Annotated in this window: 100 protein-coding genes (1 of these 100 running past the window's edge); 68 read left to right on the plus strand and 32 right to left on the minus strand. The window is 37.1% G+C overall.

The annotated features are described in order from the left end of the window. Nucleotides 1-1,156: 1,156 nt before the first annotated feature. Nucleotides 1,157-2,614: an aminoacyl-histidine dipeptidase gene (locus MT391_RS03590; RefSeq protein ID WP_499496946.1), complete on the minus strand. Its 1,458-nt coding sequence runs from the start codon at nucleotides 2,612-2,614 to the stop codon at nucleotides 1,157-1,159. 595 nt (nucleotides 2,615-3,209) lie between these two features. Here MT391_RS03590 and carA point away from each other — a divergent pair. The 12 genes from carA to MT391_RS03650 all read left to right on the plus strand — a co-directional run bounded on the left by carA (nucleotide 3,210) and on the right by MT391_RS03650 (nucleotide 16,724). After that, the gene (carA, locus tag MT391_RS03595; RefSeq protein WP_499496947.1) at nucleotides 3,210-4,346 is read left to right on the plus strand and encodes a glutamine-hydrolyzing carbamoyl-phosphate synthase small subunit; all 1,137 of its coding nucleotides are present in this window, start codon (nucleotides 3,210-3,212) and stop codon (nucleotides 4,344-4,346) included. 54 nt (nucleotides 4,347-4,400) lie between these two features. Further along, the gene (gene carB / locus MT391_RS03600; RefSeq protein WP_499496948.1) at nucleotides 4,401-7,631 is read left to right on the plus strand and encodes a carbamoyl-phosphate synthase large subunit; all 3,231 of its coding nucleotides are present in this window, start codon (nucleotides 4,401-4,403) and stop codon (nucleotides 7,629-7,631) included. Nucleotides 7,632-8,031: 400 nt separating this feature from the next. Next, entirely contained in the window at nucleotides 8,032-8,364 is a 333-nt protein-coding gene (locus MT391_RS03605) for a hypothetical protein (protein ID WP_499496949.1), read from the plus strand. A 3-nt stretch (nucleotides 8,365-8,367) separates the two neighbouring features. Then, entirely contained in the window at nucleotides 8,368-9,405 is a 1,038-nt protein-coding gene (locus tag MT391_RS03610) for a hypothetical protein (RefSeq protein ID WP_499496950.1), read from the plus strand. Nucleotides 9,406-9,416: 11 nt separating this feature from the next. After that, nucleotides 9,417-9,587 carry a hypothetical protein gene (locus MT391_RS03615; protein ID WP_499496951.1) on the plus strand — a complete coding sequence of 57 codons (171 nt, stop codon included), beginning with the start codon at nucleotides 9,417-9,419 and terminating at the stop codon, nucleotides 9,585-9,587. 349 nt (nucleotides 9,588-9,936) lie between these two features. Further along, nucleotides 9,937-10,362, plus strand: a complete 426-nt coding sequence (locus MT391_RS03620; RefSeq protein WP_499496952.1) for a hypothetical protein — start codon at nucleotides 9,937-9,939, stop codon at nucleotides 10,360-10,362. 151 nt (nucleotides 10,363-10,513) lie between these two features. Further along, entirely contained in the window at nucleotides 10,514-10,783 is a 270-nt protein-coding gene (locus tag MT391_RS03625) for a hypothetical protein (RefSeq protein ID WP_499496953.1), read from the plus strand. Nucleotides 10,784-11,480: 697 nt separating this feature from the next. Continuing rightward, nucleotides 11,481-12,047 carry a PepSY domain-containing protein gene (locus MT391_RS03630; protein WP_499496954.1) on the plus strand — a complete coding sequence of 189 codons (567 nt, stop codon included), beginning with the start codon at nucleotides 11,481-11,483 and terminating at the stop codon, nucleotides 12,045-12,047. A 610-nt stretch (nucleotides 12,048-12,657) separates the two neighbouring features. Next, the gene (locus tag MT391_RS03635; RefSeq protein WP_166370396.1) at nucleotides 12,658-13,728 is read left to right on the plus strand and encodes an extracellular solute-binding protein; all 1,071 of its coding nucleotides are present in this window, start codon (nucleotides 12,658-12,660) and stop codon (nucleotides 13,726-13,728) included. A gap of 96 nt (nucleotides 13,729-13,824) precedes the next feature. After that, entirely contained in the window at nucleotides 13,825-14,970 is a 1,146-nt protein-coding gene (locus MT391_RS03640) for an ABC transporter ATP-binding protein (protein ID WP_499496955.1), read from the plus strand. A gap of 4 nt (nucleotides 14,971-14,974) precedes the next feature. Next, nucleotides 14,975-15,850 carry an ABC transporter permease gene (locus MT391_RS03645; protein WP_166370392.1) on the plus strand — a complete coding sequence of 292 codons (876 nt, stop codon included), beginning with the start codon at nucleotides 14,975-14,977 and terminating at the stop codon, nucleotides 15,848-15,850. Between the two features lie 10 nt (nucleotides 15,851-15,860). Then, nucleotides 15,861-16,724, plus strand: coding sequence for an ABC transporter permease (locus MT391_RS03650; protein WP_499496956.1), 864 nt, complete (start codon nucleotides 15,861-15,863; stop codon nucleotides 16,722-16,724). Between the two features lie 329 nt (nucleotides 16,725-17,053). Here MT391_RS03650 and MT391_RS03655 read toward each other — a convergent pair whose 3' ends face one another. Beyond that, nucleotides 17,054-17,632, minus strand: coding sequence for a hypothetical protein (locus MT391_RS03655; protein WP_499496957.1), 579 nt, complete (start codon nucleotides 17,630-17,632; stop codon nucleotides 17,054-17,056). A gap of 213 nt (nucleotides 17,633-17,845) precedes the next feature. Beyond that, nucleotides 17,846-19,393: an alanine/glycine:cation symporter family protein gene (locus MT391_RS03660; protein ID WP_499496958.1), complete on the minus strand. Its 1,548-nt coding sequence runs from the start codon at nucleotides 19,391-19,393 to the stop codon at nucleotides 17,846-17,848. A gap of 884 nt (nucleotides 19,394-20,277) precedes the next feature. Here MT391_RS03660 and MT391_RS03665 point away from each other — a divergent pair. The 7 genes from MT391_RS03665 to MT391_RS03695 all read left to right on the plus strand — a co-directional run bounded on the left by MT391_RS03665 (nucleotide 20,278) and on the right by MT391_RS03695 (nucleotide 29,357). Then, a complete protein-coding gene (locus tag MT391_RS03665; RefSeq protein ID WP_499496959.1) occupies nucleotides 20,278-21,660 on the plus strand; it encodes a uracil-xanthine permease family protein in 1,383 nt (460 codons plus the stop codon). Between the two features lie 588 nt (nucleotides 21,661-22,248). Then, nucleotides 22,249-23,355: a spermidine/putrescine ABC transporter ATP-binding protein PotA gene (potA, locus tag MT391_RS03670; RefSeq protein WP_499496960.1), complete on the plus strand. Its 1,107-nt coding sequence runs from the start codon at nucleotides 22,249-22,251 to the stop codon at nucleotides 23,353-23,355. Then, nucleotides 23,339-24,211 carry a spermidine/putrescine ABC transporter permease PotB gene (gene potB / locus MT391_RS03675; protein ID WP_499496961.1) on the plus strand — a complete coding sequence of 291 codons (873 nt, stop codon included), beginning with the start codon at nucleotides 23,339-23,341 and terminating at the stop codon, nucleotides 24,209-24,211. The genes potA and potB overlap by 17 nt, the downstream gene beginning before the upstream one ends. Next, nucleotides 24,195-24,965: a spermidine/putrescine ABC transporter permease PotC gene (gene potC, locus MT391_RS03680; RefSeq protein ID WP_499496962.1), complete on the plus strand. Its 771-nt coding sequence runs from the start codon at nucleotides 24,195-24,197 to the stop codon at nucleotides 24,963-24,965. Before potB ends, potC begins: the two co-directional genes overlap by 17 nt. 2 nt (nucleotides 24,966-24,967) lie before the next feature. Next, nucleotides 24,968-25,999 (plus strand): ABC transporter substrate-binding protein, encoded by a 1,032-nt coding sequence (locus MT391_RS03685; protein WP_499496963.1) that lies wholly within the window; start codon nucleotides 24,968-24,970, stop codon nucleotides 25,997-25,999. A 371-nt stretch (nucleotides 26,000-26,370) separates the two neighbouring features. Further along, nucleotides 26,371-27,768 carry an MBL fold metallo-hydrolase RNA specificity domain-containing protein gene (locus MT391_RS03690; protein WP_499496964.1) on the plus strand — a complete coding sequence of 466 codons (1,398 nt, stop codon included), beginning with the start codon at nucleotides 26,371-26,373 and terminating at the stop codon, nucleotides 27,766-27,768. A gap of 380 nt (nucleotides 27,769-28,148) precedes the next feature. Beyond that, nucleotides 28,149-29,357 carry an acetate kinase gene (locus MT391_RS03695; RefSeq protein WP_499496965.1) on the plus strand — a complete coding sequence of 403 codons (1,209 nt, stop codon included), beginning with the start codon at nucleotides 28,149-28,151 and terminating at the stop codon, nucleotides 29,355-29,357. 245 nt (nucleotides 29,358-29,602) lie between these two features. Here MT391_RS03695 and MT391_RS03700 read toward each other — a convergent pair whose 3' ends face one another. Further along, nucleotides 29,603-30,871 carry a hypothetical protein gene (locus MT391_RS03700; RefSeq protein ID WP_499496966.1) on the minus strand — a complete coding sequence of 423 codons (1,269 nt, stop codon included), beginning with the start codon at nucleotides 30,869-30,871 and terminating at the stop codon, nucleotides 29,603-29,605. 441 nt (nucleotides 30,872-31,312) lie between these two features. Here MT391_RS03700 and MT391_RS03705 point away from each other — a divergent pair, with 441 nt between their 5' ends. The 3 genes from MT391_RS03705 (at nucleotide 31,313) to MT391_RS03715 (ending at nucleotide 33,093) form a co-directional block, all read left to right on the plus strand. Continuing rightward, nucleotides 31,313-32,032: a ZIP family metal transporter gene (locus MT391_RS03705; RefSeq protein ID WP_499496967.1), complete on the plus strand. Its 720-nt coding sequence runs from the start codon at nucleotides 31,313-31,315 to the stop codon at nucleotides 32,030-32,032. A gap of 166 nt (nucleotides 32,033-32,198) precedes the next feature. Beyond that, complete coding sequence (locus MT391_RS03710; RefSeq protein ID WP_166370368.1) at nucleotides 32,199-32,471, plus strand: acylphosphatase; 273 nt, start codon at nucleotides 32,199-32,201, stop codon at nucleotides 32,469-32,471. Nucleotides 32,472-32,502: 31 nt separating this feature from the next. After that, nucleotides 32,503-33,093, plus strand: coding sequence for a P-loop nucleotide/nucleoside kinase family protein (locus MT391_RS03715; protein WP_166370366.1), 591 nt, complete (start codon nucleotides 32,503-32,505; stop codon nucleotides 33,091-33,093). A gap of 43 nt (nucleotides 33,094-33,136) precedes the next feature. Here MT391_RS03715 and MT391_RS03720 read toward each other — a convergent pair whose 3' ends face one another. Next, nucleotides 33,137-34,051, minus strand: coding sequence for a DMT family transporter (locus MT391_RS03720; protein ID WP_499496968.1), 915 nt, complete (start codon nucleotides 34,049-34,051; stop codon nucleotides 33,137-33,139). Between the two features lie 231 nt (nucleotides 34,052-34,282). Between MT391_RS03720 and MT391_RS03725 the strand changes: the two genes are divergently transcribed. After that, the gene (locus MT391_RS03725; protein ID WP_499496969.1) at nucleotides 34,283-34,774 is read left to right on the plus strand and encodes a MarR family winged helix-turn-helix transcriptional regulator; all 492 of its coding nucleotides are present in this window, start codon (nucleotides 34,283-34,285) and stop codon (nucleotides 34,772-34,774) included. Between the two features lie 226 nt (nucleotides 34,775-35,000). Here MT391_RS03725 and MT391_RS03730 read toward each other — a convergent pair whose 3' ends face one another. The 4 genes from MT391_RS03730 to MT391_RS03745 all read right to left on the minus strand — a co-directional run bounded on the left by MT391_RS03730 (nucleotide 35,001) and on the right by MT391_RS03745 (nucleotide 39,473). Further along, nucleotides 35,001-36,398 (minus strand): APC family permease, encoded by a 1,398-nt coding sequence (locus tag MT391_RS03730; RefSeq protein ID WP_499440428.1) that lies wholly within the window; start codon nucleotides 36,396-36,398, stop codon nucleotides 35,001-35,003. A gap of 38 nt (nucleotides 36,399-36,436) precedes the next feature. Beyond that, nucleotides 36,437-37,729, minus strand: a complete 1,293-nt coding sequence (locus MT391_RS03735; RefSeq protein WP_499496970.1) for an NAD(P)/FAD-dependent oxidoreductase — start codon at nucleotides 37,727-37,729, stop codon at nucleotides 36,437-36,439. Nucleotides 37,730-37,764: 35 nt separating this feature from the next. Beyond that, nucleotides 37,765-38,187 (minus strand): RidA family protein, encoded by a 423-nt coding sequence (locus MT391_RS03740; RefSeq protein ID WP_299659409.1) that lies wholly within the window; start codon nucleotides 38,185-38,187, stop codon nucleotides 37,765-37,767. Between the two features lie 146 nt (nucleotides 38,188-38,333). Beyond that, on the minus strand, nucleotides 38,334-39,473 hold the full coding sequence (locus MT391_RS03745; RefSeq protein ID WP_499496971.1) for an ornithine cyclodeaminase family protein: 1,140 nt from the start codon (nucleotides 39,471-39,473) through the stop codon (nucleotides 38,334-38,336). Between the two features lie 310 nt (nucleotides 39,474-39,783). On the opposite strand from MT391_RS03745, the gene MT391_RS03750 reads away from it, so the two are divergent. Next, nucleotides 39,784-40,617, plus strand: coding sequence for a helix-turn-helix domain-containing protein (locus tag MT391_RS03750; protein WP_299659415.1), 834 nt, complete (start codon nucleotides 39,784-39,786; stop codon nucleotides 40,615-40,617). A gap of 303 nt (nucleotides 40,618-40,920) precedes the next feature. Here the strand turns inward: MT391_RS03750 and MT391_RS03755 are convergent, their stop codons facing one another. The 6 genes from MT391_RS03755 to MT391_RS03780 form a co-directional block, all read right to left on the minus strand. Continuing rightward, entirely contained in the window at nucleotides 40,921-42,591 is a 1,671-nt protein-coding gene (locus MT391_RS03755) for an ABC transporter substrate-binding protein (protein ID WP_499497046.1), read from the minus strand. 236 nt (nucleotides 42,592-42,827) lie between these two features. Continuing rightward, nucleotides 42,828-43,100: a DUF2160 domain-containing protein gene (locus tag MT391_RS03760; RefSeq protein WP_166370358.1), complete on the minus strand. Its 273-nt coding sequence runs from the start codon at nucleotides 43,098-43,100 to the stop codon at nucleotides 42,828-42,830. A gap of 9 nt (nucleotides 43,101-43,109) precedes the next feature. Then, the gene (locus MT391_RS03765; RefSeq protein WP_166370356.1) at nucleotides 43,110-43,910 is read right to left on the minus strand and encodes a carbohydrate ABC transporter permease; all 801 of its coding nucleotides are present in this window, start codon (nucleotides 43,908-43,910) and stop codon (nucleotides 43,110-43,112) included. A 19-nt stretch (nucleotides 43,911-43,929) separates the two neighbouring features. Continuing rightward, complete coding sequence (locus MT391_RS03770; RefSeq protein ID WP_166370354.1) at nucleotides 43,930-44,793, minus strand: carbohydrate ABC transporter permease; 864 nt, start codon at nucleotides 44,791-44,793, stop codon at nucleotides 43,930-43,932. Further along, the gene (locus tag MT391_RS03775) at nucleotides 44,786-45,889 is read right to left on the minus strand and encodes an ABC transporter ATP-binding protein (protein WP_499496972.1); all 1,104 of its coding nucleotides are present in this window, start codon (nucleotides 45,887-45,889) and stop codon (nucleotides 44,786-44,788) included. The genes MT391_RS03770 and MT391_RS03775 overlap by 8 nt, the downstream gene beginning before the upstream one ends. After that, complete coding sequence (locus tag MT391_RS03780) at nucleotides 45,882-46,982, minus strand: ABC transporter ATP-binding protein (protein ID WP_166370350.1); 1,101 nt, start codon at nucleotides 46,980-46,982, stop codon at nucleotides 45,882-45,884. Before MT391_RS03780 ends, MT391_RS03775 begins: the two co-directional genes overlap by 8 nt. Before the next feature lie 580 nt (nucleotides 46,983-47,562). Between MT391_RS03780 and MT391_RS03785 the strand changes: the two genes are divergently transcribed. Both MT391_RS03785 and MT391_RS03790 read left to right on the plus strand, forming a co-directional pair. After that, entirely contained in the window at nucleotides 47,563-49,464 is a 1,902-nt protein-coding gene (locus MT391_RS03785; RefSeq protein WP_499496973.1) for a sigma-54-dependent Fis family transcriptional regulator, read from the plus strand. A 375-nt stretch (nucleotides 49,465-49,839) separates the two neighbouring features. Then, entirely contained in the window at nucleotides 49,840-50,370 is a 531-nt protein-coding gene (locus MT391_RS03790; RefSeq protein ID WP_499496974.1) for a hypothetical protein, read from the plus strand. A gap of 111 nt (nucleotides 50,371-50,481) precedes the next feature. Here MT391_RS03790 and ald read toward each other — a convergent pair whose 3' ends face one another. After that, nucleotides 50,482-51,600: an alanine dehydrogenase gene (gene ald, locus MT391_RS03795; protein WP_499496975.1), complete on the minus strand. Its 1,119-nt coding sequence runs from the start codon at nucleotides 51,598-51,600 to the stop codon at nucleotides 50,482-50,484. A 173-nt stretch (nucleotides 51,601-51,773) separates the two neighbouring features. Here ald and lrp point away from each other — a divergent pair, with 173 nt between their 5' ends. Then, nucleotides 51,774-52,238, plus strand: a complete 465-nt coding sequence (gene lrp, locus MT391_RS03800) for a leucine-responsive transcriptional regulator Lrp (RefSeq protein WP_166370342.1) — start codon at nucleotides 51,774-51,776, stop codon at nucleotides 52,236-52,238. A gap of 58 nt (nucleotides 52,239-52,296) precedes the next feature. On the opposite strand, the gene MT391_RS03805 is transcribed toward lrp, so the two are convergent. Next, nucleotides 52,297-52,932 carry a hypothetical protein gene (locus MT391_RS03805; RefSeq protein WP_499496976.1) on the minus strand — a complete coding sequence of 212 codons (636 nt, stop codon included), beginning with the start codon at nucleotides 52,930-52,932 and terminating at the stop codon, nucleotides 52,297-52,299. A 405-nt stretch (nucleotides 52,933-53,337) separates the two neighbouring features. Between MT391_RS03805 and MT391_RS03810 the strand changes: the two genes are divergently transcribed. Then, nucleotides 53,338-54,978, plus strand: a complete 1,641-nt coding sequence (locus MT391_RS03810; RefSeq protein ID WP_499496977.1) for a putative bifunctional diguanylate cyclase/phosphodiesterase — start codon at nucleotides 53,338-53,340, stop codon at nucleotides 54,976-54,978. Between the two features lie 46 nt (nucleotides 54,979-55,024). Here MT391_RS03810 and MT391_RS03815 read toward each other — a convergent pair whose 3' ends face one another. Next, nucleotides 55,025-55,399: a VOC family protein gene (locus MT391_RS03815; protein WP_166370336.1), complete on the minus strand. Its 375-nt coding sequence runs from the start codon at nucleotides 55,397-55,399 to the stop codon at nucleotides 55,025-55,027. Between the two features lie 1,011 nt (nucleotides 55,400-56,410). On the opposite strand from MT391_RS03815, the gene MT391_RS03820 reads away from it, so the two are divergent. The 5 genes from MT391_RS03820 to MT391_RS03840 all read left to right on the plus strand — a co-directional run bounded on the left by MT391_RS03820 (nucleotide 56,411) and on the right by MT391_RS03840 (nucleotide 59,563). Beyond that, a complete protein-coding gene (locus MT391_RS03820) occupies nucleotides 56,411-57,292 on the plus strand; it encodes a sensor domain-containing diguanylate cyclase (RefSeq protein ID WP_499440443.1) in 882 nt (293 codons plus the stop codon). Nucleotides 57,293-57,586: 294 nt separating this feature from the next. Then, a complete protein-coding gene (locus MT391_RS03825) occupies nucleotides 57,587-57,952 on the plus strand; it encodes a phosphate-starvation-inducible protein PsiE (protein WP_499497047.1) in 366 nt (121 codons plus the stop codon). A 63-nt stretch (nucleotides 57,953-58,015) separates the two neighbouring features. Further along, entirely contained in the window at nucleotides 58,016-58,483 is a 468-nt protein-coding gene (locus MT391_RS03830) for a GNAT family N-acetyltransferase (RefSeq protein WP_499496978.1), read from the plus strand. Nucleotides 58,484-58,496: 13 nt separating this feature from the next. Further along, entirely contained in the window at nucleotides 58,497-58,742 is a 246-nt protein-coding gene (locus MT391_RS03835; protein WP_299659465.1) for a Rho-binding antiterminator, read from the plus strand. A 50-nt stretch (nucleotides 58,743-58,792) separates the two neighbouring features. Further along, complete coding sequence (locus MT391_RS03840) at nucleotides 58,793-59,563, plus strand: spermidine synthase (protein WP_299659468.1); 771 nt, start codon at nucleotides 58,793-58,795, stop codon at nucleotides 59,561-59,563. An 11-nt stretch (nucleotides 59,564-59,574) separates the two neighbouring features. Here MT391_RS03840 and MT391_RS03845 read toward each other — a convergent pair whose 3' ends face one another. After that, complete coding sequence (locus MT391_RS03845) at nucleotides 59,575-60,459, minus strand: flagellar protein MotY (protein WP_499496979.1); 885 nt, start codon at nucleotides 60,457-60,459, stop codon at nucleotides 59,575-59,577. Between the two features lie 124 nt (nucleotides 60,460-60,583). Here MT391_RS03845 and rnt point away from each other — a divergent pair, with 124 nt between their 5' ends. Together rnt and MT391_RS03855 are read left to right on the plus strand one after the other, a co-directional pair. Continuing rightward, complete coding sequence (rnt, locus tag MT391_RS03850) at nucleotides 60,584-61,192, plus strand: ribonuclease T (protein ID WP_166370324.1); 609 nt, start codon at nucleotides 60,584-60,586, stop codon at nucleotides 61,190-61,192. Nucleotides 61,193-61,518: 326 nt separating this feature from the next. Further along, the gene (locus tag MT391_RS03855) at nucleotides 61,519-61,938 is read left to right on the plus strand and encodes a fibronectin type III domain-containing protein (RefSeq protein WP_166370322.1); all 420 of its coding nucleotides are present in this window, start codon (nucleotides 61,519-61,521) and stop codon (nucleotides 61,936-61,938) included. Nucleotides 61,939-62,061: 123 nt separating this feature from the next. Here the strand turns inward: MT391_RS03855 and grxD are convergent, their stop codons facing one another. Beyond that, nucleotides 62,062-62,394, minus strand: coding sequence for a Grx4 family monothiol glutaredoxin (grxD, locus tag MT391_RS03860; protein ID WP_028869912.1), 333 nt, complete (start codon nucleotides 62,392-62,394; stop codon nucleotides 62,062-62,064). Between the two features lie 206 nt (nucleotides 62,395-62,600). Here grxD and sodB point away from each other — a divergent pair, with 206 nt between their 5' ends. Beyond that, entirely contained in the window at nucleotides 62,601-63,185 is a 585-nt protein-coding gene (gene sodB / locus MT391_RS03865) for a superoxide dismutase [Fe] (RefSeq protein ID WP_028869913.1), read from the plus strand. 199 nt (nucleotides 63,186-63,384) lie between these two features. Here the strand turns inward: sodB and cysZ are convergent, their stop codons facing one another. Continuing rightward, a complete protein-coding gene (gene cysZ / locus MT391_RS03870) occupies nucleotides 63,385-64,152 on the minus strand; it encodes a sulfate transporter CysZ (RefSeq protein WP_499496980.1) in 768 nt (255 codons plus the stop codon). 246 nt (nucleotides 64,153-64,398) lie between these two features. On the opposite strand from cysZ, the gene zipA reads away from it, so the two are divergent. The 3 genes from zipA (at nucleotide 64,399) to MT391_RS03885 (ending at nucleotide 67,854) form a co-directional block, all read left to right on the plus strand. Further along, nucleotides 64,399-65,346, plus strand: coding sequence for a cell division protein ZipA (gene zipA / locus MT391_RS03875; protein WP_499496981.1), 948 nt, complete (start codon nucleotides 64,399-64,401; stop codon nucleotides 65,344-65,346). Nucleotides 65,347-65,434: 88 nt separating this feature from the next. Then, nucleotides 65,435-67,462, plus strand: a complete 2,028-nt coding sequence (ligA, locus tag MT391_RS03880; protein ID WP_499496982.1) for an NAD-dependent DNA ligase LigA — start codon at nucleotides 65,435-65,437, stop codon at nucleotides 67,460-67,462. Between the two features lie 131 nt (nucleotides 67,463-67,593). Continuing rightward, complete coding sequence (locus MT391_RS03885) at nucleotides 67,594-67,854, plus strand: DUF5062 family protein (RefSeq protein WP_166370276.1); 261 nt, start codon at nucleotides 67,594-67,596, stop codon at nucleotides 67,852-67,854. 142 nt (nucleotides 67,855-67,996) lie between these two features. Here the strand turns inward: MT391_RS03885 and dsbB are convergent, their stop codons facing one another. Beyond that, on the minus strand, nucleotides 67,997-68,539 hold the full coding sequence (dsbB, locus tag MT391_RS03890) for a disulfide bond formation protein DsbB (protein WP_499496983.1): 543 nt from the start codon (nucleotides 68,537-68,539) through the stop codon (nucleotides 67,997-67,999). 222 nt (nucleotides 68,540-68,761) lie between these two features. Between dsbB and fadR the strand changes: the two genes are divergently transcribed. From fadR to serS, 6 genes are all read left to right on the plus strand, one after another. Then, nucleotides 68,762-69,472, plus strand: a complete 711-nt coding sequence (fadR, locus tag MT391_RS03895) for a fatty acid metabolism transcriptional regulator FadR (RefSeq protein ID WP_166370272.1) — start codon at nucleotides 68,762-68,764, stop codon at nucleotides 69,470-69,472. Between the two features lie 60 nt (nucleotides 69,473-69,532). Next, nucleotides 69,533-72,097, plus strand: a complete 2,565-nt coding sequence (locus MT391_RS03900; RefSeq protein WP_499496984.1) for a DNA translocase FtsK — start codon at nucleotides 69,533-69,535, stop codon at nucleotides 72,095-72,097. A 1-nt stretch (nucleotide 72,098) separates the two neighbouring features. Further along, nucleotides 72,099-72,713, plus strand: a complete 615-nt coding sequence (gene lolA / locus MT391_RS03905) for an outer membrane lipoprotein periplasmic chaperone LolA (protein ID WP_299659514.1) — start codon at nucleotides 72,099-72,101, stop codon at nucleotides 72,711-72,713. Then, a complete protein-coding gene (locus tag MT391_RS03910) occupies nucleotides 72,713-74,041 on the plus strand; it encodes a replication-associated recombination protein A (RefSeq protein ID WP_166370266.1) in 1,329 nt (442 codons plus the stop codon). The genes lolA and MT391_RS03910 overlap by 1 nt, the downstream gene beginning before the upstream one ends. Nucleotides 74,042-74,205: 164 nt before the next feature. Beyond that, nucleotides 74,206-74,592, plus strand: coding sequence for a fluoride efflux transporter CrcB (crcB, locus tag MT391_RS03915; protein WP_499496985.1), 387 nt, complete (start codon nucleotides 74,206-74,208; stop codon nucleotides 74,590-74,592). Between the two features lie 8 nt (nucleotides 74,593-74,600). Next, nucleotides 74,601-75,887, plus strand: coding sequence for a serine--tRNA ligase (gene serS / locus MT391_RS03920; RefSeq protein ID WP_028869924.1), 1,287 nt, complete (start codon nucleotides 74,601-74,603; stop codon nucleotides 75,885-75,887). 414 nt (nucleotides 75,888-76,301) lie between these two features. Here serS and MT391_RS03925 read toward each other — a convergent pair whose 3' ends face one another. The 4 genes from MT391_RS03925 to rdgC all read right to left on the minus strand — a co-directional run bounded on the left by MT391_RS03925 (nucleotide 76,302) and on the right by rdgC (nucleotide 80,124). Continuing rightward, entirely contained in the window at nucleotides 76,302-76,505 is a 204-nt protein-coding gene (locus MT391_RS03925) for a YaeP family protein (protein WP_499496986.1), read from the minus strand. 365 nt (nucleotides 76,506-76,870) lie between these two features. Then, entirely contained in the window at nucleotides 76,871-77,287 is a 417-nt protein-coding gene (locus MT391_RS03930; protein ID WP_499496987.1) for a SulA-like leucine-rich domain-containing protein, read from the minus strand. Between the two features lie 326 nt (nucleotides 77,288-77,613). After that, nucleotides 77,614-78,792 carry a formate-dependent phosphoribosylglycinamide formyltransferase gene (gene purT / locus MT391_RS03935; RefSeq protein ID WP_499497048.1) on the minus strand — a complete coding sequence of 393 codons (1,179 nt, stop codon included), beginning with the start codon at nucleotides 78,790-78,792 and terminating at the stop codon, nucleotides 77,614-77,616. A gap of 423 nt (nucleotides 78,793-79,215) precedes the next feature. Beyond that, nucleotides 79,216-80,124, minus strand: coding sequence for a recombination-associated protein RdgC (gene rdgC, locus MT391_RS03940; protein WP_166370258.1), 909 nt, complete (start codon nucleotides 80,122-80,124; stop codon nucleotides 79,216-79,218). A 747-nt stretch (nucleotides 80,125-80,871) separates the two neighbouring features. Here rdgC and MT391_RS03945 point away from each other — a divergent pair. From MT391_RS03945 to MT391_RS03995, 11 genes are all read left to right on the plus strand, one after another. Further along, the gene (locus MT391_RS03945; protein WP_499496988.1) at nucleotides 80,872-82,821 is read left to right on the plus strand and encodes a TonB-dependent receptor plug domain-containing protein; all 1,950 of its coding nucleotides are present in this window, start codon (nucleotides 80,872-80,874) and stop codon (nucleotides 82,819-82,821) included. Nucleotides 82,822-82,830: 9 nt separating this feature from the next. Then, nucleotides 82,831-83,373, plus strand: a complete 543-nt coding sequence (locus tag MT391_RS03950) for a YfiR family protein (RefSeq protein WP_499496989.1) — start codon at nucleotides 82,831-82,833, stop codon at nucleotides 83,371-83,373. After that, nucleotides 83,373-85,478, plus strand: a complete 2,106-nt coding sequence (locus MT391_RS03955; RefSeq protein WP_499496990.1) for a bifunctional diguanylate cyclase/phosphodiesterase — start codon at nucleotides 83,373-83,375, stop codon at nucleotides 85,476-85,478. Before MT391_RS03950 ends, MT391_RS03955 begins: the two co-directional genes overlap by 1 nt. 317 nt (nucleotides 85,479-85,795) lie before the next feature. Continuing rightward, a complete protein-coding gene (gene phoB / locus MT391_RS03960) occupies nucleotides 85,796-86,479 on the plus strand; it encodes a phosphate regulon transcriptional regulator PhoB (protein ID WP_166370250.1) in 684 nt (227 codons plus the stop codon). Nucleotides 86,480-86,612: 133 nt separating this feature from the next. Beyond that, the gene (gene phoR / locus MT391_RS03965; protein WP_166370248.1) at nucleotides 86,613-87,902 is read left to right on the plus strand and encodes a phosphate regulon sensor histidine kinase PhoR; all 1,290 of its coding nucleotides are present in this window, start codon (nucleotides 86,613-86,615) and stop codon (nucleotides 87,900-87,902) included. A 428-nt stretch (nucleotides 87,903-88,330) separates the two neighbouring features. Then, on the plus strand, nucleotides 88,331-90,070 hold the full coding sequence (locus MT391_RS03970) for a NosD domain-containing protein (protein WP_499496991.1): 1,740 nt from the start codon (nucleotides 88,331-88,333) through the stop codon (nucleotides 90,068-90,070). A gap of 191 nt (nucleotides 90,071-90,261) precedes the next feature. Beyond that, nucleotides 90,262-91,017: a Nif3-like dinuclear metal center hexameric protein gene (locus tag MT391_RS03975; RefSeq protein ID WP_499496992.1), complete on the plus strand. Its 756-nt coding sequence runs from the start codon at nucleotides 90,262-90,264 to the stop codon at nucleotides 91,015-91,017. A 205-nt stretch (nucleotides 91,018-91,222) separates the two neighbouring features. Next, on the plus strand, nucleotides 91,223-92,326 hold the full coding sequence (gene leuB / locus MT391_RS03980; protein ID WP_166370242.1) for a 3-isopropylmalate dehydrogenase: 1,104 nt from the start codon (nucleotides 91,223-91,225) through the stop codon (nucleotides 92,324-92,326). A 69-nt stretch (nucleotides 92,327-92,395) separates the two neighbouring features. Then, the gene (locus tag MT391_RS03985) at nucleotides 92,396-92,932 is read left to right on the plus strand and encodes a YaeQ family protein (RefSeq protein ID WP_166370240.1); all 537 of its coding nucleotides are present in this window, start codon (nucleotides 92,396-92,398) and stop codon (nucleotides 92,930-92,932) included. Between the two features lie 301 nt (nucleotides 92,933-93,233). Then, entirely contained in the window at nucleotides 93,234-94,688 is a 1,455-nt protein-coding gene (gene thiI / locus MT391_RS03990) for a tRNA uracil 4-sulfurtransferase ThiI (RefSeq protein WP_166370237.1), read from the plus strand. A gap of 222 nt (nucleotides 94,689-94,910) precedes the next feature. Further along, nucleotides 94,911-95,093 carry a DUF1737 domain-containing protein gene (locus MT391_RS03995; RefSeq protein WP_028867664.1) on the plus strand — a complete coding sequence of 61 codons (183 nt, stop codon included), beginning with the start codon at nucleotides 94,911-94,913 and terminating at the stop codon, nucleotides 95,091-95,093. Nucleotides 95,094-95,392: 299 nt separating this feature from the next. Here MT391_RS03995 and MT391_RS04000 read toward each other — a convergent pair whose 3' ends face one another. Beyond that, entirely contained in the window at nucleotides 95,393-96,163 is a 771-nt protein-coding gene (locus tag MT391_RS04000) for an ElyC/SanA/YdcF family protein (RefSeq protein WP_166370235.1), read from the minus strand. Between the two features lie 19 nt (nucleotides 96,164-96,182). Next, the gene (locus tag MT391_RS04005; RefSeq protein ID WP_499496993.1) at nucleotides 96,183-96,623 is read right to left on the minus strand and encodes a GNAT family N-acetyltransferase; all 441 of its coding nucleotides are present in this window, start codon (nucleotides 96,621-96,623) and stop codon (nucleotides 96,183-96,185) included. A 65-nt stretch (nucleotides 96,624-96,688) separates the two neighbouring features. On the opposite strand from MT391_RS04005, the gene MT391_RS04010 reads away from it, so the two are divergent. The 6 genes from MT391_RS04010 to MT391_RS04035 all read left to right on the plus strand — a co-directional run bounded on the left by MT391_RS04010 (nucleotide 96,689) and on the right by MT391_RS04035 (nucleotide 104,081). Beyond that, nucleotides 96,689-98,176, plus strand: a complete 1,488-nt coding sequence (locus MT391_RS04010) for a RimK family ATP-grasp domain-containing protein (protein WP_499496994.1) — start codon at nucleotides 96,689-96,691, stop codon at nucleotides 98,174-98,176. A gap of 239 nt (nucleotides 98,177-98,415) precedes the next feature. Then, nucleotides 98,416-99,204: a methyltransferase gene (locus MT391_RS04015; RefSeq protein ID WP_499496995.1), complete on the plus strand. Its 789-nt coding sequence runs from the start codon at nucleotides 98,416-98,418 to the stop codon at nucleotides 99,202-99,204. Next, nucleotides 99,185-99,409, plus strand: coding sequence for a DUF2835 domain-containing protein (locus MT391_RS04020; RefSeq protein WP_166370227.1), 225 nt, complete (start codon nucleotides 99,185-99,187; stop codon nucleotides 99,407-99,409). The genes MT391_RS04015 and MT391_RS04020 overlap by 20 nt, the downstream gene beginning before the upstream one ends. A 791-nt stretch (nucleotides 99,410-100,200) precedes the next feature. Beyond that, complete coding sequence (gene wecB / locus MT391_RS04025) at nucleotides 100,201-101,322, plus strand: non-hydrolyzing UDP-N-acetylglucosamine 2-epimerase (RefSeq protein WP_499496996.1); 1,122 nt, start codon at nucleotides 100,201-100,203, stop codon at nucleotides 101,320-101,322. Nucleotides 101,323-101,329: 7 nt separating this feature from the next. After that, on the plus strand, nucleotides 101,330-102,580 hold the full coding sequence (gene wecC / locus MT391_RS04030; RefSeq protein WP_499496997.1) for a UDP-N-acetyl-D-mannosamine dehydrogenase: 1,251 nt from the start codon (nucleotides 101,330-101,332) through the stop codon (nucleotides 102,578-102,580). Between the two features lie 97 nt (nucleotides 102,581-102,677). Beyond that, on the plus strand, nucleotides 102,678-104,081 hold the full coding sequence (locus MT391_RS04035; protein WP_499496998.1) for an undecaprenyl-phosphate glucose phosphotransferase: 1,404 nt from the start codon (nucleotides 102,678-102,680) through the stop codon (nucleotides 104,079-104,081). Nucleotides 104,082-104,233: 152 nt separating this feature from the next. Here the strand turns inward: MT391_RS04035 and rsmF are convergent, their stop codons facing one another. From rsmF to MT391_RS04055, 4 genes are all read right to left on the minus strand, one after another. Then, the gene (gene rsmF / locus MT391_RS04040; RefSeq protein ID WP_499496999.1) at nucleotides 104,234-105,676 is read right to left on the minus strand and encodes a 16S rRNA (cytosine(1407)-C(5))-methyltransferase RsmF; all 1,443 of its coding nucleotides are present in this window, start codon (nucleotides 105,674-105,676) and stop codon (nucleotides 104,234-104,236) included. 221 nt (nucleotides 105,677-105,897) lie between these two features. Next, nucleotides 105,898-108,588 (minus strand): PqiB family protein, encoded by a 2,691-nt coding sequence (locus MT391_RS04045; protein ID WP_499497000.1) that lies wholly within the window; start codon nucleotides 108,586-108,588, stop codon nucleotides 105,898-105,900. Beyond that, on the minus strand, nucleotides 108,578-109,210 hold the full coding sequence (locus MT391_RS04050; protein ID WP_499497001.1) for a paraquat-inducible protein A: 633 nt from the start codon (nucleotides 109,208-109,210) through the stop codon (nucleotides 108,578-108,580). The genes MT391_RS04045 and MT391_RS04050 overlap by 11 nt, the downstream gene beginning before the upstream one ends. Further along, on the minus strand, nucleotides 109,203-109,796 hold the full coding sequence (locus tag MT391_RS04055; RefSeq protein ID WP_166370213.1) for a paraquat-inducible protein A: 594 nt from the start codon (nucleotides 109,794-109,796) through the stop codon (nucleotides 109,203-109,205). The genes MT391_RS04050 and MT391_RS04055 overlap by 8 nt, the downstream gene beginning before the upstream one ends. Before the next feature lie 131 nt (nucleotides 109,797-109,927). On the opposite strand from MT391_RS04055, the gene MT391_RS04060 reads away from it, so the two are divergent. From MT391_RS04060 to MT391_RS04085, 6 genes are all read left to right on the plus strand, one after another. Continuing rightward, a complete protein-coding gene (locus MT391_RS04060) occupies nucleotides 109,928-110,191 on the plus strand; it encodes a YebG family protein (protein WP_166370211.1) in 264 nt (87 codons plus the stop codon). 140 nt (nucleotides 110,192-110,331) lie between these two features. After that, complete coding sequence (gene thrS / locus MT391_RS04065; RefSeq protein WP_499497002.1) at nucleotides 110,332-112,239, plus strand: threonine--tRNA ligase; 1,908 nt, start codon at nucleotides 110,332-110,334, stop codon at nucleotides 112,237-112,239. 5 nt (nucleotides 112,240-112,244) lie between these two features. Then, nucleotides 112,245-112,802 (plus strand): translation initiation factor IF-3, encoded by a 558-nt coding sequence (infC, locus tag MT391_RS04070; protein WP_205962978.1) that lies wholly within the window; start codon nucleotides 112,245-112,247, stop codon nucleotides 112,800-112,802. A gap of 96 nt (nucleotides 112,803-112,898) precedes the next feature. Beyond that, on the plus strand, nucleotides 112,899-113,096 hold the full coding sequence (gene rpmI, locus MT391_RS04075) for a 50S ribosomal protein L35 (RefSeq protein ID WP_025564055.1): 198 nt from the start codon (nucleotides 112,899-112,901) through the stop codon (nucleotides 113,094-113,096). Nucleotides 113,097-113,112: 16 nt separating this feature from the next. Next, nucleotides 113,113-113,469 (plus strand): 50S ribosomal protein L20, encoded by a 357-nt coding sequence (gene rplT, locus MT391_RS04080; RefSeq protein ID WP_499497003.1) that lies wholly within the window; start codon nucleotides 113,113-113,115, stop codon nucleotides 113,467-113,469. A gap of 356 nt (nucleotides 113,470-113,825) precedes the next feature. Next, on the plus strand, nucleotides 113,826-115,343 hold the 5' portion of the coding sequence (locus tag MT391_RS04085) for an ABC transporter permease subunit (RefSeq protein ID WP_499497004.1). It continues 708 nt past the right edge of the window; the window shows 1,518 of its 2,226 coding nt (coding positions 1-1,518); its start codon is at nucleotides 113,826-113,828; its stop codon lies off the right edge, out of view.

Raw genomic sequence — 115,343 nt, forward strand, 5'->3', positions numbered from 1 at the left:
AAGGGTGAAGAAGGTAAGATCAAAACCTTTATAAGTATTGCATTGATATTTAAGTCCGTTAGTTGTTTGGCTTTTATTTTTTAGCTTTTCTTCGTGCTCTCTGTGCAGTGCAGCGGCTTCGTGGTTACTTTGGTCTAAGATCAAAGCGAAAATCAAAAGATAAAGGCAATTAACCACGAAGGCACGAAGGGTAAAGAAGGTAAGGATCAAAACCTTAATAACTCATATCTAACGCTCGTCTTTGCTCGTTGATGCCTCTTGATATTTATCTGCCGTGTATTTCGCCCTGACGGCGATCTTCTTTCTCTTATCAGAAGAGAAAGAAGCAAAGAGACTGACACCGAGCATTTTCTTATCTAAACCCACCGCTGATTTTTTACGTGCCGGCTCTTACGGTACATCCCTGTACCGAACGAGCCTAAGACAAACGTCCTGTTTGTCTTTACTAAAATAAGCGGTTGATTTAGGAAAATTTAACGGTGGGTTTTTGTTATCGTGTTTGGGTGAGGGTGTTTTGTTGATAATGGCTTCTTCTATAAAACCTAAAATCTACAAGCAAGAGCAAAAGCGGTTGACCACGAAGGCACGAAGGGGGAAGAAGGTAAGATAAAAACCTTTATGAGTAATCAAAAAACTCAATCTTTATACATTTATTGTCTTAGGGTTTTATCTTATCTTTGCTGTTTTAGCCTTTCTTCGTGCTCTCTGTGCAGCGGAGCGGCTTCGTGGTTGCTTTGGTTTAGATTCAAAAGACTCAAGCAACCACGAAGGCACGAAGGGTGAAGAAGGTAAGATCGAAACCTTTTAAAGAATAAAAAAACTTACATCTTTTATATCCATTACTTTGAGGTTGTATCTTATCTTTGCTGTCTTAGCCTTTTTTCATGCTCTCTGTGCAGCGGAGCGGCTTCGTGGTTGCTTTGGTTTTAAGATCAAAGCGAAAATAAAAAGCGGTTAACCACGAAGGCACGAAGGGTGAAGAAGGTAAAATCAAAAGCTTTGTAAATAATGAAAAAATTAAAGTTTTATATTTAATATCTTAGTTTTTTCAGCTTTATCCTACCTTTATTATTTAGCTTTTCTTCGTGCTCTCTGTGCAGCGCAGCGGCTTCGTGGTTGCTTTAATCTTTTGAATACCAGGAAGCCGTTTACTTATTTAATCAATGGCTTTGAGGGTTGCTTTTAATAGTGACCAGTAATTATCTACTGAGGCTATGTGTACTTTCTCATCGGGGCTGTGTGGGAATTTAATCGTCGGACCAAATGAAATCATATCCCAGTGCGGGTATTTGTCACTGAACAAACCACATTCCAATCCTGCGTGTATGACCATTGTTTTAGGCTTTTTACCAAATAAGCGTTGATACTCGTTCTCCATGGTTTTATATATTGTCGATTGCTTATTGGGTGTCCAACCTGGGTAATTTCCTTCCTTTGCTACGCGAGCATTGAACTGTTGAAAATGCTCTGCCATTAAATCGGCTTGATGTTGCTTGTCAGCTTCTACTTGTGAACGAACTAATACTTGAATGGCAAAATGATTCACCGCACCGGTTTTTTGTGTGATCACGCCTAAGTTACTTGACGTTTCTACTACATTAGGAAAGTTATCATCCATCGCAAATACGCCGTTTCTACAGGTCAGTAATGCTTTTAGTAAATTTTCATGACTACTGTGTGTTAATACTGAACTCGGTAATGCGCAAGATTTAATACTAAGTGTAAAATTACTTTCACTTTCTTTGAATTTATCATTAAGTTTAATTTTTAAGGTACTGATTACTGTATCAATACTATTTTGATATTGCTGATCACAAACTATTACTGCGGTCGCTTCACGAGGAATCGCATTGCGTAAGCTACCGCCGGAAAATGAAGAGATTAAAAAGGGTGCTGCGTCTAAGTCATCAAGTATCGATGCTAATTCTTTAATCGCATTGGCACGGCCTAAATTGATATCTACGCCGGAATGGCCGCCTTTAAATCCTGAAATAGTGATTTCATAAGCACTGTCTGCACTATCTGGTTCCATTTTTTCAAAGGGGAGCAATACGTTAACATTTACACCGCCTGCACAGCCCACGTATAATTCACCTTCTTGCTCTGAATCGGTGTTGATTAAAATTTTTCCGTTCAATACGCCTGCTTCTAAACCAAATGCACCGGTCATGCCTGTTTCTTCATCGGTGGTGATCAATACTTCAATAGGACCATGTTCTAAGCTGTCATCATCTAAAACAGCTAAACAAGAGGCCATACCTACGCCATTGTCTGCACCTAAAGTTGTATTGTCTGCACGTAACCATTCTCCATCTACAATTGGAATGATTGGATCGGTTAAAAAATCATGCACTTTATCGTTATTTTTTTGCGGCACCATATCTAGGTGACATTGTAGGATTACAGGGGTCTTGTCTTCAAACCCTTTAGAAGCTGATTTTTTAAGTATTAAATTGCCTATTTTGTCCATTTTACAGTCAATATTTTTTGATTGTGCCCAATTAGTAATCCAATCAGTTAATTGCTTTTCATGCTTAGAAGGATGAGGGATTTCGCATATTTTTTCAAAGAATGACCAGACTGGTGCAGCGTGATGTGATTGTAATTGTTGCATAAATAGACCTTTTACCACTTTAAAGAAGAATAACCTCAGTTTTACTTAGTTTGATTTTCAATCAATTTACGTTACAATAACATTGATCTAAATCAATTTATCTATTTTAAGTTAAGGAAGTTACCGTGTCAGAAGAAAATTTTAAAGACCCATATAGCCTACGTCATTTTCTTGGTTTATTGGTTGTGTTTTTGATCCCAACCTTGCCAGCTACTTTAACTTTAATTAAAGTACTGTCTTAAAAATCAAACGGTTATTGATTGATTAAACTATATTCAGTAACCGTTATTTCCCCTCAACGCTACTCTTCTTTATCTCCACTGTCATTAATTTCTAGCTGTTCGAGCACTAAAATAAACGAAACTTGATCTCCGTAACTTTTCTAGCATTTGCTAACATATTTATAGCGATAAATGAATTGAGATTTATGTAATTTTTTTTACAAAAAATTAAAAATTAAATGGCCAACGTCACAGAAGATCTATAAAATACGCGGAATTTGCCAAATTTTACTATTTTCTGGTGAAAAAATGCTCTGCATGGCCTCACTCAGATTATATAAATTTTTATTTATTTGCTATTCATGGAGGTTAACTTGAGTCATTCTGCCATACTGGTATTGGAAGATGGGACTGTTTTTAAAGGCGTATCAATTGGCGCTCATGGGAGTTCTGTTGGTGAGGTTGTTTTCAACACGTCAATGACAGGCTACCAAGAAATTCTGACTGATCCATCCTATGCACGACAAATCGTTACACTCACTTACCCCCACATCGGCAACACCGGCACCAACGACGAAGACGAAGAATCCCCATCAATTCATGCATGTGGTCTTGTTATTCGTGATTTACCTCTTCTAGCAAGCAACTTCCGTAGTCAAGCATCTTTAAGCGAATACTTAACCACACGTAATGTAGTGGGTATTGCTGATATCGATACACGTAAACTAACGCGTATTTTACGTGAAAAGGGCGCGCAAGCAGGTTGTATTATTGCTGGTGAAAATATCGATGAAGCTGCTGCACTGGCACAAGCGAAAGCTTTCCCTGGCTTAAAAGGGATGGACTTAGCTAAAGAAGTGACAACTGCAGAATCATTTGAATGGTCACAAGGTAGCTGGACGTTAACAGGTGGATTACCCGAGCCGAAAACAGATTGTAAATACCATGTTGTTGCCTATGATTATGGCGTTAAACGTAATATTTTACGTATGTTAGCTGACCGCGATTGTAAGTTAACCGTGGTACCTGCACAAACACCTGCATCTGAAGTGTTAGCAATGAATCCAGACGGTATCTTCTTATCTAATGGCCCTGGTGATCCAGAACCATGTACTTACGCGATTGAAGCAATCCAAGAAATTCTAAAAACTGATATTCCAGTATTTGGTATCTGTTTAGGGCATCAGTTACTTGCATTAGCAAGTGGTGCAAAAACAGTGAAAATGAAATTTGGTCATCACGGTGCTAATCACCCTGTGAAAGATTTAGAGCGTGATGTTGTTATGATCACTGCACAAAACCATGGTTTTGCGGCTGATGCAGCAACCTTGCCGGCAAATTTACGTGCGACGCATGTGTCATTGTTTGATGGTTCATTACAAGGTATTCATCGTACTGATAAAGCGGCATTTAGTTTCCAAGGTCATCCGGAAGCGAGCCCTGGCCCACATGATGCAGCGCCTTTATTTGATCACTTTATTGAATTGATTGAACAGTACAAAAACGCTTAGTTAATCAGAACACTTGTTTTCGAATACATAGAACAGATATTAAAGGTAATTCAGATGCCAAAACGTAATGACTTAAAAACTATCCTCATCATTGGTGCTGGACCGATTGTTATCGGTCAAGCCTGTGAGTTTGATTACTCAGGTGCACAAGCTTGTAAAGCGTTAAAAGAAGAAGGTTACCGTGTTGTCTTGGTAAACTCTAACCCTGCAACCATCATGACAGATCCAGAAATGGCCGATGCGACTTACATCGAACCCATTCACTGGCAAGTGGTTGAGAAAATTATCGCTAAAGAGCGCCCATGTGCAGTATTACCAACAATGGGTGGCCAAACGGCGCTTAACTGTGCATTAGAGCTTGAAGAAAAAGGTATTTTAGCGAAATACAATGTTGAAATGATTGGCGCAACAGCGGATGCAATTGATAAAGCTGAAGACCGTAGTCGTTTTGATAAAGCCATGAAGAAAATTGGACTTGAATGTCCACGTGCAGGTATCGCACATACAATGGAAGAAGCTTACGGTGTATTAGACATGGTTGGCTTCCCTTGTATTATTCGTCCTTCATTCACTATGGGTGGAACGGGCGGTGGTATCGCGTACAACAAAGAAGAATTTGACGATATTTGTTCAAACGGGTTAGACCTTTCTCCAACGAGTGAATTATTGATTGATGAATCATTAATTGGCTGGAAAGAGTATGAAATGGAAGTGGTTCGCGACAAAAATGATAACTGTATCATTGTTTGTGCGATTGAAAACTTTGACCCAATGGGGATTCATACGGGGGACTCAATTACCGTTGCACCTGCGCAAACACTAACAGACAAAGAATACCAATTAATGCGTAATGCTTCTTTAGCAGTTTTACGTGAGATTGGTGTTGAAACTGGCGGTTCAAACGTACAGTTTGGTATTAACCCTGCCGATGGCCGTATGGTTCTAATTGAAATGAACCCACGTGTATCACGTTCATCAGCATTAGCATCAAAAGCAACGGGTTTCCCTATTGCTAAAATCGCTGCAAAACTTGCGATTGGTTACACGCTTGATGAATTGCAAAATGATATTACTGGCGGTAAAACACCAGCATCATTTGAACCAACAATCGATTACGTTGTAACTAAGATTCCGCGTTTTAACTTTGAAAAATTCGCAAACTCTAACTCGCGTTTAACAACACAAATGAAATCAGTTGGCGAAGTAATGGCGATTGGCCGTAACCAACAAGAATCATTACAAAAAGCACTTCGTGGTTTAGAAGTGGGCGCTGATGGTTTCAGCCCAATGGTTGATTTAAACGATGCTGGCGCAAAAGACAAAGTATTATACGAACTACGTGAAGCTGGTGCTGAGCGTATTTGGTACATCGGTGATGCATTCCGTTTAGGTATGACGATGGAAGAAATTCATAATATCACTATGATCGATAACTGGTTCCTGGTTCAAATCGAAGATTTAATCAACGAAGAGAAAAAACTAGCTGAAGGCGGTTTACGTTCTTTAGATGCGGACACATTACGTAAATTAAAACGTAAAGGTTTTGCCGATAGCCGTATCGCTACTGTGATTGGTTCATCTGAAACTGAAGTACGTAAATTACGAGAGAAGTTTGATCTACATCCAGTTTACAAACGTGTTGATACCTGTGCTGCAGAGTTTTCATCTGATACGGCTTACATGTATTCAACATACGATGAAGAGTGTGAAGCTAACCCAACTGATAATGAAAAAATCATGATCATTGGTGGCGGTCCTAACCGTATTGGCCAAGGTATTGAGTTCGATTACTGTTGTGTACATGCAGCACAAGCAATGCGTGCCGACGGTTACGAAACGATTATGGTTAACTGTAACCCAGAGACAGTTTCAACGGATTACGATACATCTGACCGTTTATACTTTGAATCAATCACGCTTGAAGATGTGCTTGAAATTGTACGTGTTGAAAAACCTAAAGGTGTTATTGTGCAGTACGGTGGTCAAACGCCACTTAAATTAGCTCGCGCACTTGAAGCCGCTGGTGTGCCAATCATCGGTACTTCACCAGAAGCGATTGACCGCGCAGAAGACCGTGAACGTTTCCAACAAGTTGTTGAGCGCCTAGGCCTTAAACAACCAGAAAACGATACAGTTACCACGCTTGAACAAGCTGTTACTTCAGCAACACGTATCGGTTATCCATTAGTAGTACGTCCTTCCTATGTACTAGGTGGTCGTGCGATGGAAATCGTCTATGACGAAACTGATTTACGTCGTTACTTTAAAGAAGCCGTGAGCGTATCAAACGAATCACCTGTTCTTCTTGACCGTTTCCTTGATGATGCAATTGAAGTTGATATCGATGCAATCTGTGACGGTACTGATGTTGTTATTGGCGGCATCATGGAGCATATTGAGCAAGCGGGTGTTCACTCTGGTGACTCAGCATGTTCATTACCGGCTTATACATTAAGTGCTGAAATTCAAGATGAAATGCGTGGCTACATTAAAGCCCTCGCATTAGAGTTAGGCGTTGTTGGTTTAATGAATACACAGCTTGCTGTTAAAGATAACGAAGTTTACATGATTGAAGTAAACCCTCGTGCAGCACGTACTGTACCGTTTGTATCTAAAGCGACCAGTGTGCCAATTGCTAAAATAGGCGCAAGTGTGATGGCGGGTAAAACGCTGAAAGAACTTGGTATTACTGAGGAAGTTATTCCACCGTATTATTCTGTTAAAGAAGTAGTATTACCGTTCAATAAATTCCCAGGCTCAGATCCAATCTTAGGCCCAGAAATGCGTTCAACAGGTGAAGTAATGGGCGCAGGTGCTACCTTTGCTGAAGCGTATGCAAAAGCTGAATTAGGTTCAACTAAAGAAGTGCCTGAAATTGGTCGCGCCTTAATCTCTGTACGTAACAGTGATAAAAAGCGTGTTGCTAAACTCGCACAACAAATGCTGGACTTAGGCTTTGAACTAGATGCAACGCACGGCACCATGATCGTGTTACAAGATGCAGGCATTCATGCTCGCCTTGTCAATAAAGTGAGCGAAGGTCGTCCGCACATTCTTGACCGTGTTAAAAACAGTGAATACAAATACATTGTGAACACAACAGAAGGGCGTGTATCAATTGAAGATTCACGTCAGCTACGTCGTGCAGCATTACGTTACAAAGTAAACTACACCACAACGCTAAACGGTGCATTTGCAACTTGCCGTGCTCATACTGCTGACCCAACAGCACCAGAAGCAACAGTAAGTTCAGTTCAAGAGTTACATAAACGCATTAATGGTTAATCATTAATTTGATAATCAATAATCTAGTTTAAATAGCTAACAAGAAGCCACTCAATTGAGTGGCTTTTTTTGGTTATTAGTAAGCGATTTACTTAAATTACTTACTAATAGCCAATATAAATACCTACAAATTTCCTTTCTAATAAGCAAGATATAAACCCATAAAACTAGATGTTTATCACAATTTAAACTGTGTTTTACATGTTTGTATGTGACCTAAAGTTGATATTGTGTCTGGTTTGGTTGAATAAAAGCGATAAGGGACTAGGGTAAATTTATGGAGTGTCGTTGGAGAGTTTTTAGATAGATAAATGCATTTTGGACTATTTTGAAGAAACTTCTGTATATATCAGCTAAACAAAGGTCGATGAATTTGGCTATGTTTAAAGTTGGAGAGGGTATGAAAATATTCTTATTTTTTATTGTAATAACTAGTATTAGTTCTTGCTCTGTTATCAAAGTATCTTCAAATGATGAAGTTAACATTACTCGAAAATTTGGGTTTGTTAATGTTATTAATGCTCCTAGTGAAGGTATGTATACCGAATATTATTTTGTCGGTATTGGTTTGGTAGATAATGACTTTGTAATCGGCTATCAAAATTCCAAAAAACTAAGTATGCCAAAAGATGCTTGCACTATCTTCATAGACAAAAAATCAAATATTGAAAGATCCACTTTACATTACCTTAAAAAAATTAATTGCACCTTTATCTATCTAAATGAGGAGTAAATTATGAATATAAAACTATGTACTTTGATCACCTTTTCATGCTTTAGCCTTTGGGGTTGTTCGCTGGGAAAAGATAGTATTTTATTTGTAACTAAAACATCGGTAGCTATCGATGTAGATACAAACCCACTTACTTTTGATGTCGGTTATGGTCGCTATGAAGGGAGTATTGCACCGGTTGCTGAAGATGGAGAAATACTCCCTTTATTGGCTAGCGTTAACGCGAAAAGTACCATAAGTTCTGATGTTTTTGGTGCTGGAGTTAGTCAAAATTTTGGGGTCGGTAATGCGGCTGTCATTATGACCCAATATTTAGGGTCGGAATCAAATCCAATCGATAATGAATCAGTTGATTTTTCTGAACTTATTAGTAAACCTGCCAGCATAAAAGGGAAAATAAACGACAATACTAGACGTTACTTTTTTGGCACAAAAACAACTCTGGGTTTTACTACAAGTTTTGCGCCTGAAAGAGGTTATATGCCAGATAGTATAACATTGGGATATAAACGAAAAGAACTTGCCTATGTGCCAATTAAACAAAATTTAACTGCAGGAACCTTGTCAATTCCATCAATGATAGCTACAACTGGTAATTCTGAGAATGCAGGTATAAATGAATCAGGCTTCTCAATCAGTCAGTTTTATGCAACTGGTAAAGCAGCAAGTTACCTTGCTGCAAATCCTACCATTAGAAATTCTGTTATTACTAAAATTATTGGTGACGATGAAGTTTCTGAAAAATTAATTGAAGCAGCTGAAAAAAAGGTTAAAACTGAAATTACTGCACAACGGAATTTAGGAAAAGAGGTTTCTTTAAAGGCCAATAATATCATTGATAATTTTTCTACTGATCAACAATTAGACACTGCACTTAAAGAAATGATTGAAATGGGGATTGCTCAACCCGATGAAAAATTCAGCAATAATATGTCCGTAGATGATAAAAAGTCACTGTTAAAAAATCAAACTGTATCTCTTGGCGATAAATCAACAATTGAGAAGATTCAGAAATGGTTATCTAATAACGTAGTTAATTAAAGGGGGACATCATGCCTATCAATAATGTAGAAGTAGTGATTTCACAACAAAGCAAAGTAGAAATACAATCAGCCTTGGATATGATTAATGAACATAGTGGGGTAGTAAAAAAGTTAACAATAGAGGAGAGAATAGTTGACGGTATACCCGTATCTATTTTAAAAATATTAGTTGAGACTTAGATGGTGTAGTAGCTGGGGAGAAGTCGATATACTTTAAATACTGACGAATCCCCACGAATATTGAGAAGTAATTAAGATAGGGGAGCGACTTCCATGGCAATTTATGATCAAATAATTTCACCACAAAATAACAAATCAGCCATCGCCATGAAAGTCACCGAAATCAGAAAAAAAGATCTGGACAGCCATCTATTTGAATAATTGCCATCGTTAAACTACCTTTTATAAATGCGTGTTTTTGCATTTAGGAGGTAGTTTATTATGACTCAATCTCACCAATCACAAGTATCATTATCTGATACACCTTATTACCACTGTATTTCGCGTTGTATTCGCAGAGCTTACTTGTGTGGTGAAGATAAAATCCTTTGAGCATCGTCGTCAGTGGGTTGTTGAGCGAATGCATTACCTCGCTTCCCTTTTTAATATTGATATCTGTGCTTACGCTATCATGTCAAACCATTATCACCTCGTATTACACATCGATGAGCAACAGAATGAAAACTTAACGCATGAAGAAGTTTGTGAGCGTTGGTGTCAGCTCTATTCAAAACCTGTATTAGTTGAGCGTTGGCAATCCGAGCAAACAACCTCAGAAGCAGAAAATAAAGCTGCATTAACTATTATTAATGGGTGGAGAGGGCGATTAGCTGATATCTCATGGTTTATGCGCTGCCGCAATGAATTTATTGCGCGTAAAGCCAATAAAGAAGATAACTGCTCAGGGCGATTTTATTCGCTGCCATCCATGGCGCTCACCCTTCAGGCCAGCTAAAGCTGTTCTAATTTTTTCCCTACAAATTAGTGGGAAGGACGCTTTACTTTCTTATAAATCGTGAGGCAAGCGCTATTAGATAAAGATGCACTATTAACCTGCATGGCTTATGTCGACCTAAATCCAATCCGTGCCAAAATGACTGCTAGCGTTGAAAGCTCAGAATACACATCAGTTTATGAGCGCCTATTACCTTGCAAAAAAGTTGGTGTTGCTCAACAACAAGAAAAACCGTCAGGTTTATATCATAAAAAACCACTGTTTGGCTTTATTGGTGATGAATGCAAATCAAAATGATACGCAGGGTATTCCATTTTCACTATTAGATTACATCGAGCTTGTCGATTGGAGTGGCCGTATTATTCGAGAGGATAAACGAGGGGCTATTTCAAGCAACGGCCTAGGTTATTATCAACACTAGGATTAGAAAATGATATTTGGTTATCACTGGCGAGTAGTTTTGGAAAAGATTACCACGGGGCGGTGGGCTCTTTAGAAGCATTAGCTACTTATGCAGGTAACACAGGCAAACGTTGGATAGCCAGTAAAAACCAATTACGGCTGCATTAAGTCGCGTATTTTTTATTTAAAACAAAATAAAAATATTATTAGCAGCGGCTACAATAAGCCATTATTTACGTAAAACCTTTCTTAATTTATGACTTTCTACTATCAAAAATTTTCAGGTTACCGTTTTAATAATGGAAATAGGATTATTTTTGATGGTTCAAGTCAATGGATGTCCACATTTTTCTTAATATTTTTCTTAACCGCTAGTAATTACCTATAGAAAGCTACTTTCCCTCTAATTTAATCAATTACTTACTGAAAATAGAATAATTTATTGAATCTGTATTGAATCTGTATTGAATGTCAATTACTGTGCCCGCTTATACCAATGACGATAAATAGCGGTCTATTTTACTGGTTAAAACGGTGGACTTCTTGGTTATAAATTTAGTAAAGGGAACAACTATTTACGCCTTGAATTACATTGTTTTCCTAGGCGAAATCTAGATCACATACTTAACGTAATTAGTATTATTTAAATCCGTGGGCTGAAAATGAGTTGTTCTACAGCTACTTAAAGCAACAAAAAAGAGACAGAGAAAAGACTAATGGAAAAAATAAATCGTTCGCTATTAATTAAAGCACATACGTTACTTGCCGCTTTTATCTTACCTGTGGCAATTATGTTTTTTGTAACAGGTGCTCTTTATACTTGGGGTATAAAAGGTGGAACTGAGAAAACGACCCAGGAACTACATATAAAAGAGCCAATTAAAGGAGGACTGACAGAGCTTGTTGCATTGGCAAAAAATGAATTACAAAAACAAGATGTAGGGTTGCCATCAGGTAATGCGAAAATTAAAAAAATAGGTTCTTCTTTTCAGCTAGAATGGAGTGGTTCAAACGTTAATGTTGTTTTAGCGCCTACATTTCAGCCTTTAATTATTACATTAACCATAGAAAATGCTAGCTGGTATCGACAGCTTGTACAGCTACACAAAGCAAAAGGTGGTACTCCTTTTAAAGTCTATGCGACTGCGTTTGCCATTGCTTTACTGTTACTAATTATCTCTGGTTTTTTGATGGCATTACAAATGCCAAAGTTACGTCAGCTAACACTCATTTCTGCTTTGCTCAGCATTGTATTATTTGTTGCCATGGTGATAAGCAGTTAAGTTTTTTATAAACAATATATTGATAACTTATTTCAAGTCTATGAACGTTTGCTATTTGTCATAACAACGCCATCTTTTGGCTATTTCACTTTATAGATTTAAGGAAGTCTCAATCAGACAGCCAAGTTGAGTTTAATTGTCGGTAGCCTGAATCTTGGATAGTCAGTAGTCAAGTTATGGGAAGTTCAAGATGTGAAGTGCTGGAAATCTATAAACTTTGGTTGATGATTATTTACAAACTATCTTTTAAAGATGCATATTGTTGCACTTGGAGGTAGTTTGTTATGGCTCAATCTTGCTAATCACCAATTTCCCTGTCTCATATGCCTTTCTATCATTGTATTCCGCATGTGGTCACCATGCTTTGTTGTGTGGTGGAAGTCGTTACTTTATATGCCCTGTTCAACTTCTATCTTAGTCAATTGTTGTTAGTAATTAGTGCATTTTTATCCAATTCACCTCTAATCTATTATCTCTCGTTAGTTGATGTAGGTCTTATCTTTGACATAAATATTACTTCTGTCATGTTTATGTCATACTATTTTGCTTATATTGATTCTCTTATTTGGTATTACTTTTTTAGTTATAACAGACATCTATGGAGAGAATAATGCAAATTTCAAATTGTAAGTCACTAATTGCAGTCGGTTTTACCTTATGTATAACAGCACAATCTGTTAATGCGGAAACATTACGGTTACTCACTTGGGGTGGTTATGCGCCAAAAACCGTTGTAGATATGTTTAAAGCTGAAACTGGCATCGATGTTGAGGTGACTAAATCTAACAATGAAGACATGATTGCCAAGTTGTCTGCTACCCGTGGGGGTGGTTTTGATCTGGCTCAACCTAGTCAAGATAGGATTGCCAGCGCACAAGCTGAGTTTAATATCTACAAACCGATTGATTTATCCAAAATTGATAAGAGTTTATTTGTGGCTAGTATGTTGGATTCAACATTACAATCGTCGATATATGATGGTAAATCATATGGCGTTCCGCACATCTGGGGCACTTCAGGTTTAATTGTTAATTCTGAAAAAGCAGCCGATGTAAAAGATTATACTGACCTATGTAACGATGCTTATATGGGCAAAGTCACTTATCGTTTAAAACGTCCTACTTTAATAGCTTTTGCCTTTTCTATGGGCTTAGACCCATTTGCTGCTTATAACGATCCTGCAGAATATGAAAAAATTATGCTAAAAGTGCAGGATAAGCTAATTAGTTGTAAAGGTAACGTTAAGGCCTATTGGTCCGGTGGCGATGCGATGAAAAACTTAATGCGTACTGATGAAACGGTTGCTGCAATGGCTTGGGATGCTGGCGGCTGGCAATTACATGATGACAATCAGGCGATCAATTTTATTGCGCCAACGTCGGGTGCATTAGGCTGGATAGATGCATTTGTAATACCGCGTAAAAGTAAAAACGAAAGCGCTGCTTATAAGTGGATAAATTTTGTAATGCAACCAAAAATAGCGGCGATGATCACCGACGCTGCAGGCAATTTTACTGCGTCTAAAGGAGCTGATGAATTTGTTAATGCGCCATTGAGAGCTAAGTATCAATCAAGCTTTGATACTGCGTCAATTGATAACATTAAGTGGTATCCACCGGTGCCTGCTGGCTTAGAAATGATTGAAGGTAAAGTATTAGACCGCGTTAAAGCAGCAAAATAGCATTCAGTATTTTAATTAGCATTAATTAGGTGTAACTTTGGTTGCACCTAAATTTTTTTATTGTAAAACCCATTCAATTATTAATTAGGAACTCATTTGCTTAATAATACGGATTTTGATTTGCAATGCACTGATCTCGTCAGACAGTTTGATGATTTCACTGCCGTTGACCAAGTCTCATTTGCCATCCCAAAGGGCAGTTTCTTTTCTATTCTAGGGCCTTCTGGCTGTGGTAAAACCACTCTGCTGCGTATGTTAGCTGGATTTGACGACCCGACATCGGGTGATATCTTTATTAAAGGCAAGTCGATGGTGGGTGTTGCGCCTAATAAGCGCCCGGTCAATATGGTTTTTCAGCACTTAGCACTCTTCCCTAATATGAATGTGTCAGAAAATATTGCCTATGGTTTGCATCGCCAAGGGATTAATAAAGTTGAAATCAAACATAAAGTAGAGCAAGTGTTAGCGCGTGTTAACCTTAGTGGCAGTGGCGAAAAGAAAATAGCACAATTATCTGGCGGACAAAAACAGCGGATAGCGATTGCGAGATGCTTGGTGCTGAATCCTGATGTTTTGTTACTGGATGAACCTTTAGGCGCCTTAGATCTGAAGTTGCGTGAGCACATGAAAGTAGAACTAAAAAAACTACAACAGGAATTCGAAACCACTTTTGTTTATATTACCCATGACCAATCGGAAGCGTTAGTGATGAGCGATCAGGTTGCGGTGATGAATCATGGGCAATTTCAACAAGTAGGTGACCCTCAGCAGTTATATTTTCAACCAGATAATGCCTTTGTCGCAGGTTTTGTTGGTGATAGTAATAAGTGGTTAGCTAAGGTGATGGATATTTTATCAGATTCATTACAGGTAAAAACAGCATCTGGCTTAGTGTTACAAGTACAAAAACCTGAGAATAAAACGTTTATTATTGGTTCAGCGGTTGAGGTGTTTATACGCCCTGAAGCTATCCATATTTCACCGATGTTAGAATCTAAAGTAGAAAGTACTCAATTACAAACGAATCAATTACATACTAATCAACTACATACCAAAGTGAACAATATTTTATTTGATGGTGCAAATAGTCAGTTGTTAGTAGAAGAGCAAACCTCTAGCGAAGAGATAAAAGTGAAACTACCACAAACTGCTGAATTTATGCACTTAAAGAAAGGCGATAAATTACAAATTTCATTTCCTATGCAGCAAGTTAACGTTTTTCCTAAAATACAGGACAAATGAATAGATGGCCATTAAAGGAAAATCAAACACACCGCTTAAATTAGGCTTACTGTTACTGCTTTGCCCGTTATTACTATGGCTAGTATTGTTAGTTATTTTGCCGCAGTTGACCATGCTGAATATTTCATTGCAAGAGCGTGTTGCACCACGCATCTATGAATATGGTTTGAGTAACTATATTGAATTTTTTACTGAGCCTCTTTATTGGAACACTTTTCTGCGCACTGCTGTGATGTCAATAATTGCCACTATATTAACGTTAATCATCGCTTTTCCAATCTCTTACTACATCGCAAAGATGTTACGAGGTCGTGCCAAGGGCTTGTTGTTGGTGCTTTGTTTGGTTCCATTTTGGGTGAGTGAGTTAGTCAGAACTTATGGCTGGATGATTCTGTTACGTGAAAGTGGTGTGATCAGCTCTTTTCTACAATATATAGGCTTTACGGAAGGGCCGATTGAGTTTCTATATACCGATGCCACCATTATGTTAGGGCTAGTTTATAGCAGTATGCTGTTTATGGTTGTGCCGTTAACATCTACCTTAGAAAGTCTTGATGATAGTTATATTGAAGCGGGATATGACTTAGGCGGCAACGGATTATCTGTGTTTTGGCACATTATTGTGCCGCATGCTAAACCTGCCATCGTATCTGGCTGCATTGTGGTCTTTATGCTTACGCTGGGTAATTATTTAACACCTATTTTATTGGGTGGTAAATCAAGTTTATGGTTCACTGAGCAAATATTTACGCAATTTATTACGCGGTTTAATTGGCAACAGGGCTCGGCATTTGGTGTTCTATTGTTAAGTATTTCTTCTTTGATTGTTTGGCTTGGGTTGAAACTTAGCCGTCAATCATTCAGCAAAGTGATGTCCTAGGAGACGCCGTATGATCCCATCTATTCCGCAGTCAGCACTGTTTAAGTCTAGTTTTAGGATATATGCTTTTATATTTTTTACTTTTTTAATGGCTCCTTTAGTGGTTGTTGCTGTATTTGCGTTCAATGAGAGTATGTTTCCCTCTCTCCCTTGGCATGGTTTTACTTGGGATTGGTTTTTCTCTGATCAAGAGCCGATGCTAGGGTTATTTCACGACCCTCAGTTATATCAATCAGTTGCAACCAGCTTTCTAGTTGCAACTTGTACGACTGTTTTGGCTGTTGCGTTAGCAGTCAATAATGCTTTTTTGTTTGAACGGGCAACATTTCGAGGAAAAAGTGTTTTATATATGTTGATGTTATTACCTTTGGTAATACCTGGAGTTATTTTAGGCGTATCGATTTTAATCATGAGTTCAAGCATTGCTAATTATTTTGATGATGTATGGGCAATCGATATTGAATTGTTGAGGCCAGGTTTAACATTGGTAGTAATTGGTCAATTTGCTTTTATTACTACGATTTGCACCTTAATTGTAGCTGCCAGATTGCGCAGCTTTGATTTAAGTTTAGAGGAAGCTGCTTTGAACTTGGGAGCCACTAAGTTACAAGCAATCCGTACGATTACTATTCCGTATTTATTACCTGCAATTATTGGCGCTGCCGTGATCAGTTTTTTAATGTCTTTTGAGAACTTCAATACGACTCTGATGTTAGTTGGCTCAGATAGCCCTTTAACAATTACACTTTATGACCGTCTCAGAGAGGGCGCGACACCGGTGATTAATGTTGTTTCATTATTGTTAATGTTAGCAAGTGTGGTATTGGCATTAGGTAATTACTTTTTATCAGGTCGGAAAAGTACTACTGAATAAACAAAGTGGGTGCTTTCTTCCGTGTAAGGTATCTTCAGTGCAAGGTAAAAGTTGTCAGGTTAGTCGTTGGTCGCCGTATTGAATCAGGTTTTAAAAGCTTTGCTCTGTTTGGCATTTTATTGCGATTCTGCCAGTTAGAAGCGTTTGAATTTTATTCGCTATAGTTTTGCGTTATCGGTGGGTGACTTTCTTAATCTAAAAAATGAGCAAATAAAGTCATACTCGACTTGTTGTAACATTGTCTAATAATGTAATCGCTCATAAGGGATTACATTAATCACTACACTGATACAATTAATCACTCATCTGACACAGGGAGTGTGATGCACTTATAAAATAATTTCTCTTCGACAGTCATTTACTTCCACACCTAAAAAAGAGCCTAATAACTCAGCGTCTTGTAGTAACTGCTGTTGATCGTTATGGTTTAAAATATTAATTCTTCGTCCATGTTCAGTTAATAAATTCAATTCATAACAGGCGTAGTTTAATGCATGTTTACGTTGAATAATTTTGTTATTTATTTGTATAGAGGTAATGTTTTGGAGTTTAACGTCACGGTCTTTATGGTTATTAAACACACCGGTTTTTCGATCAAAACTGACTCGACTCATAAATGGTTGAATTAATGATATACCGAAAGTGCTTATTGCGATACCAAATCCCCCAAGAAAAATGGCAAAGTCATATTTGCTTAAAACCATTAATTGGTAACTTGCAAGGCTCATTAAAAATACCCCCACAACAATGTAAACGACACAAAATAACATGGCAGTGATGGTCGGTCGCAAAAAAGCAATATCATTAATAACAACCACCTTATGTGATAAAAATTTAGGGCCGTCTCGCAGTAGTGGGCGTGTTAAATCAATTGTTACTGTTTCCGTTTCGTTATCATTCTCGTTCATATACCTTCCTTGTATATCGTCTGTAATAGCCAACGCTGAAAGAAATAAAATACACTTGCTAATCTTTATTATGTAGAAAATATATACAAAATAAGTAGTGAGTATCCTATACAAAAAAACTCACCGAAGTGAGTTTTTTATTAAATACGGTTAACAAAAACCGTTAATAAACTGTTTTATGCTGAATGCTCTACAAAGATCAGTCAGTGTAGTTTATTTTGTATCGTATGTTTTTATCTCGCCAGATTTAACACGAGCAATAAATGAATGTAATTCTTTTTTCACGATTGGCATTAAGAAGTATAAACCAATGATATTGAAGATAGACATTGCAAATAAAGCCGCATCAGAGAAGTCAATAACAGCGCCAAACTGGATGGTCGCACCAAGAACTACAAATAAACAGAAAATAACCTTGAAAATAAATTCTGTTGATTTACCTTCACCAAATAGGTAAGTCCATGCTTTCAATCCATAGTATGACCAAGAAATCATTGTTGAGAATGCAAACATGATAACTGCTAATGCTAGTAAGTATTTAAAGACGCCTGCAGTTTCAGTAAATGATGCGGCTGTTAATGTTACGCCTGTTAAACCACTGCCATCAAAAGGTGCAACATTTAATCCTGCAATGATGATGACTAATGCCGTCATGGTACAAATAACAACAGTATCAATGAATGGTTCTAGTAAAGATACAAGACCTTCAGTAATAGGTTCTTTAGTTTTAACTGCGGAGTGAGCAATCGCTGCGGAACCGACCCCTGCTTCATTGGAGAAGGTCGCTCGTTTTAGACCTTGAATTAATGCACCAATGAAACCACCAACAACACCTGCACCAGTGAAAGCACCTTCAACGATAGAAGCAAAAGCAGGACCTACTTGCTCAATATTTGCAACAATAACAATAAGTGCCATGCCTACATATAACGCAGCCATCCATGGAACAACTCGCTCAGTTACCGATGCAATTGAAGGCATACCACCAACAATTACTGAAAATACTAATGAAGCCAGTACAATACCAGTAATAACACCATATTCACTTGGTACGTCAAAGGCATACGTTAACATTGCATGTGCTTGGTTTGCTTGGAACATGTTACCAGCACCTAACGTTGCTAAAATACACATTAATGCAAAACCAACCGCTAATATTTTACCTAAACCACCGAGGCCTTTTTCACTTAACCCTTGGCTTAAGTAATACATTGGACCACCAGATACAACACCCGATGGTAAAATAGTTCTGTATTTTACACCTAAAGTACATTCACAGAATTTAGACGCCATGCCCAGAAGACCACATAAGATCATCCAGAAAGTTGCGCCCGGGCCACCAATCGCAAGTGCGACACCAACACCGGCAATATTACCAAGACCAACAGTACCTGAAAGGGCGGTTGTTAAAGCTTGGAAGTGAGAAACTTCGCCTTCTTCTTTAGAGTTAGGATCTGTATATTTACCTTTTATAATATTAATCGCTAGTCCAACACGTTTAAACTGTACAAAGCCAAAATAGATAGTGAAGATCAAGGCTGCTACTAATAACCAACCAACGATTAATGGAAAGCTTGCTTCGCCAATAGGAACACTTTTAAATATTAAGCTAACAAACCAACCTGTGTAATCACTAAAAAAACCATCAACTGATTGACTTAGAGAGTTAACCGCTTGTCCAAATCCACTCATTTCTTCAGCCAAAGCATTGGTGCTAAAGGCTAATAGAAAGAAGGGCATAAATTTTCGTGTTTTTATCATGTTTATTTCCTTATACATGTTAATTTCCTTATATAAAATATGCAGTGATATTAGTTGTTTAAAGTCAAAGCATATTCAGCATAAATAGTGTAGATGATTTAAGCTAGTTTTATTGACTATTTTCTTTGATTTTTATGGGTTTAAAAATGATATTAAACCAATATAAGTGTTAAATTTAGGTTAAAAGTCTGTTTTTTTCGTTGTGAGAGGTAGAACGGCCTGAATTCAGCCTATTGTGAAGTTGAACAGGTTTTCCAGTTCGCCGTTAATACCATACATCGCTTAATGTTGTTTCACTAACCCTATTAAATATGTTTTCATCTTAGAACTGATTGTCTTAATGTATATTTTTAATATAAAACAAGTTTAATTAAACGTATAAGCCTGACCTTAAGCCCCCCAAGTTTTGTATATGAGCTAACAATCCGCAACTGTTTGAACCTTCATCATGGAGCTATTATTTGTTAACAACTTAATAACATTATTGTATTACATTGATATCTATTGATTATTTCCCAGAGTATTTTCACTATTGTTTGCTATTTATTAAAAGCGAATTAAAATAGCGCCGGATTTAAACCACTTTCATTTCTCCTGGTGTTGGTCTGGTTCTGAGTAACAGCAATCACAGAATTATCCAGCCTTCACAGATAGGTGCCCATTCAGCGCATCCTGTAGGGATCAAGAAATACTCACTACCATTTAAATATTTTATTTGTTAGAAAAATCAACCTCAAATGACGCACTCAAAAATCACATCAATCGTTATCGGTGCTTTTTGGCTATGGTTCTTGCTCTTTTATTTGCAAGTACAAGCGCGATAGATGAGGTGATTAATTTTACAAAAATAGTTAAAAGGTAAATATACCAAGGATACAAACACCATGCTTGAACAGCATAGTAAGACTAAAACACAACGAAATTCTGATCTTATATATCGTTTAGATGATCGACCGCCACTGCCTGAAACACTTTTTGCAGCGACTCAACATTTATTAGCTATGTTTGTTGCAGTGATCACTCCCTCTTTAATTATATGCCAAGCATTGGGGTTACCTGCCAGCGATACTAATACCATCGTTAGCATGTCATTGTTTGCTTCCGGTATTGCTTCTTTTATTCAAATTCGTACCTTTGGTCCGATAGGCTCTGGTCTATTGTCAATTCAAGGCACTAGTTTTAATTTTTTAGGTCCGATCATTGGTGCTGGCTTAGCGCTTAAAGCCGGCGGTGCGGATATTAGTACTATGATGGCTGCTATTTTCGGTACGATTCTCTTTGCCTCATTAACCGAAGCATTTATCTCCCGGGTGCTACAACATACGCAACGCATTATTACACCGCTTGTATCAGGCATTGTTGTTACGCTGATTGGTCTGACATTGATCCAAATTGGTTTAACCTCCATGGGCGGGGGTTATGCAGCAATTGAAGATGGTAGTTTCGGTAGCCTTGATAACTTAATGTTAGCAGGGACCGTATTAGGTTTTATTGTGTTATTGAATCGCGTAAAGCATCCTTATTTACGTGTTTCATCGATCGTTATTGCAATGATAGCTGGTACGGTATTAGCTTGGTTTATGGGGATGTTAAACACAACTGATGCGCCTGAAACAGCTTTAATCGCAGTTCCGTCGGTGATGCAATATGGTTTAGGCTTCGATTGGGGATTATTAATTCCCTTGGTGATTGTATTTGCGGTGACGTCATTAGAAGCGATAGGCGATATTACTGCGACTTCTGAAACATCTGAGCAACCGGTTTCTGGCCCACTTTATTTGAAACGTATAAAAGGCGGTGTATTAGCAGATGGTTTGAACTCGGCTATCGCTTCGTTATTAAATAGCTTCCCTAATTCTACCTTTAGCCAAAACAACGGAATTATTCAGCTAACGGGTGTAGCAAGTCGATATATTGGTTATTTTGTGGCGGGTATGTTGGTGTTACTTGGTTTATTTCCTGGTGTAGCCAACTTAGTACAATTAATTCCTGAGCCAGTATTAGGTGGAGCGACGGTGGTTATGTTTGGTACCATTGCAGCTTCAGGTATTCGTATCATTTCTCGTTGTGATCTGGATCGCCGTGCTATTTTAATCATGGCTCTATCATTTTCAATGGGATTAGGCATTGGGCAGAACCCTGAAATTCTTCAGTTCATGCCGGACTGGGTGAAAAGTATTTTATCTTCTGGCATGGCGGCAGGTGGTATTACGGCGATCTTCTTAAACTTAGTTTTACCTGAAGAACCAAAGCAAAACAAAGATTAAAACAAGTTTGTAACTTGCTATCGACAACCGTATTGCTACCTGATTAACAGCAGTACGGTTTCATTTAATTATTTATCTATTTTGTACTATACCTCTCACACTATACCTACTTTCTCTATATCTATTTCAAACTGTATCTATTCCACTCAATCCTCATTTTGCTCTTTACGTATTCAACTCGATAGCGCAATACCAAATATTAACGGTTAATTTATGTACTGCTGTTATGAGGCATATTAATTGTGCACTTATTCACTTCTCATATGGTTAAGCACGACTAATGTCAGACATTACTAGAATTCAATAGCGATAAGATGATTGTATTTGTCGATTTTATTTATAAAATTTTTTGTTTGTTTTTTAAACATTTTAATGTAAATAATAGTATGAAAATAATTTCTTATTTGCTTTGATTTTTTATTGAGTTTGATTGATATGTAGGTACAATCGCGCCGATTGTGATCTACGTTAAAGATTGCAACATGAACAAAATAAAGACTTGTTTTTAATGTGAGTTCTTAAACGCTTAAGCGAAAAACTTAAGATAATGTTAACTGCCATTATGGCTATATATTTGGAATATTGAATGTGACTGGGTGCCAACCTCTTTTACAACTTTCTGGGGTCAGTAAAACGTATGCCGATAATACGGTTTTAGATGCGTTAGATCTTACAATTTACGACGGTGAGTTTCTTACCTTATTAGGTCCATCAGGCTGTGGTAAAACGACAGTGCTACGTATTATTGCTGGTTTTGACAAAGAAGACCAAGGGCAAGTAATGCTTGATGAAAAAGATATCTCTATTCTTAAGGCTGAACATCGCCCCGTGAATACCGTGTTCCAAAGTTATGCTTTATTTCCTCATATGACAGTGTATGACAATATCGCGTTCGGTTTGATCATGCATAAAGTACCCAAGGCAGAAATTAATGACCGTGTACTTGAAGCATTACGTATGGTGCGTTTAGAAAGTTTTGCTCAACGTAAACCACATCAATTATCCGGTGGACAACAACAACGTGTGGCTATTGCGCGCGCTGTGGTTAATCGTCCGCGTTTATTATTGTTAGACGAGTCGTTGAGTGCGCTTGATTACAAATTACGTCAAGAAATGCAAATAGAGTTAAAGCGATTACAACGTCAACTTAACATCACCTTTGTTTATGTTACGCACGACCAAGAAGAAGCGTTGTCGATGTCAGATCGTATCGTGGTGTTAAACAAAGGCAAGGTACAGCAAATAGGCACACCGCGTGAAATCTATGAAACGCCGGTCAATCTTTTTGTGGCACGCTTTATTGGTGAAATTAACCAGTTTGATGGCCATGTTGTGCGTCGCATTGATGAAAAACACGTTGAAGTGGTTGCTGAAGGTGCTGATTGGGTTGTGCAAACGGATTACCCTTTTGCCGCGAATGACAAAGTACACGTATTACTTCGCCCTGAAGATGTACGCTTAACTAAACCTGAATTAGCGGCGAATACTGTGCACATAGAAGGGCATATTCACGAATGTAACTATAAAGGGAAAACCTTAGATTCTTATATTCGTTTATCTACTGGCACCAATGTGATTGCCAGTGAGTTTTTTGATGAAGATGATCCCGACTTTGACTACCGCTTAGGTCAAAAAGTCGCATTGCAATGGATAACCGGTTGGGAAGTGGTATTGCCTTATGAACAAACAATTTAATCAGTTTCGTTTTTGGGCTATTGGTCTTGCTACAAGCTGGCTAGCACTGTTTGTTTTAGTGCCAAGCTTAATGGTTTTAGTGACCAGTTTCTTAACTCGTGATGCTGATTTTTTAATACAGTATAAATTTAGCCTAGAAGGCTGGAAAAGTGTTTTCGATCCGACCTTTATTGCATTGTTGTGGGATTCACTGTCGATGTCCATGATTACGGCTGTGATCTGTTTAGCGATCGCCTATCCTTTTGTGATGTGCTTGATGTCATTACCAAAACGCTGGCGTGGTATTGTGTTGTTTCTATTAATTGTGCCATTTTGGACAAATTCTTTGGTACGTATTTATGCGATCCAATTTTTGTTAGGTAAAAAAGGCTTAATTAATGAAGCACTGCAATTTGTCGGTTTGATTGATAAACCATTGGACATGTTATATAGCCAGTTTGCGGTTATTTTTGGTCTCAGTTATATCCTGTTACCTTTTATGATCTTACCTATTTATTCCTCTATGGAGCGATTAGATTTCAAATTGTTAGATGCGGCTAAAGACCTCGGTGCAAGTGCAAGCCAACGTTTAATGCGTATTACTTTACCCTTAACATTGCCGGGTATTATTGCCGGGTGTTTGATGGTGGTTTTGCCAGCCATGGGCATGTTTTTTGTGGCGGATTTATTGGGCGGTTCAAAGCATGCGTTATTGGGCAATGTCATTAAGAACCAGTTTATACAAACACGTGATTGGCCATTTGGTGCCGCGTTGAGTATTTTAATGATTTTATTATTATCATTTATGCTTTGGCTTTATTACCGAGCGACAAAAATGTCGAATCGCGAAGGGGGCATCAATGACTCGAATTTTTAGATTAGGGTTTATCGGGCTAGTACTTTGCTATGTGTACACACCTATTTTTATTTTAGTGGTTAACTCTTTTAACGAGTCTCGCTACGGTAATAAATGGAGTGGTTTTACCTACAAATGGTACGAGAAGTTATTTGAAAATGATTCGTTAATGGAAGCAGGTTGGCACTCCTTACAAGTTGGATTGACCAGTGCTACAGCTGCAACTGTGATTGGTACTTTAGCGGCAGTTGCATTACAACGTTATCGTTTTTATGGTAAAGGTGCGGTTTCTTCGCTGGTGTTTGTAAGTATGTTAACACCGGACATTGTGATGGCGATTGCCTTACTTATTTTATTTGTTACTTTGGGTATTGAACTCGGCTATATTTCGCTTTTAATTGCACACATTACTTTCTGTTTGCCATTTGTGATCATTAGTGTTTTCTCTCGCTTAAAAGGCATGGATATGTCGGTCACGGAAGCAGCGCGCGATTTGGGTGCTAACGAATGGCAGGTGTTTAGTAAAATTATCCTACCAATGATATTACCAGCGGTAGCATCGGGTTGGTTGTTAAGTTTCACGTTATCCATCGATGATGTGATTGTGAGTTCTTTTGTAACGGGGCCAGGCTATGAAATATTACCACTTAAAATATATTCCATGGTCCGTGTTGGTGTGTCGCCAGAGGTTAATGCTATCTCTACTTTACTCTTTGTTGGGTCAGTAGTCTTAATTGTAATATCGCAGCTATTGCTACGTAAAAAAGGAAATTAATAATGAAAAAATGGTTAACAGTAACCGCCGCAATGATGCTTAGTTTTTCAGCAATTGCAGAAGAAAAAGTCGTGTTGTATAACTGGGCTGATTACATTCCAGATAAAGTACTTAAATCGTTTACTAAAGAAACGGGCATTAAAGTTGAAGTGGCTACCTTTGATAGCAATGAAACTATGTTCGCTAAATTACAATTAGTGAACGGTAAAGGTTATGATTTAGCGGTGCCTACAACTTTTTTTATCGAACGTTTAAAACGTGCTGATCTTATACAGCCTATTGATAAATCTAAATTAAAAAACCTAGGTAACTTAGATCCAAACTTATTGGATCAAGCTTACGACCCAGGCAACAAATACAGTATTCCATACCTATGGGGCAGTACGGCTATTGCAGTTAATACGGATGAGATGGATTCATCATCAATTACGTCGTGGAAAGACCTTTGGAAACCAGAATTTAAAGATCAAATCCTGTTATTAGATGATGTTCGTGATATCTTTTTAATGGCATTAAAAGTGAAAGGCTTCGAAAACAATACCACTAATGAAGACGAAATTCGTCAAGCTTATGAAGCACTGGTTGAGTTATTACCAAACGTAAAACTATTCTTGTCTGATTCACCAAAAGGACCACTTATTCAAGGTAATGTACCAATGGGCGTGATGTGGAATGGTGAAACTTACATGGCACAAGTTGAGTTAGGTACGGTCGATTACATTTATCCTAAAGAAGGGGTTACTTTATGGGTAGACAGTCTTGTTATCTCTAAAGGCGCAGAAAACGTAGATAATGCACACAAGCTCATCGACTATATATTGCGTCCTGAAATTGGCAAAATAATTCTTGAAGGTGTAGGTAATTCAACCCCTAACTTAGCTACTATTCCTTTGTTAAGTGAGGAAATGCGTAATAACCCAATGGTTGTACCGCCAGCTGATGTCATTAAAAACGGTTCGTATCATAGTGACTTAGGTGAAGCGAATGCCATTTATGAGAAATACTGGCAAATGCTAAAACAAACTAAATCATAAAGATTGTAAATCTTAATAATATTTTTACACCTTAAATAATTAAACCGCTCAACGAGCGGTTTTTTTATGCTTAATATTATTGTTATTACTGCAATAAAGGATCTCGCTTATTTAACCTTTCTATCGGATTCCTCTTTTTAGCCTTTTACTTGCCTTTTTAATCTTTCATCCATCTCTTTTAATTAAATGATTGAATAGCAAAATTGCTAACAGGCTATCAACTTTACGCCTACTTATGCGCTATGGTCATTACTAGATATTACAAAAAACTATAGCTGTTAAAGCTAGTTAATGTGTTTAGCCGCTAAGTTATTGAGTCTCAAAAAAATTTGTAAAAAGTTCTGTAAACAAGTTCATAGAGGAGGTGTTTTATGGCTTTTATTCAATCATTTGGTGCAGCTGAAACAGTAACCGGTTCATGTCATCTCTTACAGCTTGAAAATGGCCCAAATATATTAATTGATTGTGGTTATTTTCAGGGTGAGGGTGAAGAAAAGACCTATGAACCTTTCGATTTTGATCCTAAAAACGTCAGTATTATCTTGGTCACGCATGCTCATTTAGACCATGTAGGCCGCATTCCTAAACTCGTTAAAGAAGGCTTTGATGGCAAGATTGTAGCTTCTCGTGCCACCATGGATTTAGCTGAAGTGGTGCTAATGGATAGCGCTAAAATTGCCGAAGAAGATTACAAATTGGCTTTTAAAAAAGCAAAACGGTCGGGTACTGAAAAAAAAATTCGTCCTCCTATCTATACTATTGATGATGCTAAAGCAGTATTTGATTTAACCATTCAATATGCACAACATGATAAAAGTATTCAGCTGACTCCTTATGTGAAGGTGACGTTTCGTCAGGCTGGACATATTCTTGGCTCAAGTACAGTGCAAGTTGATTTTGAAGAAGCAGGCACAACTAAGTCGGTGGTTTTTTCTGGAGACTTAGGCGGCCGTAAAGATTTAATTATGCCTGCGCCTAGTGTTATTAAACAAACCAATGCGTTATTTATTGAGTCAACTTATGGTGACCGTAATCATTGTGGTTTAAAAGAGACGGTAGACGAGTTCAAAGAGATTATAATTAATACCTTAAACAATAAAGGCAATGTTTTGATCCCGTCATTTGCTATTGAACGTTCGCAAGAAATTTTATTGTTATTAAAGCAAATGTATTACGACAAAGAGTTACCACAATGCCAAGTCTTTTTGGATTCTCCGATGGCGATGCGCGCCACGCAAATTTATACCGCTCATCACCATGAGTTGAATGAATCAGCCAAACAACTACTTGATCGTGATGGCAGTGTATTTGACTTCCCTTATTTACAATATGCTTTAAAAAGCAATGAATCGATACTCATTAACAAAATAGAAAGTGGTTGCATCATTATCGCAGGTAGTGGCATGTGCACGGGAGGACGGATATTACATCATTTAAAACATCGTTTATGGGATGAAACGAATAGTGTCATATTTGTTGGGTATCAAGTTCAGGGGACGTTGGGAAGGAAGTTAATAGACGGAGTGGATTCGATTCAGCTTTACCATGAAAATATTAAGGTAAATGCAAAAATACATAAAGTGAATGGTTTCTCTGCTCATGCCGACCAACATGACCTTTTAGGATGGATCTGTGAATTTGAAAAAATTGAACATGTTTTTTTAATACATGGTGAACCAGATAAACAAAGCATTTTTAAACAAGCAATAGAAGAACAACTAAATATACCAACACATATTGTGCGTTACGCAGAGAAAATTAACATTTGATTTCAAGCTTTGTTTTATTGATGGAGTTGTTTTATATCAATTATTTAGTTCTATTTTGGCAAGTTTGGTGCAGCTAAACGCTGCACCAGTTATTATTTTTTTATATTAATTTAATCTAATTTTATGTAAACCCTTCTTACGCCTCATTTTTATTGGATAACCTCTATAAATCGTTCTTTAAAAGAAGGAATATGCTTTAGAAACTATTTTTTGTGATCTATGTTCTTCACGTGTATGCTTCGCACCTCTGATTTGGTGATAGTAAAAACAAGGGCTCAGCCTGTTGTTATTATTTTATAATGCCAAAAAATACAACTTTTAAAGAGTTGAAATAACTTTTAGCTCTAACCCTTTATTTTTGTGATAAATAGGATATAAAAATGGACAGCAAGCTAATCCTTGTACTTAACTGTGGTAGTTCTTCTTTGAAATTTGCCATTATTGATGCCGTTACTGGTGATGAAAAACTTTCTGGTCTTTCTGAGTGCTTGCACTTAGATAATGCAAGTATTAAATGGAATTTAGAAGGTGTAAAAGGTAAAGCTGAATTAGGTACTGGTGCTGCCCATGATGAAGCATTAACTTTCATTGTTAATGAAATCCTTTCGTTAAACCCTGTATTAAAAGAAAACTTATATGCTATTGGCCATCGTATCGTACACGGTGGTGAGCAATTCACTGAATCTGCAGTTATCACTGACTCTGTTATCCAAGGTATTGAAGATTGTGTGTCATTAGCGCCTTTACATAATCCAGCTCATTTGATCGGTATTCGTGCAGCTCAACATGCACTGCCTTTATTAAAAAATGTGGTTGTGTTTGATACTGCTTTCCACCAAACAATGCCTGAAGAAGCTTATTTATATGCACTTCCGTACAAACTTTACCGTGATAATGGCGTTCGTCGTTACGGTATGCACGGTACTAGTCATTACTACATTACATTACAAGTTGCTGAAGTATTGAATAAACCTGTTAATGAGTTAAATATCATCAACTGTCACTTAGGTAACGGTGGTTCTGTTTGTGCTATTAAAAACGGTATTTCTGTCGATACGTCAATGGGTATGACGCCGTTGGAAGGCTTAGTAATGGGAACGCGTTGTGGTGATTTAGATCCTGCAATCATTTTCCACTTACATGACGAATTAGGTTACAGCATGGAAGAAATTCACACTATGCTAACAAAAGAGTCTGGTTTATTGGGATTAACTGAAAATACATCGGATTGCCGATTTGTTGAAGATAATTACCAAAAAGATAAAGCCGCAACTCGTGCTATGGATCTTTACTGCTACCGCTTAGCTAAATATATTGCAAGTTACACTGCTGCTTTAGATGGACGTTTAGATGCTGTTGTATTTACAGGCGGTATCGGTGAAAACTCTGCTCCAATTCGTCAATTAACATTAGCGCGTTTAGGTTTATTAGGCTTTAAAGTGAATGAACAAGAAAACCTAGCAAACCGTTTTGGTAAATCATCTAATAAAGGTATTATCAGCGAATCAGGTAGTACAGTCGCGATGGTTGTTCAAACTAATGAAGAATGGGTTATTGCAAAAGATACTTTACGTTTATTGACTGTTTAATAGATTAAATAGGCAAATGGTAATAGTTTAACGACTTAAATAACACTTTATTTATACCTATCAGTTAATTGCTGGTGGGTATTTTTTTGTCTTTTTTCTGTGGGTTGTAGTGACGCTATTGCTTATGAGGACAATGTGAGCTTTGAGTTTTTTAATGCTATTTATGTTCTATTGATGAAAGTTGGTGACTTTAAACGATTGCACTTTTGACTTGAACTCAAATGTGTTTAAAGCCACCAAAATCATTAGAATTGGTAAGTTAAGAAAAGGCGAGCATCCCAAGCTTGAGTGTCATCTGAACCTATTTTATCATCTAACCAAGCATAACCAAGTTTCACTGAAGTGCTGAAGTTTTTAGCTAGTTGACGACCGTAAATTACATTCAATTCTACTGCATCATAATTATCTGTATCGGCACTATTATCAACATCGGTAAAAGCGGCCATAGCCCATAACCAATCTTTTTTAGATAATGCACTGTAACCTTCAACAAAATAACCTGTTGTTCCTGCAAGGAAACCATAAGGGTTTGCCATTAATGGGAAAGTAGGCGTTAAGTTAGATTGGAAAAGATCTTGAAAAGTGTGTTCATTATCACCACCAGCGGATCCGGGTACTAACCAGATACCAGGGCGAATATAGGCGCCGTCTTTACCTTCAAAAATAACTGATGTTTCGATGAAGTCAGCAGAAAGGTCGCCATCATTACCGTAAGAACCATTACCTTTACCTACAGAATCTTGATGTGCCCAAACGTTACGCCATTTGATACCCTCAACAACTTCCCATTTAACATCTGCTAATACAGTATTAAAAATATCTTCAGATAGGTAATCTGACACATTGATATTTAGTTTATTAATGCCGGTGTAGGTGTAATCGACAAAGAAAGTACCTGCTGTGGAATAGTCTTTGCCAGCAACATCACTAACATCAGTAAATTCATAATTAAATGCAGCTGAATCTTCGTAGGTAAACGTTGACCATGAACTGTATTTATAAATCCAACCTGCAACTAGTTTAGTGTCTTTGATATCTTCACTTTCAAATACAATGCCTTCCATTGACTGTGATTTTTGACGTGGGGCAATATCTGGCATTAAGAGTGTATCAATAGCAAAACGACCCATTTTTACATTTGATTTAGCTAAGTCATATGCGCTCATATTCAAGTTAACAAATGCTTTATTAAGGGTATTGAAATCGTCATTGATTGGTACATTTGGGTTATGTTCCCATAATGTAAAAGAGCTAATCCATTGTGCACCTACTGTAAAACCTGCGTATTCAGGCGATAAATAATTTAATGTGAAAGCAAGTGTTGAAGTATCACCTCTTTCATCACCAGTGGCATATTTGTTTTTATCACGAGACATTGTTAAAGATTGAATTTGGCCAGAGAAGTTGCCAAAACCAGCATCATTGATGCCGTTCATAAAATTATTAGTTGTTTCTTCTGCAGCAACAGACATTGTGGTCGTTAGAAGTGTTACAGAGAGTAATGCTTTTTTCATTTAAAAATCCATAATAGGGGGCGTTATAACAGCCTTAATTATATCACCGATAAAATGTAATGATATAAATGCACCAATGTTCGAACTTAGTTGAAGATTAATTGTCCGCTTGTGTTTGCTTTTTAAGCAGAACCAATTGGGGTGAATAGATTCAACTAATAAATGCATGATTAATCTGTTGTTATTGCCGTCACGATGATAAGTGGATTGAATATCTGCCCAAGGTAAATTAAGGTGGGTATATCAATCATACTAATTCATCTCACTAGTTAATCGCTCTATTTTTTTTGTTAAAATAATCTATTGCTTGGTTTTGAATTTCGTAAAAGGGAACGACCATTTAGATTAAATTACATTGTAAACTAAGGCATATTTTCACGTGAAATTTAGTTATCTTACTTAATATCATTGCTATTACTTAACCTATATCGAGGGGAAAAGATGGATCTGTTGCTGGTTGTTATCATTTCTACATTACTCGCTGGCTTGGCGATGGCAATTGGTGCTGTTATTGCCTACTTAGAAAACATAAAAAACCAATGGATTGAAGAAGAGTTCAGACATAGTGTGATGGCCTTTGGAGGCGGGGCACTATTATCTGCTGTTGCGTTAGTATTAGTTCCAGAGGGCATCGCTAATTTTAGCCCAATAGCGGCCTGTATTTGGTTTATTATCGGTGGCCTTAGTTTTATGGTGTTGGATATTTACCTTAAGAAAATTAATACACCAGCCAGTCAACTTGCTGCCATGCTATCGGATTTTATTCCCGAGTCGATTGCGCTTGGTGCTGCTTTTGCGATAGGCAATAGTAATGCCTATTTATTAGCTGCATTGATTGCCTTACAGAACTTACCTGAAGGTTTTAGTGCCTATCGAGAGTTAAATTCAAGTGCCGACTATAAGCCCAAAAAAATCATTCTAATGTTTTGTTTAATGGCGATGCTTGGGCCCGTTGCAGGCGTTTCAGGGTATCTTTGGTTATCTGAGTATCCAAAGGCTATTTCTGCCATTATGTTATTTGCTTCCGGCGGTATTTTGTACTCTATATTTCAAGATCTTGCACCACAAGTTAAATTAGAAAAACATTGGGCTCCACCGATTGGCGCCGTATTAGGCTTTGTATTGGGTATGTTTGGGTTAATGGTGACTTCTGGCAATTGATGAAGGTTCGATATGATGGTGTTTTTAAAGTTGTTGACCTGTAACATTATGATATATAAACACTGATTGGATGTTATTAAAACAAATGTGCGTTGTGGCTAAGTTTATCTTACCGAAGATGTTTATGCTTATATATAAATAAGTGTTGGTTATAGGGGGAATTAGAATGGATAAAATTGGATGCAAAGTGATTGTTTCTGGGATTGTACAGGGGGTTGGTTTTCGTTATTTTACTAGCATGGAAGCCCGCCTTTATAATCTAATGGGGCATGCAAAAAATTTACCCAATGGTGACGTTGAAGTGTTGATGTATGGTCCTCCTGAAAAAATAGATAAAATGTTGGAATGGCTTAAAACTGGTCCTAAAACAGCGCGAGTGAGTGGTACTGTGGTGAGTGATGTACCTTATCAGAAAACGACCAATTTTCTCGCTTGTTAACGGCTATATCCTCTACGCAAAAGGAAGTAAAATGAAAAGATTGATTCTTGTCACTTCACCACCAGCGAGTGGCAAAACATATATCTCTAAACAGTTAGCAAAAGCGTTAAAACATGTGGTGTATTTAGACAAAGATACGCTGATAGTGTTGTCACATCAGATTTTTAAAGTCGCAAATGCAGAAGTTAATCGAAGCTCGGAATTTTTTGAACAGCATATTCGTAATTTTGAATATGACGCTATATTAGCCTTGGCGATGGAGGCGTTAGAGTATGACGATATTGTGTTAATTAATGCGCCATTTACGCGAGAAATAAGAGATACCACTTTTGTAGATAATTTAAAAAATAAGCTTGCTGAAAAAAATGCACGCTTGACTGTGGTTTGGGTGATCACCGATGTTGATGTCGTAAAGAACCGTATGATTGAAAGGAACTCACCAAGAGATACTTGGAAATTACAAAACTGGGATGAATATATTAAAGATGTAGATTTCTCAATTCCAATGAGTATCGATAATCCTGATGTTATCGATGACTTATTATTATTTCGAAATTCAAATGATCAGCAGTACCAAGCTTCTTTACAGGAAATATTATCTGTTTTAGAAGCAACATCATAACTAAGTAAACCTTATGTACTGCATAAGGTTTACCTTTTCTTATCTATTTTACCGTTGATAATGTTGACACTTGCGCACTATTAAGTGTTTTTCTTTGTCTGTAATTCGCAAATAAAGGAGATAATAAAGAGGTCAGAATAATGGCCGCCATCAGAGAGTACTGGTGTAAGTTAAAAGACTCTCCCATTAATAGTAAACCCATTAAAATCCCCGCAATCGGGTTACTCACGCCAGCAAAAGTAAATTCAACCACTGTCATACGACTTAATAACCAAACATATAACCCATAAGCTAAAGCTGTATTCAACAATATTAACCATGATAAACCTAGGATATTGAGGCTGTTGATATTGCTAATCGCATTAATATACTGCGCCGGATAAACCGTTGCTTGAAGCGCTGCTAATATGGCAAGTAAACTACCACCTAGAATCAGCTGCCAAGATAATACTGTCCACCAATGGATCCGATTACTTAAAGACTGGATTAAATTGCTTCCAATCACAATACACCCAATAGCGGTTAACATGGCGACTAAGCCGACGCTATTTAACTGTAGTTTTTGCGGGTCAAATAGCTGCCAAGCTAATATTACCAATAATGCGCCTGACATGAGTTGTAATTTAGCGGGTTTCTTTTTATTAACAAGCCAATGAAAACACATGGCAAACACTGGTACATAAACCATACCCATTGCCGAGATAGCAGACGGCAAGGTCTGTGCCATGATAAAGAGTAGCCCAAAAAATAATGCAATATTAATCGCGCCTAAACGTAACAAAACCACCCAGTCTTTGCCCTTAGGCAAACTAGGTTTAATAAGCAATAAAAGTAAGCCTGCTGGTAAAGCACGTATTGCACCTAGTAATAAAGGAGGCCAGCCTTCAAGGCTATATTGTGTCACAGCGTAGGTTGTACCCCAAAAAAAGGCGGCAGCCATCGCTAAAATTATATTCATGTTTGTATCTCTTTATCTTTTAAGCTAATTGCAATAAGTAGTCGTTTAAATATGTTTTGAGTAAAGTATCTTTACGTAAAGGGAAAAGGATTTTGCACTTGTTTTTACTTCTTGTAAAGTATCTTTGCATTAAGGTATATTTAAATCGAAAATTAATTATTAAAGCACAAATAAACCCACCCTAATTAAATGATGCTACTGCGTTTAAAAAGAGTAATAAAGAGGCTTATCTTGGATAAATTAGACCTTGTGGTTGAACAATGGAAAAATGAAAAACCACATTTAGATACCACGTCAATGTCATTAATTGGGCGTTTATTACGTATCAGTAAGCATATTGAAACACGCATCACGCAATGCCATAAAAGCTTCGCATTAACCTTAGGTGAGTTTGATGTATTAGCTGCATTAAGGCGCTCTGCAAATAACTCTTGTTTAACTCCCTCTGAGTTAAGTAGTGCATTGTTATTAACATCGGGCGCGATGACAAATCGCTTAGATAAACTTGCAGAAAAAGGGTTGATCAATCGTTGTCATAGCGAGGAGGATAGACGCAGCGTGACTGTCGCCCTTACAGATAACGGTAGGGAGTTGATTGATCGAGCCATTGAAGTTCATGTGACGGTATTGGATGAACTAACGTCGACATTGGGTGTTGAAGACAAACACTTGCTTAATGGTGGTTTAAATAAATGGTTGACCCATTTTGAAACGCAATTGTAGATGGCGAAAACATGCAGATAATTGGTATTAAGTTAAGACATCACTATTTTAACTAAGAGGTCTGTAGATAACGATTCAAGTTGAAGTGATTGCTGATCAGCAACTAGGTTGAGTGATTATTATGAGCATTACAATTGGTGAAGCAATGTTAATAGTAGTAAAACAATGCCAACATTATGATCACAGGTTGGCATTGTTAAGTCTTGTTTTTTTATGGTTTATCTGGTTAGTCCATATCAGGCTCAAATAAATTTCGCTTCATATAAAACTTCACCCATAACGCACCAATAATACTTAAGACAACTAATATTCCACCAGTGATACTGTACACAAGTTGTGTCATTTCAGGGCTTGGCGAGTTGTTTAAAGCAACATATAACATTGCGATTAAACCTAATATTTGTGGCACAGGAAAGAAAGGTGTGCGGTATGGTCGAGGGTGATTTGGCATGCGTTTACGTAATACCATTACATTGATATGTGCTACGCTATAAGCTAATAAAAAACTGGTTGTTGCAGCAATAATTAACACTATTAAAGAATCAATACCTAATGATAAGAAAGGGATTGTCGTTAATACAGCAATCATCAGAATACCTACCCAAGGTGCGTTGTGCTTATTGGTTGCTTTAAGTTGAGGGAAAGCTTGTTTCTGCTCTGCCATGCCTTGTAACATTCTTGGTACTGCCGCTAATATCGTATTCATCGTACTGCAAGTTGCAGCTAAGGCCATAATAGTCGCAATGACTAAACCACTTTTGCCAAATACCGCATTTGCATAATCTAAAAATGGAAGTGGTGAACTCACTAAACTTTCAACATTTAAAAATAAACTTGCACCATATATAAACGCTAAGAAAATACAAAAAATCATAAATAATGACAGATGCATTGCTCGTGGAATGTTTTTATGAGGATTCTTAACTTCATTGATCATTGGGCAGATATATTCAACACCAACCATTGTCCATAATGCCAAGCCAACTAAACCGATAAAGCTACCATCCATTATACCTGCAAAACCCCAATCAACAGGGGTACCAACTAACTCAGGATGAGGTTGACTCGCACCAGTAATAGCCACAAACCCAGTCAGTACTAATGCACTCACTAATACAAATGCTAAGAAGTTCTGCGCTTTAGCAAAAACATCTGTCCCAATCAGGTTAGTGATAGTGAAAATAACTAAAATAATCATTGGTACTACTTTTTCAGGTAATGCTCCAGGTAGTAACTCTCCTAACATAGCATCAACTAAAAACATCTCAACGGGTAAGGCTAAGACTGCTACAACAACATAGCCAGCAAACACAGCCACGATAGCAGGAAAGTGACCAATAGCTTTTTGTGTATAGGTCGCTAAAGTCCCAGCCTGAGGAAACATCAACGATAATTCAGAGAAACTCATCGCATTAAATTGCGCTAAAATAAGTGCAACAACCATGGCGGCAACAAACCCCATTCCACCAATGCCTAAGCCTTGAAGTGCGGAGATCATAGCGCCTTGAACAATAACTAAGCCTATGCATATGGCCATCATTGTTGGCAACCCTAATTTCTTCATCTTATTAGTGGCCGGTTTCGCAGCCATATTAACGTTATCTGAATCTGTTATAGCTATCATGTTTCTGTTCCTCTTTTGAGTAAAACGTTTTTATGATGTTAAAGTCGGTCGAAGCGATAAGGGCTTGGATCGACAAGTGGAGGGGTATTACAAACAATATCTGCCGCTAACTGACCAGCTGCGGGCCCAGTACCAAAACCATGTCCTGAAAACCCTGTTGCAATAGTTAAACCAGGAATAGCTTTGATACGGTCAATAACTGGATTTGAATCGGGTGTGACATCGATAATGCCAGCCCACTCTTCTTCTATTTCTGCTTTATTAAAAATTGGCCAGGCAGCACTTAAATTAGAAAGCGCTTCTTGATTGATAGCTGATGAAGGCTCAGGATCATTGGTGCGTACTTCTTCAAAAGGAGAGCGTCTATCGCTTTTCCAACGACGGCCTAATGAAAGATCTTTAAAGAATTCTCGACCTATAGCTGGTCGTAAGAAACGATGTTGAGTACGAAGTTGTTCGAAATAACGCCAACCAATTAAAAGATGATCCAACGTCAGTGGCGCATCTAATGCTGAACGTTGTGTGATAATAAAACCGCCATCTTGATGTTTTCTGAAAGAAAAATCAGGTCCACCCACAGCAATATCAGTTGGCCCTTCCATCGGTTTAGTACGAAGAACAGAACATTTAAGTGGCAGTGTCGGTAATGAAACACCCAAGTTACTTAAAAAACGTCTCGACCAAGCACCACCTGCCAGTAACACTTGATCACAACGTATCTCGCCTTGCTCAGTCACCACGCCACACACCTTTCCACCGGATGTTGACAGAGTACGTACAGCGCAATTTTGTAACATGATTGCGCCTTTCTCTATGGCTGCTTTAGCAATATTCGTTGCTGCAATAGACGGTTCAGCTCGACCATCGGAAGGGGTATAAATCCCGCCTTTCCAATCGCCTTTACCGCCAGGTGCCGTTTGATCAATTTCTTGAGTGCTCATCATTTTTGAATCTAAATCAAGCCCACGCACTGATTTCAACCATCCTTCATGCATGGCGACTTGCTCTTCTGTTTTGGCTAAAAAGATAATACCAGCCTGTTTGTAACCAACGCTTTGGCCAATACGGTCTGGCATTTCAGCCCACAGGCGATCGGCAGCCATTGCGAGTGGAACATCTTCAGCATGCCGACTTGTTTTGCGGATCCAACCTAAATTACGTGAAGACTGCTCTCCAGCAATATGACCTTTTTCTAGTAGCACAACTTTAATATTACGTTCAGCTAATGTCAGTGCAGCTGTTACGCCTATAATGCCACCACCAATAATGACAACCGTTGTTTCTTCAGGAAGTTGGTCAGTTGTATTGACTGCATCAAGTGTTTTTGTCATGAGTTTGTTCCTTGCTCGTTGTAAGCATTTCTATTTTAAATAGTGATTTCTTGAATATCTGCTGTTGCTGCTCCGCGATAAGCAGTCACTTCTAATTCCATTTTGTAGACGGTTGAACCTAATGGGGGACAAGTGACTGTCGTAGCAGGATTAATGCCTTTAAATTTTTCACCTATTAATTGCATAACAGCATGAACGTCTTCAGGATCTTGAATAAATACACGAGAAAAAACCACATCAGCTAAACTTGAATCAACTGCAGCTAACGCAGCTTCAATATTGCTAAAGACTTGTTCTGTTTGTTCTAAAACATCTTCAGGTATCACTTTGGTTTCAGGATTTCGTCCTGCTGTATTTGAAACGTAAATCCAGTTATCAACAGCAACTAAACGAGAATAACTGCCTATCTCTTCAAATTTTGAACCTGTTTTTACTTTTACTATTTGAGTTTTTGTCATGTGGATTTTCCGTATTAAAGTTTTTTATTAAAGTTTTTTATTAAAGTTTTTTATTAAAGTTCTGTATTAAAATGTCGTATTAAAGCAAAGTCTGCGTGAATGACCTTGATCGGTATTCACGCCTTTATAATCGCTATTGATAGCGACTAGCTAAGCTCAGGCGTTTCCCAAAGATTGAGTTTTACGCCAATATCCTGTTTTACTGCGTTATGATAGATTTTGGTTGCCCAAGCGACATCTTCAGTAGGTAAACCTCCTACCGATAACACAATAATTTCTTGATCATTTTTACGACCAGGAGTAGTGCCAGTAACGATAGAGCCTAGATCTTCAAGTTGATCTTTGGTCATTAAACCTTCGTCTATCATGTCCATGAAACGACATCCAATAATTGGAATGTACATGTGGGCAGGTTTTGGTACTTCTTCATGCCAAGCTTCATAAAGACCAATGTTATCCATCACTTTTCGAACATCATTCTCTTCTAAGTCTTGATCTAATCGGCAGTAAGCAGGCATAGAAATGAAAGCACCTGGTTTGACCCACTCTCGTTTTATTTCTGGATATGAAGAGATATCGCCGGTCTCTCCTGAATTACAGTAAGTCACGATATCTGCATCTCGTACAACGTCTTCAAGGGTATCGACAACTTGTACATTAGTAATTTGAGGGAAGCTCTCTTTAACCCAACTAAGAAAACTATCGAGACTTTTTTGACCTCGACCTTTAATTTTAAGCGTGTCAATTTGTGGGCATACAGCCATGAAGGCAGCAATTGATGTTTTACCCATAACGCCAGGCCCTAACAGACCGACCACTTTTGAATCTTTACGTGCTAAATGACGCGCACCGACACCGGGTACAGCACCGGTTCGGTAAGCTGAAAGCAGGTTTGCCGACATGTGTGCTAACGGAGCACCCGTGTCAGTATCGTTAAGTGTGAACATTAAGATTGAACGTGGCAGTCCTTTTTCACGGTTAGCAATGTTAGAGCCGTACCATTTCACACCACAGGTTTGGAAATCACCACCAAGGTAGGCCGGCATTGCCATTAAACGACGGTCTGGAGTGTGACGAGGCATTGTCGCTATTTCTGGATTTTCAGGGAAAGTTACCATCGCGCCATGAGAATCGTTATTGGCGCCTGCCATACGATAATCACCTTTGTAAAGTAATGCGAACATCTCTTCCATCGCATCAACACAACCTGGCATATCTTTAACGCCCGCGTTGATCATGTCTGGTTCTGAAAGATATATAAAATCGATTTGAGTATTGTCTGACATAACATCACCTTAATTTTTTGAAATAGGATTACTTACAACATTTTATTTTTATGTCTGCTCCATTACTTTAATGACATCCAATGACATGTTTCTGTTATTGGATTAGCACTGTTCAGCAGCAAGTGATATTTATCCTAGACCTCTAAAATTTTTCCGTATTGAACTTTTACGACACAGTTTTTTATGGTGTGAATAATTGTTTTTATAGAGTAAATAATTACAGAGATATTAATAAGCATTAAATTTATTGGCATTAGGTTTGCAAACAGGAAGGTATCTCTTAGGCATTTTTTATAAATGGAATTTATACATGTCAACCAATTCGCTTGTTAGTCACCTCGCTCGAATTCGCTCTAAGCAACCTTGGTTAGTGATGAATGCGGCGGAGAAATTTTCGGTATCTGGGTCAAATCATCAATCCATTTCTCATTTTTATAGTTTTCAGCCGAAAGCATCTGTAGAGCAGACTTTTGCGATTCCAGATGGTTGTGTCGATATACTCTTTGATTGTGATGCCAGTAACCCTAATGCAGCGGTTTTTGGTACACCGATGGAAGCACTTACCATTGAATTAAATAAGAACCACCGATACTTTGGCGCTCGATTCGTATCTGGCGTGATGCCCGATTTTATAGATTTATCTGCCGCCGAATTAATAGGACGTAATTACGATCTTTTAGATGTTGTTCCTCAAGCAAATCAACTACTTGATGGAATAGTTAATAGTACCGATTTCTCTCAACAAGTCGCTGTTTTTGGACGATTTATTGAAACACAAAATGAACGCAAACCGTCAATGTTAACTGCGCAAGTCTTACGCAATATTTATGACAGTGAGGGAACGGTTCGTATTAATGAATTAGAAGAAAAAACGGGATACAGTGCACGTACTTTACAGCGACAATTTGGGGCTGATATGGGCATGTCTCCCAAAGCTTTTTGCCGTATTATTCGTTGTCAGTCTGCTGTTTATGGGCTTAATCATCGTGAAGAAGTCACTTTTTCTGACTTAGCTTGTGATTTAGGGTTTAGCGACCAATCACATTTTTTAAGAGAGTTTAAAAAGCTGGTTCATACCACGCCACTGGATTATTTAACTCGAGTGAAACATCAAAATTACTTAGAAAGCATCCAATATTTATGAGCAATAAGGGTGCATAGAGAGCATTTTTTGCACTATGGTTGTGCTCTGTATCAGCTTCATCTTTGTATCCCTTTCAATATTTACAAGATAATATACGTATTAAAAATTAACTATACTCATCGAAAAATTTTAGATGATTTAACTTAGGTGAAGAAATCGCATCGAAGTAGCTAAATTGATGGATAAAAACCGCTCTCTAGGAGCGGTTTTTGTTGTAATGCGATGCTTTTATTGGGCTACCTTCCATAAGCCAGATTAGCTTAAATTACCCGATAATAGCGTTAGCACTTGCTTCTTTTTGATTTAACCTGCAATCAAATCTTTATAAGCAATCGTTTTACCTTGTGGTTTTTCATTAGGTAATTTCGCTTTAGGTGATCCTGGTTGGTCTAACCAGTAAGACGCATCTTTTTCTGGATTTAGTACCGGTCCACATTCACCTTGTGCTTTACTTCGCTCTAGACGTGCCATTACTTTATCTTGCGCTTTAGCTAAACCATCCATTGCTTCTTGTGCTGTTTTTTCACCGCTTGCAGCTTCTGCAACATATTGCCACCATAACTGTGCAAGTTTAGGATAATCCGGCACGTTAGTGCCCGTTGGTGTCCATTGTAAACGTGCTTGGCTACGATAGAACTCAACTAAACCACCCAGTTTAGGTGCTGCATCTGTCATTGCTTGTGAATTAATATCTGATTCACGAATTGGTGTTAACCCAACTAATGTTTTCTTCAGTGACACTGTTTTAGAGGTCACAAATTGAGCATATAACCAAGCTGCTTTTCTTCTATCAACAGGTGTTGAATTTAAGAATGTCCATGCACCGGCATCTTGATAACCTAGTTTCATGCCTTCTTCCCAGTACGGACCACGTGGAGAAGGGGCCATACGCCATTTAGGTGTGCCATCTTCATTTACCACTGGTAAACCGGGCTTCACCATGTCAGCCGTAAAGGCGGTATACCAGAATATTTGTTGTGCAATACTACCCTGTGCAGGTACTGGACCTGATTCACCAAAGGTCATACCAGCAGCTTCAGGCGGCGCGTATTTTTTCAACCATTCTACGTATTTTGTGGTTGCATAAACGGCCGCAGGACCATTGGTTGCACCACCACGAGAGACGCTTGAGCCTACAGGGTTACAGCCCTCTACACGAATACCCCATTCATCCACGGGAAGACCATTTGGTAGACCTTTATCACCAGCGCCTGCCATAGATAACCATGAGTCAGTGAAACGCCAGCCTAACGAAGGATCTTTTTTACCGTAATCCATATGCCCATAAATACGTTTTCCGTCAATCTCTTTGACTTTTTCAGAGAAAAACTCAGCAATATCTTCATAGGCAGACCAGTTTAATGGCACTCCTAATTCGTAACCATATTCACTTTTAAAGCGTTTTTTAAGATCAGGGCGTTCGAACCAATCGGCACGGAACCAATACAGGTTAGCAAACTGTTGAGTGGGTAGTTGATAGATTTTTCCATCGGGCCCAGATGTAAAACTTAAACCAATGAAATCTTCTATATCTAAAGTTGGAGAGGTAACAGCCTTGCCTTCTCCCTTCATAAAGTCACTAATAGGTACTACTTTGCCATAGCGGAAGTGTGTTCCTATTAAGTCAGAATCGTTCACATAAGCATCATAGATATTACGCCCTGATTGCATTTGGGTTTGTAGTTTTTCAACTACATCGCCTTCTTGAATTAAATCATGGTTTACTTTGATACCAGTAATTTCATAAAACGCTTTGGCTAGCTTTTTAGATTCATATTCATGAGTGGTTAGTGTTTCAGAAGCAACATTAATTTCCATGCCACGGAAAGGTTTGGCGGCTTCAGTAAACCAGCTCATCTCTTCCATTTGTTGTTTGTTAGTTAATGTTGATGGTGTAAATTCTGAGCCGATCCAATCACTTGCTGAGTCACTGTATTGATCTGCTAATGCTAAGCTACTGCATCCTGCTATCATTATAGCAACGCTTAAGCGGCCAAGTTTAAATACTGATTTCTTTTTATCAAACATTCTCTGAGTCCTTTTATTAATTAAAGTGCTGATAGTAATCGCCTTAATTAAGAGATCTATTTTACTGCTTTAAATTACGATCAATTTTTTAATACTATTACTATTGTCATCTATTTAATGAAGGCACCTAACGGTGCATAAAACATCCTTTTTGTAAGACCTAAGATACTCTGTTTACCATATCACCCCCATTTCATTACAATGAGCAACCAAATAATGGCTACTGTAAAGGGCAGCCAGATAGTCACTTCCGTAAATCCGATAAACCCTAAGTGAATAAATGCGGCGCTTAATAAACTGATAAACAGTCTGTCACCACGTGTTGTCTCTATTGGAAAAAATCCTTTCCTTGCGATACAAGGGCTTACAATTTCCCAATAAGTCATTCCTATTAAAATACAAGCAATCCCAATAAAGAATAATGCTGAAGGTGTTGTCCATGCCATCCAACTCATACTGTTCTCCTATACTCGGCCAAGAGCAAAGCCCTTCGCCACATGGTTTCTAACAAACCAAATTACTAATACACCCGGTAAAATTGTGAGCACACCTGCGGCGGCTAATACACCCCAGTCGATACCAGATGCGCTGACGGTTCTGGTCATAACGGCTGCAATCGGTTTTGCACTAACAGAGGTTAATGTTCTCGCTAGTAATAACTCAACCCAACTAAACATGAAGCAGAAGAAAGCCGTTACTCCGATTCCTGAGCTAATTAACGGGATAAAAATTTTGGTAAAAAACTTAGGAAAACTGTAACCATCAATATAAGCAGTTTCATCAATTTCACGTGGTACACCGGACATGAACCCTTCTAAAATCCAGACCGCTAACGGCACGTTAAATAAACAGTGCGCCAGTGCAACACCAATATGGGTATCAAATAATCCCACCGATGAATAAAGTTGAAAGAAAGGTAATAAAAATACGGCTGGTGGTGACATTCGATTGGTCAATAACCAAAAGAACAGATGCTTATCTCCGATAAAACGAAAACGTGAAAAAGCATAAGCTGCTGGTAGAGCAACTAATAGAGTGATCACCATATTCAGCGATACGTAATAAATAGAGTTGATGTACCCCATATACCAGCTAGCATCGGTAAAAATAGTCATGTAATTAGCGAATGTGAATTCATTTGGCCAAAAGGTTAATGTACCTAATATCTCTTGGTTGCTTTTAAATGACATCATCAATAACCAATACAAGGGCAATAGCAAAAACAGAATGTAAACGCTAAGGCCAATTGTTTTTTTCTTATTCATAAATCCGTCCTTATGCTGATTATTTGTTGTCACTATGTGTCATGGCGGTGTAGAACAACCAACTCACTAACAAGATGATCAAGAAGTAAATGATCGAGAATGCCCCCGCTGGACCGATATCAAATTGTCCTACCGCCATTTTAGTTAACGCTTGGCTTAGGAAGGTCGTAGAGTTACCAGGGCCGCCGCCGGTTAATACAAAGGGTTCGGTATAAATCATAAAGCTGTCCATAAAGCGCAATAACACGCCTATCAGTAATACACTCTTAAGCTTAGGGAGTTGTATATATCTAAACACTGCCCATGCGGATGCTCTATCAATACTCGCAGCTTGGTAATAAGCGTCGGGAATGGCGCGTAATCCTGAAAAAGACAGGAGTGCAACCAAGGATGTCCAATGCCATACATCCATTAATAAAACCGTTAACCAAGCATCAATGGGGTTTGCTGCATAGTTATAATCAATACCTAAGGAGTTTAAAGCCCAGCCAAATAAGCCAATATCTGCACGTCCGAATATTTGCCAAATCGTGCCCACTACGTTTAATGGAACCAGTAGAGGCAAAGCCAGTATTAATAAACTGATCACGGACCACTTACCTGATTTGGGCATCATTAATGCCACGCCAATACCAAGCGGGATTTCAATTAACAGTACTGACCCGGAAAAAATAAACTGCCTGACTAAGGAATCTTGCAGCCGTGAGTTATTGAGAATTTCTCGATACCATTCAGTGCCTACAAAGTAGCGAGTACTGACATCAAAAATATCCTGCAGTGAATAGTTCACAACCGTCATTAAAGGCACGATGGCACTAAAGGCAACCAATATAAAAACAGGTAATACTAGGAACCATGCCTTATTCGAATGGGGTTTATTCATGGTTGTTCTCCTTTTCAACAAGAAATTCGTCGATGTATAACATTAACCATTGTTCAGGAAAGCTAATAAAAGTACTTTTATGAGGGACTTTTTGGTCCTCCTGTAAGCGCGCTTTAATTGATACACCTGCGAGCGTTAACGTTACAATTTTATAAGTCCCTAGGTCTTCAACAAACTCAACACTTGCTTCATGCGCTTGCGAGTTGGGTTTGTCCCAAACGTGCACAAATTCAGGTCTAATACCTAATTTAAGGTTATTGGAGGTGCTGTGTTGTAGTGCTTTTTTCTCTGCATCACTGAGTGGAAAAGCGATGTTGCCAAAGCAAACGCCTTCTTTACTGCGTTTGACTTCAAGGAAGTTCATGCCGGGACTACCGATAAAGTAACCCACAAAAGTATGGTTAGGCTGTTCAAATAATTCACGTGGAGTACCAAATTGAACTACCTGACCGCCATACATGAGGGCTATTTTATCGGCAAATGTTGAGGCTTCTAATTGATCATGGGTGACATAAACCATGGTGGTTTTAAATTTTTCATGGATCTGTTTTAATTTGCGACGTAATTTCCATTTTAATTGCGGGTCAATCACGGTTAATGGTTCATCGAACAAGATCGCAGAAACATCGTCTCTTACCAAACCACGGCCCATTGATACTTTTTGCTTTTCATCAGCAGTGAGGTTCGCAGCTTTTTTGCTCAAAACATCGGTAAGTTCTAAAATTTCTGCTATTTCAGTCACTTTGGAATTTATTTTGGCTGCACCCGTGCCCATATTACGTAGTGGGAAAGCTAAATTATCAAATACACTCATAGTGTCATAGACCACTGGAAACTGGAAAACTTGTGCAATATTGCGATCTTGAGGGGGAATTTCGTTAACGCGAACGCCATCAAACAATACATCACCTTCAGAAGGTTTTAACAAACCTGAAATGATATTAAGTAAGGTTGATTTACCGCAACCAGAGGGGCCTAATAGTGCAAATGCACCACCATCATGCCAAATATGATCCATCTGTCTAATTGCATATTCAGGTGGGGTTGCACTAGTGTCATAGCTATGCGCTAATGATTTTAAATGAATCTCAGCCATGGAAGTGATCCTCTATTCTGCGACTAGATGCTTGGATTAAATCTCCATCCTTTTCAAATACATTTAGTTTGTGGGTAGGAACATAGATTTTGATTTTTTCATCTACGTGGTAGCTATGAACGCCGGATAGGTGCAATACCATTTGAAAGTGTGCGTTTCGAACGTGTAAGAATGTTTCTGAACCACTGATTTCGGCTACTTCTACCTGCACTGAAATTTCTAAATCATCATCATTTTTAGGCAAGAGGCTTAAATGACTAGGTCGTATTCCAAATTGGTATTCGCCTGCAGACAGCGTATTTAACTCTGAAGTTAATGGGAAATGCACCATATTATCAAAGGTCACTTCATTTTCAGTAATATGCCCTTTGATCATATTAATAGGCGGTTCATTGAATAAGGTGGCGGCAATGACATTGCAAGGTGAGTGATAGGTTTCTGCTGTCGGGCCTGTTTGAATTATTTGGCCTTCATGCAAAATAGTGGTGGTACCGCCTAAAGCTAATGCTTCGTTGGGCTCAGTGGTCGCATACACGGCAATAGTATTTCGTTGAGCAAATAATTCCCGCATTTCAATACGTAACTCTTCACGTAACTTATAATCTAAATTCACTAATGGCTCATCAAACAAAATAAGGTCTGCATCTTTAATCAAAGCTCGAGCCATTGCGGTTCTTTGTTGTTGCCCACCAGAAAGTTCAAGAGGTAAGCGTGATAAAAAAGGCGTAATGCGTAACATTTCAGCTATTTCCATCACTTTCTCTTTAATACTTTTCTCTGACTCTTTTGCTAAGCGCAGGGGGGAAGCAATATTGTCGTACACACTCATATTCGGGTAATTAATGAATTGTTGGTAAACCATAGAAATATTACGTTTTTGTACCGATACACCCGTCATATCAATACCGTGCATAAGGACGCGACCAGATGTCGGTTTTTCTAATCCCGCCATCAAACGCATTAAGCTTGTTTTTCCAGATAGGGTCCGCCCTAGTAATACATTAAAGGATCCAGGCTCAAAGGTTAGGTTTGCCTGATTAATGTAATACTGGCCATCTACTATCTGTGTCACATTTTCCAACGTCAGGGACATAGCGCGATAATCTCCATTTAGTTATAAAGAAATAAAACAAGGGGTTGTTCAATTTCACTATTTATTAACATCAATGGGGTATAGCTAAATCCATGCCAAAGTTTAAAGTTAACATAAGTATATGATTTTAAATGGTTACTTTGTTTTTTAAGGTTTTTTGAAAAGTGTTCAAATTTTCATGGAATGAGCGGTTTGTTAATAATGTGAACAAATTGTTAACACTATTAAGTGATCTAGGTCGTTTAATATCTAAATCGCCCTTAATGACGCATGGTTATTATTTTGAGGAAAGATCAATATATTATGAAACTGGAATTTTTTATTTTTAAGTTATTGTTTTTAATTGATAATTTAAGTGTAGGCGTACAGTGATGAGTATTTAGGATAAATAGAGAAGGGCTCCTGAATAATGTCTGCCATCGCAAAATGCAGCTTTACCTTCCTGTTTGTTATATTTATGTGATCGAAAATCTGTCTTTGTAAAAATTTGTAATCATACTGTGCTTCCTGAAAATTTTGGTACCTACATTTTTTATTCTCTATACAGGTATGCCATTCATATAATGTAAAAGGTAATGCTATGACACGAGCTGCAGCTGAATTTATTGAACATGAAGCACTAATTGCAAACTCGTGGCAACGTTGTCGTGAGTCTGGGTTATCACATAATTCAGATCCAGATGTTGAGCATTTAGACAGAGGCGAATTATCTTCATCGCTTGAGCAGCATCATCTATTGCTTGAAACTACACACTATGAAGTGCTGCCGTTTTATGAAAATTTATTGGCTAACAGTAATAGTCAGGTCATGCTAGCAGATGGGCATGGCAGCATTATTAAAAGTTGGGGTGAACAACGTTTTAAACCCCAACATAAAGCGTTGTTTAGGCCGGGGGCAAATTGGCAGGAGTTGTCTTTAGGCACCAATGCTATTGGTACCGCTTTAGAAACAGGTAGCATTGTGCAGATTAATCATGACGAGCACTTTTTAATTGCGAATCGTTTTATGACGGGGTCTGCCGCTCCTATTTATGGTGTAGACAGAGAAATGTTAGGCGTCATCGATATTTCAAGTGATACCTATTTACCTGAATGGCATACCTTAGGCATGGTTAAAATCATGTCGCAAGCGATAGAAAACCAGCTGATCATCTCGCACTTTAAAAATAATCATTATATTTTACGTATTAATACAAGTGCAGAGAATATAGATAGTCAGTGGTCTGCACTCATTGTATTTGACGAAACTGGGCTGATTATTTCTGCTAATCGTCGTGCTGAATTAGTACTTTGTAGTGATTTGAAATTGGTTAATATTACAGACATTTTTGAAATAAATATTAGTCAGTTATTAAATCAACCGGAAGATTTTCAAGTGCCGTTGATGACTAAAAAACAGTGTCGAATGCATGGTGTTTTACATAAACCTCAGCAAGTTGCACCGCGAGTTTTAGACTTTAGAAGTTTAGCGCCAGACCATCATAAGTTGCATGTTTCTGAGCAACATAAATTTGAACTAGATGAGCTTAATTTAGGTGATCCAACCCTAGCAAAGGCTATTTTACAAAGTAAAAAAATTGTAGATAAAGATATTCCTATTTTGATCCGTGGAGAGACTGGAGTAGGGAAAGAAGTGTTTGTGAAGGCTTTGCATTATTCAAGCCTGCGCCATAAACATAATATGATCACGGTAAATTGCGCTTCTATTCCACAGGACTTAGTCGAGTCGGAATTATTTGGTTATGAAAAAGGCGCTTTTACAGGGTCGAATAATAAAGGCTATATCGGTCTAATACGTAAAGCTGATAAAGGTACGTTATTCTTAGATGAGATTGGTGACATGCCACTTAATGTCCAAGCGAGATTATTAAGGGTATTACAAGAAAGGCGGGTCAACCCACTAGGCAGTACTGAATCATATCCCGTTGACTTCAAACTAGTTTCAGCAACTAATTGTAATTTAAAAGAGGCGGTAAAAGCCGGTACTTTTAGACAAGATTTATATTACCGAGTCAGTGGATTAAATATTGAATTACCCGCTCTACGAGATCGCACTGACCGTCGTGCTCTGATTCAATTTTTGCTCAATTATTATGCTGAAAATAAAAAACAGGCCTTGATCACTGAACGCACTATGCAGCGCTTTTGTCAGCATCCTTGGCCGGGTAACATCAGACAACTGGTGAGTGTGATTCAGATTGCTCAAGCAATGTCAGAGGATGAAGCCATTGATTTACAATACTTACCCGATGACTTTTTTGCCGATATGGAAGATCAACTTAATGATAATGTCACCGCATTAATGGTTGATAATGCAGCGGTAAGTAGTGAGCCAGATGAATCGATTAAACTTGAAGGTGATGATAGAGATATTGTTAATTTATATCAGTCTTTGAGTTGTAATATCTCTAAAACTGCTTTGGAATTAGGTGTTAGCCGTAACACCGTTTACAAACGTTTACGCGATTGTGGTTATAAATGAACTTTATTTATGTTCGTATGGATAGCCATATCGATTTTTAAGTGGGCTTGTTATATACCTACTCCACTAAAAAGCAGATTAGTCTAGTTGCTTCAAATAGATCATTTCTGCACTAGAAATTTTGGAAAAAAGAACAGCAATTTTTGTCTTGAATTCATCAATTTTTTCTGGACGATATTTGTTCACATGCTTAATGGAATAAGTATTACCTCAAGAAATTGATGCTCAAGTAAGATTGTTTTTGTACTGACGATACTGGCAGCAATTACTTAAAAAATAATTAACTATGGAGTCTATTATTTATTGCTAAGTAACAGTGTAACTACTATACATGCAGCATGTATGACTGCATTAACTTTTAAACAGAGGAAACTTATGATGAAGCAAATATTAATACTTACTTTTACGACTTTCTTATTAGCCGCTTGTTCAAATGTGCCTAACCTTGATGATTATGCTCATGATCCCGATGCCATGTGGGAGCAAGGTAAAAAACAATCCAATAAGGGAGAAAAATTAATTATTAAAGGGGAAAAACTGCTGGAACAATCTCGCCAAGAGTTTCGAAAAGGTGAGGAATTGATTCAATTGAGTAGCGATGCGATCCTTAAAGCCAGACAAGATTATCAACTAGAAGCAACGCGTATTGGTGATTCTACTAGTCCTAAAGAAATTGAGTTTGAAGCAGATAGATTAATCTTTATTGGTGAGAAATGGGAAGATGCCATTGATGATGTAAAAAAAGGTAACGCGATGGTAGAAAAATCTAAACAGCGACAAACTGAAGCACAAGCATATATCAAAGAAGGTCGCGAAGCGGTTGAATTAGGAAGTAATTTTATTCGAAATAGCCAACGCTTAAGATTAAGTATTCCACTTTTAGATAGCCCCAGTAAAGCCGACTAAGGGCAAAAATCACTGTGTCCGCTTAGTTTAGACGGTTTAAGTCGTTAGCATAAAGCCCCTCGATGCTTATCAATAGCGCAAGGAGCTTTAATGCTATTCTCATAACGCTACCTAAACTGCCAGCGCTGTTGCAGCTGAAACATAGTGTAGCTGGTGGGCTATGGCTACACTTTCATAGGTTAATTGACCATTAATGACATTTAGCCCTGCTAATAAACCCTGATCATTTTGTAATGCACCTTTATAACCTAAGTTGGCTAGTTTAATAATGTATGGCAGGGTTGCATTATTGAGTGCAAACGTTGAAGTACGGGCAACTGCACCTGGCATGTTGGCAACACAATAGTGAACCACTTCATCAACAATGAAAGTAGGATCTTGATGAGTTGTTGCATGTGAGGTTTCGAAACATCCACCTTGGTCAATCGCTACATCGACAATAGCTGAGCCTGGTTTCATTTTAGCGATATGCTCTCGTGTTACTAGTTTAGGTGCAGCGGCCCCTGGAATTAATACCGCACCAATAACAAGGTCCGCGGCTAATACTTCGGCCTCCAGTACATCTGTTGTTGAATAGAGAACCTTAACTCTGCTGCCAAATTGAATATCTAAATTACGTAGTGTATTAATATTACGGTCTAAAATAGTCACGTCTGCACCTAAGCCGACTGCCATTTGAGCGGCATTATTACCCACCATACCACCACCAATAATCACTACTTTTGCAGGGGCAACGCTTGGTACGCCGCCTAACAACATACCACTTCCTTGATTTGATTTTTCTAAGGATTGTGCCCCAGCTTGGATCGCCATACGTCCAGCTACTTCTGACATCGGTGCTAAGAGAGGTAAACCACCTTTTGTATCAGTGACTGTTTCATAGGCGATACATACTGCTTTTGAATCGATTAAGTCCTGGGTCTGTGGTAGGTCAGGTGCGAGATGTAAATAAGTAAATAGAATTTGTCCTTCACGTAACATTGCACGCTCAATGGCTTGAGGTTCTTTCACCTTAACAATCATATTAGCCTTGGCAAAAATAGTATTCGCTTGATCTTCAATGCTTGCGCCTGCTGCAATGTAATCTTGATCAGTGAAGCCAATCCCGTTACCGGCATTTTTTTCAACAGTGACAGTATGGCCATTTTGCACTAACTCACGCACACTCGCTGGCACCATACCAACACGATATTCATGATTTTTAATTTCCTTAGGTACACCGATATGCATAATTTTTTCCTTTCAATGTTAATGAAGTTGATTGTTAGGCGACTACAAATAAATATTTGATAGAAATAGTATAAACAATTGAAAAAAGTTATATTCACTACTTATATGAATATAATCCTTTTAAAGTATTCTTAATAAGAGAATAAAACTATTTAATAGCAAAGGTGTGGTTGATGTCACTAGATAGGGTTGATCGTAATATATTACGAGAATTACAGAAAAATGGCAGGATCTCTAATGTGGAGCTTTCTCAAAAAGTAGGTCTAAGTGCTACGCCTTGTTTGGAAAGGGTGAAAAGATTAGAAAAGCAAGGGGTTATCAAGTCTTATACTGCGTTGTTAGACCCTCAGTACTTAGATTCATCGTTACTTGTTTATATCGAGCTGACATTAAAACGATCTAGCCCGGATGTTTTTGAACGCTTTAATAAGGCTGCAACACAACTCGACTCTATTTTAGAATGTCACTTAGTGTCCGGTGATTTTGATTATTTATTAAAAACACGTGTCGCGGATATGTCAGCATATCGTAAAGTCCTTACAGAAACCTTACTATTATTACCCGATATAAAAAATTCAAAAACTTATGTGGTGATGGAGGAAGTGAAATATTTAACGTCAATAAATGTGCCTAATTAATTAACGTTACTTTCTAAATGCTTTCATTTATTAGAGACGCCATAAAATATTGTTTTAGCTAGTTATAAAGTGCATTCACATCGCCATTTAAGATGCTTTTATTGATTCGCTGTAGGCTACTATGTGCCGTCTCTAATACTTGCTGCATGTTTTCATAACAACGACGTTCATTTTTTCCATAAGCGAGGAAGTTTAATGTCACTTGATAACCCATGCCTCCGCTATCTAGACCGTCCCCTAATGATAAATAGCAAGTCGGTGATGTTGATAAGCATATTGCGCCGGCTTTAAATCCAGGTTTTATGCTTGAAACCTGAATTAATAGATTATTTACTAACCATTGAATACTTTTTTGCTGACAATTTTCTGGCAAGTCGCGAAATAAAATCATCAAGCGGCCGCTGCATTTTTTTGCAAAGGGATATTGCTGATCGGGGTTATTCTCAACATCAGTAAATGTGCAATCATTACTTTCCAGTAAGGATTTTGTACTGTTTATCCACTCAATTAACGAATAAAACGTTTCTGTAAATGCCCACTTCTTAAAAGGAATAAGATCTTCTAATGTAGTTCGAATCAAATCAGGCCTTTTTTTAAAATCGATATAAATAAACTGTTTATTTTCTACCATATGAGTCCACGGATGGGACCTTAAAGTGCTGTTGTCGATTTGCTCGGATACAAATGCATCCATATCTATTCCTTTTAAAGTTACTTGTTATGGTTGTAGTTGATATTAACAGTTATCTTTACGGAGCTATATAACAGATTAAACGCGAAACACGTCATGCTTTAAAAAAGTGGTAAGTCTGCTTAAGAAAAGGAAACTATATTTATTAAATCTAGCTCACAGCGTTTGCAAAATTTAGAAACTGTTACTATTTATATTTTAACGATGACATTGCTAGTTTTTAATTTGATGACTACACTGTGCAGCAATTTATCTGGCATAAAAAGTCTTTGTATTATCAAATAATAATGATGAATAAAGGTTGATGGTCACTAATTATTAGTAGTCATTGTCTGATATAATTAATACAAAATTATCTAAAGGCTTAGTATAAAGTCTGTAATTATTAAAAAGTTGGTGAGTTGTACTATGACAAATAATCGAAAAACATTATTAGCGGCGTTAACCATTCATAATGGTACTATTATGGATTGTAACGAGGCTTTTACTGAGCTATTTGGTTTCACTACTCAACAACTAAAGCATATGCCTATAGAAAATAAACTGGTGCTTTCAGAAAATAGTGAATTTACTAATTTACAAACATTATGTATTGCGGCGATTGCAACGGAAGAGGGGCTATTTACTACCGCTGGGATGTTTAATCATTTACATTATGTTGTCGCTGTTAAATTACACTGTGTCGCTCAAGGTAATAATACTTTCACATTACATTTTTGCATCGCAAAAAATAAATCAATTGATCCAATCTCTGAGTTACCTAACGGGTGGGCGTTAACTTCCAGAATCAATTATTTAACCAATAACAAGTGCCTCACCTTGAAAGAGATGGTGTTGATTATTATTGAAGTCGATAATTTTTCGACGATTAATTACCGTTATGATTATTTGGTAGGTGACCAATATTTAGTGATGTTAGGTAAGCGGTTACAACAATCAGCCAAAGATTTTGGCTTTGTTATTCGCTATTCAAATGCAAAATTTGCTATTTTAATAGAAGATCATAACAACTTATCCTCACAGCAATTAATGAATAAAATAGAGTTGATTTGCAAGCACCTCTGCTCAGATTTAATTAAACCTATCGCTATTTCAGCTGACATTGAAATAAATAAACCTTTTAGTATAGGAGTTAGTTCACCGGGGTTTGAATATGATTGCTACCATTCTATGCAGATAGCTGCAGAAACCGAAAAACAAAAAGCCAGAAGATACAGTGTTAATAAATATTATATTGCGCCCCCTGTGCCGACCGATGAATTATTAAATAAAAAGTTAATTACCGATGCATTACCCTTGGCAATAGCCCAAGATAAAATACAGCTACATTACCAACCTCAATATGATATCAAAACTAATAAACTGATTGGTTTTGAAGCGCTATCTCGTTGGTATGACGAATTATTAGGGTACGTTGCTCCTGATATTTTTGTTGCTATTACCGAAGACATTGGGTTGCACTTCGAATTTGATCTTTGGGTTTTTGAGAAAGTTTGTAGGCAATTAGTTAAATGGAAAATAGGCGCTATTGTAGTGCCACGTATTGCGATTAATGTGTCCTTTAAAACAATGGAAATGAGTACATTTATTGAACGTATAAAAGTTATTCTCGATCAAACTGGTTGTCCAACGCACTTGCTTGAATTAGAAATAACCGAAACGAGTTCTATCACTAATGCCAGCATGCTTTCGGCTAATATGTTACAGATTAAAGAGTTAGGGATGTACATTTCCATTGATGACTTTGGGACAGGTTATTCATCATTAAGCTTGATTCGAAATTTTTATTTATCGATTGATAAATTGAAACTAGACCGTAGTTTGATCGATAAAGTTTGCCATACACAATTGGATAAAAACTTTGTAAAACATATCATCAAACTCGGAAAAATATTAAAAGTAGCAGTACTAGCAGAAGGAGTAGAAACCCAGCAACAATTGGACCTGTTGATAGAATTAGGTTGTGATTATGCACAGGGGTATTACTTTTCAAAACCTGTACCCCTTGAAGAAGTTCCTGCATTAATTCATGCCAGTGAATGCGTTTAAGTGCCTTGTAGTGCACTTTTATTAACATTTACTGATTATTTTTGATTCAAAAAACCACTGATATATTCAATTTGTTGCCATCAAGATCACGAGCATAGGCGCCATAATAATCTGGATGATAATCTCGTGGTCCGGGTAACCCTTCATCGCTACCACCACATTTTAATACCGCCGCATGGAAAGCCCTTACTGACTCAGGATCTGGAGCAGAAAACATGACTTGTGTGCCATTACCAAATGTCGCCTGTTGTTTATTAAACGGTAAGATTAAGAAGAATGTCACTTTGCCATCTTTACCCGCATAACCTCTTTCTTGCTCATCAGATACGATACAAGTCATTCCAATTGTGGCTAATACTTGATCATAAAAAGCACCCGAAGTTACTAAGTCATTGGTACCAATACATACACCAGAAAGCATATTTTTTCCTTAAAGTCATAATTAAAATTATTTGAAAGTAACTTATTTAAAAGTAACCATTGCCTACCTATTCCCGTTATCAATCGAGATGCTTTATTCAGTCGTTAGCTTGGACAGCAAGGCAAGGCGTAACATGATGACAATGGCTAGTCTTATCGAATGTTGCAACGCCGAATTGCTTTTCGAGCTAACGACCCACAGGGCAAGTTGTGAGGCAAGCATCTTCGTTGTTAGAAAGTATTGATTGAACTAGTTAGATCTTCAACTTCCTGCCTAGAAGCTACTCACCTCACAACTTGCTGAACTTTGCATGTTGAATGGTAACGGGTATCTATTGCAGCTATAAGTATTTTGTCACTTTATTAAGATAACAAAGTGTAATGTCATTTTAAATTGATTGTTAAGGAATTTTTGGCAATTTAACTATCAAGCTGTCTATATGTCTTTATGGGTGTGTAAGCATTAATTGCAAAGTTTACTTACAGGTTTAACAGGTTGATGGAATAATAAGCGGTTATAATATAAAAACCTAATATATGTATTTTTTCCTTTTAGATTAACGATTTATGGTATAAATTTTAGCCCTTCATTTTTTAAGATAGTTAAATAAGCAAGCCGCCATGTGGATGCTGTTAGACAAAGTTAGACAAATGTTAGGCAGCTAACGAGTACTTATACGCATACTTAATGAAGGCAAAGACCCTGTAAATATATATTACTGGTTAATCTCGCTTTTTAGACCTTGTAAAAGGTTACGTTTACCGAGCATATGTTGTCTTTCATGTGTTTTACAGTGGCTTATTGCTCTTTGAGATAAAGCGACACCGGTTTTATTACAGCCTCAAGCAAACACATATTAAATAGCAAAATATCAGTTGTCCTTAAGTGAATGAAACTTTATTGCCTCTTTAATGCCTTATCGAGTCAATTTACTAATATCTTATAGTGCAGTATCCATATTCAAAAAATACAATTATATGTCATTCATAAAAACGAGCCAAAGGATTGTTCATGATATCAAATCACCTTAATAAACTTAGAGGGCTGCATGCTGCGTTAGATAATCTGCAGTCATTTGTTTATATAAAAGATACTGAATCAAAATATATTTACGCTAATAAATACACTCTGGACTTATTTAAATGTGCAGCTGAAGATTTGCATTTAATTCGAGATCAACAATTATTTTCCCCTGAAATAGTAGAAAAGTTAAGAGAAATAGACTTGAAGGTTTTGTCTGGTCAGGAAACTAGAGAAGAAATTACTATCAATGAAGATAGTGCTGATAAGAAAGTTTACCTTGAAGTGAAAACACCTCTCTATTCAGAAACATTACCTAACCTCATTATCGGTATATTAGGTATTTCGACGGATATTACTTACCAAAAAAAATTGGAAGAGAAAGCACTAACATTAGCGAAAACAGACGCACTAACCAATTTAATCAATAGATTGGAACTTGATTCAGTGCTTGATTTACAAATAGAGCAATCAAAACGTTTTGCACACCCATTGAGTATTATTATGTTTGATATCGACCATTATAAAAAAGTTAATGATAATTTTGGACATCTGGTTGGTGATCAATGCTTAGTTGAAATGGCTTCTATTTTAAAAAATAATGCGCGTGTTATTGATACTGTAGGCAGGTGGGGAGGAGAAGAGTTTTTGATTATCTGTAACGAAACTGATTTAAATGGTGCGTTAAAACTAGCAGAAAAACTAAGAGAGGCAGTTGAAAATAATCAGTTTAAAACGGTCAATCATATAACTGGAAGTTTTGGTGTCGCAAGCTTTAAAGCCGAAGATACAATTGATACGTTAATAAATAGAGCGGATCAGGCATTATATAATGCAAAACAGCAAGGCAGAAATAGAGTGGCAAGCTTGTAAATTCATTATATTTTACATACTGAACAATTAGCGACAGAAAAAATGAAACACGTACTAAAGTTAACCATAGACAACCATCTCCGATAAAAGCAATCAGCTATAAAATAAGCAATAGTGTATTACTAGGTTCAAAAATCAGTAATGCTTAATCTGACAAATAAGGACATGCATTTATCAGTTGAATTCAGTTGTATCTAAGCTGAATTCAAGAATAGAATAGACCACTTCATTATTACAATTCGTTTCAAGGAGTATTCCACTGTTAAAGGTTAAGAAAGCAGGATATAGAGCGTTATCCTTAGTCGAGCATATTGGGTTTTCGTTATTGCATTATTAACCGTGGTTGCCATGGCGAATGAAGTCTGGTTAGTGATATCTAATGGAGAGGTGACATTGTCGAATTTAGTTCTTCTGTTTATTTATTTAGAAGTTTTTGCGATGGTGAGTTTGTACTTGAAATCAGGCCGTCTACCTGTACGTATGCCACTCTATATCACCGTCGTTGCATTAGCGCGATATATGATTTTAGATATGAAAAATTTGGACACTATAAGAATGTTAGGGTTATCTGCATCTATTCTGATTATCGTATTAGCCATACTAGTCATTAGATACGGCCATATAAAGTATCCATATGGTAATACAGACAAAAATTTATAAACAACTTTTTATATGTGAGATATTAAATAAAGCTGGCATGTAGTGTTACAGCAACGAGGATATATGAAAATAGTCGAATATACTCCGCAATATTCTGCTGAAGTGGTTGATGTTTTATATGCTGCAGTACATGCGATACAAGAAGATCTTTACTCACAAGCACAAAGAAAGGCTTGGACTGCGGGTATCATTGATAATAATAAATGGAAAGAGCGCTTGTTGATTAGCAAACCATACTTATTCCTTATCGATAATAAAATAGCTGGATTTATTGAATTAGATTCAAAGGGATACATTGGCTGTCTCTACGTTGCACCTACTATGCAAAGAAGAGGCGTCGCATCTTCATTATTACGGTATATTTGTATTGTTGCTGTTGAAGCCGGTCTAAAACGTTTAACCGTCCATGCATCGCTTGTCGCTAAACCCTTTTTTGAAAAATTTTCTTTTGAGGTTGAGGCTGAAAACAAAGTAATGCGTGAGGGTATAGAACTGACTAATTATAGTATGTACAAGTCACTTTCCGTATAAAAGGACAAGTAGCATGATAAGTTGCGAACATTACGACACCATTGAAATAGTATGCATGTACCATTACCCGATCAAAATTAGGTTAAAAACAGGAAAAATACTTGAAGGAGTTGCCATTGATACTGGACGTAATAGTGGCAGAGAAGAGTGCATTAAAATGAACATTGATAGTGTTGAAAGTTATATCGTGTTGGATACTATTTCTACACTCGAAGTTACTATTAATAACCCGCATTTGGGCAGTATTTCTTTTACTTGATAGTAATGCTAGTTCTTCTTTTATCTACTTCATCTAGGAATTAAGCTGTCATGAATAGAGAAGCTTTACCAATGGAAGGTTCTTTTGTTGTTGAACAAAAAATGATTGATGGGGTGTTATTAGTTGTTAAAGAAACTGATCAATTAAGATGGTTTGAATACGGAGGTTTCTCTATACAATCGGTGATGAATAAACATCTTTCGACGAAAATTCTAACGCCAGTTTCTCGGTCATTACTGCTATTTTTACTCTTTAAAAAAACGCCACTTTCAATTTTAAATTTAGGGTTGGGGGGCGCTGCTTTAGAGCGTGCATTAGTTACCATACCAAATTTAACATTGACCGCCGTTGAGGCTTCACAATCAATTATTGATATGGCGACAAGTTACTTTAATTTACCCAAGCAAGTGAAGGTTTTTTGTCAAAAAGCGGAGCAATATATAGATCAGACTACTGAGGTTTATGATGTGGTAATTTGTGATTTGTTTATCGGCGAAAAAAGCCCTGACTTTTTATTTTCCTCTAACTTTTATGAGCAGATTGCGAATATAACCACTGAGCAAGCTGTACTGATGATCAATATTCAAGCAGATACAAATCAAGAGTTATTCAATGCTTTGTCGGCAATTAAAAAACAATTTCCTCATATAGCTTTGGTTGAATTTACAGATTACAGCAATATTGTGCTTATATGTAGCTTACAAAAAATCCCTGATTTATCGATACTGGTCAAGGACACAACAGAACTCACTCAATCTATATTATTTGATATCGACAAGCTGCTTGATAAAGTGATTTATATAAATAGTGAAGCATCATGATCAAATACGCGTTATATCTCTTCTTTCTCAATTGAAATAACCACTCGTCTATTTTGTTCTCTGCCAAGTACGCTTCTATTATCGGCAATATGGTGTTTTTCACCAAAACCAGAGACTTTAATTTTATCGTTATTAAATCCTATTTCCGATAAATATTCTTTTATCGAGTTGGCTCTTTTTTCAGATAACACTCTATTGGCATTAATTTCACCGTAACTATCAGAGTAACCCGACACCAAAATAACATTGATCGTTTCATCGTGCTTTATGTAATCACCAATCATTTTTAGGCGTTTTTTAGAAAATTGCGTTAATAATGAGCCATCTTTTTTATAGTGTAAAATACTGTAAGAAATATCATCAAAATTGTAGGGTAATAAACGTGAGATACAATTATTAAAGTCATCATAACTTTTATTAAAATTGATTGAAGAGAGTCCGACACTAACCATCTGATTATTGTTGTACCAATCATGAAAATAAAAGGTTGGGTATTGACCTCTTTCAAGTTCATTTAGCATGCGCCATGCACTTTGTCTGGTCACGTAACCATCAAACTGTTGATGGAATGTGACCGTATCAATTAGTTCAGGCGCCGCACCTGGTCGCCATTGTGGAGGCACGGATTTTAATTGCACAACTTCAGAGGTTGGCATTGCTCGTCGACTGTCTAGCTTGAAATCTAAATTGATTTTTTTACTCGCTTTGACCACAAAGTTAGCCTGACCATAACGAGGAATAGGGTGTTCAAGAGTGCACTGTATCGGTGATGAACTACTCAAATACCAGTTAGAATTATCCAAACCTGCATTGTACTGCTTATTAGCAGAAAGCGCTGGCATAGCTGTCATCATTAGTAGTAAAGGATAAATATTTTTTATTGTAATATTTTTCATAGTTGCTCGATATTTTTAAACACTGCTTCATATATCGGCAGAGGGATAAATATCTTTAGTAAAATTATGCGATTTTTACCACTTTCTGGCATAATCCTCAGACTTTATTTAATAGTGAGATGAAATGGATAACCAATTAGCAGCGCGTTTCAGAGGGTATTACCCAGTTATAATTGATATTGAAACATCAGGATTAGATCCTCATTGTCATGCGATTTTAGAAATCGCGGCCATTTTTCCTGAAATGGATGAGCAAGGGTACTTAAATAGCGTGGATAAAATTCATTTCCATGTAATGCCATTTGAAGGCGCTGAATTAGATCCTAAGGCGCTTAGCTTTACAGGAATAGACCCTTTTAATCCTTTACGTAACGCTGTTGATGAGCGTGAGGCATTAACCGAGATTTTTAAAAAAGTGCGTAAATATCAAAAATTGAACGATTGTAATCGTGCCATTATTGTTGCTCATAATGCCTCATTCGACCAAGGCTTTATTAATAAAGCAACCGACCGTTGTAAACTGAAGCGTGTCCCTTTTCATCCTTTTGCTTCATTTGATACCGCGAGCATGGCTGGATTAACATTAGGTCAAACAGTATTGGCTAAAGCCTGTGCAGAGGCGGGAGTTGATTATAATAATAAAGAAGCACATTCTGCTCTCTATGATACTGAAGTCACCGCAGAACTATTTTATTACATGGTTAATCGTTATAAAGCATTAGGTGGCTGGTAATAAGCAATTATTTTTAGTTTAAATGCAAAATAATTTAATTAATTTTAGAACTCTTTATATTTCAATATATTAACCATGCTAAATATAATTGTTTGATTTAAATGTGTTGTTTACATTTATATTTTTAATTTTAAGTTGTTGATTTTTTTGTTTAATGTTGTTTTTTTAAGTGAGTTTTTAATCCTAATTTTGATGTTTTTTGTTTTTCATTGAATCTTTTGTCATCTATAGGGTCCATAGGTACTGGAAATTAATTGATCGTTTAGTTTGGTCTTAATTGTATATAAATGGCTCTATAAAGGTATTGTGTAAAAGTGATGAAGATAATGATGAAAAAAATAAAATGGTGTAAATTGTTTGCTTTAATGATCTTACTGCCATTAGCAGGTTGTGCGGTAGATGTTGATGAGGAAAATGCCGAAGCGTTGGCTAAGGCAGAATTAGGTATTGAAAAGCAAGTTGATGGTTCTGAAGTAGGTGGTCGCACTAATAATGCAATTGATTTGCTGCCAGACTATATTTCCATTGAAGTACATTGGGAAGATCTAGCCGATAATGAAGAAGGTTTTTTGATTGAAAGAAGTACCAGTGAAAGTGGCGATTTTATATTACTAACTGCCTTAGAGATGGATAAAACGACTTATTTAGATGAAAAAGTAAAACAAGGTAGTACTTATTGCTATCGCATTGGCGCTTATAATAATGTTGGTGTTGCTTATTCAGATGTGAGTTGCAAAAGCAGTTGAATAGTATAGTTGGAGATAGGTAAAGGTTTCAAGTAGATATAAAGGCTAGCACAACCAAGATTGTGTTAACCTTTATAAACTCATACTGCTTAGGTAATATTTAAGCAGTATGATGCTTAATAATTACTCTGCTGCGTTTGCTTTTTCAGCTGCGGCTGTAATTAATGGTTGTAATTCACCTTGTTGGAACATTTCTAAGATAATATCGCAACCACCTACAAGCTCTCCTTCTACCCATAATTGAGGGAAAGTAGGCCAGTTAGCATATTTTGGTAGTTCAGCACGAATATCAGGGTTTTGTAAGATATCAACGTAAGCAAAAGGTTGTCCACATTGCATTAATGCCTGTGAAGCTTGCGAAGAAAAACCACAACTTGGTAATTTAGGCGACCCCTTCATGTATAACAAAATTGTATTTTCGTTTAATTGTTCTTTGATTTTATCTAAAGTTTCCATTATTTTTCCTCTAACGACAGCATATTATTAATTAATTGCACATTATATCAGTTGTAAGCGTGCAATCTTACTATGAATTTGCGATTATTCTACCATAGATAAAAAATGATCTAGCTCAATTTTTGTTGTGGCTTTTTATTCATAAAGAAAGTATAAATGGTCGCTAAAATTGATATCCCCCTCAGCCTCTATTAGGAGAATTTAAAATGGCTTTTGAATTACCAGCATTACCTTACGCAAAAGATGCATTAGAACCACACATTTCAGCTGAAACGTTAGAGTTTCACCATGGTAAGCACCACGCTACTTACGTTGCTAAATTAAACGGTTTAGTTGAAGGTACTGATCTTGCTGAAAAATCTTTAGAAGAAATCATTAAAACTTCTGAAGGTGGCGTTTTTAACAATGCTGCACAAATCTGGAACCATACATTTTACTGGAACTGTTTAGCGCCTAATGCTGGCGGTGAACCTACGGGCGAACTTGCAGCTGCTATTGATGCAAAATTTGGTTCTTTTGCTGAATTCCAAGCACAGTTAAATGATAAAGCTGTTAACAACTTTGGTTCTTCATGGACTTGGTTAGTTAAAAAAGCAGATGGTTCATTAGAAATCGTTAATACATCAAACGCAGGTACTCCATTAACTGAAGAAGGTACTACACCACTTCTAACTGTTGATTTATGGGAACATGCTTATTACATTGATTACCGCAATGTACGTCCTAACTACCTAAATGGTTTTTGGGCATTAGTTAACTGGGAATTTGTAGCTAAGAACTTCGCTGCTTAATTACCTATAGACTAAGCTGGAAGTATAGAGCATCGTCTATTCGGGCGATGATTGATATTTTTAGTTTGCCATTAATGGAAGTATTTTATTAATGGCCATTGAATATAAACCTATCGCTGATCGAATGATCAGGATAGGTTTTTTTGTATGTGTAGTTTATATGTGTAGTTTAATAATGGTTGTACTCTATTCTTGAGGTTTATTGATCTATAGTTAGTGCTTGATTTTTATAGATATCAACCCAAGCAGCGGTTGCACCACAAACAGCAATGGGCATAATAATAAAGTTTAAAATAGGTAACGTAGTGCAGAGGCTAATTACCATTCCAAAGGTAATATTTTTACCGTAGCGTTTTCCTAAAATGGTGCGCATGCTAGTAAAAGAAACTTTATGATTGTCAAAGGGGTAGTCAGCGTACTGAATTGCCATCATCCATCCTGCAAAGATAAACCAAATAATAGGCGCGAGGGTTTGGCCCACCACTGGTATTAAAAATAAAATTAAACAGCCTAAAATACGAGGCAAGAAATATAGCCATTTTTGGCATTCTCGTTTAAATATTCTTGGTAAATCTTTAAATAAATCCTGCCAACCTTCATCATTGATAGGTTTATTGGTTAATAACATTTCAGTCTTTTCAGCTAACAAACCATTGAATGGTGCCGCAATTAAGTTGGCAATAGTCGAAAATATAAATGAGAATAAAAATAAAATAGAAAAAATTATGATTGGCCAAAGCACATAGGATAACCAAGTTAAAATAGATGGAAGCTCCTGCATGTAAGCATCTATCCAGTCAGTAATGCTAGAAAATAAAAACCAAAATGCACTGGCGAAGATCAATACGTTAATAAATAATGGAATGAGTACAAACATTCTTAGTTGGGGATGACGAAGAAGTTGTACACCTTTAAATAAATACCCTATGCCGGATAATGGCTGATGAATTAAACGTTCATTGTTCATGATTAAACCTTGTCATTGTTATATCAGACGATATTACCTTGTATAGCGGTTATCATTCAAGATACAAAAATCAATGTTTGTTGATAGTAAATGGACATAAAGTGTAAATATTCGCTAATAATTGATCTCTTTTATAAATTCCTTAGCAGTTTTGCAAAAAATTAGTGGCAAATGATAGACGCACAGCTTGATACAAGGTAATTTAAGGGTCATAAAGTTATCTATGATCAATCAAGAGAATCAATAATGCAGCACTTTCAACCTATTCTTATTGCAATTGGTATTTTGGCTATTGCCGGCGTATTAATTCATGGTTTTTTACTCAACAGGAAAAACAAGTTAGCCTTGCTCGCGGAACAAGAAGAAAAATATGATGAATTAGAAGAAGGAGACGAATCCTTTAATGATCAAGATAAACAATCATCTAACTCATTCAATCGTGAACGTGACTTTGATTCAATGGCTTTTTCTTCACACCTTTCAGACGATAAAGATCAGTCAGAGGTGATCAATTTTAATATTGATGCACAAGAAGATAACAACGATATCGACACGATCGTATTTCAAGACGATAAAGATCAAATGATTGATAAACTTGAGCCTGAAATACAGCCTGAAGGCAAACAACAACCTGATGTCAATAATATCACCAGTGTTGATCAGATCATCAGTGATATTGAATTAGCAAATAAAGATGACATTAAAGTTACTGACCCTAAACAAGCTATCGACGCTAAGCAAGTAAGTGAAACTGCGCAAACTAGCCAAGTTGAACAAAAGCTGCCCGATGAATTATTTATTTTTAATATCGCTGCCAAACAAGGCGAACGTTTAGGTGGTCATGAGCTATTGCAATTCTTTTTAACATCGGGTTTTCGTTATGGAGATATGAATATCTTCCATCGACATGAGCATTCAGACGGTACTGGTGAAATATTATTTAGCATCGCTAATATGATGGCACCGGGCACCTTTGATTTAGATTATATGGAACAATTTAATTCTCCTGGTATTTCATTTTTCTTTACCGCCCCAAATGATAAAATTAGTGTAAATAAATCCTTCGATATGATGTTGCGGGCAGTAGAGCAAGCTGCAGAAGAATTTGACTGTGAAGTTTTAAATGAAAAAAGAGAGAAATTTACCCCTGAACAATTTATGGAGTATCGTCAGCGTTTACAACAATACCAATAACATTGAAAGGGCATTTACCACTTTCTAGAAGAACCTCGTTTACGAGGTTTTTTTATTAGTAAAAACAAATAAATAAGAGCAAAGATTGATGAGTGATAATAAGCAAACAGTAGAAAAACAAATACAACAACTAAGCGAATTATTAGAGGAATATAATTATCAATATTACGTACAGGATGCTCCTTCGGTACCTGATGCGGAATATGATCGTGTTTTCCAAGCTTTACAAAAGCTTGAAATAGAAAATCCTGATTTAGTCTCGATCAACTCACCAACTCAAAAAGTAGGTGGTGCTGCTTTATCAAAGTTTGAACAGGTAACACATCAATTACCTATGTTGAGCTTGGATAATGTATTTGATAGTGACTCATTAAATGATTTTATGCAGCGTGTGATGGAGAAATCGACTCTAGCTGAAACTGCTTTTTGTATTGAACCAAAACTAGATGGCTTAGCAGCTAGTATCATTTACGAAAATGGTGTATTGGTTCAAGCGGCAACTCGAGGTGATGGTCTAACTGGCGAAAATGTAACAGAAAATGTTAAAACCATTACTAATTTACCACTCAAACTTCGAGGGGAGAATATACCCGAAGTGTTAGAAGTACGTGGTGAAGTCTTTATGTTAAAAGCCGGCTTCGACAAATTAAATAAAGGGTTGATTGCCGCAGGTGAAAAACCTTTTGTTAATCCTCGCAATGCCGCCGCTGGAAGCTTACGCCAGCTAGATTCTAAAATAGCTGCTGCACGTCCATTAGCTTTTTATTGTTACGCAGTAGGAGTTTTTGAAGGTGAGTTAGCGAACAGTCAATATCAACGTATTGAGCAACTAAAGGCTTGGGGCTTACCTGTTTCAAGCGAAGTAAAACGTGTTATAGGTAAAGATGCTTGCCATGATTTTTACGACAAGATTGCACAAAAAAGACCGTCTTTAACTTATGAAATAGACGGTGTTGTTTATAAAGTGGATGATATTGCTCTACAACAAAAAATGGGGTTTGTTGCTCGTGCTCCGCGCTGGGCTACTGCCTATAAATTTCCGGCTGAGGAAGCTGTAACAGTTGTAGAGAATGTAGAATTTCAAGTCGGGCGTACTGGTGCTATTACGCCGGTTGCGAAGTTGAAGCCAGTTTTTGTTGGTGGTGTGACAGTCTCTAATGCAACGTTACATAATAAAGATGAAATTCAACGCTTAGGGATTTTGATTGGCGATGTTGTTGTTGTAAGACGAGCAGGTGATGTGATCCCGCAGGTAGCAAGGGTGGTATTAGATCAACGTAATAGTGAGTTAACCCAAGAAATTATTTTTCCTGAAGCGTGTCCTGTTTGTGGCAGTGATGTTGAGCGTATTGAGGGAGAAGCGGTAACACGTTGTACAGGGGGCTTATTCTGCGAAGCGCAACGCAAACAAGCGATTAAACATTTTGCCTCTCGTAAGGCCTTGGATATTGATGGGTTGGGCGATAAATTAGTGGAATTGTTAGTTGACCATAATATGATCAAAGATCCTTCTCAGCTTTTTTCGTTAACCGCTCAACAGCTGGCTAGTTTGCCTCGAATGGGGGAAACCTCGGCGAAGAAACTAGTAAATAGTTTACAACTAAGCAAAAAAACTACACTCGCGCGTTTTTTATATTCCTTAGGCATTCGTGAAGTTGGAGAAGCAACGGCCGCTAATTTAGCTAATCATTATAAAACCTTACCCGCTATCATTGCCGCAGGTATTGAGTCATTAAAAAGTGTTAGCGATGTTGGAGAGATTGTCGCTAAACATCTTTACTATTTTTTCCGCGAAGAACATAACTTAACAGTTGTTGAGCAGTTATTAGCAGCCGGTGTACATTGGCCTAAGATACAAGAAGTTGATCAAAGTGAGTTATCTTTATTAGATAAAACCTTCGTTATTACGGGTAGCTTTGATGCTATTTCGCGCAATGATATTAAAGCGGCTTTACAAGCATTAGGTGCTAAAGTTGCTGGTAGTGTGTCCAAGAAAACAAATACTTTGGTTGCAGGGAGCGCTGCTGGATCTAAATTAACTAAAGCAACGGAATTAGGGATTGAAATTTTAGATGAAGCTGCAATATTAACGTTATTAGGTAAAACAGCCGATTAATAACATTATTTAATGAGAATCTTGTAACTCATTCACAAATAGAAGTTTTATTTGTGAATGATACTTTATATTAGTGTTTGTCGGTGTTAAATATAAAGAAAGGTTGGTTTACGGTAAGTAAAGGAATAAGTATGAAAAAGATTAAAAATGAATCTCAGTTATTACAACATGCCACCAAGCTTGGCGTCGCTTATGCCCTTAAACGAGGTTATGTGGGAATTGATAAAACAACCTCTGCAAAAGATAAGCAAGAATGTATTTACCGATTACTCGTACAAGATAAGCTAATTAACCCATTAAATGAAGGCGATGAAAACACAGCCAATATTCGTCACAAATTAGTAGTGTGGATAATGAAGAATTTGCCTGCAGATCATTCATTATTAAAATAATTATATACAGCATTCGTTGTCACTTGTAGATCATTAACAAGTGACAACAGGTGCTGCTTTTAAGGTGCTATTATCTTTTTATTTCATTTATATGTCTTTTTATTTCTCTTATACGAAACGCATTACTTACAAAAAGAGAACGTTATTTAATGGTTGATGCTTTTGCAGGTAAAATAGCAGTGACTGCGACCACTACGAAAATCACAACATAAATAGCAAAACTCAATATCAACCATTGCGGCATCGAGTAACCCATAAATTGCCAAACTATATCTGAACAATCACCAGTAGGGTTAAATAACCAAGGCATAAATTCATGTAATGGTAACCACTCTGGAAAATTAGGGAAAAAATCACAGGTAGCAAAAGGTGATGGATTCATTTGATAATCTACATGTTCAACTGCTAATAGCAATCCCCATACTGACCCAACAGCCCAAACAGCAAAAGCGATTAAACGTACTAATAAATAACTTGGTGCAGAAGCCCCAATTAGACCCGTGAATATGATAGCTAACATAGTGATACGTTCATAAATGCACATAACACAAGGTTCAAGCTTCATCACGTGCTGAAAATAAAGGGCTGACAACTCTAGCGCCAATGCACTAAACGCCAGTAATAGCCAAGGCCAACGTCGCAAAGAAAGGTTTTTTAAATTGGGTGAGAGGGAATTTGAGCTCAATGGTTTCTCCTAATAGAATATTTCAATCCACGGAGCTACATTGTACTCCTTAAAAGTTCATTATAAACAGCGGATTACTGTGTTAAATGATAAGGTTACAAATCACAATGTGATTTAGATCACATTTGCTTATTTGCTAATACTGTTTTTCTAAACAGTCAGCATCGAATACAATGAATATGTTAATATGTCGCCATACGATATTGGAAAGTCAAAATACCCATGATAATGAAAGCGAAAGGCCCTGCAGACGTTGCAGAACAATACTTAATTGAGTCTATTTGGAATGGGTCCATTCCGATCCATTCAGAGTTACCAGCAGAAAGATTGCTCGCGGATAAAATAGGTGTCACACGCACTACGTTACGAGAAGTACTGCAACGTTTATCAAAAGAAGGGTGGATCACCATCCGTCATGGTAAGTCCACTAAAGTTAATGATTTCTGGGAAACATCAGGTCTTAATATTTTAAGTACAATAACGCGTTTAGATAAGGAACATCGCGGCGATTTTATTGACCAACTAATGTCTGTACGGACCAATATAAGTACCATTATTTTGAGAATGGCAGCCAAACATAATAGCCAGAGTGTGATTGAGTTTTTAGAGGATATTCCCTCTGCAGATGCAAGCAGCGAGGTTTTTACTGAGTTTGATTATCGTTTTTATCATCATGTTGCCGTGTCATCAAATAATATGATTTATGTACTGATCTTAAATGGATTACAGGATTTGTATCGTAAAGTGGGTACTTTTTATTTTTCTAACAGTGAAGCTAAGTTAATCGCATTATCTTTTTATGCTGATATTAAAACAGTATTCGAACAGGGTGATGGTCAGCAAATTATGCAAATAGTGCGAGAATCTGCTTTTGCAAGCGGTAAAATATGGCTACGTTTACGTGATCAATTACCAGATAATTTTTTAGATTAAAGTCGTTTTATTTTTTTTCGTATATGCCATTCGGCATTTTTTATAGTTAGGGTTATTTTCTTGTCAAATAGCAAATTATTAAATCACCTGTCAGGGGTGCAAAAATTATTAGAAGTTGGGATCATTGTTAGCGCATTTGTCGCCATATTCATTACTTTATCCTTATTTACTTTTTCTCCGGTAGACCCAAGTTGGTCGCAGCAGCAATGGGTAGCTGAAATTCAAAATTCTGGCGGCCGAGTGGGCGCTTGGATTGCCGATATTTTATTCTTTGGTTTTGGATTTTTAGCGTATTTAATCCCCGTTATTATTGTCTCTTTTGCATGGGCTATTTTATGGAAGCCGACGTTTAATTTTGATGTCGACTTTTTAAATTTGAGTTTACGTATTGTCGGTTTTATTTTTACCTTCTTTAGCTTAAGTGCCTTAATTGCACTCAACGTCAATGATTATCTGTATTACCCTTCGGGCGGTTTAATCGGAGACATCCTAGCGCAGAGCATGTTGGGCTTTTTTAGCTTATTGGCCGTTAACCTTATTTTGCTTACTTTTTTAATCTCTGGAACAACCTTATTATTCGGATTTTCTTGGATACGTTTAATTGATGGTATCGGTGAGCACACTTTAAATGCCATTGAGTGGTTAGGAAACTTACCTGAGACGATTAAACAAATGAAACAGCAGCGCTCAGAAGGTGATCAAGACCGGTTAGCTGAAAAATACCAATTACAACAACAGAAGTTAGAGAAAAAACAACAAAAGCAAGCTATCAAAGAGCAGAAAAAATTAGCGGCACTTAGCGAGAGAGATACAGATGAAGAAGAGGTTGAAAATATTGATTTTTCAGGTGTTCAGAATGATATAGAACGAGATAATAATTTGTTTATGGGCACTTCTTTTGTAAATGAGAATGATCATGAGTCAGTAGATTTAAGTATTGATAATATTGATTGGCAAGATGATCGCCTCTCGGAACAAGAGGCAGTAAGTGAATCACCTTTAGCCAGTAAACCATTATCAACCAGTCAACCTAAGCAACAATCGCAGATGCCGGCAAAGGCAAAAGTTGATTTCTCTCATCTACCAGAGCATGCACGTCCGCAGGAACGCTTTGTGGTTGATAAAGATATCGCACCTTTACCAAGTATTGAATTATTAGATAGACCCGATAAAAAGATTAATCCTATTTCCCAACAAGAATTGGATATAGCTGCGCGTTTAGTTGAAGCAAAATTACTTGAATTTAAAATTAAAGCGGATGTAGTGAATGTTTTACCTGGGCCTGTGATCACGCGTTTTGAACTGGATTTAGCACCCGGTATGAAAGTCAGTACGGTCAGTAGTTTAGAAAAAGATTTAGCGCGGGCTTTGTCTGCAATGAGTGTGCGAGTGGTAGATCAAATCCCAGGTAAGTCCGTGATTGCATTGGAGCTGCCAAATCGACACCGTGAAATTGTTTATATATCTGAGGTGTTAGATTGTACTAAATTTAATGAAAGTAAATCATCATTGACCATGGTACTAGGTGCAGATATTTCTGGTTTACCTGTGGTGGTGGACTTAGCTAAAATGCCACACCTTTTAGTGGCGGGTACGACGGGTTCTGGTAAATCGGTTGGGGTTAACTGTATGTTAGTCAGTTTATTGTATAAATCTTCTCCAGAAGATCTACGCATGATCTTGATTGACCCTAAAATGCTTGAGCTAAATGTGTATGAAGGTATTCCTCACTTATTAACTGAAGTTGTTACTGATATGAAAGATGCCGCTAATGCATTGCGTTGGTGTGTCGGTGAAATGGAACGTCGTTATAAACTTTTAGCTGAAATCGGTGTCCGTAATCTAGCGGGATATAATACCGCGATTAGAAAAGCAAAAGCTGCAGGTGAGCCTATTTTAGATCCATTATGGAAACCTGGTGATAGCATGGCAGAAAGTGCACCGGAACTAGAAAAATTGCCTGCTATCGTAGTTGTAGTGGATGAGTTTGCCGATATGATGATGATTGTGGGCAAAAAATGTGAAGAGTTAATTACGCGTATAGCACAAAAAGCCCGTGCAGCAGGTATACACTTAATTTTAGCAACACAACGACCATCGGTTGATGTTATCACTGGTTTGATTAAAGCCAACATTCCAACTCGAATTGCTTTCCAAGTGTCGAGTAAAATTGACTCTCGAACCATTTTAGGTCAGCAAGGCGCTGAAACCTTATTAGGTCATGGTGATATGCTATATATGCCACCGGGTGTGGGTGTACCAACACGTGTTCATGGTGCTTTTGTAGATGACCATGAAGTGCATAAAGTAGTTGCTGACTGGAAAAAACGTGGTCAACCAAATTATGTACAAGAGATTCTAGCCGGAGATGCGGATTTAGATATGCTATTACCGGGTGAGCAAGCCGAAGGAGAGGATGAAATTGACCCATTATTTGATGAGGTAGTTAATTTTATAACTGAAACACGTAAAGTGTCTATTTCAAGTATTCAACGTCGATTCCGTATTGGTTATAACCGTTCGGCTCGTCTTGTTGATCAATTACAAGCGCAAGGTGTTATTAGTGCGCCGTCAGGGGCTAATAGTAATCGTGAAGTACTAGCTCCTGCTCCCATTAAGGATTAACATGAAAAAAATATTATTTATTACAGTATGTCTGATTAGCTCTATGTTTCAACTTGCTTCAGCACAAACAGATAGCGAACTATTACAACAAAAACTGGCTAAATTTACGACTATTGATGCTGACTTTGTGCAACAGGTGATCAATCCAAAAGGGGAAGTGATCCAAAAGAGTTTGGGAACATTAGCTATTGCACGTCCAGGTAATTTTCATTGGCAAGTGACTCAACCCGATGAAGAATTGATTGTATCAGACGGCCAAGATATGTGGTTATATAGCCCGTTTATTGAGCAAGTCACTATCATGAATTTTTCAGATGCAATTGCAGGAACACCCTTTGCTTTGTTATCAGGAGCAGACTCTGCACAATGGGCTCAATTTAATGTGGTTAAAAAAGACCAACAATTTATTGTTAAAAGTAGCGATCCAAAAGCATCGACGAATACATTCATTTTTATCTTTAATAAAGCCGACAATATCAGTGAATTTGTTGTACAAGAATCACAGGGCCAAAAAAGTGTATTTACCCTGTCAAATAATAAAAACAACAGTACATTTGCGAAGGATTTTTTTGAATTTAAAATACCTAACGGTATTGAGATAGATGATCAACGCTAATGCAAGATTTATTTACTATTGATAATCAATTTAAACCCTTGGCCGCACGAATGCGGCCAACTAATTTTGACCAGTACATTGGCCAATCTCACCTCATCGCAAAAGATAAACCGCTGCGTAAAGCCTTAGAAGCTGGATTTGCTCATTCCATGATTTTATGGGGACCACCTGGTACCGGTAAAACCACCTTGGCTGAGTTAATTGCTGAATATTGTGATGCCCATGTGGAGCGGCTGTCTGCAGTTACATCTGGTATTAAAGAAATTCGTGCTGCTATCGATATTGCAAAACAAAACCAATCCGCTGGTCGACGTACATTATTATTTGTAGATGAAGTACATCGTTTTAATAAAAGTCAGCAAGATGCTTTTTTGCCTTATATTGAGGACGGAACATTTTTATTTATTGGTGCAACCACAGAAAATCCATCCTTTGAACTTAATAATGCTTTGTTGTCTCGTGCACGTGTTTATCTGTTAAAAAAATTATCACAACAAGAAATTATTGAAGTGATTGAGCAAGCTTGCGAAGCTGAACACGGCCTTGCTGCGCATAACATTGTATTCGCTGAAGGAGTATTAGATAAGCTTTCACAACTAGTGCAAGGGGATGCAAGAAAGGCACTCAATTATTTAGAGTTGCTTGCTGACATGGGACAACAAACAAAAGATAAATTGCTGATTGATACTGGTTTATTAATGGAAATAGCCGGTAGAGAAGGCGTTAGCTTTGATAAGCAAGGTGACCTTTTCTACGATCTCATTTCTGCATTTCACAAATCCGTGCGTGGCTCAGATCCCGATGCTGCTTTGTATTGGTATGCGCGCATGTTAGCAGGCGGTTGTGACCCTTTATACGTAGCACGACGTTTATTAGCGATTGCCTCTGAAGATATTGGCAACGCTGATCCTCGTGCAATGCAGGTGGCAATGTCTGCGTGGGATTGCTTTACCAGAATAGGCCCCAAAGAAGGGGAAAGAGCAATTGCACAAGCGGCTGTTTATTGCGCCTGTGCTGCTAAAAGTAATGCCGTTTATAGTGCTTTTGCTAAGGCTAAACAAGCCGTTGAAGCTTATCCCGATCTAGAGGTTCCTCATCATTTACGTAATGCGCCTACTGAATTAATGAAATCATTAAATTACGGTGAAGGTTATCGTTATGCTCATGACGAAGTGGGGGCTTATGCTGCCGGTGAAGTGTATTTACCGGAAGCTTTACAAGGCGTTGAGTTTTACCAACCTGTTGAACGTGGTCTAGAAATTAAAATTGCTGAAAAATTGCGCTATTTAAAAACTTGTGATCAACGCAGTGAAAAACAGCGTTATTAATAATGACCTTGTTAAGGCTCGGACTGAAACTGACATAATTAGAACTGATTTAATGTGAAACAGATTTAAGTGAATAAGTTTGATAAGTGCAAGGCGAATAATGAACAAGCATAGCTATTGCACTCAGTAAGTTGTTAACAAATAAGAGATGGATAAAAGTTATTATGAATAATTTATTGCTGAATATCGGCTTCGTGGCTTTTGGTGGTGCATTTGGCGCAACTTTCCGTTATTTAATTGGCATTGGCATGGTTAGTCTCTTTGGAAAAGGTTTTCCTTTTGCTACACTTACGGTCAATGTGATTGGCTCGCTGATAATGGGGTATATATTTCAGTTAGTTCAACAGGGAACAATTTCTACAACGCCGTGGTGGCCATTAATTGGCGTTGGTTTTTTAGGTGCATTAACAACTTTTTCCTCATTCTCATTGGACAGCTTATTGTTGATCCAACAGGGTGAGTTACTTAAGGCACTATTAAATGTGGTATTAAATGTAGTGGTATGCTTATTTGCAGCATATCTAGGTACTTTATTAGTTTTAAAAGGTTAGGAAATAACATGCTAGACGCAAAGTTTTTACGTAATGATATCGAACAAACTGCTGAGTTATTAAAAAAACGTGGTTTTGATTTAGAGGTTAGTTTACTTAGTGAATTAGAAGAAAAAAGAAAATCACTTCAAGTCTCTACTGAAAGCTTGCAATCAGAGCGTAATACGCGCTCAAAAGAGATTGGTCAAGCGGCAAAACGTGGTGAAGATATCAAACCATTACGTGAAGCGATGAATGAATTAGGTGAAGCTTTAGAAAAAGCAAAAGAAGAATTTTCTGTGGTCAGTGACCAACTTAAATCTATTTATGACATGATCCCGAATTTACCCCACGACTCTGCGCCGATCGGTAAAGACGAAAGTGAAAATGTAGAAGTGTTAACCTGGGGTACACCTAAGCAATATGATTTCGAAGTAAAAGATCATGTTGAATTAGGAGAAGCATTAGGCGGCTTAGATTTTAAATCAGCGGTTAAAATCTCGGGTTCTCGTTTTATTGTGATGCAAGGCCAAATAGCAAAATTACACCGTTCTTTAGCGCAATATATGCTTAATCTTCACACTAATGAACATGGTTATACAGAGATGTATGTACCTTACCTAGTAAATGCTGATAGCTTATACGGAACTGGGCAATTACCAAAATTTGGCGATGATTTATTTAACACAAATCCAGCGACTGAAGAAGGCATTGGCATGTCATTAATTCCAACAGCTGAAGTGCCATTAACAAATATGAGCCGTGATGTTATTTATGATGAAACTGATTTACCCATTAAAATGACTGCACATACACCTTGTTTCCGTAGCGAAGCAGGTTCTTATGGACGTGATACTCGTGGTTTAATTCGCCAGCACCAATTTGATAAAGTTGAAATGGTACAGTTAGTCCATCCAGAAAAAAGTTTTGATGCGTTAGAAGAGTTAACAGGCCATGCAGAGCAAGTTTTAAAGAATTTAGAATTGCCGTACCGTAAGGTTGTATTGTGTACTGGCGACATGGGTTTCAGCGCCACTAAAACTTACGATTTAGAAGTGTGGTTGCCAGCGCAAAATACCTACCGTGAAATTTCATCTTGTTCAAATGTTGGTGATTTCCAGGCGCGTCGTTTACAAGCAAGATTCCGTCGTACCGGTGCTAAAAAGCCTGAACTATTGCATACTCTTAATGGTTCTGGTTTAGCCGTTGGACGTACTTTGGTAGCGGTTTTAGAAAACTATCAATGTGCCGATGGCCGTATTGAGATCCCTGCGGTATTACAGCCTTACATGGGTGGTTTGACGCATATTGGTTAATCTAAAATAGGTTGCTCGATTACTTATTAAAAAGAAGCTTCGGCTTCTTTTTTGTTTTTGGCATTCTGCTAATTATTGAGTTAAGGCAGAGTAACAATAGAGTATTGACTAATAATAAGCTATTGAGGCTGAGTAAACACTGACATGCTGTGTTTAACAGCCATGAGTTCTCAGGTTGTTAGGGATTTTTTACTATGCCCGTTACCATTCTAAATTAGCTCTGCACTCTAGTTTGACTATTTGACTATTTGACTATTTGACATATTGAATAGTATTGGCGTCAATTTTTTATATCGAATATTAACTTTAAAAAACTAATTTATTTGCATTCAGATTAGCTAATATCTAGTTTACGGCTTATTTGGTTTACAGGTATCTAGCTTACAGATATCTAGTTAGCTATATTTTTATAGTTTAATTCTCATCATCATAATCGCTAAGTACTAAGTTAGCGGCTGCGAATGCCGCTGATTCTCTGATTTTTTCTGGTAAGGCTGTATCATTAGCAATTTGATCTAATGTTTTAATAGCACAGGTAATTGCTTTAGGAACATAGGCGGTGTCACCACTGCCGATCAGGTTTATTAATTGTTTAGTTTTATCACTGTATGGATACATTTTATCTTCCTAATTAATTGTTTATTATTAACAAGTGATAGGCAAAGTATCACTGATCAAATATCGCCGTAGCAATTTTTATTAGTTCATTTTAGCGGCTAGTTTTAGTAACTCGTTTGCAGCAATTATAACTAACTATCATCCGCAACAACTGATTTTAATCAATGTAGGCACCAGAATTCAATTATTAGTATCCAGTTATTAGTATTTAAATATTCGCACCCAGTTCAGTATTAGAACTTTGTCATTTTTGTTTAATATCGAAACGGGTAGATCTTTAGTTTTTTTACCCGTTGATCCTTTCGCTTATTGATATTTGTATATTGAATGGTAACGGGTATAAACAGGCTGAATACGCTATACGCTTAATGTTTACAGTAAATAAAACAACTGGTATTTGTTAATTCAGCGTCTGCTTGAATACTTAATCGTGTTTGCTCTGATAACTCGTTAACCCAAGTCACCACGGTACAGTAATTGTTACTTTGAAGTAATGTTGATAATAGTGATAAATTATCAGCAACTTTATTCGCGTCGATCATCAACATTCTGCTTTTATCAATGCCTGCGTTTTCGAAAAATTGAGTGTTAGGTTTTCCTGGAGGCGCTAGAAATAAAATCCAGCCCTGATCGCTGCCTTTTTGTATATGCTCTAGCAATGCTTGGTAATCATTTTGTTGGTATTGTACATTGACTAATGAACTTGAAGCTAAAGGGTTTTGATCGTAATCGTTTAATAAATAGGGAGTAGCTTGTGTTGTTTTAATTAATCTTGATAGCATTGGATTCACCTGTATAAATAAACACTGTATGTAAGAACAGTACTTGTGTTTAAACTTATGATCAAGCTTAATTTGTTAACTTTGCTTATTTTTTGTGTGGTTTGTTGGATTTTTAAACTGTTTTTGTAGAGAAACAGAAGAAGGTAGTACTTATGATGCTAATACAGTGGCGTTGTTATAAAGGGAGCTGGTGAAAGGAAAAATGAAAATAGTGATGAAAAAGAAAAGGCGATATGCATCTGCAAATCGCCTTTTAAATCTTATTAGTTTTCTAGTAGAGTATCTATTTTATTCTTAATGTTATTATTAAGTTATAGATTGATAACTTAATAAAGCACCTCAACTGTTTGGCTTACTAATTTAGCGTTAGCGATTGCTTGCTCTATATCTTGCCCTCGTGCAATAGCTACGCCCAAGCGACGACTTCCGTTAATATCAGGCTTTGCAAATAAACGCATTTGCGCACCTGGTACTTTGCCTAAAGCATCGGCTACGTTTGAAAACTTAATATCTTGAGAGGTGCCATTCCCTAAAATAACACTTGAAGCAGTGGCACCGTATTGTGTGATTGCTCCGATCGGTAATCCTAGTATCGCTCTTACATGTAAAGCAAACTCGGAAAGATCTTGAGAAATAAGTGTCACTAATCCTGTATCGTGTGGTCGGGGAGATACTTCACTAAAATAGACTTGATCGCCTTTTACAAAAAACTCCATACCAAATAAACCAAACCCACCTAATTCAGTCACCACTTTAGTTGCAATCTCTTGTGCTTGTTGTAGTGCTTTTTCTGACATAGCTTGTGGCTGCCATGACTCACGATAATCACCATCTTCTTGTCTATGGCCGATAGGCGCACAAAAATGAATACCATCAACAGCTCTTACTGTTAGGAGTGTGATTTCATAATCAAAGGGAACAAATCCTTCAATAATAATACGACCTTTACCAGTGCGGCCACCTTGTTGTGAATAAGTCCACGAGTGATCTAGGTCTGCATCTGTTTTCACAACACTCTGGCCTTTACCTGAACTACTCATTACAGGTTTAATAACACAAGGTTGTCCAATTTCTTTAACAGCCTGTAAAAATTCTTGCTTAGTATCAGCAAAAATATATGGTGAGGTTTTCACTGCTAATGTTTCAGCTGCTAAACGACGGATACCTTCTCTATCCATGGTTAATTTAGTCGCTCGTGCGGTAGGTACAACATTAAAACCTTGGCTTTCAAGATCTAATAATGTGTCCGTTGCAATTGCTTCAACTTCTGGAATGATAAGGTCAGGTGCTTCTAGGCGGATGATCTCAGCTAAACTTTTTCCATCTAACATGCTGACCACATGCGAACGATGTGCAACTTGCATAGCAGGGGCATTGGCGTAGCTATCTGCTGCAATAACTTCTACACCAAAGCGTTGTAATTCGATAGCGACCTCTTTACCGAGTTCTCCTGAGCCTAATAGTAAGGCTTTAGTGGCACTTTTGCTGGTTGCACTTCCTAAAATTGAAACTGTCATTTAATTCACTCTTATATGGATGAAAAGAAGGGGTTAAATCATATTTTCAACTCATGTATAAACACTGAGTCACGGTATTATATCCGTTAGGCTGGCAACTGTATGCGTAGAAGCTTTTAACTTCATAGCTTGTTGATTTTGGCATGCTGGATAATAACGGGTATAGTTAACCTCAGTTCTAGATAAGCAAAGCAATACAACACCTTTATTTTCGCGGATTTCTTCGTTAAATTATCTCTCAATAACCAGTTATTGCTTCAATAATTCGCCTGAACTACACAAAACTAACGGCACTGTATAGCCAAAAAATATAATCTTATGATTTTAAATATAATGCCGCTTTCATTAACCAGAATTGAGGTTAGTTAAAAAAAGCCCAGGTTTTAAACTGGGCAGTAAGATGTTGGAACGTTATAAAGTTTGTTCGCCACCAAAAATACCGATTAATGAAGGGACAAGTTGTTTAATCTCCCCGGTCATCAATATGAAATCAGCATCAAAGCGAGCAGCAAAATCATCTGCTTCAATATGTTCATTTTGTTCTTGTAATACATCAGAGAATTTAAGTCGTTTTAAAGCAAACTCTTCACCAATCACAAATGAAATGCTGTCGGACCAATTGAGTGCTAGTTTAGTTACAAATTTATCTGAGTTGATATGGTTTTTAATTTCTTCAGACAATAAATCTTGCTGCTTACAACGAATGATACCGCCGCCTTCTAAGGCTGAACAAAGTTCAGCTTCATCTTCTAGTTGGTAATGGGCTGGAATATTGCCTTCTAATATCCAATCAGTCATTACAACGTCAGTTTGATTTTGTAGCTGTACAGGTACAACAGGTAAGCTACCTAGGGTTTTTCTTAGTAAAGAAATGAGCTCTTCTGCTTTACGTGTACTTGAACAATCGACGTATAGCATATTTGTTTCATTATCTATCCACGCATAAGTCTGTGAAGTACGGCTAAATGCACGTGGTAATAATTGCATGACGATATCTTCTTTTAGACTGTCTTTTTCTTTTTTCTTTAATGCTCGGCCTTGTTCTAGCTCGATCGCTTCAACACGTTCATTTAATTGGTCTTTAATCACACCTGCAGGCAGCATTTTTTCTTCTTTTTTAAGACAGATTAAAATTTGCTTTTGATGAATGTGGGTAAACATACTACCGCTTTTCCCCATTGGAAATACCCAGCCTAATTTTGAAATATCTTGGCTTCCACAAGGTTTAAATTTAAATTCTTCTAGGTTTCTTTCTAGTGCATTTTCATCTTGTTCCATTGGACGAGTAAAACGATAAACTTGAAGGTTTTTGAAAAACATGGAATACACCTTAATGTATGGAAAATAAAAGAGAGCATGAGTGTAAATGATTTTACACTCAGCGGCAAAAGTTGCTGATGTTTTACTTTGACTGACTCGTCTTATTATTCATACTGCCTTTATTAGCAACCTCAGTCCTAGATAAGCAAAGCGATACAACATCGTCATTTCAGCGGATTTCTTCGTTAAATTATCTCTCAATAACCAGTTATTGCTTTAATAACTCGCCTTGAACTACGCAAAACTAACGGCACTGTATAGCCAAAAAATATAAACTTATGATTTTAAATATAATTCAACTTTCATTAACCAGCGTTGAGGTTAAGTAAGATACAGGTCGACATTTAACTAATTATTACCCATTACTTAGTATAAACTGTATTAATTTCCTTTTATTGGTATGCTAATACTTGTCTTGAGTTTATAAAGTGTGTTTCTAATCTTTATTTTAAATAAATTCGACATTTTATGTGGTGATTTTTATCTGGTGCTAATATAACGTCAATACTGATATCTACTATGACCCATAAGTTAATGTTTATTAAACTAATTTTCTAACCTATTTTGCAGCTTAATCAACTTTGTGTACTGCCTCGTTTTAGATAAAGTCGTAACTTACAATTATGTACTTTATAAGGATATAAAATGGGTAGCTATCTATAAAAGATACCTTATTAAAAATGGAATTTTAATGCGAACTATAATTGAGTACCAGCAATGGTAAAGTTACTGAATAAGAATTATTCTTTGAAAGCAGTAGTTTTGCTATTCAATCTCCTCCTTATCCCTATTACATTGGCTAATTCAAATTCACAGTTGGACGATCTCCCTAGTCTAGATTTTGATGACTTGATGGCTGCAGATATACAAACCACTTCGGCGATGAAACGTCTACAAAGTATGTCTGAAACGGCAGCTTCAATTTATGTGCTAACCAATAAAGAAATAGTGCAATCAGGTGTAACATCGGTAGCGCAAGCATTAACCCTCGTACCGGGTATGCAGGTTAGAAAAATTGATAATAATCAATGGGCAATTACTGCTCGAAGTGTTGCTGGTCGTTATTCAAGTAAATTGTTAGTAATGATTGATGGCCAAAGTATTTACAACCCTGGTTTTGCTGGTGTTTATTGGGAAGCATTAAATATTCCTTTATTTGATATTGAGCGTATAGAAGTAGTACGTGGACAAGGTGGGCTGTTATGGGGAAGTAATGCTACTAATGGCGTTGTCAATATTATTACTAAGCATAGTGTGGATACTCGAGATACAGTCGTGCAGTTAGCTAGCGGCTCGCACATCGACCATAAGGTTAATTTTAGGGTTGGAGGTGATCTCGCCAATTATAGTTCTTTTAGAGTGTTTGGTAGTGTTGAAGAAGCAGATAAATCAGGGCAAAGTCGTGAACTTGTTAACCCTAATGACCATAGCAAAAAGAAAACAATTGGAGGCCGAATTGATTTAAACTTAAATGATCATCTTTCTTTTTTAGCCCAAGTTGATTATACACATATCGAGCTAGGGCAAAATATCAAGCTAGCTGATTTAAATACTTATAAGTCCAATTTTGTAGAAGATGAATATTCACGTGATCATATACAATTAATGACAAGGCTAGAGCATCGACTTTCGGCCGATTCTAATCAAATGTTACAAGTATCAATTAGCTCTCAGCGAGGTAATCAAACTAATTATAAAGATGACTTTTTGATTACAGATATTGATTATCAAATGAACACATTGATTAATAATATACAATTTGATTGGGGGCTTAATTACCGTTATAACGACATTGCTGTAGACGATAGTGATTATGTTAAAAGTATCGATAATATTAATGCTTATCACCATTATGGTGGATTTGTTCAAGCACAATTCACATTGATACCCGAGACGCTTAAGTTAATTGTTGGCAACCGATCTGAAAAAAATAGTTTCACTGGTTGGGAGCATCAGCCAATGGCTCGTTTATTATGGACACCAGATTTAAATCATACTTTATGGACCGCAATTTCACAGGGAATACGTATTCCTTCTTTTGCTGAATACAATGAACGTTTATTGGTTTCATCCGCTTCCGGCGAATTACGGACAGAGCTGGTTGGTAATGCTAATATAGAAGGTGAAAAATCAGTTTCTAAAGAATTGGGTTATCGTTATAGCGCTAAATCTTGGTGGTTAGATGTTTCTTTGTTTCATACTAAAGCACGAAATGTCTTATCGGTTGATCCAAAAGTTAATTATCCCTTGATAAACCTTGATTTTGTATCTGGCGGTGAATTAACCTCCTATGGTGGAGAAGCGATTATTAAATGGCAGCCCTATGATAAATTAAGTACCGAACTAGGATATAGTTATAGTTCTAACAATTATTATTCATCGAAAGGTTTAATTCCTGCTTTAGGTGGCGATTTTTATTTACGTCAACTTATTGCAAAAACCTATTTTTCATTAACATCTACACACTCATTTTCAGCAATTTATCGCCTTGAAGGAGGCGATGCCTATGGCACAAAAGATTATGGCGCATTGGACTTAAGCTGGCATTGGCAAATATCGCCTACGGTGATGTTATCTGTTACTGGTAATAACTTGCTTTACGGTCAGCATTTAGAGCATGCTAATGGTGATGAACTATTCTCTATTGGTACCTACATCGAACCAAGCTATCTAGCTAAAATAACAGCAAAATTCTAGGCTAATGACATGTTGAGACTCACTAAACAGTTTGCTTTAACATTATTAACCTTGATGCTTATGCTATCAACATCTGCTTTTGCAACAACACGTGAAGATGCAATTAAATCCGGTTTTATTTATAATTTCGCTCGGTACTCTCAAGGTGAATGGTTTCATGAAACGACAGCGAAAAGTTATAACCTTTGTAGTTTTAGTTCTGACTTTGTAGAAGCGGCTAAACTTACACTTAAAGATTTAAGCGTGAGGCAAGTTCCTGTTGAGGTTCGTTTTTTAAGGTCTGATATTGAAGACATCAAGGGCTGTCATACCTTATTCATCTCAAAAAATGATATCGCTAAATGGAATGATATTATTATCAAGGATCTTATTCCCAATACCATGTTAGTGGGCGAATTTAATAATTTTATTTTATCTGGTGGTCATATCAATTTTTTTATCGTTGGCGGTAAAGTCCGTTTCGAAATCAATCCCAATAAATTAAAACAAGCAGGTATTAATATGAGTTCTAAAGTACTTCGCTTAGGTCGAATCTATAAAGGTCCATTATAATGCCGTTAAAACGCATATTGTTTAGATCATTGAAAGCGAAACTACTTGCGATGCTGATGTTGGTCGCTTTTTTTAGCACTATTTCAATTGCCGCTATGTTTACTATCTATGAACTCAATGCAGTGACCAAAGCGGAACAATCTAGGCTTAATTCAATCGCTAATATACTGGCACCAAATCTCACCGCAGCTTTGATTTTTGAAGATCAAGCAAGTGCGACAGAACAAATTAAATCTCTTCAGGGGCAAAGTAATATTGTTAGTGCCCAAGTAGAAGATATGAAAGGGAATGTTTTTGTTGCTGTTGTTGCAGAAAAGGACAATACAAAACAAATATTCACGGATTTAATGGTGGTTAAAACAACACTGCAGATGCAGGGTATTGACTATGGTGTATTGACGATAAAGGCCGATTACTCGCTAATTGAAGCGAGCTTATTATTTTTTAGTACTTTTTTATTGGTTATTTTAGTGCTCATTTTAGTGCTAAGCTTTATTTTGTCGTTATTTTTACGTAAAAGCCTGATTTATCCACTTATTCAGCTTGCTGCCGTGGCAGACAGGGTGACTAAAACCAGTAATTATAGTTTACGCTCACAGGTGTTATCGACTGATGAAGTAGGTAATTTAGCTTCTTGTTTTAATTTGATGTTAGAAACCATTGAACAACGCGATCACTCTCTGGAAGAAACTGTTCAGCAACGGACAACGGCTTTAAAAGTGGCAAATACCCAATTAACCACTCAGGCTTTCAGTGACCCTCTCTCTGGCCTGCCTAATCGACGTTATATACTAAATAAACTCGCTGACTTGATTGAACATAAAAAAGATAAAAAATTCGCCGTATTAGCATTAGATCTCGATGGTTTTAAAGAAATAAATGACACATTAGGTCACGATTACGGTGATTTATTATTGATTGCTGTGAGTAAATCTATTGCAAGTGTCTTAGGCACTGAAATACTCGCACGATTAGGGGGAGATGAATTTATTATCCTAGTGGAAAATATCATAAGTTTGTCTGATGTAGAGTCCATTTCTATCGATATTCATAATCATTTATCAAAAGGTTTTGTGATCAAAGGTAAGCATGTTTATGTCACCACGAGTATTGGTATTGCTGTTTTTCCTGAGCACGGTGATACGGTTGAGAATATCGTTAAATGTGCAGATCTAGCAATGTATAAGTCAAAGGCGGCGGGACGAAATTGTCATCACTTTTTTAATGCGAGCATGCTCGATGATGTGGTCAAAAAAAGAGAGTTGGTGGAAACCCTACGTCATAGTCTTAAAAACAATGAATTCGAACTTTACTACCAACCTATTGTAGATTTATCCACTAATAAGATCTGTAAAGCCGAAGCATTGATTCGTTGGCATCATCCTCTTCGAGGTTTAGTCTCGCCATTTGAGTTTATTCCCGTTGCAGAAGAGGTTGGTTTAATTACAGATATTGGCGAGTGGGTGGCCAGAACGGCAGCACGTGATCTTGCTGAATTTAAAAAACTTAATGTAGATACTGAGTTTCAGATCAGCATTAATGTTTCTCCTTTACAGTTTAAAGGTGACGGACAATGGATGAAAAATTGGTTCGAATATGTCGCTGACCTAGGCTTAAGTCATGACGCTATCATTGTTGAAATTACTGAAAACTTATTAATGGAAAGCGAAGAAAATATTCGTTATCAACTTACTTTACTAAGGGACCAAGGTGTTTCTATTGCAATAGACGACTTCGGTGTGGGTTACTCTTCTCTGTCTTATTTACAGAAGATGGATGTTGATATTTTGAAAATTGATAAGTCATTTGTGGATGATTTAGAAACAGAAAGTAATAGTCGTGATTTATGTAAAGTGATGATCATGTTAGCTCAGCAGTTAAATATTCAAGTTGTTGCTGAAGGTATTGAAAACGAACAACAAAAACAGTATCTACTTGAAGCTGGTTGTCAATTTGGTCAAGGTTATTTGTTCTCTAAACCCATGCCATTTTTGCAATTTCAAGAAAATTACTTTAGCCATCAATCGAGGCTTGATTTAGCAACAGTTAATCCTGCTATTGATGATACTGAATATAAAGTAGAATTAATGAAAAAAGCAATCTAAGTAATGAAAATTAAGCGTTATGCACTTCAATGTTGAATTCGCCACATGCCATCTTTTGCAGCTTGGTAAAATTAATGCGTCTTTTATAATTAATTGCTTATTCAAATAATTTACTGGTACTAACTTAGGCTCCAAATTCAATATTTTTTCTGCAAGTGACTGAAGCCTCCTATCTAATGCAATGTTTATTATTGTAAGCTATTCGTTTAAATATCAATTTGATGCTTTATGACACTTTATGTGTGATTGTCATATAAATGTCATAATATCTAGTGATAATGACATCATTTAGCACAGACAATAAATAGGTAAACCTAATGGCAAGTCGAATTTTAGTGGTTGAAGATGAGGTCGCGATCAGAGATATGTTGAGCTTTGTATTAGAACAACACGGTTATGAAACACTTGAAGCGGACAATTACCAAGCGGCACTTGACCATCTCCATGAACCATATCCTGATCTGATCTTATTAGATTGGATGTTCCCTGGCGGTAGTGGTATTCAATTACTAAAATTTTTAAAGCAAGATGAGATCCTGCGTCAAATTCCCGTGGTGATGTTAACTGCTCGTGGTGAAGAAGAAGATAAAGTGCGTGGCTTAGAAAATGGTGCCGATGATTATGTTACTAAGCCTTTTTCCCCAAAAGAACTGATGGCTCGTCTTAAGACTGTGATGCGACGTGTTAACCCTACTTCACTCGATGATACACTTAAAGTTGGTAAACTTAAGTTAGACCCTATATCGCATCGTGCAACATTAAGTGATGCACCATTAGATATGGGACCAACAGAATTTAAATTATTGCATTTCTTTATGACACATCCGGAACGTGTTTATAGTCGCGAGCAATTATTAAATAATGTGTGGGGGACCAATGTTTATGTTGAAGATCGCACCGTTGATGTACATATTCGTCGTTTACGTAAAGCGTTGTCAGATCATGATCATCTAGTTCAAACAGTCCGTGGAGCAGGGTATCGCTTTTCTACTCGCTCATAAAGGATAGATGTTAGCCTGTAAAACGGTTGCCTAAAAATACCATTATCTAAAAGTAGTATTATCTAAAAAAGACAATTCATTTATTACGGAGTCACTTAACAAGTGAGCCACCACCTTATATAGAGTGACGCATTTGAAAGTATATACATGGAAGCAGCTATTCTGGGCAATGTGCTTAGTTTATTTTCCGGTTTTAATCTTGGGACTATTAACAGGGTTTTTACTGGAATTTTTATTAGTGACCACAGTGTTACATATTGCCTGGCATTATTATTTTTTAAAAAAGTTAAATGATTGGTTATGGATCAGCAAAAGTACACGTTTACCACCCGGTAAGTCGGTGTGGGAACATGCTTACATTGGTATTCATAATATGCAGCAGCGCCACCGTAAACGCCGCAATAATTTAGCCAGTGTAATTAGTCGTTTCCGTGAAGGTTCTGAAGCATTACCTGATGCGGTGGTGGTATTTAAAAAAGACGGTGAAATCGTGTGGTGTAATCGACTTGCCCAATTTCAACTAGGCTTTAAGTGGCCCGATGATGCGGGAGAGAATATTACCAACTTAATTCGTCACCCTGATTTTGTAGAATATTTACGCAGTGATGCCTATAACGAGCCACTGGATTTAGTTTCCCCGATTAATAATGAAAAAGTATTAGAATTTAGGATCATGCCCTATGCCAAAAATCAGCGCTTATTGATTGTGCGTGATGTCACTAGTTATCGTCAAATGGATGAAAATAGACGTCATTTTGTCGCTAACGTTTCCCACGAACTTCGCACTCCACTTACCGTCTTGCAAGGCTATATTGAAATGCTAGCGATGAGCGCGCAAGATGACAAAATGCAATTAAAAACTATTCAAGTACTGGATCAGCAAACTGCACGTATGTGTGCATTAGTTGAACAATTGATGACGTTATCAAAGATAGAGGGTGCGGCGACCTTAGATTTCCATGAAAGTATTAATATGTCTGCTTTATTAACACAAGTTGAAAATGAAGCCGTTACATTGGGGCGTAAAAAATCGCAAACTGTCACTTTTAAAGTTGATCCTAAATTGTCGGTGGTTGGCGATGAAATGCAAGTACGTAGCGCGATAGCTAACTTAGTGTATAACGCCATTAATTATACGCCTGAGCATGGCACTATTAAAGTGATCTGGAAGCGAGTACAGGAAGGAGCTTATTTCTGCGTGATGGACACTGGTGATGGTATTGCTCCTGAACATATTTTACATTTAACCGAGCGTTTTTATCGAGTAGATGCTTCTAGATCCCGAGATACTGGTGGCTCTGGTTTAGGTTTGTCGATCGTAAAACATGCATTATCTCACTATGACAGCAAGTTACATATTGAAAGTCATGTTGGGGAAGGCAGTCAATTTTCCTTTATTATCCCAGACAACTATATTTGTTAAAACTATATTTGTTAAATAGTAACGTTATTTGTTGACCGATAACGTTACTTGTTGAGCAATAATGTTGTTAGGTGAACTTTATCATGCAGATTTAAGCTATCTTAGATTCAAAATTGAATTCATGATGTATTAAATTGCAGGCTCGTTAATTAATGCCTTTTTAGACTTTATATTTTGAACCAATACCTCTGAACTAATGTTTTATTAAAAGATGCATTGGTTCAAAATATTGACTCTACATGATTTTTTAATCGATATTGTTTGTAAAATCACTTGATTTATAGTCTTCATGTTTTGCTATAAGATAGCGCTACAGCTAAAACTGCTACCATTACTAATACAAACCAATTCATATAACCAGATTATATATTTGTATTGAACGCTGTATTGCTTTTTATTGATACTGAATGCTGTAAAAGGAAGAGTTTATGTTGCGAATATTTTATTGCTCGGTGATTCTCATTAGCGGCTTATTAACGACGTCTATTCAAGCTCAATCTTTGCCTGATCCCAACTTTAATGCACTATTAAAACAATTTAACCTGCCTGCCTTTACAAGGTATGTGTTTATTGATCCTACATTGAAATCAAGCTGTGACGATTATCAACCAACTACTCGTAAATGCGAGCAAGGACATTGGTTAGCTGTTAGCAATTTATCAACGGCTAATAAAATAGCGAAAGCAGGGGATCTATTTCTGTTACGTGAAGGACGTTTTAAACAAGCTTTACATGTCACTAAATCCGGGAATGCAAAGGCTTATATCGGGTTTAGTGCCTACAAAAATGAAAAAGTGACACTGTACAATGTTAATTCTATTGATCATGGGGAAGAGTATGGTGCGATATGGTTAGATGAAGTGTCATACATTGTAGTGAACGGAATTAGCGTCGATAAAAGTATTGGTTTTGGTCGTTTTTTAAATGCGCATCATAATATTTTCTCTAATAACAAGTTCACTGGTTCAAGTATTTATAATGATGGTCGAAGTGCTAGCAAACGCGGCGGTCTGTATGTCGCTTTTAGTCACCACAATCAAATCATCAATAACCTGTTTCAAAAAGGCACGGATCTATTATCACTAGTGCATGCAAATTATAACCGTGTACAAGGCAATACAATGAATCTAGCTGGCCATGATGTTTGGAATATTAAATGCGGTAGTTTCAATGTTATTCGAGATAATGTATTCAGTAATAAAAAGCAAAAATTAGGTGCGGTATTCGATTGCGAACAGGGCACCATGAATTGGCATGGTAATGGACGCTTTAAGCAGCAAAGTGCAGTCTTAGATGCAAGCCAATATAACCTTATTGAGCATAATGTGTTTAAAGATGCCGTACGTTATTATTCTGCAAGTGGAGGTAACGGGATCCAATATGCTGGTCAACATGGTTTGATCCGTTTTAATACTTTTTATCATACCAATGTAGGATTCAGCCTTGCTAGCTATCGACCAGAAGCAACCTATAACTATAGCAATCGCATTTATCACAATACTTTTCATGATAACTGGTGTGTTGGTATTGCCATTGGCAGTGAAATAGAAAAATTTACAGATAATCAGTTTATGAATAATATTCTTTGGAATAATCAAGGGCTAGGTGCAAGCCAGTGCAGTGATAATAATGCAAAACAAGTACTGTTTCGGCAAAAAGAGGGGGATGAATGGTTTGTTAATAACAATATCGGTAGTGACCTCAGTGATAAAGTGATTGGTTTGTGGGCAAATCCACGTGAGATGAGTGTGTATGACTTTGAAGGCAGCTTTATACCGGTTCGCTTCAAGGATACCTTAGCCAGAGATCCCTTGTTTGTTAATCAAAACCAGCATGATTATAGGTTATCTACGGACAGTCCAATGGTTGATACTGGCCTGCATCTAAGTAAAATCATAAGCACGACGGGCGAAGGTGATAGTTTTCAAGTACAAGATAGTCAGTTCTTTTACGACGGAGTAGGGATTGCCAATGAAATAGGGGATCAAATTATGGTTCGCTCAGCTTCAATCAACACTAAAAAGCCACAAGTTGCAACGATTGTAAAAATTGATAGGCTGTCTAATAAGATATACCTAGATAAAAAAATAACTTGGAAAAAAGGCGACTTAATTTCTCTCGCTTATAATGGCCTAGCGCCGGACATTGGCGCGTTTGAATCAAAGTGATCTTTACTTTCATTATGCAGAACATTTGCTTATGAACATCCATTTGATTATCAGCAACCATCTGACTACCAAAAATAAAGGTTAAGTAACCAATGTTGGTTTATTTTATTAAGTCCAATTATTTTATAACTTGGATTCAGATCATAAGTGCATAAAGCGCCATATTACATACATCAATAAAAGTGAATACTATGAATAACCGTAAACTTGCTAATAAGCTGGATCAGTTTTTAGAAATACATCAATTTAAAGATTATTGTCCTAATGGCCTACAAATAGAGGGGCGTGAGCAAGTCAAAAAAGTGGTGACTGGCGTTACTGCGAATCAGGCGTTAATTGATGCGGCTATTGTGCATAATGCGGATGCGATTTTAGTGCATCACGGTTTTTTCTGGAAGGGTGAAGCACAACAAATTGTTGGCATGAAATATAATCGTATTAAAGCGCTGATAGAAAATGGTATTAATCTTTATGCCTACCATTTACCCTTAGATGTGCACCCTGAATTAGGCAACAATAAACAATTGGCCGAACTACTCAATATTATTGATAGGCGACCACTTGAACCTTGGGATAAACGCAGTGTAGGTCGAGTCGGAAAATTTGAAAATGCGATTACGCCACAAGCACTGGTTGAATCTATTACCCAACAGTTACAACGAGCACCCTTATGGATAGATGGTGGTAAACCTGAGATTAAAACTATTGCTTGGTGCACAGGTGGTGGACAGGATTACATTACTATTGCTGCAGAACAAGGGATTGATGCATTTATTAGCGGTGAGATATCTGAACGTACTACGCATATTGCTAAAGAAATGGGTATTCATTACTTTGCGGCGGGGCATCATGCAACTGAACGATATGGAGTAAAAGCTTTAGGTGAATGGTTAGCTGCAGAAATGGATCTTGATGTGATCTTTATAGATATTGATAATCCTGTTTAATATTCACTTATTTTGCTTAAATATGCGAAAAAAGTGTTTCAAAAATTGAAACTTAGTGTGCTTTTACTTTATTATGCCAAGCATGCTTACCCGTTATTATTCAATATCTAAAAACCAGCAAGCTGAGAGTTGAAAAGATTCTAGGCATGAAGGTTAAAGACTGACGAGTATAAATACAATTCGATAATTCATTTAGGGAAAAAAAATGACAACATATAACATTGCTTTACTAGCAGGTGACGGTATCGGTCCTGAAGTAATGAAAGAAGCAGTAAAAGTTTTGAAGTTAGTTGAACAGCGTAATGCAGATGTTAACTTTGAATTAAACGACGTATTATTTGGTGCCGCTGCTTATTTTGCTACTGGTAAAGCATTCCCTGAAGAAACTAAAGCAGCTTGTGACAAAGCTGATGCAATTCTAAAAGGAACCATCGGTTTAAATCACGAAGACTCTAAAAAGATTCCTGTAGACGAACAACCTGAACGTGGTGCTTTATTGCCGTTACGTCGTCGTTACAATACCTATGCTAACTTCCGTCCTGTTTATTTACCAAAAGGGCTGGCTCACTTCTCTCCGCTTAAAGCCTCTGTTGTTGGTGAAGGCATCGACATCATGTTAATTCGTGAGCTAGTAGGTGGTTTGTACTTTGGCGAAAAAGAAACAGGTATTGATGCACAAGGCCGTCGTTATGTGCGTGAAGTATTAGAATACGATGAAGATCAAATCCGTCAAATCGTTCGTGTTGGTTTTGAAGTTTCAATGAAACGTAAAAAAGTGATGCACAATATCCATAAATCAAACGTTCTAAAATCAAGTGTTCTATGGAATGAAATCGTAGAAGAAGAAAGCAAAAATTTCCCTGAAGTGGAAGTTATCAACATTTTAGTTGATGCTGCAGCGACATACTTATGTTTAAAACCAACTATGTTTGACGTAATGGTAATGGAAAACATGTTTGGTGATATTTTAAGTGACCAAGGTGGTGGTATTTTAGGTTCTTTAGGCCTAATGCCTTCTGCTTGTAAAGGTCCTGAAAAATCTTACTACGAACCATCACATGGTTCTGCGCCAGATATCGCTGGTAAAGGTATTGCAAATCCATACTCAATGATCGGTTCTGTGGCGTTAATGTTAGAGATGAGCTTTGGTATGGAAAAAGAAGCTAAAAACCTTTGGAATGCGATGCAAAGCGTATTTGAAAATGGTTACTCAACTTCAGACCTATCTAAGCCAGGTGAAGCAAACTTAGTTAGTACTGCTGAGTTTGGTGATATGGTATGTGAAGAATTGGCGAAAATGCCTGTATAATCATTTTCACAAGTGATTAAATAATTTTAAACCACGTTTTATAACGTGGTTTTTTTTTGGAGAAAGACCATGGCATTAAAGCCAACTATTTTTAAAATGAACATTAATGTGTCTAATTTAGATCAAGATGTTTATGAAACTATTCCGTTAACTATTGCACAACACCCATCGGAAACAACGGAACGCATGGTGACACGTATTCTTGCATTTGTGCTTAATAACCAAGAGTTTTTAAGTTTTACTAAAGGCTTAAGTGAGGCCGATGACCCAGATATTTGGGCTAAAAATTATAGTGATGAATTTTTGTTATGGGTCGATGTGGGTGAACCAGGTTTTGAACGTATTAAAAAAGCCTGTCGTCAGGCTAAAAGCGTAAAGATTTATACTTTTAACACTAAATCTAATGTGTGGTGGAAGCAATCGCTGAAAGATTTCAGCAAGATCAATGCGCAAGTCTATCAATTTGACTTTGAACAAATTCAAAGCTTTGCTTCTCTGGTTGAACGTACTATGGACTTTAGTATTACCCTTACCGACAATGTATTTTATATTGCCGCTGACAAAGGCAGTTGTGAAGTAAACTTAACCACCTTAAAAGGTGAGTAGTGCGGGCTAACCCAATATACTTGCAGGCACCACTGATAACATTTTTGAAGTAATAGCTACTCTAATAAGTCTGTAATTAAATATTGGGTAAGGGATCCATTAATTAAAGGCCGAAATAGCATTAAATAGTTGATTCCTTTTGCAGCCTTTCAATATAAAAGAAGCAACTTAAGCAACAAGATTGTGCCGCTATTTAGTGGAATGGGTATTACATAGGTATAAACATTGCACACTAAGATGGACAGCGTATAATCCGCACTTCTTTAAAATTAACACTGTCCTGAATCCAAGAGTGGTACCCATGAAATTTATCGTTAAGCTTTTTCCTGAAATTATGATGAAAAGTAAACCTGTGCGTAAGCGCTTCAGCAAAATGTTACAGGGCAATATCCGTAACGTACTGACTCGTCATGATGAAGATATTAAAGTGATACTCGAATGGGATAAAATTATCGTTCGTAGTGAAAATGACGATCCTGATAATAAAGCAAAGGTCATTCACTACTTAAAAAGTACGCCAGGTATTGCGTTTTTCTTGGAAGTGACTGAATCTACTTATACTGATATTCATGACATATACGAGCAAACAAAAGCGTGTTTTGGCGATAGTCTTGCGGGTAAAACCTTCTGTGTTCGTGCAAAACGTATTGGTACCCATGACTTTGGATCAAATGAAGTTGAACGTTATGTCGGTGGTGGTTTAAATCAACATACTGAAGCACTTGCTGTTAAATTAAAAAATCCAGATGTGACGGTTAATATCGAAATCAATCAAGATAAATTATTTATGGTTGACCAACGCCATCAAGGTTTAGGTGGTTTCCCACTAGGAACGCAAGAATCAGTGTTGTCGCTTATTTCCGGTGGATTTGATTCTGGCGTATCTAGTTACAAATTATTGAAACGTGGCTCTCGTGTACATTACTGTTTCTTTAATTTAGGCGGTGCAGCTCATGAAATTGGTGTGAAGCAAGTCGCTTATCATTTATGGGAGCGTTTTGGTGCTTCTCATCGTGTGAAATTTGTTTCTGTACCTTTTGAGCCTGTTGTTGCTGAAATCCTAGAAAAAGTGGATAACGGCCAAATGGGTGTTGTACTGAAACGTATGATGATGCGTGCTGCACGTAAAGTGGCTGATAATTTAGCAATTGAAGGATTGGTAACAGGTGAAGCATTAGGTCAGGTTTCTAGTCAAACACTACGTAATTTATCAGTGATTGACCAAGTGACCGATATGCTGATCTTACGTCCACTAGTTGCAACCGATAAACAAGAGATCATTGATTGTGCACGTGAAATTGGTACTGCAGAAATTTCTGAAACGATTCCTGAGTACTGTGGTGTTATCTCTCAGCGCCCAACAGTTAAAGCGGTAATGAGTAAGATTGAGAATGAAGAAGCTAACTTTGATATGTCATTAATTGATAAAGTTGTCGCTGAAGCACAGACTCTCGATATTAAAGACATTGCAACGGCAGCAAAAGAACAAGTTACTGAAGTCGAATCGGTATCAGGTTTCTCTACTAATGATATTGTGTTAGATATTCGATCTGCGGATGAACAAGAAGACAAACCATTACAGTTAGATGGGGTTGAAGTACAACATCTTCCTTTCTTTAAACTAGGTAGCCAATTTGAAACACTTGCTCAAGATAAAACCTATTTACTGTATTGTGACCGTGGTGTGATGAGTCAATTACAGGCTTTGTATTTGAAAGAAGCTGGTTTCAATAATGTGAAAGTGTATCGTCCTTAACTTTTTACAATGTCATATAAAACGTTATCTAAACTGCGCTGTATTATTCTTTGTTTTGAAATAATTTGATTAGATGGTGAATGTATTAAATACGGCCAATTAAGTGCCGTATTTTTAGCCATCCACACTGTTTATTCACAATTTTGTCTATAAATAATAGGCCTTTACACTGATTCATCGTATGCTGAAATTACTTCATAAGCGCGATTAAAGGATATTAATATGCCAAATTCAATTGATAGTTATAAACTGATCACAGGTAAAGATGATGCTGAGTTTTGCAGTCGGATCACTAAAGTATTAAGTGAAGGTTATGAGTTATACGGTTCACCAACCATGACCTTTAACGGTGAGCATGTTGTTGTGGGCCAGGCTGTAATTAAAAGACCATCACAACTGGTGTAAGTGAGTTAATTACTTACTGCTTTATTGAGTCGATAAATATGTTTGCTTATCTTATTGTCTATATTGCTACTTATGTTGCTGATATATATTACCAGTCTAAATAGCAGCTCAATACCTGCATCATATTCAAATAAAGCCTGCTCCTGCAGGCTCTTTTGTATATAGCTATACCTCATAACCATACCTCATAACCATACCTTACAAATATGCCTTCTAACCATAGTCTTAAACTTTTACCTTTCATTCATTAGTTACTATGTCTTATTTATTTATGCTCTACTTTTGTAGTGTTAGCTATTTTAATCAGCTATTTTCCTAATAGACCATTGTTGTAAAAGACCGAGATACTCATGTAAAGCTACTTGTGATTTGTATAACTGATAAGCCGATGGAATATAATTATAAGCGGGTAGACTATGTGAGTTTTCTTTAGCAAGATACATCGCCGGTGCGGCTATTGGATATTGATTATAATGGCTGAATAAAGCCATGGCTCTGGGCATATGTGTTGCAGAGGTTACTAGCGCTGCTTTTTTACCTTGTATCAGCGTAGACATTTGTTGCGCTTCTTGATGTGTGTCCTTACTGCTATCTAATCGTATGATTCTTTGTTCAGGTATTGCAAATGTTAAAGCCAGTGTTTGTAACAATTGTGCATGACTCTGTGTATCTCCAAAGCCAGAGCCCGAAACGACAATAATGGCATTTGGGTTCGCATAGTAAAGTCGTAATGCTTCACTAAAACGACTTAATGCCGTTGCGGAAAGTTGTCCTGTGATCGGTAAGTTTTTATCATTTATACCCGATGAACCGAGTACTAAAATATAATCCAAAGATTGCTCTGCAACCAGCAGCGGAGGATATTGGCGCTCTAAAGGTTTTGCTAAGTGATAAGCACTTGGCAATAAGCTGAACACAAAGAGAATGATAAAACTAAATAACGCGAGGACTTTAGCTAATAGCTGACGTCGACTAAAAAAAAGTAATAATAAACTGACTAATAATAGTGATAAAGAGAAGGGTAGTGGCATTAATAATCCCCCTATCCATTTTTTTAATATAAATAACATGTTTGACCTTTATTGAATCTTATAATTTCTTTTCAAAACACAATGCATCTTGACCATCAGCGTAATAAGCTAGTTTGATAGTAAACTGCACATAACCTATTTTCTGATATAACCTAATCGCATTACTATTACTTACCTTCACTTCTAAGCTAATCAAATGGCGCTGGTGCTGCAGTGCAACTTGCTCTAGCTGGCGCATCAGTTTTTCACCACAGCCTTGGCCGTGAAAGTCAGGGTGAACTGCTAGTGAATATAAACGAGCCTTGAGGCTTCCTTTACGATAAAGCAATAATCCGTATGCGCTTATTATATTATTTTTTAGCTGCATAATAAGGTCACAGTGTCCCTGTTGTATAAAATAATGAAAATTTCTACGGCTAAGCTGATCATAATTAAAATTTAAATTTTCGATGTCTAGTAAGCGTTTAATATCTTCTATTTTGGCCTTACGATACTGCATATTTAACTTTCCTTATTAATCCTTTAGGTTCAGAATCGGCTCAATTATATAGAAGAGGAACTTTTGTGGATAACTTTATTGTAGTCGTTGATAAAATAGAAGATTGGCAACCGTTTTTCCCTACTGAACAAGTGGTGACAACTGATAGTTACTTATTTGATCAACAATACCAAAATGCTAAAAATCTTAGGGTTTTAAACTTATCAAGAAAGTATAAGTATTTGTCTCATGGGTACTATTGTAGCCTTTTAGCGGAAGCGAGAAACCATAAGGTATTACCCAATTTAAAAACAATTAATGATCTCAGTAAAAAGAGTTTATACATTAATGATCTCGATGCGTTACAACAGATCACTACCAATATAAGTAGTAAATTTCTTAAGGTAGAAGGTGGCATTAAGAAATTAAGCTTTAAAGTTTATTTCAGTAAGTCACAAATAAAAGGCTTCGATAAGCTTGCTCGTGAAATTTTTGAGTATTATCCATGTCCGATTTTAGAGGTGACATTAATACAAAGTACTATCTGGCAGATTGATTCTGTTGTGCCAGTTAATATCAAAGAACTTTCTGACCTTGAGCAAGACTTTTTTGCTAGTGCTTTAGAAAAGTACAGCAATAGAATATGGCGTACACCAAAAAAACAAAAAGCGTACCTTTATGACCTGGCTATTTTAGTTAATCCTGAAGAAAAACTGCCACCTAGTGACAAAATAGCTATTGAAAAGTTTATGGAGTCCTGTGAAAGACACGCTGTCTATTCAGAGTTAATTACCAAAAAGGACTTTTCTAAAATAAATGAATTTGATGGATTATTTATCCGAGAAACAACCTCGATTAGTAACCATACTTATAAGTTTTCAAAAGTGGCTGCCTCAGAAGGGATTGTTGTACTGGATGATCCCAACTCAATTTTAAAATGTACAAATAAAATTTTTATGTCTAATTTATTAGACCGTTTAAAACTGCCAGGTATTCCAGGACGATTTGTCTCAAGTGCTAAAGCATCAGTATTAAATGCACTCATTAAAGAATTTGGTTTTCCGCTGGTGGTGAAGATCCCTGATGGATCTTTTAGTATAGGCGTAAAAAAAGTCGATGATGTTGATGAATTGAAAGTTGTGCTGGAACAGATGCTGAAAAAAAGTGACTTGATCCTGGTACAAAAATTCCTATATACAAAATACGATTGGCGAGTAGGTGTATTAGGTGGCCAAGGTTTGTTTGCTTGTAAGTACTTTATGAGTGAAAATCATTGGCAGATATATAATCATGAAAAAGATAAAGACAGCGACCAATTTAGTGGCGACTCTGTTACTTTACCTTTTGAAGATGTACCAGAAAAAGTTAAAAAGGTTGCAATAGCCGCTGCTAATGGCGTTGGACTCGGATTGTATGGCGTTGATTTAAAAGAAGATGAACAAGGTAATGTGTACGTTGTTGAAGTAAATGATAACCCTAGTATCGACCATCAAGTCGAAGATGATTTTTTAGGTGATAAGTTGTATGATCGTATTATTACTTGGTTCATTGAGCAGATGAAATCTAAAAAATAACATTAATTTATGATAAGAGGCAGTTGTATTGATAATACAGCTGCCTATTTTTTTATGGCCATTTTTTTATGCCTGCTTTTTATGTTTGCATGATAAGTAATAAGTAATAAGTAATAAGTGCAATTTTTATGGAAAATGCTGTTAATTCAAATAAGTTACGTTAATTTGGCTAAATAAAGGCAACTTTAAGAATCTCCTTTCCTTTAACAAAAAACCAATAAAAATGAGAATATAGTTTAGTGATTGATCATAATTTTGACCCTATAGCACAGAAATTTATTAATAATATTTATGGAAGCGATAAAGGTGCAATCCGTAAAGAGGTTGTTTGGCGAGAGTTATTAACGTGCATAAAGCGATTAAATAAACCAAAATTACGCATTTTAGATGCAGGTGGCGGTTTTGGTTATTTCAGTCAAAAGCTAGCCGCTTTAGGTCATCAAGTGGTGTTGTGTGATATTTCTGGTGAGTTACTTACTATTGCTAAACAACAATTAGCGGATAAAGCCTATAAAAATAATGTAACCGTATTACATTGTGCGATTCAAGCTTTAAATGAACATGTCGAGGGACAGTTTGATTTGATCCTAAATCATGCAGTATTAGAGTGGTTAGCTGAACCTGAATTGACCTTACATAGTTTATTAAACTGGCTAAATGACGATGGCTTAGTATCCTTGATGTTTTATAACAAAGAAGCGCAGCGTTTCTTTAATTTAATCTCGGGTAATTTGAGTTTTGTTGAGTTAGGCATGCCACGAAAAAAGGTAGTGCGCTTATCACCGATCAATCCTTTATTTGAAGCCGATGTACTTGATTGGCTTAAACAAGCAAACATGTCTGTCATTAAAAAAACCGGCGTTCGCGTTTTACATGATTATATGAAATCTGCAGATTTTTCTGAACATAATTTTGAACAGTTATTGGCAATGGAAATGAAGTATTGTCAACGCGAACCTTATGCGTCATTAGGACGTTATACCCACTTTACCATTACTAGGAGTCCTAATGAAACGGTACCATTTTAGAATAAGCATCAGTTACCAAGAATTTGAAAAATTATATCGAGTTCCTAATACTGTAGTGAAAGTACGTAGCGAACAAGGTGCAATGTTGCAATTACCTGCGATGCGTTTTGTCCCTTTTTTTACTCAGCTAGGTGTGCGCGGATATTTTGAGTTACAGTTAAATGATGACAATAAATTTCAAAAGCTTATTTGTTTATATAATTAAGATAATACTACCGATTTATTTTGTGAGTTTTTGAGCGTTATCACTTGAATTTAAGGACTGTTTTAACAATGAATAATGTTATTTTAAGACCTCATAAATAATTGGGGTAGTATATTTTGATAGCTTATTACTTATTAATAAAAATAGTGATTTACGTAAGTGGATAGCATTTTAGCTTGAAACGCTTTTTATAGTGATATTATTGTTCAATGATAAAATGTTTATCAAACGTTCAAAAAGAAAAAATATCGGAATGCTCCTTTGTTATTATTATTTTGTGTCATAATTGAGTTTTTTGTTTTTATGATTAATTAAAACAGCTGCTTATAATTAATTTTTCGTTGCTTTATGGTTCGACAGTGCAATCTTTATTGATGTTATGATTTCTTTATTAACTAACTCATCTTTATTCTATTAACTTCTTGGTTATCTGTTTTTATTTTATGACTTTTTATTTGCCTCGTTATTATTTAAACTTCATTTAATTGTTATCGCAGTCATATTGTCAATGATCTTTGCCTTAAACTAGCTATTATGTAATAACAATAGAAATTACGCTTATCTTCAACGTGATAAGTTGATTTTTAATTAATAAAACTGTCATAATTGATAAATTCAAACATTAATGTTTTTTATATATAATAAAACTACGTAACCTACACTCGTTAGTCAGAATATGTGAGAGTAAGTTGATACTTTGGCTTTTAACTGTTTTAAAGTTGAATTAAGATCAAAGAGTTAAATTACTGACTTATGTATATTAAGCATTGAATAACTTGTAAGGCTCTGGAATGAAAAAAGTGTTAACAGTCTTCGGTACACGCCCCGAAGCAATAAAAATGGCGCCTTTGGTTCATGAGCTTGCGGCACAGCCCGGAATTGATAGTAAAGTCTGTGTTACCGCGCAGCATAGGGAAATGCTTGACCAAGTCTTGCAGTTGTTTAACATTAGCCCCGATTATGATTTAAATATTATGAAGCCCGGGCAAGATTTATTCGATGTAACCGAAAATATATTGAATGGTCTCAAGCAGGTACTGGATGACTTCAAACCTGATGTTGTACTTGTTCATGGCGATACAACGACCACTTTCTCTGCCTCATTAGCTGCTTTTTATAAGCAAATTGATATTGGTCACGTAGAAGCAGGGTTACGTACCGGTGATTTATATTCTCCTTGGCCTGAAGAAGCAAATCGAAGATTGACTGGAGTGTTAACCCGCTATCATTTCGCCCCCACCGACTTATCAAAATCCAACTTACTTAGAGAACACGTCCCCAAGGAACATGTTGTTGTGACGGGTAATACTGTTATTGATGCCTTGTTATGGGTTAAACAAAAATTAGAATTGGATACTGGCTTACAGACTTCTTTGGCTGAGCAATTTCCCTTTTTGGATAGTAATAAAAGAATGATCTTGGTGACGGGACATCGTCGAGAAAGTTTTGGTGGTGGATTTGAACGTATTTGTGAAGCACTAGCGAATATTGCGAAAGCACAACCCGATGTGCAGATTGTTTACCCAATGCATATGAATCCTAATGTAAGAGAGCCGGTTAATCGTCTATTGAGTACATTAAATAATGTATTTTTAATTGAACCTCAAGATTATTTACCTTTCGTTTATCTTATGAACCGCTGTTACCTTATCATTACCGATTCCGGTGGTGTACAGGAAGAAGCTCCGTCTTTAGGTAAACCGGTTTTAGTGATGCGAGATACCACCGAAAGACCTGAAGCTATTGAAGCTGGCACGGTAAAATTAGTCGGCACGGACGTTCAACGTATTACTTCAGAAACCATTTTGTTATTAACGGATAATGAAAAATACCAAACAATGGCTAAATCGCATAACCCTTATGGTGATGGTTTTGCATGTGCTCGTATTGTTAAAGAATTATTAAAGGATTAAATAAAATATGCCATTCAAAACTGTATCTGTTATTGGTCTAGGTTATATTGGATTACCTACTGCTGCTGTGATTGCCTCTCGTGGTTTCGACGTAATAGGAGTTGATGTTAATGCCGATGCGGTTAATACCATTAATGCAGGTCAAATACATATCGTAGAGCCTGATTTAGACATAGTCGTTCGAAGTGTTGTCACCACTGGCAAGCTTCGAGCAACAACAACTGCTGAACCTGCAGATGTGTTTATGGTCGCTGTGCCAACCCCTTTCAAAGAAGACGCTTCGTCATCTCACTCTCCTGACTTATCTTATATTGAAGCCGCTGCAAATATGATTGCTCCGGTGCTCACTAAGGGTAATTTAGTTATTTTAGAATCAACTTCTCCTGTTGGGACCACTGAAAAGTTAGCGGGTTGGTTAAAGCTGGCTCGACCTGACTTAACTTTCCCTCAAGATAAAGGTGATGCAGCTGATATAAAAGTCGCGCATTGCCCTGAACGTGTTCTACCTGGACATGTATTAACTGAACTTGTTTCAAACGACCGCGTGATTGGTGGAATGTCTGACGCATGTAGCCAATTAGCGACACAATTGTATGAAACATTTGTGCGTGGTGAATGCATCGTTACTAATGCACGTACAGCTGAAATGGCAAAACTGACTGAGAATTCATTCCGCGATGTCAATATTGCCTTTGCTAATGAGCTTTCTGTTATTTGTGATAAGTTAAAAATCAATGTATGGGAGCTGGTGAAGCTAGCTAACCGCCACCCGCGAGTGAATATTCTTAATCCTGGACCGGGTGTTGGTGGGCATTGTATTGCTGTCGATCCTTGGTTTATTGTTGATAGCTGCCCTGAAGAAGCAAAAATAATTAAGCAAGCACGTTTAACTAATGACGCTAAGCCACATTATGTTGTGGATCAGATATGTAAAGCAGCAGATGAATTCAAACGCCCTGTTATTGCTTGTTTAGGATTAGCTTTTAAAGCAGATATTGATGACCTGCGAGAAAGTCCTGCGTTAGAAATTGTTAAGGACCTCGTTGCTAAAGGGTTAGGTGATATTATTGCTGTTGAGCCTAATATCAAGCAACTTCCCGCTTCTTTGTCAGAATCTGGTGTGACACTTTCTTCCTTGAGCGATGCTTTAGACAAAGCAAATGTTGTCGTCGTTTTAGTGGACCATAAACAATTTAAAGCAACAGATCGCACTCAGTTCGCAACAAAAGTGGTGATAGATACACGCGGTATTATTTAATTTGTGCATTAAAACGGTTTGTAAGTTGAAATAATACCTATATATAACTACTTTTATTGCTTCAACTTATCGAGAAATGTTTTTTAAAGGGAAGTAAATGCCTGTTCAACACAATGTTAAAGATAATAGTGCGCACGCCTATTCAGCATTATACCGTTGCATTGATTTTGTCATTATCCAATTAACCCTGTTCTTAATTGTTCACTTTAAAGATGAACAATTAACAGATACTTATTTGGTGGTTGGCTTAATCGCCTCACTTGGTTTTGCATTTTCTGCTGAAAGCCAAATGCTCTATCGTAGCTGGCGAGTGGGGGAGTTCTCTCGTATCACCAGTTATACTTTTTTATCCTGGGTAGCAGGTGTTTTTAGCGTTGTTATCTTTCTATTCTTTAGTAAAACCAGTGTGGATATCTCCCGAGTTATTATTGCCACTTGGATCATCATCAACTGTTTTGCTCTTGCGGGTTGGCGAATTCTTTTTTACGTGTTTTTATTCAAACGAAGACGAGCCGGTTTTTACACTAAGAAAGTCGCTATTTTTGGTTTAACATCTTCTGGGGAATTATTAGCTGATGAGCTAATTAATAAACCTGAAACAGGGTTCACTTTGCAGGGTTTTTATGATGACCGAGCCGACCATCGTTCTCCCACCAAGCACAATGACTGTTTATTAGGTAATATAAGCCAAGGATTAGCATCAGCGCAGGCCGGAGAGATTGATGTGATTTATATTGCTCTGCCTCTGGCCGCTCAAAAACGCATTGAGGAGTTGCTTCGGTCATTAGGTGATACGACTGTTGATGTATTTTTAGTGCCTGACTTTTTCACTTTTAATTTAATTAATTCGCGCTTATCTAATGTCGGTTCGATTCAAACCATCAGTGTCTATGAGTCACCAATGACAGGGCCTGCAAGTTTAATTAAACGTATTGAAGATGTGGTCGGAGCAGCATTGATTTTATCTGTGATTGCGATACCGATGTTAATCATTGCGCTGCTTATCAAAAAAGATTCCCCAGGACCGGTTTTTTTCAAGCAAATGCGTTACGGTTTAGACGGTCGCCCCATTAATGTATGGAAGTTTCGTTCTATGAACTCGATGGATAACGGTTCTTTTGTGCAACAAGCGGTAAAAGGGGATCCTCGTGTCACCAAGTTAGGGCATTTTTTACGTAGAACATCGCTGGATGAATTACCACAGTTTATTAATGTGCTATCCGGTAGTATGTCATTAGTTGGACCTCGTCCGCATGCCGTTGCTCATAATGAAGAATATAGAAAGTTAGTTGATTTTTATATGTTACGTCATATCGTCAAACCAGGTATAACGGGTTGGGCGCAAATTAATGGATGGCGTGGTGAAACGGATACATTAGATAAAATGGAAAAGCGCGTTGAGTTCGATTTAGAATATATTAGAACTTGGTCTATTAGCTTTGATATAAAAATTATTTTTATAACGATTTTCAAAGGTTTTGTGAATAAAAACGCCTATTAAATTTCACACTGATTGTCGACTATTAGTTATCGCTAGTACTTACCGCTATTGCTTGCCGTTAATAGTTAGCGTTTTTTGTATACGAACACTGCTATCAGTAAAAGATTACCTGGCTTATAAAACCAGCTAATCTTTTGCTCGCCTAGCTTGGGTTATTCTTCAAATAGATTTTTATCTATGATCAGATCTCTTGGTAAACTATTTTTAATGCGATTATCGAGTGATTTACCCAAGCCAATAATATAGCCTTGATAATTCAATAATACTTCACCTTTGCTATTTTTAGTATCGATATCATGGATATCTCTACCTTGAAAGTATTCCCGTGCTTGATGCGGTAAGAGGCTAACCGATGACGTTGTTTGTTGGCCATAACAGGTGGCGAATTCATGAGTACATTTGAAGCCTGATTTTCGTCCCTTGCCAAATTGCTCAGCAATTTTTATTCCTAATCTAGAAAAACGTAACTCATTTATCAAAGGAACTATGTTTTCTGGAAATAACCAAAATTCATCATCTCGTTGGTATAAAACACCTTCTATTTCAGTGATACCAAATTGTTCCTGAAAATAGTTAAACAATTTTTCTTTAGTTACTACAGCTGCAGGCTGAAAAGGAAACTTACCTAAACGTTTATGCGCTTGAGGTGATTCAACATTGCCCGTTTTTTTAATGCTTGCGACAAAGAAACCCTCCGTATCATAAACTTGCGGCCATATATGTAAAAAACCTTGCTCTGTTACTGTTTTATCCGCACCTTTAAATAAATCTATTAATGATAAGAATTCAACTTGTTCAGGGTAGGTTTCTTGCAGGTACAAACAAACCTCTTGGTTTTCTTCTAGGCTTAAAGTACAGGTTGAATAGACCATTACTCCACCGGGCTTAAGCGCCTGAAATGCACTTTCAATGAGTGTTTTCTGGGTCCCTGAAATGCTTTCAATCGCACCTTGATTCCAGTTTTTCATTGCTTGTTTATCTTTTCGTATAGTACCTTCACCGGAGCAAGGGGCATCTAATAAAATAGCGTCAAAAGTGTTAGGTAACCATTGTCCAAATACGCTTGCATCAAAGTGTGTCAAAGCAACATTTTTAATACCACAACGCTGTATATTTGCGTGCAACATCTTGATCCTGCTTGATGAGTATTCATTAGCAATGATCAAGCCCTGATTATTCATTGAGGCTGCTAATTGTGTTGTTTTGGATCCAGGTGCGGCGGCTGCATCTAATAAAGTAGATTTTGCTGAACCTTGAAAATGGTGGGTAAGTGCTGACACCGGCATCATTGAACTTGCTTCTTGCACATAGAATAGACCTGCCAAATGCTCAGCACTATTACCTAAAGGGCATTGTTGCTCATCAAGTTCTATCCAAAATCCAGTTTTACACCAAGGGATAGGTGTTAATTGCCAATTTTTATTTTCAGCAATGACCAAAAAATCATCAACACTAATCTTAATCGTGTTAATGCGGATCGCTCGTCGTAAAGGGCGGCGGCAACTGGACACTAAATCCTCAACATTTAAATGAGAAGGTAAAATGGTGCTCATTTTGTCGATAAATGCTTGTGGTATAAACGTATTACTATCCATTTCAATCCTCAAAGAGTGCCCATTAATATCAATTCACTTACGTCACCGAACATTAGGTTACCGATCATTTTTATTGGCTAATAAAGTTAATACCTGTACTGCTCTCAATGCCAATAGCTATCTATTGGACAAGTGAATACCTTAACTTTTTCATCAGATAGACTGATCGCTTCTGTAAGCACAATGCTATAAAAATGTGCGCAAGATAACATAAAGTTAAATTAATTACCGTTGGGAATTTTCATTTTCCATTGTAACCACTCATCCTCTATTTCTATTTGCAGTTTAAAACTAGAGAAAGCATTGCTTGCTGGTTGTAATTTTTGGTCATCTGGTGTGCTCATATTAATGCCACCCTTAAGCAATGAAGACAGTGATGTTGATTTTAATGCTGCACCTGTAATACCAATGTCTAAGTTGAAACCAGAAGCCGGCCAAAATACGCTATTAGTACGGATTAAATGGGCATATTGAGGATATATGTTAATAATGATTTCAACACCCGATGCGTTGCTATTTAAACGTTTATCGATGACTTCCCCAATTTGTATTTGACGATGATAAACCGGACTTGAAATATCAGTAGAACCGGCATTATTCGCTAATAAAGTGATTGGCAGTCCGGTTTGATGCTGCGCTAATAAGGGTTCATTCGTTTCGCCCTTAAAGCTTGCCATTAAATTGCCTTTACCAGGTGATACATTAATAAATACACCACTGATTAGAGTGTCTAAGTTTTTAGTACCAGATAATGAAATATTACTGCGCACAATCCAGAATCGACTCCCTTGCTTAGCTATTTTATTAAAATATTGAGGCTCTATATCCAATGTGACAATGACTTTATTGTGCTTGTTAAGTTTAAGCTGATTGACTTCACCGACCACTAAACCTTGAAGTTTTACTTTATTACCCGCTTTTAGATCAAAGGCATCGTCATAGGTAAGCGTTAATTGTTTAGGAGGGTTGGTTGCTTGTTGGAAGCTATCAAATAAACGATATTGGCCAGTGCTCATTTTATTAGCGATCGCTTTTGAAGAAAGCTCAAGTGCTATACCGCCTGCAGCTATAGCTAACAAAGAGTCTGTATTGATATTGATACCGGAGAGGCTCGCATCGACCTTAATACCACTAATATTCCAAAATACGGTGCTATCTGAAATTAAATGTTTGAACTGAGGATTAATTTTAAGGCTAGTTTGCATTAAGCTTGAATCATGCAGTGCTAAGGCGCTTACTTCACCGACTTGTAATTTATGATAATAGACCGGAGAACCGACACTAACAGAAGGCAACTCTTTACTTAATAATGTGACATTAAGTGGCGAAGCAAATGCATTTTTACCAAGCTTAGCTGTCTCTTTAGATGAATATAAATAAAAAGTTTTATTAAACGGGGATGATTTATTATTCTTTGAAACTTGCTTCTCTGAGGCCTGCTTTTCTAGCACTCGCTGGCTATTATATAAGGTAATACCTCCTTGGATAATCTTTTGTATCGGTTTACTATTTAGTTCAAGCCCAGTTAAGGATGCTTTAAAATCTAGCCCACTTGATAAGTGAAATTTGCTTTGTTGGTTGATCAAATAAGTAAATTTATTTTGTATATTGAGTAACACTTTAATATGTTGGCTGTCTTTGCTCAATTTTAGTGTGCTTATTGTGCCAATTTTTAGGCCTTTATAAGTGACGGGGGCTCCTTCAGTCAAGCCATCAGCATTATCAGCGGTCAGTGTGACTGATGATAACTCGTTGTTTGAATCTTTATGTTGCGCTAATAAAAATTCCGATTGTGGCGTTTCTTGTTGGTACTGTTGACTGTGCGTAAAGCTAATATAATCACCGGTAATAACATTGCCTAGGTTTTCTATTTTAGAAAATGAAAGGGCGGTTTTTTCTACCCAAAATTGTGCGTTTTCGGTCATCATTTCGGCAAATGCAGGGTTAATCGTCGCTTCAGCTAAAAATAATTGACTATTGCTGTCGTAACGAATCTTATCTATTCGGCCAATACCATGCCCTTTAAATAAAATGCCAGCTCTGTTTGGTAAATTATGGGTGTCTTTTAATTTTAATAAAATAGACAAACCTTGTTCGCTGTCGTGAATATTATCAAATAACTGATATTGCTTATCAGCTTTCGGTGGCGAAGAAGAAGCCGGGCTATTAAAAGTAATGCCTCCCGCAATAAGTGCGGTTAAACTATCTAGTTTAAAATCGATACCTGCACGTGACAGGTTGGCATTTAAACCACTGATATTCCAGAAGCGACTTTGCTGCTTGATCAGGTGGCTATATTTACTTTCAATGAATATTTGAATATTGATAAATTGTCCTGACTTATCAATGCGAACGCGGGCGACTTCCCCAACCTGTATCTTTTTGTAGAAAATCGGTGTGCCCACATTGATTGATGCTGCATTTTTACTTTTAAGCGTCAGTAATAATGCATTATCAGGAATACTAATAGGTTGTTCATCAGTGGCATTAAATTCACTTTCAGGCTCGCCTTCACCGGGTAATATGTTTATATAACTGCCTGAAAATAAGGTATCTAAACCAGAAATCGATGTGAGTGAGGCTTTTGGGGAAACTAACCAAAATTGACTTTTCTTTTTTAATAAAAATACGGCATGAGATTCTATTTCTGCAATGACATTAACGCCATCTACTTTATCTAGCTCTACTTTCTTCACTGTCCCAACAATAACACCTTTATACCGTATTTTTGTTTTATCTACGATAATGCTGTCGGCACGCTTAAAGTGAATAGTGATTTGTTCATTTTTATGGGTAATATTTTGAAATAGAATCCAGACGCCTAATAGGGCTGCAATACAAGGCAAAAACCAAATCGGGGAAATTGAGCGTGACTTAGCAATAATAGCTTGGTCAGAGGGGTTATTTTGCATTGGTATTAGCATCCCATATTAAACGAGTATCAAAACTCTGCGCAGCAAATAAAGTGGTGATAACCACAACGGTAAATGAAGTAGCGGCGATACCTGGGTAAACAGATAAAAAATTTCCTTTATCGAAAACAGCTACCATGATTGATATAACAAATAGGTCCAATACTGACCAACGTCCTATCCAGTCGACTATTTTGAAAGCAAAAAGTTGTTTTTTAGGGGGGAACTGCCATTGAAAGTGCACCGCAAGTGAAATGAAAGAAAGTGCAACAATCTTTAAAATAGGTACTAGGATAGAGGCAATAAAAACAATAAGGGCAATGCCTATCATACCACTATTAAATAAGCTGATTATACCTGAAAAAATAGTATCAGGATAAAGTGTACTATTTTTTAGTAAATAGGTAATAGGGTATAGGTTGGCTGGAATGATAAAAACTATCGCGGTCAGCAACAAAGCCCACGTTTTTTGTTGGCTATGCTTAATGCGCACTGAGATTGGGCTACCGCAATAAGGGCAATGCGTTGTGTTAGCTGAAATTAAAGAGTCCATGGTGCAGACCTTACATAACTGCCTACCTTGTTGCATAGCGCTGATGCCGGGTTTTAGTAGATCACTCATTACGCAAATATTCCCAATATTTTGTATTACTGTATTCACAGAGCATAGACATGTTTAGTATCAGTAACGCCACAAAAAAATACAGCCCACTATTAAAATAGACATCTGCATAACTAATTAATTTAAATACCGCGACCATAAAGCTAACTAGATACACCTCTAACATTGACCAATGGAATAGAATACTTGTTAACTTAAGTACTGGGTTTAATAAAGAAGGGCGTTTGTTGAATACGACGCAGCCGCTACTAAAAGTAATACATAAAGTTAACAATACTGGTGCAACCACCGCACAAAATAACACCACAAAAGAGACGATAGGGGCAATATCAATCATCATAATTGCGCCCTGTAATAGATTAGCTTCTTCCGTAATACCTAATAAATGAATAGATATTAGGGGGGATGAAAAGGCTGGAATACAGATCAATAACGCTGTTATTGATAAGGCAAACAACTTATTCGCATTGACAGCTTTGTTTTTGTACAGAATGCGCTCGCAGCGTGGGCATTTTGCAACATAGCCAGCCGCTAAAGTTGGTTTTTGTGATACTAAGTCACAGTGACTGCAAATAATTGTCTGCATTGTTTATTATCAATAATTTAACATTCACGGAGAATAGCAAACTAATTTTAAGATGACAAAAGTTGCATTCTATTACAAATAGTTTTACTGTATATAAAACCATGTTTAATTAGTTATTAAAAGAGGCCACCGTGGCAGTCATCATTAAATACATAGTAGAAAGAAAAGGTGTTGAAAAAATGACCTTTACCAGTAAGAAAGAAGCGGATGCATACGATAAAATGCTCGATAGCGCTGATCAAATTGCATTGTTCTTAAGCCAGAGTCCAGTTTCATTGGATGATCAGCAACTGGAAGAGTTAGGGTTATATGTAGCAAGTAATAAAGATGTATTACAAAACCTATTCAAGGGGCAGTTGTTTGACCAAGAGACGATTGACAAAGCCGACGCATAAAAACAGATAGAATTTAAGGGAGTATTGATAAATTAACCTTCAATACCTTTTATTGTGCTCCTTAATACTCTAAAATACTTTCCTCAATTTTAACAAATACAAATGCTTTTTGGTTGGAAGCATCACTGTGAGGAATTAGCATGCCAATTATTACTCTTCCCGATGGAAATCAACGTCAATTTGACACTACTACTTCAATTATGGATATCGCAGCAGATATCGGCCCCGGTTTAGCGAAAGCTTGTATTGCAGGTCGCGTTAACGGACAACTTGTTGATGCTTGTGACCCTATTGAACACGATGCAGAAGTTTCAATCATCACCAATAAAGATGATGAAGGTTTAGAAATATTACGTCACTCTTGTGCTCATTTGTTAGGCCATGCAATTAAACAATTGTATCCACAAGCAAAAATGGCAATAGGACCAACCATTGATAATGGTTTTTACTATGATATTGATCTTGATGTAACCATTAATGATGAAGAGTTAGCTAAAATTGAAAAACGCATGCAACAGTTAGTTAAAACTAACTATCAAGTTGTTAAAAAGAAAGTCAGCGTTGATGAAGCTATTGCTGTATTCACTGAACGTAATGAACCATACAAATTAGAAATTCTTGAAGGTATTGATAAAGACGATCGTCCTGGTTTATATCATCATGAAGAATATATCGATATGTGTCGTGGTCCTCACGTACCGATGATGAAATTTAGCCAATGGTTTAAATTGATGAAAGTATCAGGCGCATATTGGCGTGCTGACTCTGATAATAAAATGCTACAGCGTATCTACGGTACAGCTTGGGCAGACAAAAAACAGTTAAATGCTTATTTAAAACGTCTTGAAGAAGCTGCTAAGCGTGACCACCGCAAAATTGGTAAGCAGTTAGATCTTTATCATATGCAAGAAGAAGCGCCAGGAATGGTGTTCTGGCATCCAAATGGTTGGACTATCTTCCGCGAGCTTGAAAGTTACATTCGCGAACAGACCGTAGCTTTTGGTTACCAAGAAGTAAAAGCACCACAGATTCTAGATCGTTCTTTATGGGAAAAATCGGGTCATTGGGATAAATATAAAGATGGCATGTTCTGTACTTGTAGTGAAAACAGAGATTATGCAATCAAGCCAATGAACTGTCCTGGTCACGTACAAATCTTTAATCAAGGTTTAAAATCGTACCGTGATCTACCATTACGTTTATCTGAGTTTGGCTCATGTCACCGTAACGAGCCATCAGGTTCTTTGCATGGTTTAATGCGCGTACGTGGCTTTACACAAGATGATGCGCATATATTCTGTACAGAAGCTCAAATTCTTGAAGAAGTATCTGCTTGTATCAATATGGTATTCGAATGTTATAAAACATTTGGCTTTGAAGATATTGTGGTTAAATTATCTACTCGTCCTGAAAAACGTGTTGGTGATGATGCTACATGGGATAAATCTGAAGCGGCTTTAGCAAATGCATTAGATGAAAACGGTGTTAAGTTTGAGTACTTGCCAGGAGAAGGTGCTTTCTATGGTCCAAAAATAGAATTTACCTTGTATGATTGTTTAGGTCGTGCATGGCAATGTGGTACAATACAGTTAGATTTTTCAATGCCGGGTCGTTTAGACGCAACTTATGTTGGTGAAGATAACGAACGACATACACCAGTGATGATTCACCGTGCAATCCTTGGTTCTTTAGAGCGTTTCATTGGTATCTTAACTGAAGAGTATGCAGGCATTTACCCAACTTGGTTATCACCTCAACAGGTGGTTGTGATGAATATTACTGATAAACAGTCTGATTTTGTCACGGAAGTAGTAAATAAATTGAAAAAATCGGGTGTTAGAGCCATTTCGGACTTGAGAAATGAGAAAATAGGCTTTAAAATCCGCGAGCATACATTAAAGCGCGTTCCTTACTTATTAGTTGTGGGTGACCAAGAGGTCGAAGCAAATGAAGTTGCAGTAAGAACACGTAAGGGTGATGATCTTGGTAAAATGCAGGTTAATGATTTTGTTGACCATGTAAAACAAGAAATCATCGCACGATCATAAATCACTTGGAGGAATTTGTTATAAAAGGTGCAAAAAAAGCCCCGCAAACGGGCAATAAACATCGTTTAAACGATGAAATAACTGGTACTGAAGTACGTCTTTCTGATTCAGAAGGTAAGCCGGTAGGTATTGTTTCTTTAGAAGAAGCAAAAAACATGGCATTTGACGCAGATTTGGATCTAGTAGAAATTAGCCCAAATGCTGAGCCGCCAGTTTGTCGCATCATGAACTATGGCAAATTTCTCTTTGAAAAGAGTAAATCCGTTAAAGAACAACGGAAGAATCAGAAACAGGTTCAGTTGAAGGAAATAAAATTCCGTCCTGGGACTGATGATGGCGATTATCAGGTAAAACTACGCAGCCTGATACGCTTTCTTGAAGAGGGTAACAAAGCCAAAGTAACGCTACGTTTTCGTGGTCGTGAAATGGCGCATCAATCACTTGGGATGGAATTACTAAATCGCGTTAAAAACGATTTAGCTGAAATCTCAACTGTCGAATCCTTCCCTAAGCTGGAAGGTCGTCAAATGGTGATGGTACTTGGCCCTAAACGTGCTAGCTAAGGCATAAAGTAGTATTGATGTGCGAATGTGAGAATATTCGCACTATTTACTCGCCTTACTGGTTTAATTTAATATTTTAACAATGCGGAGTTCGCAATGCCTAAAATGAAATCTAACAAAGGTGCTGCAAAGCGCTTTAAAAAGACTGCTTCTGGTGGTTTTAAACGTAAGCAATCTCACTTACGTCATATCCTTACTAAGAAATCTACTAAACGTAAACGCCATCTACGTGCTCAAAGCATGGTAGCTAAAGTAGACGTACCTAGTATTAACAGAATGTTACCATTCGCTTAAGTAAGGAATATATAAAATGCCAAGAGTAAAACGCGGTGTACAAGCTCGTGCACGCCATAAAAAAGTCTTAAAACAAGCTAAAGGTTATTACGGAGCTCGTTCACGTGTTTATCGCGTAGCAGTTCAAGCAGTAACTAAAGCTGGTCAATACGCTTACCGCGACCGTCGTCAACGTAAACGTCAGTTCCGTCAACTATGGATTGCACGTATTAACGCTGCATCTCGTATTAGCGGATTATCTTACAGCCGTTTCATCAATGGTCTTAAAAAGGCTTCTGTTGAAATCGATCGTAAGATCCTAGCTGACATCGCTGTATTTGATAAAGCAACATTTGCTCATTTAGTAGACGTTGCAAAAAAAGCGCTAGCTTAATCATTATTGATTAACATAATTGAAGAAGGAGGCATTTTGTCTCCTTTTTTTTGATCTAAAATTCCTCCCCATCTTTCTCTACTTTGATTACATCATCTAAACCTTACCTTACTGGCAGATATGACTTTTACTTCAGTAACAATCTCAAGCTTTTATCTATGAGATTTATCTGCAATATTTGTAACGCAATGCCTTTTCTTTACAAAATTTAAAACCTGCAAGAGATGCGTTTTAACTAGCAAAATTGATTGGTTATTTAATGCAGTTACTATAAATGTCAATATCAATAAGGTTGTCATATAACTGTCACATAAGAGCAATATAATCGTCCACATCAATTATGTTGGAGATAGTAAATGGAACGTGATTTAGCGACCACGCTGCAAGCGAATAAAAAGCGAGTGGTTAAGGATAAGTTGGTTAAATATGGTGTAACAGGAGGCGGCACATTGGTGCTTGTCGCATTGTTATTAATTTTTGGGTATTTATTGTATGTCGTATTGCCTATTTTTGCACCCGTGAGTATCGAACAAACACAATCCTTTCAACGTCAAGATTCAACAAAAATTTATGCATTGGGTCTGGATGAGCAAAATGAAGTTAGCTACCAGCTTGATGAACAAGGTTTATTAAGCTTTTATTCATTGAGGAAAAATGATTTAGGCGAAAACTTACTACAGTACCAAGCCTTAACTAATACTCAGCATATTGCTAAAACAATGGCGTCTACGGGTATTTATGCAATCAGTAATGATCGAGGTGAAGTGAAGATTGTTAAACCAAGTTTTGTGACATCTTATCCCAAAGATAAACGCTTAATTACGCCTGAAGTTAGTTTCCCTCTTGGTGAAGATAATTTTATTGTTTCTGAAGATAAGCAAGCATTAACGCATTTAGCTTTTGAGATAAATCCTGAATATGCCGGTTTAGCTGCAGTACAAGGTAATGGCGAAGGGTTGTTTCTACTATTAACCGCTGAAGAAAATATGATGACCGATGAAACGGTTTGGGAGCAATCGTTATTTAAATTACCTTCATTTCCTCAACAAGTAGATCAATTACTATTAACACCTAATCTGAGCAAATTATTTGTACGTAGTGGTAATGATTTGTTGGTTTACGATGTTTCCGAAACTAACAATATACATATCACTGCGGCACTTAAAATCAATGCAAAAGGTAGTAATGTTAGTCATATGGCTTTACTAACCGGAGCTAGTTCATTGTTAGTCGCTAATGATAACGGTGTGATCAGCCAGTGGTTTGAAGTGTTAAGTGATAATAAACGTGAATTTACTTTCATTCGTGATTTTAAATCATCATCAGCGGTGACTAGTATTGTTCCTGAGTTTTTCCGTAAAGGTTTTTTAACCACGACAGCTTCCGGTGACTTATCTATTTTTCATACCACAGGCGAAACTGAGTTATTAACTGAGTCTATTACTGATGCAGGTAACTTAATCGTAGCTATCTCTCCGCGTGCGAATGCAATCCTCAGCGCAGATAGCAAGTCTATTACACTTTATCATGTTGAAAATGAACATCCTGAGATCACTTGGTCTGCATTATGGCAAGAAGTTTGGTATGAGGGATATCCTGAACCGCAATATGTGTGGCAGTCGACATCTGCAAGTGATGACTTTGAAGCAAAAATGAGTTTAGTACCGATTTCATTTGGTACCATCAAAGCAGCATTCTATGCCATGTTATTTGCTGTGCCCATTGGTATTTCAGCGGCTATTTACACTGCTTACTTTATGGCGCCAAGTATTAGAACTTATATCAAACCTACCGTAGAAATCATGGAAGCATTACCTACGGTTATTTTAGGGTTTTTAGCAGGCCTATGGTTAGCACCTATTGTTGAAAGCCAA

Origin of the sequence: Vibrio sp. 1-Bac 57 (genome assembly GCF_037546855.1) — a bacterium.
Lineage (GTDB): Bacteria > Pseudomonadota > Gammaproteobacteria > Enterobacterales > Psychromonadaceae > Psychromonas.

Bases quoted from the DNA above. Each gene is read 5' to 3' on its own strand.
- MT391_RS03700 (WP_499496966.1), bottom strand. From the start codon at position 30,871: ATGAAAAAAGCATTACTCTCTGTAACACTTCTAACGACCACAATGTCT.
- sodB (WP_028869913.1), top strand. From the start codon at position 62,601: ATGGCTTTTGAATTACCAGCATTACCTTACGCAAAAGATGCATTAGAA.
- MT391_RS04055 (WP_166370213.1), bottom strand. From the start codon at position 109,796: ATGCAGACAATTATTTGCAGTCACTGTGACTTAGTATCACAAAAACCA.
- MT391_RS03630 (WP_499496954.1), top strand. From the start codon at position 11,481: ATGGAAAAAATAAATCGTTCGCTATTAATTAAAGCACATACGTTACTT.
- MT391_RS03955 (WP_499496990.1), top strand. From the start codon at position 83,373: ATGCCGTTAAAACGCATATTGTTTAGATCATTGAAAGCGAAACTACTT.
- grxD (WP_028869912.1), bottom strand. From the start codon at position 62,394: ATGGAAACTTTAGATAAAATCAAAGAACAATTAAACGAAAATACAATT.
- MT391_RS03765 (WP_166370356.1), bottom strand. From the start codon at position 43,910: ATGAATAAGAAAAAAACAATTGGCCTTAGCGTTTACATTCTGTTTTTG.
- MT391_RS03590 (WP_499496946.1), bottom strand. From the start codon at position 2,614: ATGCAACAATTACAATCACATCACGCTGCACCAGTCTGGTCATTCTTT.
- lrp (WP_166370342.1), top strand. From the start codon at position 51,774: ATGTCACTAGATAGGGTTGATCGTAATATATTACGAGAATTACAGAAA.
- MT391_RS03655 (WP_499496957.1), bottom strand. From the start codon at position 17,632: ATGAACGAGAATGATAACGAAACGGAAACAGTAACAATTGATTTAACA.
- MT391_RS03665 (WP_499496959.1), top strand. From the start codon at position 20,278: ATGCTTGAACAGCATAGTAAGACTAAAACACAACGAAATTCTGATCTT.
- MT391_RS03830 (WP_499496978.1), top strand. From the start codon at position 58,016: ATGAAAATAGTCGAATATACTCCGCAATATTCTGCTGAAGTGGTTGAT.
- MT391_RS04005 (WP_499496993.1), bottom strand. From the start codon at position 96,623: ATGCAGTATCGTAAGGCCAAAATAGAAGATATTAAACGCTTACTAGAC.
- MT391_RS03705 (WP_499496967.1), top strand. From the start codon at position 31,313: ATGGATCTGTTGCTGGTTGTTATCATTTCTACATTACTCGCTGGCTTG.
- MT391_RS03790 (WP_499496974.1), top strand. From the start codon at position 49,840: ATGATGAAGCAAATATTAATACTTACTTTTACGACTTTCTTATTAGCC.
- MT391_RS03605 (WP_499496949.1), top strand. From the start codon at position 8,032: ATGAAAATATTCTTATTTTTTATTGTAATAACTAGTATTAGTTCTTGC.
- wecB (WP_499496996.1), top strand. From the start codon at position 100,201: ATGAAAAAAGTGTTAACAGTCTTCGGTACACGCCCCGAAGCAATAAAA.
- MT391_RS03820 (WP_499440443.1), top strand. From the start codon at position 56,411: ATGATATCAAATCACCTTAATAAACTTAGAGGGCTGCATGCTGCGTTA.
- carB (WP_499496948.1), top strand. From the start codon at position 4,401: ATGCCAAAACGTAATGACTTAAAAACTATCCTCATCATTGGTGCTGGA.
- MT391_RS04000 (WP_166370235.1), bottom strand. From the start codon at position 96,163: ATGTTATTTATATTAAAAAAATGGATAGGGGGATTATTAATGCCACTA.
- MT391_RS04050 (WP_499497001.1), bottom strand. From the start codon at position 109,210: ATGAGTGATCTACTAAAACCCGGCATCAGCGCTATGCAACAAGGTAGG.
- MT391_RS03635 (WP_166370396.1), top strand. From the start codon at position 12,658: ATGCAAATTTCAAATTGTAAGTCACTAATTGCAGTCGGTTTTACCTTA.
- MT391_RS03925 (WP_499496986.1), bottom strand. From the start codon at position 76,505: ATGTATCCATACAGTGATAAAACTAAACAATTAATAAACCTGATCGGC.
- rsmF (WP_499496999.1), bottom strand. From the start codon at position 105,676: ATGGATAGTAATACGTTTATACCACAAGCATTTATCGACAAAATGAGC.
- MT391_RS03885 (WP_166370276.1), top strand. From the start codon at position 67,594: ATGAAAAAGATTAAAAATGAATCTCAGTTATTACAACATGCCACCAAG.
- cysZ (WP_499496980.1), bottom strand. From the start codon at position 64,152: ATGAACAATGAACGTTTAATTCATCAGCCATTATCCGGCATAGGGTAT.
- serS (WP_028869924.1), top strand. From the start codon at position 74,601: ATGCTAGACGCAAAGTTTTTACGTAATGATATCGAACAAACTGCTGAG.
- rplT (WP_499497003.1), top strand. From the start codon at position 113,113: ATGCCAAGAGTAAAACGCGGTGTACAAGCTCGTGCACGCCATAAAAAA.
- zipA (WP_499496981.1), top strand. From the start codon at position 64,399: ATGCAGCACTTTCAACCTATTCTTATTGCAATTGGTATTTTGGCTATT.
- MT391_RS03835 (WP_299659465.1), top strand. From the start codon at position 58,497: ATGATAAGTTGCGAACATTACGACACCATTGAAATAGTATGCATGTAC.
- MT391_RS03660 (WP_499496958.1), bottom strand. From the start codon at position 19,393: ATGATAAAAACACGAAAATTTATGCCCTTCTTTCTATTAGCCTTTAGC.
- MT391_RS03810 (WP_499496977.1), top strand. From the start codon at position 53,338: ATGACAAATAATCGAAAAACATTATTAGCGGCGTTAACCATTCATAAT.
- MT391_RS03805 (WP_499496976.1), bottom strand. From the start codon at position 52,932: ATGGATGCATTTGTATCCGAGCAAATCGACAACAGCACTTTAAGGTCC.
- ald (WP_499496975.1), bottom strand. From the start codon at position 51,600: ATGCATATCGGTGTACCTAAGGAAATTAAAAATCATGAATATCGTGTT.
- ligA (WP_499496982.1), top strand. From the start codon at position 65,435: ATGAGTGATAATAAGCAAACAGTAGAAAAACAAATACAACAACTAAGC.
- MT391_RS04045 (WP_499497000.1), bottom strand. From the start codon at position 108,588: ATGCAAAATAACCCCTCTGACCAAGCTATTATTGCTAAGTCACGCTCA.
- MT391_RS03745 (WP_499496971.1), bottom strand. From the start codon at position 39,473: ATGTCAGACAATACTCAAATCGATTTTATATATCTTTCAGAACCAGAC.
- MT391_RS03775 (WP_499496972.1), bottom strand. From the start codon at position 45,889: ATGGCTGAGATTCATTTAAAATCATTAGCGCATAGCTATGACACTAGT.
- MT391_RS03720 (WP_499496968.1), bottom strand. From the start codon at position 34,051: ATGAATATAATTTTAGCGATGGCTGCCGCCTTTTTTTGGGGTACAACC.
- MT391_RS03845 (WP_499496979.1), bottom strand. From the start codon at position 60,459: ATGAAAAATATTACAATAAAAAATATTTATCCTTTACTACTAATGATG.
- MT391_RS03685 (WP_499496963.1), top strand. From the start codon at position 24,968: ATGAAAAAATGGTTAACAGTAACCGCCGCAATGATGCTTAGTTTTTCA.
- MT391_RS03645 (WP_166370392.1), top strand. From the start codon at position 14,975: ATGGCCATTAAAGGAAAATCAAACACACCGCTTAAATTAGGCTTACTG.
- MT391_RS04035 (WP_499496998.1), top strand. From the start codon at position 102,678: ATGCCTGTTCAACACAATGTTAAAGATAATAGTGCGCACGCCTATTCA.
- MT391_RS03930 (WP_499496987.1), bottom strand. From the start codon at position 77,287: ATGCTATCAAGATTAATTAAAACAACACAAGCTACTCCCTATTTATTA.
- MT391_RS03740 (WP_299659409.1), bottom strand. From the start codon at position 38,187: ATGACAAAAACTCAAATAGTAAAAGTAAAAACAGGTTCAAAATTTGAA.
- MT391_RS03730 (WP_499440428.1), bottom strand. From the start codon at position 36,398: ATGATAGCTATAACAGATTCAGATAACGTTAATATGGCTGCGAAACCG.
- MT391_RS03750 (WP_299659415.1), top strand. From the start codon at position 39,784: ATGTCAACCAATTCGCTTGTTAGTCACCTCGCTCGAATTCGCTCTAAG.
- MT391_RS03910 (WP_166370266.1), top strand. From the start codon at position 72,713: ATGCAAGATTTATTTACTATTGATAATCAATTTAAACCCTTGGCCGCA.
- MT391_RS03735 (WP_499496970.1), bottom strand. From the start codon at position 37,729: ATGACAAAAACACTTGATGCAGTCAATACAACTGACCAACTTCCTGAA.
- MT391_RS03840 (WP_299659468.1), top strand. From the start codon at position 58,793: ATGAATAGAGAAGCTTTACCAATGGAAGGTTCTTTTGTTGTTGAACAA.
- potC (WP_499496962.1), top strand. From the start codon at position 24,195: ATGACTCGAATTTTTAGATTAGGGTTTATCGGGCTAGTACTTTGCTAT.
- MT391_RS03770 (WP_166370354.1), bottom strand. From the start codon at position 44,793: ATGAATAAACCCCATTCGAATAAGGCATGGTTCCTAGTATTACCTGTT.
- MT391_RS03710 (WP_166370368.1), top strand. From the start codon at position 32,199: ATGGATAAAATTGGATGCAAAGTGATTGTTTCTGGGATTGTACAGGGG.
- rpmI (WP_025564055.1), top strand. From the start codon at position 112,899: ATGCCTAAAATGAAATCTAACAAAGGTGCTGCAAAGCGCTTTAAAAAG.
- potB (WP_499496961.1), top strand. From the start codon at position 23,339: ATGAACAAACAATTTAATCAGTTTCGTTTTTGGGCTATTGGTCTTGCT.
- MT391_RS03715 (WP_166370366.1), top strand. From the start codon at position 32,503: ATGAAAAGATTGATTCTTGTCACTTCACCACCAGCGAGTGGCAAAACA.
- MT391_RS03695 (WP_499496965.1), top strand. From the start codon at position 28,149: ATGGACAGCAAGCTAATCCTTGTACTTAACTGTGGTAGTTCTTCTTTG.
- MT391_RS03785 (WP_499496973.1), top strand. From the start codon at position 47,563: ATGACACGAGCTGCAGCTGAATTTATTGAACATGAAGCACTAATTGCA.
- MT391_RS03610 (WP_499496950.1), top strand. From the start codon at position 8,368: ATGAATATAAAACTATGTACTTTGATCACCTTTTCATGCTTTAGCCTT.
- MT391_RS03855 (WP_166370322.1), top strand. From the start codon at position 61,519: ATGATGAAAAAAATAAAATGGTGTAAATTGTTTGCTTTAATGATCTTA.
- MT391_RS03760 (WP_166370358.1), bottom strand. From the start codon at position 43,100: ATGAGTTGGATGGCATGGACAACACCTTCAGCATTATTCTTTATTGGG.
- MT391_RS03970 (WP_499496991.1), top strand. From the start codon at position 88,331: ATGTTGCGAATATTTTATTGCTCGGTGATTCTCATTAGCGGCTTATTA.
- crcB (WP_499496985.1), top strand. From the start codon at position 74,206: ATGAATAATTTATTGCTGAATATCGGCTTCGTGGCTTTTGGTGGTGCA.
- wecC (WP_499496997.1), top strand. From the start codon at position 101,330: ATGCCATTCAAAACTGTATCTGTTATTGGTCTAGGTTATATTGGATTA.
- leuB (WP_166370242.1), top strand. From the start codon at position 91,223: ATGACAACATATAACATTGCTTTACTAGCAGGTGACGGTATCGGTCCT.
- MT391_RS03950 (WP_499496989.1), top strand. From the start codon at position 82,831: ATGTTGAGACTCACTAAACAGTTTGCTTTAACATTATTAACCTTGATG.
- rdgC (WP_166370258.1), bottom strand. From the start codon at position 80,124: ATGTTTTTCAAAAACCTTCAAGTTTATCGTTTTACTCGTCCAATGGAA.
- thrS (WP_499497002.1), top strand. From the start codon at position 110,332: ATGCCAATTATTACTCTTCCCGATGGAAATCAACGTCAATTTGACACT.
- MT391_RS03975 (WP_499496992.1), top strand. From the start codon at position 90,262: ATGAATAACCGTAAACTTGCTAATAAGCTGGATCAGTTTTTAGAAATA.
- MT391_RS03615 (WP_499496951.1), top strand. From the start codon at position 9,417: ATGCCTATCAATAATGTAGAAGTAGTGATTTCACAACAAAGCAAAGTA.
- MT391_RS03780 (WP_166370350.1), bottom strand. From the start codon at position 46,982: ATGTCCCTGACGTTGGAAAATGTGACACAGATAGTAGATGGCCAGTAT.
- MT391_RS03650 (WP_499496956.1), top strand. From the start codon at position 15,861: ATGATCCCATCTATTCCGCAGTCAGCACTGTTTAAGTCTAGTTTTAGG.
- MT391_RS03985 (WP_166370240.1), top strand. From the start codon at position 92,396: ATGGCATTAAAGCCAACTATTTTTAAAATGAACATTAATGTGTCTAAT.
- MT391_RS03995 (WP_028867664.1), top strand. From the start codon at position 94,911: ATGCCAAATTCAATTGATAGTTATAAACTGATCACAGGTAAAGATGAT.
- MT391_RS03755 (WP_499497046.1), bottom strand. From the start codon at position 42,591: ATGATAGCAGGATGCAGTAGCTTAGCATTAGCAGATCAATACAGTGAC.
- fadR (WP_166370272.1), top strand. From the start codon at position 68,762: ATGATAATGAAAGCGAAAGGCCCTGCAGACGTTGCAGAACAATACTTA.
- MT391_RS03815 (WP_166370336.1), bottom strand. From the start codon at position 55,399: ATGCTTTCTGGTGTATGTATTGGTACCAATGACTTAGTAACTTCGGGT.
- MT391_RS04020 (WP_166370227.1), top strand. From the start codon at position 99,185: ATGAAACGGTACCATTTTAGAATAAGCATCAGTTACCAAGAATTTGAA.
- thiI (WP_166370237.1), top strand. From the start codon at position 93,234: ATGAAATTTATCGTTAAGCTTTTTCCTGAAATTATGATGAAAAGTAAA.
- MT391_RS03690 (WP_499496964.1), top strand. From the start codon at position 26,371: ATGGCTTTTATTCAATCATTTGGTGCAGCTGAAACAGTAACCGGTTCA.
- rnt (WP_166370324.1), top strand. From the start codon at position 60,584: ATGGATAACCAATTAGCAGCGCGTTTCAGAGGGTATTACCCAGTTATA.
- phoB (WP_166370250.1), top strand. From the start codon at position 85,796: ATGGCAAGTCGAATTTTAGTGGTTGAAGATGAGGTCGCGATCAGAGAT.
- lolA (WP_299659514.1), top strand. From the start codon at position 72,099: ATGAAAAAAATATTATTTATTACAGTATGTCTGATTAGCTCTATGTTT.